A 110044-nucleotide genomic window follows, 5' to 3' on the forward strand; every position below is an offset into this window, starting at 1 on the left:
GGGCGCATCTCGCCGGACTATCTATGCATGGACGGCACCATTCCCCGCAAGGAGCTTCCACGCGTGCTGTCAGGCATGCGCGACCTGTCGGAAAAATACGGATTGCGGGTGGCCAATGTGTTCCATGCGGGCGACGGCAATCTGCACCCGTTGATCCTCTATGATGCGAATATCCCTGGCGAACTGGAAGCGGCGGAAGATTTTGGTGCGGACATTTTGCGGCTTTGCGTGAAAGTTGGCGGCGTTCTCACGGGCGAACATGGGGTCGGCATTGAAAAGCGCGATTTGATGCTGGAAATGTTCAACGAAATCGATCTCGACCAGCAAATGCGCGTCAAGTGCGCCTTCGATGCCAAGCATCTCCTCAATCCCGGTAAGGTCTTTCCGCAATTGCGTCGCTGCGCCGAGCTTGGGCGTATGCATGTGCGTCGTGGTGAGCTGGCTTTCCCGGACATTCCCCGGTTCTGATCTTTGGTTTGGATTATGAGTGATACAACTATTCTGAAGCCGCAGGACGAAGCGGGTGTTCTGGAGGCGGTGCAAGAAGCGCTGGCGGGCTCCATTCCGCTGGAGATTATTGGTCACGGTTCGAAGCGTGGCATCGGTCATCACGTCGATGCGGGTCGTATACTGGACGTGTCCGGGCTCACCGGCGTGACCCTGTATGAACCGGACGAGCTGGTGCTTTCCGCCAAGGCCGGAACACCGCTGTCCGAAATCGAAAAACTTCTGGCCGACAACAACCAGTGCTTTCATTTCGAGCCGATGGACTATGGTCCGCTGCTATCGGGTGAAAGTGGCCGCGGCACGATTGGTGGCGTGCTTGCCGCCAATCTTTCGGGGCCACGCCGTCTTAAGGCAGGCGCTGCGCGCGATCACGTGCTCGGTGTGCGTGTCGTGTCCGGGCGCGGCGAAGTTTTCAAGTCCGGCGGGCGCGTGGTCAAGAACGTGACCGGTTATGATTTGTCCAAAGGGATGGCGAATTCCTGGGGTACGCTGGGCGTCGCCACCGAGGTGACGTTCAAGGTCCTGCCGAAGCCGGAAACGGCGGCGACGCTTGCCGTACGCGGTTTGACCGATGAGCAGGCGGTGCGTGTCATGGCCCTTGCCATGGGGTCGCGCGAGGAGGTTGCTTCCGCAGCGCATCTGCCGCCGACGGTTGCCAATCGCTTTCTTGGAGGGAAGCTCGGCTGGGACGCGGCAACCGTGTTACGGCTTGAAGGCTTCGCACCTTCGGTGGGGCATCGCAGCAAGCAATTGCGGTCATTGCTTGGCGGATCGGTCGATGTGCTCGATGAAGCGCAGTCGCACCAGCTTTGGCGCGAAGTGCGCGACGTCCTGCCTTATGCCAATGCAGGGGACAACCGAGCTGTCTGGCGTGTTTCGATGGCTCCGATGCAGGGCTGGCGAATGGTGGACGAGTTCCGCCGCCATGCCGGCGCGGATGCCTATTACGACTGGCAAGGTGGGCTGATCTGGATGCGGATGGAAGCCGATCCGGAAGCACAAACTTTGCGCAAGCTCATTGCCAAATATGGCGGTGGCCACGCGACGCTCGTGCGTGCACCGGAGCAGGTTCGCGCCAATGTCGAGGTGTTCGAGCCGCAACCAGCAGCGCTTGCCGCACTTTCGCAGCGGCTGAAACATCAGTTCGATCCGGAAAACATCCTCAATCCGGGGCGTATGCATCCCCGTCAGGCTGGAGCTTGAAACCATGCAGACCCATTTCAGCCCCGCGCAATTGCGTGATCCCGGCGTCAGTGAAGCGGAAAAAATTCTGCGCAAGTGCGTGCATTGTGGATTTTGTACCGCCACATGCCCGACTTATGTGACGCTCGGCAATGAACTCGACAGTCCGCGCGGGCGCATCTATCTCATCAAGGACATGCTGGAAAATGGTCGTCCGGCGGATGAGGAAATCGTGCGCCATGTGGACCGATGCCTGTCCTGCCTTTCCTGCATGACGACTTGCCCGTCGGGCGTCAATTATATGCACCTGGTCGACCATGCGCGCGCGCATATTGAGAAGACGTACAAACGTCCCTTCATGAACCGCTTCCTGCGCGGGATATTGGCGCAGGTTTTGCCTTATCCGAGCCGTTTTCGCGCTGCGCTGAAGCTTGCAAAGCTCGGCAAGCCGTTCGCATCGCTCTTCCGCAACAGCCAGACCTTGCGTCCGATCGCAGCCATGCTCGATCTTGCGCCGCAGAATTTGCCAGCGGCTGTCCCTATCGAAACCGTCAGTGCCGCCAAGGGCGAAAAGCGTGGCCGCGTGGCAATCCTCAACGGTTGTGCACAACCAGTACTCAATCCAGGCATCAATGCTGCGACCTTGCGTCTTCTGAACCGCTTCGGCATTGAAGTTGTGACCCCAAAGGGGGAGGGCTGTTGCGGTTCGCTGGTGCATCACATGGGGCGCGAAGAGCAGGCGCTTGAGCAGGCTCGGCACAATGTCGACGTCTGGACGCGCGAAATCGAAGCCGGGGGGCTAGATGCAATCATTGTCACGGCGTCGGGTTGCGGGACGACCATCAAGGATTATGGTTACATGTTGCGGCTGGACCCTGCTTATAGCGAGAAAGCTGCGCGCGTGTCGTCACTGGCCAAGGACATCACCGAATATCTCGCCAGCATTGAGTTGCCAGAACCGGACGTGCCTCAAGCCTTGACGGTTGCCTATCATTCCGCCTGCTCCATGCAACACGGGCAAAAAATTACACGCCAACCGAAGGACCTGCTCTCAAGGGCAGGCTTCAAGGTGAAAGAGCCGCTTGAGGGGCATCTATGCTGCGGGTCGGCGGGTACTTACAATATCATGCAGCCGGAGATCGCCACAAAACTTCGCGACCGCAAGGTCAAGAATATTGAGGCAACGGGCGCCGATCTGATTGCCACCGGCAATATCGGCTGCATGACGCAGATTGCTACGGGCAGCAAACTGCCCATCGTTCACACGGTGGAACTGATAGACTGGGCTTATGGCGGGCCGAAGCCGCAGGGATTGTCGCAAGTGGCAGCATGAAAAAACCGGGCGATTGCCCGGTTTTTGCCGTCTGTTCAACCAGCGGAGAATGTACTTGGATTCGGACCTATCCGTCCATCGGCCTTGTCCAGCTTCGTAATGGCATCATGATCGGTTCCGTTGAGGCGGAAATCGAAAATATCGAAGTTTTCCTTGATTCGGGCAGGCGTGACAGATTTCGGAATGACGATATTGCCGGTTTCGATGTGCCAGCGCAGTATGACTTGTGCAACCGACTTGCCGTGCTTTTCAGCGATGGTCCTCAGCGTGGCATCTTCCAGTATCTTGCCCTGCCCGAGCGGGCTCCACGCTTCCGTTGCGATGTTGTGCTTGCCGTGGAACAGACGCAACTCGTCCTGCTGAAATTGCGGATGCAGTTCAATCTGATTGAGAACGGGCGTTACGCCGCTTTCCTTGATGACGCGTTCCAGGTCGGCTGTGCGAAAATTGGACACGCCGATGGATCTCGCTCGCCCTTCTTCTTTCAACTTCACAAACGCGCGCCATGTTTCCATGAAGAGATCTTTTGAAGGCGTCGGCCAATGGATGAGATAGAGATCGACATAGTCGGTGCCGAGCTTTTTCAGGCTTGCGTCGAACGCTTTCAGCGTCGATTCATAACCTTGCTCGCTATTCCACAGTTTCGTGGTGAGGAAAATGTCGCTGCGCGCGAAGCCGGAATTTGCGATCGCCTTGCCCACGCCTTCTTCGTTGCCGTAGATGGCAGCGGTATCGATATGGCGATATCCTGCTTTCAATGCTTCGCTGACAGCGGCGACCGCCTCGTCGTTGCCCACTTGCCAGACACCGTAACCGAGCTGCGGGATGTGATTTCCGTCGTTCAGTTTAACCATCGGTACGGTCATGTTTTATCCTTTCCCTCGAAGCCCCTGACGCGGGGTTAGTCCCTCGATGCGCCAGAACGCTATTCAACCTGCATGCCGGGTCTTCTCCCGGCACGAACTGCCATCTGGCAGTTCTTTTGATATCTCTTTGGACTTTGCCACGGTCAGCATATGGGTGTTCGCGGGAAAAGGAAAAGCCCTTTCAATCATGTTTCCAAATCTGCGATCATTCTTTCTGTGCAGAAATTTTGGTCGTTTCAGATTTATGAAAATAATGCGACCGCCCGGCAATGGGGCGGTCGCAAGCAGCTTAAATAAGCTGATTGTTCTAACGGACAACGACCTTCGTGCCGACCGGAACTCGTTCGTAAAGATCGGTCACGTCTTCATTGCGCATCCGAATACAGCCGGACGACATTGCCTTGCCGATGGTCCAGGGTTGATTGGTCCCGTGGATGCGGTAAAGCGTGGAGCCGAGATAAAGGGCGCGCGCGCCAAGCGGATTATTGATGCCGCCTTGCATACGCGCGGGCAGGATGCGCCCCTTCTTTCGTTCGCGGGCGATCATTGTCTTCGGTGGTGTCCAGGTCGGCCATTCGGCCTTGCGGCTGATGCGCTGGGAACCCTTCCAGCTAAATCCCTGTTTTCCGACACCAACACCATAGCGCATGGCCTTGCCGTCGGATTGTACGAGATAAAGGAAGCGTTTGCCCGTATCGATAACGATCGTGCCAGGTCTTTCATTTCCTGAATAGGAAACCGTCTGCGGCAGATAAGCCGGGTCGATCTGGTGCTTTCGCACGGTGGTGACAGGATTTGCAGCCGGGCGCTGGTATGAAACCTGGCGATAGCTCGATTTGGTTCTCTGTTTCTGTCTGGCGGCGACGCGCGGTACCGGCTGCTGAGTTTGCGGCACGGCTTTGATACGGGCAGGTTGCCCCTGTAACTGGGCAACCCATGGCGCGGAGAGATCGGGGCTCACGCTCACTGGCGGGAGCGTTGCGTAGCGATCATTGGCAAACGCCATGCCAGTGCTGACGATGGAAACGGCAATCGCCGCAAGCGATCCGATTAAAAGAAGATGACGTGGTTTCATGATCCAAATCCGTCTCTTTGCGCCGGAAATCATTTGTGGCGCAGTTGCCCAGTGCAGCTCCTGCCATCCGTTGTCAGGAGAGCGGCCCTCATGCTCGTGTGGGGATTGTGCGCCGGAATGGAATCGTAAAGGTAAATTTCGCTCGCGTGTTCCGCCAGAGAACCCTACCAATTAAAGTTGTGGTTAGTGGCAAGTTGCGCGACATAATTAATTATGGATGAAGCTTGAGAGGCGGAGCAATGAACGATGTTGCAGAGGCAAGAACCGGTCTGATCGTCGGCGCCGATGGAATGACCCGTTGCTTCTGGCCGGGCGCGTTGCCGGACTATCTTGCCTATCATGACAATGAATGGGGTGTTCCTGTTTCAGACGATTTCCGGCTGTTCGAGAAGATCTGTCTTGAAGGTTTCCAGTCCGGACTGTCGTGGCTGACAATCTTGCGAAAGCGGGAGAATTTTCGCGCTGCTTTCGATGGCTTCGATTTCCATAGGGTCGCCCGCTATGGGCAGGCGGATGTGGAGCGCCTTCTGGCTGACAAAGGCATTGTGCGGCACCGAGGCAAGATTGAATCGACAATCAATAATGCCAAACGCGCAATTGAACTCGTTGCGGAGAAAGGTTCATTGGCAGCATATTTCTGGTCTTTCGAGCCTGATGCAAAAGACCGTCCCGCTGTCGTGGATTACCCAACTTTGATTGCCAATCCAAAAACCGAGACTTCGATCCGCATTTCCAAAGACCTGAAGAAACGCGGCTGGTCCTTTGTCGGGCCAACGACGGTTTATGCCTTCATGCAGGCTATGGGACTCGTGAACGATCATATTGAAGGCTGTCATTGCCGGACGCACATCGAAAAATTGCGACAGAGTTTCAAAAGACCCGGTTAGGTCGGCGATTGCTAAGCAGCGCCATTTCTGCGAGAAACATCCACTTCTGAAAGATGGGAGATGGTCATGGACTTGGTGTCGTTGTGGGCATTCGCCGGGATTCTGGTTGTGGCGGCGGGCACGCCAGGGCCGAACGTCGGCGCGCTGGTGGCTCGCGTCATCAGTCGTGGCCACAAGGGCGTCTTTCCATTCATGTTTGGTCTGTGGCTCGGGGATGCTGTCTGGCTTTCATTGGCGGTCTGGGGACTGGCCGCGCTGGCCAATACATTTCACACAGCATTTCTCATTCTCAAATATGCGGGTGTTGCCTACCTGATCTATCTTTCGTGGAAGATGTGGATCGCCCCGGTTGATGAAGTTTCCGATGAAAGCGCCATTCCCCGTCAGAGTGAAGCAGGGAGGCTTTTTCTGAGCGCGCTGGCGATTACGCTCGGCAATCCCAAGATCATGGTGTTCTACCTCGCCATTCTGCCGACGGTGGTCGACATCACGCATGTGTCCCTTGTGGGTTGGGGCGAATTGCTGCTGGTCATGTTCGTCGTTCTCGCCGCGGTTGATACGGCGTGGGTAGTACTTGCAGCGCAGGCGCGGCGGTTTCTTCGCAGCCCGCGCATGATGCGGATTGCCAACAGAACCAGCGCCGGCATGATGGCAGGAGCAGCAGTCGCCATTGCGACACGCTGAACATCCTCCCCGCACTTGCCGCAACGGACTTGATCGGTTAGGAAACCGGCAACAGAATTGGTGCCGGTTCCAATCGGCAATATGTACAAATCAGCGATCAGGCGGGAAAAATGGCCGATAAAGCGGACAAGATGAAGGCGCGGTTGCCGCGCGGGTTTGTCGATCGGGTGCCGGATGATTTGCGCGCCGCCGAAAAGATGATGGCGACCATCCGTGAAGTTTATGACCTCTATGGCTTCGAGCCGGTGGAAACGCCGCTTGTGGAATATACGGATGCGCTCGGAAAATTTCTGCCGGATCAGGATCGTCCGAACGAAGGCGTGTTTTCCTTTCAGGACGACGACGAACAATGGCTGTCGCTGCGCTATGACTTGACGGCGCCGCTCGCGCGTTACGTCGCCGAAAACTTTGAGTCATTGCCGAAGCCGTATCGCAGCTACCGCAATGGCTGGGTGTTCCGCAACGAAAAGCCGGGTCCGGGCCGTTTCCGCCAGTTCATGCAGTTCGACGCCGACACGGTCGGTGCGCCGAACGTGTCGGCCGATGCCGAAATGTGCATGATGATGGCCGACACGCTGGAGCGTCTCGGCATTCGGCGCGGGGATTATGTGATCCGCGTCAATAACCGCAAGGTGCTGGACGGCGTGCTGGATTCTATCGGGCTTCAGGGCGAGGGCAATGCTGCAAAGCGCCTCAATGTGCTGCGAGCTATCGACAAGCTCGACAAGTTTGGCCCTGAAGGTGTTCGCTTGCTGCTCGGCAAGGGGCGTCTCGACGAAAGCGGTGATTTCACCAAGGGTGCTGAACTCTCTGACGCCTCGATTGAAAAGATACTGGCTTTCACTGTGGCGGGCGGTGCCACTGGGTCGGAAACGATTGCCAATCTCCGCGCTGTTGTGGGGGGTAACGCCAAGGGCGAAGAAGGCGTAGCCGAACTCGCTGACATGCAGGCGTTGTTCTCGGCGGGCGGCTACGATGGCCGCGTGAAAATCGATCCGTCCGTCGTGCGCGGTCTCGAATATTACACCGGCCCGGTCTTCGAAGCAGAGCTTCTGTTCGACGTGACCAATGAAGATGGTCAGAAGGTGGTGTTCGGTTCCGTAGGCGGCGGCGGCCGTTATGACGGTCTGGTGTCGCGCTTCCGTGGTGAGCCGGTTCCCGCAACGGGCTTTTCCATCGGCGTTTCACGTCTGATGACGGCTTTGAAGAACCTCGGCAAGCTGGACGTTTCCGATGTGGTCGGTCCAGTGGTAGTTCTGGTCATGGACAAGGACTCACAAAGCCTTGGCCGCTATCAAAAGATGGTTTCCGATCTGCGTCAGGCAGGTATCCGCGCCGAAATGTATGTCGGTGGCTCCGGCATGAAGGCGCAGATGAAATACGCCGACCGGCGTGAGGCGCCTTGCGTCATCATTCAGGGCTCTCAGGAACGCGAGGCCGGTGAGGTGCAGATCAAGGATCTGGTCGAGGGCAAGCGGCTTTCCGCCGAGATCGAGGACAATGTGACCTGGCGCGAGAGCCGCCCGGCGCAGATCACGGTCAAGGAAGAAGGGCTTGTCGAGGCCGTCCGCGAAATCCTTGCCAGTCAGGCGCGGGATCGCGCAGAACAATCGAAGTGACGGAAGCCATGGCTGGATCGAGCTCGCCCGGTATTCTCAATTCTCTTCGTGCCACCCTTGATGCGCGTGAAGCCGAACTTGTCGAAATTCCGCTGATTCAGCCGGCTGATCCATTTCTGGATATGGCGGGCGAGGATTTGCGCCGCCGTATTTTCCTGACCGAAAACGAGAATGGTGACAGCCTGTGCCTGCGACCGGAATTTACCATTCCTGTTTGTCGCAATCACATCGCCCTTAACGCTGCCACGCCGAAGCGTTACGCCTATCTGGGCGAAGTGTTCCGCCAGCGCCGGGACGGTGCGGCTGAATTTCTTCAAGCCGGTATCGAAGATTTAGGCGCTTCCGATGAAGCGGCTTCGGACGCCCGTTCTATCGCCGATGCTCTGGTCTGTGTTCGCGCGGTTGTTCCGGAAGCTGCGCTCGAGATCGTTTTGGGAGACCAATCCGTCTTTGCCGGCATGCTGAAGGCGCTGGGCTTGCCGCAAGGATGGCGCAAGAAACTTTTGCGTTCCTTCGGTGATGCCGGATCAATGGAACAGGTGCTTGCTGAACTGACGGGCGCACAGCGACGTGATCCATTGCCGGAAACACTTGCGGTTCTTGTCGCTGAAGGGGACGAATCCGGGCTTGCGCGCATGCTGGAAGCAGAAATGCTTGAAGCTGGTATCTCGCCCGGCGCAGGTCGTTCTCCTGCCGAGATCGCCCGGCGGTTGATCGAAAAGGAAGACTTGGCGGCTACGCGCTTTCCGGCATCGGCGCTCGATCTCCTGAAACAGTTTCTCGAAATGCGCGTCTCGCTTGATTCCGCAGCCATTACCTTGCGAGCATTCGCTTCGGAACACGCTCTTGACCTGGCAGCGGTGCTGCAGAAGTTTGAAGCACGCAGTGATGCCATTGCAAATGCAGGCATTGCCACCAAAGACATTATCTATGATGCATCCTTCGGGCGTCCGCTCGATTACTATACCGGTCTCGTTTACGAAATTCGGGCTGAGGGCGTCGAGAAAGACGGCATTCTCGCGGGCGGTGGCCGCTATGATCGGCTTCTGACCATGCTTGGCGCTTCGGAAAATATTCCCGGCGTTGGCTTTTCTATCTGGCTCGACCGGTTGCAGATGCTGGCGGGAGAGAAAAAATGAGTGTGACGCTGGCACTGCCTTCCAAAGGGCGATTGAAGGAGCAGACGCTCGCTGTGCTTCAAAGAGCGGGTTACAACGTGATACTGCCGGACGACTCGCGGAATTATCGCGCGCGCGTTGAGGGCGTACCGGATCTTGATATTCTGTTCCTTTCCGCTTCCGAAATAGCCCGCGAGCTGGGATATGGCAGCGTCGATCTTGGTGTGACGGGCGAAGACCTCGTTCGCGAGACGCTGGCGCGCTCGGAGGAGCGCGTGGCTATCGAAGCGGAACTTGGTTTCGGTCACGCTGATGTTGTCGTGGCCGTCCCGGAAGTCTGGCGCGATGTGACCAGCATGGCCGATCTGGACGACGTGGCTGCGGATTTCCGCCAGCGTCACGGGCGTCGGCTTCGTATTGCCACCAAATACTGGCGGCTGACGCAGCAGTTCTTTTCGCAGAAGCATGGGATTCAGGTTTATCGCATCGTGGAAAGCCTTGGCGCGACCGAAGGGGCCCCCGCGGCTGGCTCTGCCGATATGATCGTGGATATTACGTCGACCGGCTCCACGTTGCGGGCAAACCGGCTTAAGGTTCTGGAAGACGGCGTTATCCTGCGCTCGCAAGCCTGCCTCGTCTCCGCGCATCGAAGCCGGGAGAATGCACGCGTTACGGAAGTTGCCAACCGCATCCGCAAGGGATTGAGCGATTAATTTTTCCGCGTAGCAATCGTGAAATAAGAAAAACCGCGCCTTTTCATGGCGCGGTTTTTGTTATCGTGCTTGGAACGCTTGATCAGCCGCGCTTGGCGTCAATCGAGAGCGCGCCTGCGCCATGCAGGGCGAGGATGAACAGGCCGCCAGCAATTGCGAGATTCTTCTGCGCCATCATGGCGTTCATGCCTTGTGAGAAATCCATATGAGCCACGAGCGTCGCACCGATGGTGAAGAGACCGACAACGGCGGCTGCGATACGGGTCTGAAAACCAACGAGAATTGCGAGGCCGCCTACGAATTCAACCAGACCGACGATAACAGCCGTAACGGTTGGGAGTGGGAGGCCAAGGCCAGCAAAGTAACCCGCGGTGCCCGAAATGGCAGTGAGCTTGCCGTAGCCGGCAATGATGAAGAGGATCGAAAGAAAGATGCGGGCAATGAGCGTAACAACGCCATTGGACTGTGGAGTGATAGAGGACATGGGGGCTATCTCCTGTTGAACTGCGGCATCAATTAACGATTGCTGACTGTCAAAGAAAGCCGTCTAATCCTCGACAGTTTGTTTACAATATGAATACCAATTCACTCCGGCGCAATCATTCTCTCCGCGCGAACCAATCGCTCATAGTCTTCTTCCGTCACGAGACCGCTCGCCAGCGCTTCTTCGCGCAAAGTCGTTCCGTTTTTATGTGCGGTCTTGGCGATCTTGGCCGCGTTGTCATAGCCGATAGCGGGAGCGAGCGCCGTGACGAGCATCAGCGAACGATCCAATAGTTCCTTGATTCGGCCCCGGTTCGGTTCGATTCCTTCCACACAATGATCGGCAAACGACACCATCGCGTCGCTGAGAATACGGATCGATTGCAGGACATTATATGCGATCACCGGCTTGAACACGTTGAGTTCAAAGTGTCCCTGGCTGGCAGCAACCGTAATTGTCGCCTGATTGCCGAACACCTGTGTTGCCACCATTGTCAAAGCTTCGGCCTGTGTCGGGTTAACCTTGCCCGGCATGATGGACGACCCCGGTTCGTTTTCCGGCAATGCCAGTTCTCCAAGGCCGGAACGCGGGCCTGAGCCCAGGAAACGAATGTCGTTGGCGATCTTGAAAAGATCTGCTGCCAAGGCGTTCAAGCTGCCATGGAAGTTGAGAATGGCGCCATGGCTGGCGAGCGCTTCGAATTTGTTGGGTGCCGTCTTGAAGGGAAGCCCCGTTATTTCGCTCACCGCTTCGGCAAAACCCGTATCGAAGCCGATTGGCGCGTTGAGGCCAGTGCCGACTGCCGTTCCGCCTTGGGCGAGCAAAAAGACGTCGGCGAGTGATTGCTCGATACGACGGCGTGCATATTCCAATGCGGCGCGGTAGCCAGAAAACTCCTGTCCGAGTGTGACAGGCGTTGCGTCTTGCGTATGCGTGCGACCGATCTTGATAATATCCCTGAACGTTTCTTCCTTGGCCTTGAGCGCTTCGGTCAGCTGTTCCAGCGCCGGATACAGCCGGTTGACCGCCTCGACCGCCGTGGCGATATGGATTGCTGTCGGGAAACTGTCATTGGACGATTGGCTCATATTTACATGGTCATTGGGATGGACCGGTTTCTTGGAGCCCATCTCACCGCCGAGAAGCTCGATAGCCCGATTTGAAATGACCTCATTGGCATTCATATTGGATTGCGTGCCGGAGCCCGTCTGCCAGACGACCAACGGGAAATGATCATCGAGTTTACCCTCAATGACCTCTGAGGCCGCTACCGCAATTACCTGACCAAGAACCGGATCGAGCTTTCCCAGTGCAATATTGGTTTCTGCTGCCGCGCGTTTGACGACGCCCAGCGCATGAACCAATGGCAGTGGCATGCGCTCCCCACCGATTTTGAAATTTTGCAGCGAGCGTTGGGTCTGGGCGCCCCAGTAGCGGTCCGCAGGAACATCAATCGGTCCGAAAGTGTCTGTTTCGGTTCGCGTAGCGGTCATCTGTGGTCTCCGACTGACTTGGACTCGGAAGCGAGCCTTATAATGAATATATCACCGCCATTTACAGACGGCTGATGTTTCTTCGTGAAACTTTAAGGTACAATCATTTGATAAAATATGACTGAGAGAGTCAATTTTTATTGATTATCCGCAATGTCAAGCATCGCCGTCTTCATCGTCGTCCGTTTCGGAAATCCAGGCAATCGGTTCAATCTTGCGCTGGGTTTTGCTGTCGGTGAATGTCCACCAGCCAGTATCCGTCTCGTCCCATTGACCGCCGCCGGCCTGCAATTGAGCAAGTGTTCGGTATTGGGCAATTGACTCGTTGCGCTGGTCGTCCTCGTCAGTCCAGACGACTGTTATCTTTCGGCCGTCTTTCGGGGCGGTGCTGATGGGCAGTTCCTTGCGCATATAACTATCACTCCGTTGCAATCGGGAATAATCATAGGGCAAGCGATGACAGCGGCAAGCCTGAACTCCGGGTTTCGGCTTGCCATGTTCATTATCCGGCGCGAGCGGCCTTTAGTGCCTTGCCCCACCAGATCAACTGGTCCAGCATATTCTTGGCCGCTTCCGCCAGATGAGGGAAATCATCCAGCTTGTTCTCGCCTTTAACGACCGCAAGATAGTCGGGGAAGAGGATATGGACGCCTGTTTTGACGGACATAGAGGACATTTCCACAGCGATCATCCGCAGTTGTTCGACAGCGCGAGCGCCACCGACGCCTCCGTAGCCAACGAAGCCCATCGGCTTCTGTATCCAGTCACCATAGTCGATAGCGTTCTTTAGAACGGCAGTTGGCGCATGATTATATTCAGCGGCGGTGAGAATATAAGCATCGAATTCCCGCAGTTTCGTTTTCCATTTGTCAGCGGTTTCTGCCTGAGCGGTCGTGGTGGATGTGTCGCCATAGAAACCCATCGGATAGTCCGCGACATCGAGAACTTCGACGTCCAGTTCGGGCCGTTCGGCAACAAGTTTCGCAATCCATTGGGCGGGGACCGGGGCAAAACGCTGTTCGCGCGTGCTGCCGATGATGACAGCGACTTTGAGATCGGACATAGATAACACCTCATTGAAGTAGTAACCATTAGAAACCGACGCTATATAAGTGACCAATTTTCGGCGCAAGGAGGCACTTTTATGAAACCGGGTAACTTCAAGGAAACCAGCGCTTGCAGGACCGTGACCGAGATTCTGTCCCGCGTTGGCGACAAATGGTCTGTGCTGGTGGTGAGTTATCTCGGCAATCGTCCGATGCGTTTCAACGAGTTGCGCCGAACGGTGGAAGGCATTTCTCAGAAAATGTTGACGACCACGTTGCGGAATCTGGAACGGGATGGCTTCGTCAATCGTACGATCTTTCCGACTATACCGCCTAAGGTAGAGTATGAACTGACTGACATGGGACGTGACCTTCTGCGACCGGTGCGTGCACTGGGTGAATGGGCAGTAGCCAACGAAGCAAAAGTGATGATGGCGCGTGCTCGATATGACGCAGTTGCTTCCAGCAAGGAGCGGATCGACGCGGCAGAATAAAGGCTGGTTTTTAGGGAGTGCAAGTGGAAAGACAGGCTGAAGCCTGTCTTTCCTGTTGCCCGAGACAGGACTTCCAAAGTGCGGGGGCAAACAGGAAGTCCGTCTCTATATCAATTCGGATTGACCATGATTGATGGTCCAGTGTCAATCAGAAGTTTCTAAAATAATAGATGCACGGTGGCAAACCGAAAGCAGAGTAAATTTTTCATAAATCACAACGGGTTACGACAAGCAAAAAGAAAGGCGGCCAGGGGCCGCCTTTCTCGCGTTTCAAAGAAATAAGGACGTGGCTTCTTAGAAGTCCATGCCGCCCATGCCGCCCATGCCGCCAGGCATGCCAGCCGGAGCTGCATCCTTCTTCGGCAGTTCGGCGATCATGGCTTCGGTCGTGATCAAGAGACCGGCAACCGATGCTGCATTCTGCAGGGCGGTGCGGACAACCTTGACCGGATCGACAACGCCAGCCTTGATCAGGTCGCCGAATTCACCGGTAGCGGTGTTGTAGCCGAAGGTTTCTTCGCTGTTTTCGAGGATCTTGCCAACGATGACCGAAGCTTCTTCACCGGCATTGGTCGTGATCTGGCGAGCCGGAGCCTGCAGAGCGCGACGAACGATGTTGATGCCAGCTTCCTGGTCGGCATTGATGCCCTTCGCAGTGATCTTGGCCGAAGCGCGGAGGAGGGCAGTGCCGCCGCCAGCAACGATGCCTTCTTCAACCGCAGCGCGGGTTGCATTCAGGGCGTCGTCAACGCGGTCCTTCTTTTCCTTCACTTCAACTTCCGTTGCACCGCCGACGCGGATGACGGCAACGCCGCCAGCGAGCTTGGCAAGGCGTTCCTGAAGCTTTTCACGGTCGTAGTCCGAAGAGGTTTCTTCGATCTGCTGCTTGATCTGGCCAACGCGAGCGTCGATTTCAGCCTTCTGGCCTGCACCGTCAACGATCGTGGTGTTTTCCTTGGAGATCGAAACCTTCTTTGCACGGCCGAGCATGTCGAGCGTGACGGTTTCGAGCTTGATGCCGAGGTCTTCGGAGATAACCTGACCGCCGGTGAGGATTGCGATATCTTCCAGCATGGCCTTGCGACGATCGCCAAAGCCCGGAGCCTTGACAGCAGCAATCTTCAGGCCGCCGCGCAGCTTGTTGACGACGAGAGTTGCAAGAGCTTCGCCTTCGACGTCTTCAGCAATGATGACGAGCGGCTTCGAGGTCTGAACAACAGCTTCCAGAACCGGCAGAAGAGCCTGAAGGTTCGAGAGCTTCTTTTCATGCAGAAGGATGTATGCGTCTTCGAGGTCAGCAACCATCTTTTCAGGGTTGGTGACGAAGTAAGGCGACAGGTAACCGCGATCGAACTGCATGCCTTCAACGACTTCAAGTTCGGTTTCGGCGGTCTTGGCTTCTTCAACCGTGATGACGCCTTCGTTGCCGACCTTCTGCATCGCTTCAGCGATCATCTTGCCGATTTCGGCTTCGCCGTTTGCGGAAATCGTGCCAACCTGGGCAACTTCTTCCGAGGTGTTGATCTTCTTGGCCTTGCCGAGAAGTTCTGCAACGACTTCCGAAACTGCGAGATCGATACCGCGCTTCAGGTCCATCGGGTTCATGCCGGCAGCAACAGCCTTGGCGCCTTCCTGAACGATAGCCTGACCGAGAACGGTAGCGGTCGTCGTGCCATCGCCAGCAGTGTCGTTGGTCTTGGAAGCAACTTCGCGCAGCATCTGTGCGCCCATGTTTTCGAACTTGTCTTCCAGTTCGATTTCCTTGGCGACCGATACGCCGTCCTTGGTGATGCGCGGAGCGCCGAAGGACTTGTCGATAACAACGTTACGACCCTTCGGGCCGAGCGTTACCTTAACAGCGTCAGCGAGGATATCGACGCCGCGCAGCATCTTTTCGCGCGCAGTACGGCCGAATTTTACGTCTTTAGCAGCCATTTTACTCTCCTGGGAATTGTCCCGGTCAGATTATGGTGAATTGGTTTTCAGGTAAGAGCGAAACCGCCCGAGGCTTGATTAGCCAACGATACCCAAAATGTCGGATTCCTTCATGATCAGCAGGTCTTCGCCGCCGATCTTGACTTCGGTGCCCGACCATTTGCCGAACAGAACCTTGTCGCCAGCCTTGACTTCCAGAGCAATCAGCTTGCCTGCTTCATCACGAGCGCCAGCGCCAACAGCGACGATTTCGCCTTCCTGCGGCTTTTCCTTGGCGGTGTCAGGGATGATGATGCCGCCGGCGGTCTTGGCTTCCGATTCAACGCGACGAACGACGACGCGGTCATGAAGCGGGCGGAACTTGATATCAGCCATGGTATAACCCTTGGTGTTATAGACGTTGAACCCGATTACGGATCGAACCGATCCGCGCTTGTTAGCACTCATCATGTGAGAGTGCTAACGTGGTTCTGAGATAGAAGGCGCGTCTGATCTTGTCAAGATTGCCTGATGAATTTGACAGGCGGATGATGGTTAATTTGCACCATCCTTAACGCACAACCACCATAGGGCAGGCGCAGCCGATACCCGCATATGGTGACGCTGTTGCCAATATCAATCGACGATGCGCAGATTGGACAGTTCGTCGCCGATCTGGCGAAAGGTTTCTGCGAGATTGCCGCCGGTAGAGTTCCAGAAAAGTTTCGCAGCTTTACCGTTTTCCATGCGAACGCGAGAATCGGACGAGCAGGACCTCAATAGATCGATCTGTGCCCTTTCATCGCTCTTGCTGCTGCTTAGATCGAGTGCGACGGTCATGATGACGATATTTGCGGCTTTTGCATTGTTGCAAAGTGTTTCAAATTTCGCATTCATCGCCTTGCCATAGACAGTGTTGTCCTGCGATACTGCTATATTCGTCTCCTGAAAAAGACGCGTACGCCCATATTCGGCAGGAACTTCGCGCGTATAGCCGTAGGCTGAATAATAAGACTGGTTGCCAGCCCGATCCGACCCGTTGCTTCCGAGTAGATACTTATAAGTGTAGTAGGTGTTCGCGCCATCGGTCAGAACGATAACGACTTTGTCATTTCCACGTTCGCTTTCGGGTCTGCCTTCGGTAAAAGGTGCCCCGTGAGCAATGGTACGCCATCCCCATGCCAATCCCTCGGGCACGTTCGTGCCCCCCTTCGGCTTCATGGCGTCAATTGCGTTCAAGATCGCCCTTTTGCCTTCAATTTTGGAGACATCAGTAAGTAGTGTTAGAGGAGAGGTCGTGCAGCTATAGTTGGGCCCGCCATCTTCACGAGGTGTCCTTGAAAACTGAAGATAATACTTCGTAACGTCGCGCTGTAGTTTTCTATAATCGCTACCACCTAAACTTTCGTTCCACCAATAGTTCAGGCCGCTGTCCCTGCTGCTGATATAGTATTCAGCCGGTGCGAACATTGGCACGAAGAGAGTCGCGGGATTGTCTGCCACGGGCGCGGAGACATCCAGTGCATATTTGCCGCTGCGGGCCTCAACGCATCCAGCCCATTTCAGCCATGATATATTATATCTTGCTATAATATCATTATATAACACAGCGCGAGAAAATGGCTTCCCGTCATCTTTTCCCCAGCCGGAGCCGGATTTGTAGAATCGTTTGCTGCCGACGGGATTCTCGATGATCTTACGATTGGCATCGATTGTGACAGGGAGATCGAAGTATTCGAAGCTGACTTTATTAAGCCCAGTGGTATCCATCCAGGCCGCATTTAGATATTGCGGGCCGACATTGACGGATCCGGCGAAGGGCACCAGAGAAAATTGCACGGGTTTTTCGACCCGCGTGATAATGGCAGATTGGGCAGCCATGGTCTCCACGAGTTGCTTCGCGGCATCCTTGAGCAATTCCATGCGTTTTTTGCTTGAGCCACTTCCCAGGTAATCCATAGAACCGGAATTATCGAGGACAAGCGCAACTTCGACCGTGTTCTTAAGTCTTACGGCTGACTGCATCGCGTATTTTTTATCGTCCCAGTCATTTCGGTCCGAACCCAGCAGGCGAGACGCTATGACTCCGAAAAGGGACTGATATGTGAAGTTGGCGGTTGCCCGCACTTGCTGGTCTGCTTGCGCTCCTTCTGGAAAACTGACCTGAAACTGCACTGCGTCAATGTTTATCGCCGTAAGGTTTGCGCCAAAGACCCGTGCTCCATAGGCCTGCATGTCGGATTGGGAGGCTCCGGTGGAGAACCTCTTGCCTACGGCCAAAGCTGCGGCATCCAGCGAAGCTTGCACATTGTTGCGCACGCGCATGAGATTGGCGGTGTCAACCGCGACCATGCCAGCGAGAAGCAGCGGCACTAGCACCAAAGCCGCGATCATGGCGAAGTTCCCGCGTTCGTCCTTCGCGAAGCGCAGGGTCGTCAAGTGAGGCAAGCGACGAAAAGCAAGCGGCTGAAGCCCGCCGACTTTAGTCATCCAGTTTTTCATTTTGGCCCCCGCCGACGGTTGTGCTCACAAGAGTTGAAATGGAAAGTTGTACCTGCTCCTATCAGTATCTTTCTAACAGTCAGTCACGAAGCAGGGTAAATGAACGATGAAGAATCGCATGGGATAATTGGACGCGCTTTAGCGGTCGGATTCGGGCCTAAAGGCCGTGACAGATGTGGTTGGCTACGCTAGATGGAGCGCTGGCAATCCATCAAACGGCCCTGGCGGTCTCGCCCTACAGACGAATTCTCAAGAGGAAACCATGAAGCAGCTTGAACGCCTCGACGATCTGACCGACCAGTACGATGTGCTGTTCTGCGATGTATGGGGCGTCGTGCACAACGGTGTGGCCGCTTATCCGGCTGCAATCGAGGCGCTGAAGCGCGCGCGCGCCAAGGGCGTCACGGTCGTTCTTGTAACCAATTCTCCCAGACCGCATCCCGATGTTGAAAAGCAGATGCTCGGTCTAGGCGTGCCTGCGGATACATATGATCGTGTTGTGACGTCGGGCGATGTAACCCGTGATCTGATCGCGGAAGGCCCTCGCAAGGTGTTTCATATCGGTTGCGAGCGCGAGCTGACCATCTATGACGGTCTCGACGTTGAGTTGGTCGAAGAATTTGACGCTTCGGGTGTCGTCTGTACCGGGCTTTATGATGACGAAAGCGAAACGCCGGACGATTACAAGGAATTGCTGGTCCGGTTGCGTTCGCGCAATTTGCCGTTCATTTGTGCCAACCCGGATATAATGGTTGAGCGCGGCTCCCGGCTGATCTGGTGCGCTGGCGCTCTTGCGCGGGAATATGGGCAGCTTGGCGGACGCACACTCATAGCTGGAAAGCCCCATCGTCCGATTTATGAAGCAGCGCTGCGGTTTGCGGAAGAAATTCGCGGGACGAAAGTCGAGAAAACGCGAATTCTTGGTATCGGAGACGGTGTTCTAACCGATGTCAAAGGGGCCGCCGATTTCGGGCTGGATGTGCTTTACATCTCCGGCGGAGTTCACGCGGCGGACTATACGACCGATGGCACTGTTGACATTGATCGAATGGAGGCGTTTCTCCAGAAGCATGGCAATCGCCCGGTTGCTGCGCTGAATGCTCTTGTTTGAATGAGGGCAACCTCTCACGACCAGTCAAAGACCAGATCAAAATGACCAAATCCAGCTTTCAGCGCCTTTCTGGAACGGATTCCCTGCCGGGACACCTGCACAATTGTGTGGTGGCGATCGGCAATTTCGATGGCGTTCATCGCGGTCATCAGGCCGTTCTCGAACGCGCGCTGGAGATCGCCAAAAAACGTGGGCTTCCGGCAGTGGTTTTAACTTTCGAGCCGCACCCGCGCAGTTTTTTCAAGCCCGATGCGCCGATAGATCGTTTGACCGCAGCGCCCAAGAAAGCTGAAATTCTGCGTTTGATGGGGTTCGATGCTGTCGTCGAACAGCCCTTCACTATTGAGTTTTCGTCCCGCTCGGCGGAAGATTTCGTCGAGCATATTCTGGTTGAAAGATTGCACGCGAGCTGTGTCGTCACTGGGTATGACTTTCATTTCGGCAAAGGACGGCGCGGGACACCGCAATTCCTTCAGAAAGCGGGAGAAACTGCCGGATTTACGGTGATGCTTGTCGATGCCTTTACAGATGAAGGCGATAATCTCGTCTCGTCGACCCGTATAAGAAATCTGCTTTGCGAAGGCGATGTCGCTCAAGCGGCGGGACTTCTCGGTTATCGTTATATGGTGTGCGGTGAAGTCATTCACGGCAAGAAGCTCGGGCGAACACTTGGGTTTCCCACTGCCAATATGCAAATTGATGCACAAGCAGGGCTGAAGCATGGCATTTACGCCGTCAGGTTCCGGCGCGCTGGTGGCGACATTTACGACGGTGTTGCGAGTTTCGGCCGGCGTCCAACCGTTGACAGTGACGGTGCTCCTCTGCTTGAAACTTTTCTTTTCGATTTTTCAGGCGACCTCTATGGCGAAACCGCTTGTGTATCGTTCTTCGGGTTCCTGCGCGGCGAGATAAAGTTCGATGGCCTTGACCCGCTTATCGAGCAGATGAAGCGTGATGATGCCGAGGCGCGAGCGCTGCTTGCAAGTGCCAGGCCGGTTTCTGAACTGGATCGCTTGCTTTCGTTCGCATGAGGCGAATTCGTGGTTGCTTTTTCCACTTAAAATTTAAATCAAATTTTACTTATTCTCGACCAAAAGAGAAAAATGCCTCAAAACTAGCTGGGGTACTTTTGTTGGAGTTTAATGTGGCACGTATTGTTCCTCTGGCGCTTGTTGCAGGTGCCGCATTTCTAATGAGCAGCCCGTTTGCTTTTTCCGCAGACGTTCAGCAGACGGATATTTATGCTGCGGAAACTGCGCAGCCGGCCCGCAAGCATTTTTGGTCAGGTGACTGGTATCTCAAGGTCGGTGCGGCTGGTCTCGTTGCTCCAAAATTCGAGGGTTCAAACAAGTACCGTTTTTCCGCCCAGCCGTTGATCTCGCTGGGTCGGCAGGGAGAGGCCACTCGCTTCTCGTCGCGAAATGACAACATATCTTTCGCCTTGATTGACAATGATCGCTTCCGCGTGGGGCTTGCTGGCAAGCTTCTCTTCGAACGTAATGACGATATTCATGGCCTGAAGGACACAAAGTTCGGCGGTGAGGCGGGCGCGTTTGTCGACGTTTATCCAACCGATTGGCTGCGTGTGCGCGGCGAAGTGCGCCATGGTATCCGTGCGCATAAGGGTGTCGTAGCGGACATTGCTGCCGATGCGTTCTATGACATTACGCCAACAATTCGCGTGTCAGGCGGTCCGCGTGCGACTTTCGCGTCGAAGGATTATTTCAAGACCTATTTTGGCGTCGATGCCGAGGAAGCGGCGGCGTCGGGGCTTTCAGAATACAATCCGGGTGGCGGCTTCAAGTCCGCCGGGGTTGGCGGCGCGATCACCTGGAAGGCAACCGACAAGATCGATACCAGCCTGTTCGGTGAGTATAGCCGTCTGCAAGGGGCGGCGAAGGATTCAAGCATCGTCAGGGAACGCGGCTCCCGTGATCAGTTCATGGTCGGCGTGTCGGCGACCTATCGCTTCGATTTCTCGCTGGATTGATGTGAGCCGCATTAATGTAAACATTTTCAGGGGCAGGGATGCAGTTTTATTGCGTCTTTGCCCCTTCGCCTCTTTATTCCTGTGAAGCTCATTGCTAAAAGCGTGCCCATGATGACGAATTTTCGGCTTATCATGACGGCCATACGAATTATTGGCCCGGCCTCCCGCTTTGCCTGAACGGCTGTTTTGCCAGGCAATTTGTGGTGCGGAGGTCCGGGAGCGACCGGCTGTGCTCTGCAGTCCCCTGTTTTCTTTGATCCACATGCCCGCCACTTCTGGCCGGGGCTTCACAGGCGAATACCCTCATGACTGAGACGACCAAAATCGATTACTCCAAAACCCTTTATCTCCCGCAGACCGAATTTCCGATGCGCGCCGGGCTTCCGCAGCGCGAGCCGCTTTTCGTCGAGCGTTGGGAGGGCATGAACCTCTATAAGAAGTTGCGTGAGCAGGCGAAGGATCGTCCGCTTTATGTGCTTCACGATGGTCCGCCCTACGCCAACGGCAACATCCACATCGGTCATGCGCTGAACAAAATCCTCAAGGACGTCATCACGCGTTCGTTCCAGATGCGCGGATACAACTCCAACTACGTTCCGGGCTGGGATTGCCACGGTCTGCCGATCGAATGGAAGATCGAGGAGAAATATCGCGCCGAAGGCAAGAACAAGGATGAGGTGCCGATCAACGAATTTCGCAGGGAATGTCGTGAATTTGCTGCCAGCTGGATCAAGGTCCAGACGGAAGAATTCAAACGCCTCGCCATCCTGGGCGACTTTGAAAACCCATACACGACGATGAATTTTCATGCCGAGGCGCGCATTGCCGGCGAATTGCTGAAGTTTGCCGCTTCCGGCCAGCTTTATCGCGGTTCCAAGCCGGTGATGTGGTCGGTGGTGGAGCGCACTGCACTTGCCGAAGCTGAAGTCGAATATCACGACGTCGAATCGGACATGATCTGGGTCAAATTCCCGGTTGCCGGGCAGAACGATCTCGCCGGTAGCGCCGTGGTGATCTGGACGACCACTCCATGGACCATTCCCGGCAATCGGGCTGTGTCCTATTCCTCGCGGATTGAATATGGCCTTTACGAAGTGACCGAAGCCGAGAACGACTTTGGACCGCGTCCGGGTGAAAAGCTCATCTTCGCTGACAAGCCCGCCGAAGAAAGCTTTGCGAAGGCTAAGCTTCAGTTCAAGCGTTTGCGTGGTATAGCGGCTGACGAATTGGGAAAAATCGTACTCGATCATCCGCTTAAGGGTTTTGGCGGCGGTTATGAGTTCGTTGTGCCCATGCTTGACGGCGATCACGTCACTGACGATGCGGGCACGGGCTTTGTGCATACCGCGCCGAGCCACGGTCGCGAAGACTTTGAAGCCTGGATGAACAATGTCCGCGAACTGGAAGCGCGGGGTATCGATCCAAGCATCCCGTTCCCTGTTGACGATGCCGGCTTCTATACCAAGGACGCGCCGGGCTTCGGTCCGGATCGCGAAGGCGGTCCTGCACGGGTTATCGACGATAACGGCAAGAAGGGCGACGCCAATAAGTCGGTGATGGATCAATTGATCGCCCGCGATAAACTTTTCGCCCGCGGTCGTCTGAAGCACTCCTATCCGCATTCGTGGCGCTCAAAGAAACAGGTCATCTTCCGTAACACGCCGCAATGGTTCGTCTATATGGATAAGAACCTTGGTGACGGCACCACGCTGCGCTCGCGTGCGCTGAAGGCCATCGACGACACGCGTTTCGTTCCGGCTGCCGGTCAGACGCGCCTGCGCTCTATGATCGAAGGCCGCCCGGACTGGGTGCTTTCGCGTCAGCGCGCATGGGGCGTGCCGATCTGCGTTTTCGTGGACGAAGAAGGCAACATCCTTCAGGACGACGCGGTGAACAAGCGCGTGCTTGATGCTTTTGAGGCGGAAGGCGCCGATGCATGGTTTGCCGAAGGTGCGCGCGAGCGCTTCCTCGGCAACCGCGCCAATGAACCATGGGTGCAGGTGCGTGACATTCTAGACGTATGGTTCGATTCTGGTTCGACTCATACCTTCACCCTGGAAGATCGCCCGGACATGAAGTGGCCGGCAGACGTCTATCTCGAAGGTTCGGACCAGCATCGCGGCTGGTTCCACTCGTCGCTTTTGGAAAGCTGCGGCACGCGCGGTCGCGCGCCGTATAACGCCGTCGTGACCCACGGTTTCACCATGGACGAGCACGGCAAGAAAATGTCGAAGTCGCTCGGCAATACGGTGACCCCGCAGGATGTCATCAAGGAATCCGGCGCAGATATTCTGCGTCTGTGGGTCATGACGACCGATTATTGGGAAGATCAGCGGCTCGGCAAGAGCATCATCCAGACCAATATCGACGCCTATCGCAAGCTGCGCAACACCATCCGCTGGATGCTGGGCACACTGGCGCATGACGAAGGCGAAAACGTCGCTTATGCCGATCTGCCGGAACTGGAGCGCTTGATGCTGCATCGTCTGACCGAGCTGGATGAAGTCGTCCGTTCCGGTTATGATGCATTCGACTTCAAGCGCATTGCGCGTGCGCTGATCGATTTCATGAATGTCGAACTTTCGGCCTTCTATTTCGATATTCGCAAGGACGCGCTTTATTGCGATGCACCCTCGAGTGTTCGCCGCAAGGCCGCGCTTCAGACCGTGCGCGAAATCTTCGACCGCCTGACGACATGGCTTGCGCCGATGCTGCCTTTCACCATGGAAGAAGCATGGCTCGACCGTTATCCGCAGTCGGTTTCGGTTCATGCCGAGCAGTTCCGTCCGACGCCAGCCGAATGGCGTGACGATGTGCTGGCTGAAAAGTGGCGCAAGGTGCGCGCGGTTCGCCGCGTTGTCACCGGCGCTCTGGAACTGGAACGCGCCGACAAGCGTATCGGGTCGTCGCTGGAGGCATCACCGGTGGTCCATATCTCCGACAAGAGCTTGAGCGATTCACTCGAAGGTCTTGATTTTGCGGAAATCTGCATCACCAGCGGTATCGCGTTCAGCGATGCGGATGCACCGGAAGGTGCATTCACGCTTGCCGATGTGAAGGGCGTGGCAGTCGTTCCGGCTCGCGCCAAGGGCGAGAAATGCGCGCGCTCATGGCGCTATACGACGGATGTGGGATCTGACCCGGAGTTTCCGGAAGTATCGGCCCGCGATGCGGCGGCGCTGCGCGAGTTGAAGGCTCTGGGCAAGCTCGACGCGTGAAGAATAAATCCCCGGTATGAGCCAATGCCGGGGATTGACTGAATGCTGTGGGTTTTAAATCCGGTTCGGGACATGATGAAATAGCCGTCAACTCCGGATTGCGACATGGGATGCTCTCATGTAAAAGGCTGTCCACGGATAAATTCACGATCTGCCTTGGAGTTGCCGGTTTTTTGAGGCAAGGCACACTGTGCAAGCCTCGCAATATAAGAATCGGCTGGCGTAAAAGAAGTGGCGCTAATGAAGATTGACGGACGAGTTCTGATACTGATGACGGCTACGGCGGGTCTTTCGCTGTCGGGCTGCGTGTCTTCGCCAACCTATGGAACCGACAAGACGGCGGGAGCGCAGCTTCTCGACGATATGTCGAATATGGCGAGCTTCGGACAGGGTAAGAACAAGAAAGAGCGCATCGACTACAAACCGCGTCCCGATCTGGTCCGTCCGGCTCCGGGTGAAAAGGGCCAATTGCCCGCTCCGCAGCAAAGTGTTGCCAGCGCCAATGATCCGAACTGGCCGGAATCGCCGGAACAGCGCCGCAAGCGTTTGCGCGACGAGATTACCGCCAACCGCGACGATCCGAATTTCGTATCTCCGGTCGTTCAGGACGTGCCGGTGGCCTCCAATATTCAGGCCGCGTTGCCGCGCGGCAATAGCCGCCGCGAAGACTATGAGTCCCGTACACCCACATTCGATCCGGCCAAGGTTGCAGCCTATAAGGCCGCTCGCCAGCAGCAGGTTCAGGGTTCTTCCACGACGCGCCGCTATCTGAGCGAGCCGCCGCTTGCATACCGCCAGCCCGCATCTACCGCTGCAGTTGGCGAATTGGGCACGGATGAGGCGCAGAAGGAACGTGAGCGCAAGAAGGCCGCCGGGAAGTCCAAGGGTTGGCGTGATTATCTGCCCTGGAATTAGGGAATATCGGCAAAAATCCGAAGCATCTACGCTGGAAAATCAGTCCATTGGACTGATTTCTGGTGTTGATTCGCGCTGAGCACGATACGTTTTTCAAAACAATATTCAAAACGATTTCTAGACCTCAATATTTTCTGGGGCGGATATAGTATATTTTTATCTTTCAAGCATATTAATGTCATAATATGATTAATATTGCAAAATTTTTGTTTTTGATGTATAGGTTTGGAATACTAATAAGTTTGTTATTAAATTGTTAAATTAGTTATATATAAAGGAGTATTCAATGTCTTTGGATTCTGAAAACAGAATTTGGGATAACCGAAGTGGTTATGGCATTGTTAGCAGAAATTTTCATTGGATAATGGCTTTTTTGTTTGCCTTTGAATTCGGCATTTCATTTATTCATCTCTTGTTCAAGGGCTCTGCAATTGATGACCTTCTCTGGACGAAGCATATGCAGCTAGGGGTAATTCTTTTGTTGCTGGTTATGTTTCGCGCGCTGTGGGGTGCGTTGAATATCGTCGGGCGTCCGTACGAGGTGAGTATGGCGGGCAGGCTGGCGGTGCTCGGCCATCTGGCTATTTATGCGTTGATGTTTGTTGTTCCCGCCTTGGCGCTCCTGCGCAGTTATGGACGTGGGCGTGGCTTTTCGTTTCTAGGCATCGAACTATTCCAGCAGACCGGTATTGTGAATGAGACGCTGACTGCGCCGGGCGATGCTCTGCATAGCTTGTTGGGCTGGGTATTGCTGGTTACGGTAGCAGGCCACGCATCGATAGCATTGATCCACCATTTTGTTCTGCGTGACGATACGTTGCGCTATATGGCCGGGCGAAAAAAGACCGGCGTCTGAATCCGATAAGCAGCTTACGGAGCTGGTTTATAGTAGATCGCATCCCTGACGCCATTTCGCAGTTCAGGGATGCGATCAGGTCAGGTCGAGTCCCACTCGAATCGCGCTTGTTTTATGGAATTCTTTCATAAGATTTCTGATCGCTTCTTCCAAAAATTCCGTGTAGGGCTCCAGCGTCACATAGAAATGGCAATCGGGAAGTTGCTCAAATTGAGCAGCCAGTTACGCTCCGCAGCAAAGTGTTGCCACCGCTACGATCCAAGTTGGCCGGAAACGCCGGGACCGCGCTGCAGGCGTCTGCACGCCAAAATTACCGGCAACCGCGGCGATCCAAGTTTCCTATCTCCGGTCGTTCAGGATGTGCGGCGGCGTCCATATTCAGGCCGCGTCGCTGCACGGCAATAACGTCGAAGACCACGAGGCACCCACACCGACATTCGTGAGCGCAAGAACGCCGCCGGAGGTCCAAGGATTGGCGAGATTATTTGCCTTGCAACTAAGGTCTAACTGTTTGATCTCAGACTTTGATCAGGGAGCAGTGAGATATTTACTGCAGCTTATTCTATTTATGGAGAGGCCGTCTGTGGTCTTTCGTAGATTATTAAATTTTTGTAATTTTTGCTCTCATGCCGCGTAATTTGATTTCAATCAAAGATATATTTCCAATAGATACGCACGTTGTAAGCTCCGAGAGTAAGGTGTGATGCGATGAGCAAAACGAATGTTTTTTTTGATAATCGAGATGGGTACGGTCTGATCAGCAGGGCCTTTCATTGGTCGATGGCTATATTGTTTCTGTGGCAGTTCATATCCGCCATTCTTCGTATCTTTGCCAAGAATACGATGGTTTATGATTTTTTTTGGGCTGCGCATCACCAGCTTGGTTTCGCGCTTCTGATACTTGTGCTGATGCGGGGGGGCTGGGGATTGTTGAATATTCGCAGGCGCCCTCATAAACATAGCTTTGCTGGCAAATTGGCTCTGCTGGGGCATCTGGTTATCTACGGGCTGATGTTTGCAGTTCCGGCCGTAGCTTTGCTGCGCACATATGGAAGCGGGCGAGGCTTCTCGTTTCTTGGTGTTCAGATTTTCGAGCAAACGGGCGTGCAGAATGCGGCACTAACCGCTCCCGGTAACGCATTGCATGGCTTGCTCGGATGGGTGTTGCTTGCGGCAGTTGCCGGGCATGTGCTGATGGCACTCTTCCACCACTTCGCGCTGCGTGATGATACGCTGCGCTATATGACCGGACGCAGAGCCCTGAGCTGACAGTTCAGCGTCTTTCCCGGAAGAAATCCTTGAGAATTGCCTGGGCTTCGCTTTCTGAGAAGCCTGCATAAATTTCCGGTACATGATGACAGGTTGGCTGCGTGTAAAAGCGCGGCCCATATTCTATGCCTCCACCTTTCGGATCGGAAGCGCCGTAATAGAGACGACGTATGCGGGCGAAAGAAATGGCGGCCGCACACATCGCACACGGCTCCAGCGTGACATAGAGATCGCAGCCGACCAGACGTTCGGATTGCAGAATTTCTCCCGCGGCGCGGATCGCTAGCACTTCGGCGTGAGCGGTTACGTCATTGAGTTCGCGTGTACGGTTGCCCGCCCTCGCGATGACCATGCCTTGATGTGTGATGACTGCACCGATGGGAACTTCTTCACGTGCGCCGGCAGCTCGCGCTTCGTCAAGCGCGATCTTCATGGGATTGGGCCCATCGTGGTTCAGGATCCCGGCATCATTGCTCATGCCTGCTCCATTTCGTGCGTTCTTTCGGAAATTTCGCTCGCAAGCCATGGAGCGATTTGTTACTGCATAATTCTCGAAATCGAAACCGATTTGCGAACGGATTTATGCGGCGTTCCTGTTTCCGGCTGTCTCTTGCCTGTGCTTAAAGGTGTAGGATGACACGGCAGCGCTGCTGAAAGGCCAATACCAGATGACTACAGATGACGATAACAAGGACGGGAAGCGTCCTCATGGCCGTGGAGGGCGTTCTGATCGCCCCGGACGGCCAGACCGCGACAGCCGTCCACGCCGCGACGATGGTGGCCGCGATAAGCCGCGTAAATTCGGATCTCGTAATGCCGAAGGGCAGGATGACACGAGCGAGCGTATAGCCAAGCGTCTGGCGCGCGCGGGCATAGCCTCCCGCCGCGAAGCGGAAACGATGATTGCAGCGGGCCGTATCTCCGTGAACGGCAAGGTGCTGGAAAGCCCGGCAGTCAATGTCAAACGCACGGACATTATCACGGTTGACGGCAAGCCTTTGAAGCAGGCCGAACGCACTCGCCTCTGGCTGTATCACAAACCGGCTGGCCTTGTGACGACCAATCGTGACCCCGAAGGCCGTCCAACCGTATTCGAAGCGCTGCCCGCCGAAATGCCGCGGGTGCTTTCGGTTGGGCGTCTCGATATCAATACCGAAGGTCTCTTGCTGCTCACCAACGATGGCGGGTTGTCGCGAGTTCTGGAGCTGCCTTCCACCGGCTGGCTGCGTCGCTATCGCGTGCGCGCGCATGGCAAGGTGACGCAACAGCAGCTGGACGAGCTGAAGAACGGGATCGCGGTTGATGGCGTGTTCTACGGCAGCGTCGAGGCCGAACTTGAGCGCGTGCAGGGCGCGAATGTCTGGATCTCCATCGGCTTGCGCGAAGGCAAGAATCGGGAAGTGAAGAACATTCTCGGTGCGCTGGGCCTGACGGTCGGACGGCTTATCCGTGTTTCATTCGGTCCGTTCCAGCTTGGCGATCTTGAAGAAGGCGCTGTCCGCGAAATCAAGGGCCGGACGCTGCGGGACCAGCTTGGCGACAAGCTGATAGATGAATCGGGTGCAGATTTTGATGCGCCGATCTTGAACGAGTTTTCCAATGCCGCTGTTCAGGGGCGTACTCGCCGCGACATGGAGGAAGGTCAGCCGGGGCAGGAAGGTGAAACCCGTCGGGCCCCACGGGAGCGCGAGTGGATTTCCAGTCGCCCCGAACGCCGCCGCGGACGCGATGACAAGACAGAAAAGGTCGAGCCGCGCCGTCGCGGCAACGCCAATGTCTGGATGGCTCCGGGCGCGCGTCCGAAGGGAGAAAAAGCTGCGGCGAAGCCGGCACGTGTCGAACACCAGGTTCCGCATCGTTCCGCAAAGTTCAGCGGTGACCTGCAAATGCGCCCGCGCCGGGTTCCCGAAGGTGAGCAGGGGCGGGATGAAGGCGGCGAGCGCCGCTACAGCAAGCGTGCGGAAGGCCGTTTCGATAAGGATTCCCGTCCATTGCGTCCGCGCCCGGAAGGAAATCGTTCGGAAGAGGAGCGTCCAGAGCGCCGCGAACCGCGTGAGGATGGACGTAAGGAACGTCGTCCCGGCAAACGCGAGCGTGCAGAATTGCGCGATGCAGAAGGCCGTGTAGGAGAACGCGGTAAGGGCGGCTTCGAAGGCCGCAAGTCAGATAAGCACGGCGGGCCGCGTGCGGAAGGCCGTTTTGGCGCTTCCGGCCGCGATACGCGCTCAGGCCCGCGGAGCGGCAGGCCGGAAGGCAAACCAGGCGGCGGGCCGGGTGGGAAGCCGGGCGGCGGCAAGCCCGGGGGTGGCAGAACTGGAGGCGGCGGTGCGGATCGTCGGCGGTAAGCTGCGCGGGCGCGCACTTGTAACGCCTTCAACCAACGCCATTCGCCCCACCACCGACCGCACCCGCGAGAGCCTTTTCAACATTCTCGCGCATAATTTCCCGGACAAGGTGGAGGGCGCACGCGTTCTCGACCTGTTTGCAGGTACTGGCGCGCTTGGTCTGGAGGCTTTGTCGCGTGGTGCGCGCTATGCGACCTTTGTAGAGGAATCTGCAGAAGGCCGGGGACTGTTGCGCCAAAATATCGAGGCCTTCGGTCTGCAGGGGCATACCAAGATCTTGCGGCGTGACGCCTGCCAGTTGGGCATCGTCGGCACGATGGAGCCGTTCGATCTCGTCTTTGCTGACCCCCCTTATGGGCGGCGTATGGGAGAAAAGGCATTTTTATCAGCGCTTCAAGGCGGCTGGCTTAATCCTGACGCACTTTTGGTGCTTGAAGAGGATGCCGAGGCGGTGCTTGAACTCGATGAACGATTCGTCGTCCTCGAAGAGCGCAACTACGGAGGCACGATCATTCGGCTGATCCGGCTGAAGGCCGCCGATTGAAATTAGCGGACGAATAGGGTCCGCATCGAATTGATATGCTGTCCGGAGAGCCGGATGGTAATGAAACCGATTGGAGATGTCGCTTGGTGAAGAACCCCTCACTCCGGCGCTTGCTATTGTCCACCGCTTTGGGTTTCGTGCTGGCTTTACCTTTGGCAGACGGTTTTGTGCGGGCAGAAAGCCAACCTGCTGCTGCCACCGAAGCGCAGCCTGTTCCCTCATCGCCGACAGCCCCTGAACAAGCAGTGCTTCCCGAAATTTCCCAGTCGGACGGGGTCAGCTATTTCACACTGCCGAACGGCTTGGAAGTAATCGTCATGCCCGATCATCGCGCCCCGGTGGTTACGCAGATGATCTGGTATCATGTCGGATCGGCGGACGAAGCGCCGGGCGTTTCAGGCATTGCGCATTTTCTCGAACATCTGATGTTCAAGGGAACGAAAAACCACCCTGCCGGTGAGTTTTCGGCGAAAGTTGCCTCCATTGGCGGACAGGAAAACGCCTTTACCTCCTATGATTACACGGCCTATTTCCAGCGCGTGTCTCCTGAAGCTCTGGAAATGGTGATGCAATTCGAGTCTGACCGGATGGAAAATCTGGTGCTCAACGAAGAAGCTGTGAAAACTGAACGGGATGTTATTCTGGAAGAGCGACGCATGCGGGTCGATTCCAATCCCGCTTCCATGCTGATGGAAAATACCGACGCTGTTCTTTTCTATAACCATCCCTATCGCAAGCCCGTCATCGGGTGGCAACAGGAGATGGAAAAGCTGAGCCTGAAAAACGCGATTGATTTTTATCAGCAATACTACACACCGAATAACGCGACGCTCGTGATAGCCGGAGACGTTTCGCCGGAACGCGTACGCGAACTGACCTTGAAAACCTGGGCAAACGTTCCAAAGCGCGCTGAAGTCCTGCCGCGCGAACGTCCACAAGAACCCAGGAAGCATGCCGCCCGCATCGTGACGCTTCACGATGAGCGCGTGAGCACGCCTTCATTTCGGGTGTCCTGGCTCGTGCCGTCATACGCGAATGAAAAGCGGTTTCCCAATGCAAAACCGGGAGATGCACCCGCTCTGGATCTCCTGAGCGAAATTCTCGGCGGCTCGTTGCGTTCGCGTCTTTATCAGGAGTTGATAGTCAGACAGGGCATCGCTTCCAATACAGGTGCAAGCTATGGCGGCGATGCGCTCGATGACGGTACGTTCTCGGTTTATGGTGCCCCGCGCAATGGCGCGACACTGGGTGATGTCGAAAAAGCCGTCGATGCGGAAGTCGCACGGATCATCAGGGAGGGCGTCAGCCAGACCGAACTCGATCAGGCTCGGAACCGTTTCCTCAAAGCGGTCATTTTTGCGCGTGACAGCCAGACGGGCATGGCGCGGATTTATGGCTCGTCGCTTTCCGTTGGACAAACGGTCGATGATATCCAGAAATGGCCAGAGGTCATCAAGGGCGTTACAGTAGACCAGATTAAAGACGTGGCGTCACGTTATCTTGTCGAGGACCAATCGGTAACCAGCTACCTGCTTCCACCGAATGCAGAACCGCAAAGCGCTCGGGAAAACCCGGACGCATCGCCAGAAGGCGTCGGGGGCAATGGTTCGGGAGGAACGATCCAGTGAAGAACATTCTTATGTTGAACTTCCAACGTGTTCTCGCATTTCGCTATGCCCGCTCTGTAGTTGGCATGTTCGCGGTATCAATGACATTGTTGATCGTGTGTGCCTTGCCTGCGCGCGCCATCGAAATTCAGGAGGTCGTCTCTCCAAAGGGCGTTCGAGCTTGGCTGGTCGAAGATGGCTCGGTTCCGCTCATTTCGATGCGTTTTTCCTTCAAGGGCGGCACGTCGCAGGATCCTTCCGGCAAGGAAGGCTTGGCTAACCTGATGACAGGGCTTTTCGATGAAGGCGCAGGCGATCTGAAATCGGATGCGTTTCAGGAACGGATGGATAATCTGGGCGCGGAGATGAGCTTTTCCGCGACGCAGGATTCGGTTTCGGGCGGCATCCGGATGCTTGCCGAAAATCGCGATGCAGTAACCGGTCTGCTCGCTCTTGCCGTCAACAAGCCTCGTTTCGATCAGGACGCCGTCGACCGCATACGTCAGCAAGTCGTTGCCAGTATCGAAGCTTCGCAACGGGATCCTTCGACGATAGCATCGCGCAAGTTTTCAGAAGTTCTTTACGGCAGTCATCCTTATGCGCGACCCAATGACGGCACGGTAAAGTCGCTGCAGTCGATCGCCCGTGACGATCTGGTGAATTTTCATCGCAAGAATTTTGCCCGTGACCACCTGACAATAGGCGTCGTAGGGGCCATCAATGCGAAGGATTTGGGTGCGTTACTGGACAAGGTGTTCGGTGAACTGCCAGCAATGGCTGAACTGGTTCCCGTGCCGGATGCCAAACTGGCACTCGGTACAACGACCAGCCTCAATTTCGATATGCCACAGACCTCGATCAGCTTCGTATATCCAGCGATTCCGCGCAAGGATCCGGAGTTTTTCGCGGCCTATCTCATGAATCATATCCTAGGCGGCGGCTTCACCTCGCGTCTTTATGCCGAGGTGCGCGAAAAGCGTGGCCTTGCGTATTCGGTCTCTTCCTCCATGATTTTGCGCGATCATGTGTCAGCATTGATGATCTCGACAGCAACCCGTCCGGACAAGGCACAGGAATCTTTGAAAATCATTCGCGAGCAAGTTGCCGCGATGGCTGCCGATGGACCGACGGAAGAGGAACTCGCTGCTGCGAAGAGCTTCCTCAAAGGGTCTTACGCGGTCAATAATCTGGATTCGTCCGCGGCAATCGCTGAAACTCTGGTGAGCTTGCAGGAAGCAGGGCTCCCGCGTGATTATATCGGCAAGCGCTCGGAGTTGATTGATGCCGTGACGCTGGATCAAGTCAAAGCGATTGCCAAAAAGCTGCTCGAAGCAGAACCAGCTATTCTGATTTTCGGTCCGGCCCAAAGCTGACAGGTGGCAGATTGGAAAAGGCAGTGCCGTCATCGCCCCGAATTGCCGTCGCTTTCGGCGGTGGCGGCGCGCGCGGTATTGCCCATCTCCATATTGTCGAGATGCTTGATGAGCTGGGCATCAAGCCGGTCGCCATTGCGGGCTCATCGATAGGTTCGATCATCGGGACTGGAATGGCGAGCGGTATGACAGGCCGCGAGATGCACGAGTATATGGCGGCGATTTTCAATCGCCGTTCCGAAGTCGCAAAACGCATGTGGCAAACCCGTCCGGCCCGTTGGGTCGAATTGCTCAGGCGCGGCTTGCGTGTCAGCCAGTTCAATATCGAAAAGGTGCTGGACGTTTTTCTGCCTGCAAGCCTGCCCACCAATGTGGAAGAACTTGAAATTCCCATGAGTATCACAGCGGCCGACTTCCACGCCGCGCAGGAGATTCATATTCGCGATGGCGATCTGCGTTCGGCGATCGCGGCATCGTGTGCAATACCGCCGGTTTTCGCGCCCGTGCGCAGGGGAGGTCGAATTCTGGTCGATGGTGGTTTATTCAATCCGGTGCCTTTTGATTTGTTATTCGACAAGGCCGATATTGTTATCGGTATCGACGTTGTAGGCACGCCCGTCGGCCCGGACGATTATATGCCTACTACATTCGAGGCAGTGATCGGAGCCAACCAACTGACGATGTGCTCCATCATCGAGAATAAGTTCCGTATCCGCCCGCCGCACATTTTCATCCGTCCCAACGTCGAACGGATCGGCCTTCTTGATTTCCTCAAGTTTGAACAGATCCTGTCGCAAAGTGCAGGCGTTCGCGACGAACTGAAGCGTGCCATAGAACTGGCGGTTGAAGGAAAAGCGGCACCGGTAGAGCGGTTCCTATCTTAACGGAATCATCGGAACCGCTCTATCTTTTTGCTTTTTACGCTTTATCCTGCGCAAAACTGTTTCACACCCTCGCTGCAAATGCTCTGGCCTCAACTCTGGCGAACTGAGTCTATCGGCACCGTAGCGGAGCATTATTCCGCTGGAACGGCCTGCGGTGACGAGGGAGGTGTATCTTTCACCGCCTTGTCGATGCGCTGGCCTTCTCGGGTCGGTTTTACCAGCGGCTCAGGCGTTACAGGCTTGTTGAACAGCAAATGCCGACCGGCCATGATGCCTTCCGAAGCCTGCACGTGGAGCCGATCCTCGTCGCGCTGACGCACGTCTTCACGAATTCCATAGGCCTGGGATTCGGCCATGCCGAGCCCTTCGAGCGTGCGCTGGCCGAAAAGCAGACCGGACTCAAACGTTTCACGCAGTTCGTATTCCACGCCCTGGGCCCTCAATTGCAACGTATGTTCGCGATCATATGAACGGACGAACAGCCTTACGTCTGGATATTCCGACTGGATGAGATTGACGATATGGTTGGTCGTTTCTCGTTTGTGAGTACAGACGGCGACGATTTTCGCCTTTCGGATTCCGGATGCTTCAAGCACGTCTTTGCGGGTGCCATCACCGAAATAAATCCGAAAACCGAATTTCCCGGCTGCACGGACGCGATTGGGAGAACTGTCGATCACCGTTACATCGATACCGCCGGCAAGCAGGATTTGCGCGGCGATCTGACCGTAACGCGAAAAACCGATCATCAGCACGTCGGAACCGGCACCGTCAAAATTCTCCTCAATGACATCAACTGTCTTGTCCTTGATTAGCAGCTTGGATCCCAGCGCAACAGAAAGCGGTGTGAGAGCCATGGAAACGGTGACAGCGGCCACAAGCTCTGAACCGAGAGCGCTGGAGATTATGCCTCCAGCAGTGGCGGCGGAGAAAAGGACGAATGCAAACTCGCCGCCCTGCGGCAGGAGAAAAGCGATCCGCACGGCGTCGTTGTGGTTGGACCGGAAGACACGGCATAACAGGTAGATTATGACAATCTTGGCTGCCATGAAGACGGGGACGGCAAGAACGATAATTTTCCAGTATTGCAGGATCACGGACAAGTTCAGTGACAGGCCGACTGCGACAAAGAACAAACCAAGGAAAATTCCGCGAAATGGTTCGATGTCGGCTTCAAGTTCGTGCCGGTAGGATGATTCCGCCAGCAAGACGCCCGCGATGAATGCGCCCATGGCCATCGAAAGGCCCGCCGCCTGTAGGAGGCTGGCCGACCCAAGGACAACAAAGAGGGCCGCGGCAATCATCACTTCGCGAGCGCCAGTATTCGCGATGATCCGGAACATGGGATTGATGAGATAGCGTCCCGCGATCACCAGTGCTGCAATGGCTGCGATAGCAGTTGCGAGATGAAAACCTGCACTGGCCTGGGAGGGTTCATTCGGTGATAATGCTGGAATGATCGCAAGAATTGGTACGATAGCCAGGTCCTGAAACAGCAGGATCGCAAAGGCGCGCTGCCCATGTTTCTGGTTGGTTTCAGCACGGTCCTCCAGCACCTGCATGGCAAACGCCGTGGAGGAGAGCGCGAGACCGAAACCGATGATGATCCCCGCTTCCGTGCTGAGGCCAGCAAGGTAGATGCCAAGAGTGGTAAGCGCAGCGCCGCAAAGCAACACCTGGGCACTTCCAAGGCCAAAAATCGAGTGGCGGAGAGCCCAGAGTCTCGACGGTTTCAGCTCGAGACCGATAATAAACAGCAGGAACACGACACCGAGTTCGGAGAAATGCAGAAAATCCTCTCCATCGGCAATAAGGCTGGCCACCGGGCCAATGGTGATGCCGGCAGCAAGATAGCCGAGGACCGTGCCAAGCCCTAACCGCTTGAACAGCGGTGCTGCGATAATCGCGCCGCCCAGAATCATCAGGCACTGTAGGTAGAGGTTTCCGCCAGTCGCAACCATGCCAAGCTCTTGGAATTTGGAGAAATGTGGGAGAGCTTGCCTTGAAGCCCTTTGATTTCGGCAATATAGAAACAAGATATGGCTGTAATCAGCCCGATGTCGAACGATTTGACGATATTTTTTGACAAGTCCCGGTTTCGATCACACCGCAGCTTATGGTGTCTGGCGAAACCGAAATGCGCTTGGGAAACTCGGATTATATAATGATTTCAGATAATTCGGCGGAAAAACTTGTCGATCGCGCCGCCGCGCTCGTGGCCGCCGCCAAAAGGGCAGGAGCCGATCACGCTGACGCAGTCGTGATGCGGGCGCGTTCTGTTAGCGTGTCTGTAAGACTGGGCAAGGTTGAGGGAACCGAATCGTCGGAGAGTGATGATTTCTCCCTCCGTGTTTTTGTCGGCCGCCGCATCGCTAGTGTTTCAGCGAACGCAAGCGCTGATCCGGATCGACTTGCAGAACGGGCCGTTGCCATGGCTCGTGTTGCACCGGAAGACCCTTATGAACAGCTCGCCGATCCATCGCTGCTTGTGGCAACGCCTCGCGATCTCGATCTCTATGATTCCACGGAAATCGATTCCGATCGATTGACAAAGGATGCGCTTGCGACGGAAGAGGCGGCGCTCGCCGTTAAGGGGGTGACGAATTCAGGCGGCGCTGGCGCTTCGCGCAGTCTGGGTGGACTGGTGCTCGTCACTTCGACAGGTTTTTCCGGGCACTATGCGGCTACACGTTTTGGGCGGTCGGTCTCAGCCATTGCCGGCGAGGGCACGAAGATGGAGCGCGATTACGATTTCAGTTCGCGCCTGCATTTTTCCGATCTGGATACGCCCGACGAAATAGGTCGTCGCGCTGGTGAACGCGCTGTGCGCAGACTGGGGGCCCGCCAGGCAAAAACGGGCCCCGTCACGGTCGTCTATGATCCCCGACTTGCTCGCGGTATCGCCGGGCATCTCGCAAGCGCCATCAACGGTGCGTCGGTTGCGCGAAAGACCAGCTTTCTTCGCGAAAGTCTCGGCAAACAGGTTCTCAAGCGCGGTCTAAATGTTACCGACAACCCCTTGGTTGTTCGCGGCTCTTCTTCGCGTCCGTTTGACGGCGAAGGGATTGAGGGGCAGCCTTTGACGATGGTGGGCGACGGCGTTCTCAATCATTGGCTGCTTTCCGGATCAAGCGCCCGCGAGCTCGGACTGCAAGGCAATGGGCGCGGCGTTCGCTCCGGTTCAGGCGTTTCGCCTGCATCCACCAATTTCGCCATTGAGCCAGGCTCACAATCGCCGGAAGAGCTAATTCGCGCAATTGGTACAGGCTTTTATGTGACGGAAGTGTTCGGGCAGGGCGTGGATATGATTACCGGCCAGTATAGCCGTGGCGCGTCGGGCTTCTGGATAGAAAATGGAGAACTTGCCTATCCTGTCAGCGAAGTGACGATTGCTTCGAACCTCAAGGACATGTTTCTCAACATGACGCCCGCCTCCGATATTGACCGGAACTTCGGAATGACGGCGCCGACACTCGTAATCGAAGGCATGACCCTTGCCGGAAATTGACAAGCACAAAGAGATTTTCGGGGAACTGGCGCTCTTACGCGATGCGGCGCAAGAAGCAGGACGCATCGCGATGCGCTACTTCGGCAGGTCTCCGGAAGTCTGGCTGAAAGATGGCGTATCGCCGGTAAGCGAAGCGGATCTTGCCGTCGACCGCTATTTGAAGGAGGTCCTTCTGAATGCACGGCCAGATTATGGCTGGATATCGGAAGAGACTATCGATGAACGGGCAACCATTAAACGTAGCCGTGCGTTTGTGGTTGACCCTATCGACGGTACCCGCGCCTATATCGCCGGACAAGATCAGTGGTGTGTGAGCATCGCCATCATTGAAAACGGCCGCCCTTTGGCGGGTGTGCTGGAATGTCCCGTCCGAAAGGAACTCATTGAGGCTGGCAAAGGCGTCGGCGCTTCGCAGAACGGTGCGGCCATTCGCGTCCGACTGCCTTCGCCCGGCGAACAGGTCACTGTCGCGTCGGCTCGAAATATGGTGACGGCGTTACCGGAGAGCTGGCGGGATCGGGTAAAGGTCCATCCCTATGTTCCCTCTCTAGCCTATCGGATTGCAATGGTAGCGCGCGGAGAAATCGCAGGTACCTTCATTCGGCCAAATTCGCATGATTGGGATCTGGCAGCAGCTGATCTGATCCTTGGTGAGTCGGGCGGGGCAATCCTGACAAGCAATGCCTTGCCGATTACGTATGGTGGCCAAACGTTGAGCCATGGCGCTCTGGTTGCCGGTAGCGGGGATCTTCTGCAAGAAATGTTGAGTGTTGTCGCGGAGTGACCCTTGGGTTAATCATGCCGCGATCCAAATTTGTTCAGGGATAATTGTCATGAGCGTCGAAGGCGACAAAAAGCAGCTTCTTCATCTGGTATTCGGCGGAGAGCTGAAAAAGCTTGGCACCGTTGAATTTCGTGATCTTGAGAACCTCGATATCGTTGGCATCTACCCGGATTATGAGTCCGCCAAGACTGCATGGAAGTCCAAGGCTCAGCAAACGGTGGACAATGCACACATGCGCTATTTCATCGTGCACCTGCATCGGTTGCTCGACCCGGAAGGCGTGACATTGAAGGCGGATTGAGCAGCGGCCGATACCGGATGCAGAGCAAAGATAGCTCAGGCCAGCCGCCCGAGCGCAGGAAGCAAGGAATCGCGAAGCGCTTGTGGCGACGCATTCGCGGACCGCTGGCGCAGTCGGCGGTCGTCAAGTCTGTGCTTGTATGGCTGATCACAGCCTACTTCAAGTTCGTCTATCTCACCAATCCGCGGCTGAAGGAATCTGCAGATCCGCAAGCGATCGTCGGCGAGGACGATCCTTTCATCGTGACGTTCTGGCATGGACAACATCTTATGGGGCCGTTCATCTGTCCCAAGGGACTGGAGCTTGTTGCCATGTTTTCGCGAAGTGCCGATGCTGAGCTGAATGCTCGCGTTGCGGAGAAGCTGGGATTGGTGACGGTGCGTGGGTCAGGCGGGCGCGGTTCGCGCTCGAAGCCAGAAAAGGGTGGTGCCCGTGCACTTCTGACCTTGAAGAATGCGCTCAAAAAAGGCCAATCGGCATCAATGATAGCGGACATTGCCCATGGCAAGGCACGGGAAGCCGGGGAAGGTATCATTTTATTGGCGAAATTGTCCGGCCGTCCGATAATACCGGTTGCTTATGCTTTCTCCCGGAACCATGTTTTAGAAAAGTCGTGGGACAAGACGGCGATTCCTCTGCCCTTCGGGCGTTCGATTATCGTGCGCGGCGACAATGTATGGGTCGACGCGGACGCTGATGACACGCAATTGGAAGAAAAACGCATGGAGCTGACGCGCCAACTCAACGACGCGACCGCCAGGGCCTATGCAGCGTTGGAGAAAGCGAAATGAGTGAACGCTGGGCGCGCAATATGTTGTCTGCCTACCGCGTGCTCGGCTCTGCGGCCTATCCTTTCATGGGGCCTTACATTGCCTACCGCGCTTCTCGTGGCAAGGAAGAACGCACGCGTCGCGGTGAGCGTTACGGCAAATCCGTTATCACGCGCCCACAGGGGCCTGTCATTTGGGCTCATGCAGCAAGCGTCGGCGAGACCGTTGCCATCACGCCATTAATTGAGCGCATCGCTGCGACGGGTATCCATATCGTGTTAACAACGGGCACCGTGACATCGGCGAGAGTTGTTGCGGAACAATTGGGTAACAAGGTTATCCACCAATATGCACCACTGGATTTGCAGCCTGCGGTCAACAAGTTTCTCAATCATTGGAAACCTGATCTTGCGATAGGCTGCGAGTCCGAAATCTGGCCCGCAACAGTTCTATCGCTCGGCAGCCGCCACACGCCGCAGGTTCTGGTCAACGGGCGCATGTCTGATCGCTCCTTTGCTGCCTGGCAGAAAAGACCGGCTTTGGCCGAGGCGCTCTTTGAGAATTTCGCCTATGTGGTCGCACAATCAGAACTCGATGCAGACCGCTTCCGGGCGCTCGGAGCGCGACCTGTAAGCGTTTCGGGGAATTTGAAGGTGGATACGAATCCACCGCCAGCCGATCCGCAGGCGCTGGCCTCCTTGCAACGCCAGATCGCCGGACGGCGGACATGGTCTGCAATCTCGACCCATGACGGTGAAGAAGCGATTGCAGCCGAAGTTCACCAGATGCTGAAAGTCCGTTATCCGCATCTTGTCACGATCATCGTGCCGCGCCATCCGGATCGCGCTCCTGCCATTGAGGCTATGCTTGCTGAAAAGGGCCTCAAGGTTGCACGCCGGAGCGCCGGTGAGCCAATCGAAGCCGACACGGATATCCTCCTGGGCGACACGATTGGGGAGATGGGGCTTTATCTTCAGCTCACAGAGATTGCATTCATTGGTAACTCTCTGACCAAGGAAGGCGGACATAATCCGCTGGAACCGGCGATGATGGGGACAGCCGTACTGACGGGACGGAATGTCCAGAACTTCCGTGAATCCTTTCAGCGTCTCATCAAGAATGGCGGTGCGCGCATTGTGAAGGATCGCAATATGCTGGCCGGCGCGATCAACTTCCTGTTCAACAATCCTCAGCATCTTCGTGCGATGATCAATGCCGGCGTGAATACGGTGAAGGATATGCGCGGTGCGCTGGACCGGACTCTTGTAGCGCTTGAGCCATTTATCCAGCCGCTGATCCTGCAGGCACAATTGCCCGGCAATCGCAATGAGGCTGCTTATCAGTCGGGCGGACACTGACGATGGCGAGTGAGGCGCCGCCTTTCTGGTGGGAAAAGCCTGATTGGCGGGCGTTGTCTCTGGCACCTGCGGCTTGGCTTTACGGAATGGTGGCAGGCCGCCGGCTTTTGAAAGCGGAACCACCGCGAATTTCTGTTCCCGTGCTTTGCATTGGCAATTTCACGGTAGGTGGCGCTGGAAAGACCCCGACCGCCATCGCCTTCGCCAATGGCGCAAAAGCGCGGGGATTACGCCCCGGTATCGTGTCACGCGGATATGGCGGCGCTTACAAGGGATTGCACGTGGTCGATGCCGCACATGACCGTGCGCGCTACGCTGGAGACGAGCCGCTTCTATTGGCACGCCATGCCTCGGTAGCTCTTTGTCCTGATCGGCTGAAGGGAGCGCGACATCTGCAAACACTCGGCTGCGATTTCATCATCATGGATGACGGTTTTCAGAGTGCACGGCTTTTTGCCGATTTTTCACTGCTGGTGGTAGATGCGGCACGTGGCATTGGCAATGGAAAGGTCATACCGGCAGGCCCGTTGCGGGCTCCGCTCACCGATCAGATGCGTAAAACCGATGCATTGCTGCGTATCGGCAAGGGCGATGGCGCCGACTTCGTGATCCGTCAGGCCGCGCGAGCGGGCCGACCGATATATGAAGCTCACCTTGAGCCTTCGTCTACAGTGCCGGTCGCAGGCAACCGCTGGCTTGCATTTGCTGGCATCGGCAATCCTGAAAAATTCTATGCAAGCGTTGTTGAAGCTGGTGGTGAAATTGTGGAAACGCGCTCGTTCCCCGATCATCACAGTTTCGAAGCGGATGATATTCGCAGCCTGACAGATGCGGCCCGTCGCCAAGGATTGGGGCTTATCACCACGGCGAAGGATCAGGTGCGGCTGGCAACGATGGTTGGAGTCCCCACGGAATTTCTCGCGAAACTCGCTGTCCTCGACGTAGATCTTAAATTTGATCGAAAGGATGCACTTTACCGTATTCTGGACACGGTTACCGCGCGATTCAAAAATCGCGTAACGAGTTAGAGCATTTCCAGCAAAAGTGCGAAGCGGCAGGATAATGCGTAAAAATAAAGGGATAGAGCGGTTCAGGCCATTCTGTCCAAACAGGAACCGCTCTAGCTTCAGGCTTTCTTGCGGCTACGCAGCTCAGGATTGACTTCCAGCTCACGTTCGAAGGAAATCAGCCCTGTTGCATAAGGTTCCTGCCGGGCCACGCTCCAATATTTCAGTTCATCAAGCGGGATATGCGCGCCGGTCACTGCGCATGCCACATAGGCACCATGTCTGACGATCTCATAATCACCGTCGAGATAGCGCAGAACTGCTTCGGACGAGCGGGGCGATTCAAATTTATTCATGTGTCTAAAACCTTTACAGCTGACTCTAGCAAGTGTCGTTCATTGCGTCCAGCCGTACCGCGTCCCGCTGGGTCGCAATTTTGTCAACGCCGACCAAAAAGCCGCTCGATATCCGTCAGTTTCAGTTCGATATAGGTAGGGCGCCCATGGTTGCAGGTGCTGGAGCCAGGGGTAGCTTCCATTTCACGCAGAAGCGCGTTCATTTCTTCAGGCTTCAGTCGTCGTCCGGACCGAACGGAGCCATGACAGGCCATCGTTGCAGCTACATGGTTCAACATCGCTTTCAGTCCGTCGGAAGTATCGTGTTCCGCAATCTCATCCGACAGATCGCGGATCAATTGCTGCACGTTCATTTCTCCGAGCATGGCAGGCGTCTCACGCACCGCGATAGCGCCCGGGCCGAATTGTTCAATGCCAAGACCGAAGCGTGCAAGGGTTTCTGCGTGCGTGGCCAGCCGTTCGGCATCTTCTTCCGCCAAGTCCACAATCTCGGGAATGAGCAGCATTTGCCCCGGGATCGGGCGGGAATGCAGCGCGTTTTTCAAGGCTTCATAAACAAGACGTTCGTGTGCTGCGTGCTGGTCAACGATGACGAGACTGTCTTCCGTTTGGGACACGATATAGTTGGCGTGGATTTGTGCGCGAGCTGCACCAAGCGGTTTCTGCTGGAGTTCCACTGGCGCTTCATCAAGCGTTGCGCGAGCATCCGCTGCGAGCACATCGATAGCAGCGAGCGTCGTCTGATCGCTCTCCTGAAAAGACGGAGAGGTTGCGAAATCGAGTGGCCTATGGGCGGGATGGGCTGTTTGAGGGGACCACTCGCTCCGGGGGGGCGGAGGCGCAGAGCGCCAAGTCGCGGAGGCATAAGCCGTAGATGAAGAACGTGAGGCGAAGGATGACGAAGATGGCTGGAAACCTTCCGCCCGGAAAGCTTGCAGCATGGCATCCGCACCGCTGGTCGCGGGCCGTATGCCCGATTGCGCCAGTGCCTGTTTGATCGCTCCGACGATCAGTCCGCGCACCAGCCCGGGATCGCGAAACCGGACGTCTGCCTTGGCAGGATGTACGTTGACATCGACAAGTGCGGGGTCCAGCGTCAGAAACAATACCGCAACCGGATAGCGGTCCCGCGCCATCACGTCTGCATAGGCCCCGCGCAATGCACCGAAAAGCTGCTTGTCACGCACCGGGCGACCGTTGACATAGGCGAATTGATGCAGGGCATTGCCGCGATTGTGCGAGGGAATGCCGACAAATCCCGCTAGCCGCACACCGTCGCGCTCGGCATCGATGGCGAGCGCGTTTTCACCGAACTCTTTTCCCAGTACCTGATTGATGCGCTCAAGCGTTGCTTCCGCGCCACTGCCGGTTGCGGCCAGGTCCAGCGGTGTCCTGTCGGTGCCTGCGAGCGAAAAGCGGATATGCGGAAAGGCAATTGCGATGCGTTTGATGACATCGGTTATGGCGGACGCTTCCGCGCGGTCCGTCTTCATGAACTTGAGGCGGGCGGGCGTCGCATAAAAAAGATCGCGCACCTCAGCGATCGTTCCACGATTGAGTGCTGAAGGACGAGGCCCTTCCAAATGTCCGCCGGAAACGGAAACTTCGAAACCGGAATCGGCGTCCTGCGGACGGGACTTGAGAACGAGCTTGGCGACCGAGCCGATGGATGGCAAAGCCTCACCGCGAAATCCCAGTGCACGGATATCATGTACATCGTCGGACAGCTTGGAGGTGCAGTGGCGGGAAACTGCCAAAGGCAGTTCATCCACGGGAATGCCTGACCCATTGTCCGTTACACGCAGCAAGGTCTTGCCGCCGCCGCCTGTTACGACCTCGATGCGGGTCGCACCGGCGTCGATGGCATTTTCGACAAGTTCCTTGATGACGCTGGCGGGGCGTTCAATGACTTCACCCGCCGCGATCTGGTTAATGATGGTTTCGCTTAAGTGTCGAATGGGCATGCGCAGACTATAGAAGGATTCGCATCCGTAAAGAACACGGTTCTATTGCCCGCCAGCCCGACTTCTGCGCGCCGACAGGCGTTGCCAAAATTCTCATGCCGGCTTCATCGCCGATAGCCGCCTTATTGCGTTGCGTAGTCCTTGTATGCGGGCAGATTCAAATCCTTAAGGCTGTCTGCATTGATAACTGCTCGGGCCACGGCTTCGGCCATCACGGCCGCTCCTATTGCTCCTATTGCCGTTACATCCGCCTCCACACCCTTCGCCTTGCCTGTGGAAAGCGCGAAGATCGTGTCGCCGTCCCACATAGTGTGGATGGGGTTGATCGCGCGCGCAAAGCCGTCATGCGCCATGCCTGCGATCTTTTTAAGCTGGGCTTTGTCGAACGGAACGTTGGTCGCTATTGCACCGATCGTTGTGTTGGCGCCACCCGACTTGACCACACCATGGCCCTGCATGATGGCGGACATGGTATCGCGGAATCCCTTGCCGTCCTCTGCGCGCGCACCTGCCAGTATCTGGCGTGAATTAGGCGCATAAACATCACCGACCGCATTGACAGCCACGATGGCGCCAACCACGATTTCGGTTCCGGGCACCTTATAGCTGGCTGTGCCGAGTCCGCCCTTCATGGCGTAGTCCATGCCGAACATCTTGCCCACAGTTGCACCCGCACCCGCGCCAATATTGCCTTCGCCCGAAGGTTCAGCCTTGGCTGCCTTGCAGGCCAGATAACCGGCTTCCTCATCGGGACGGACAGAAAAATCACCAACGCCCAGATCCATGAGGATTGCGGCCGGTACAATCGGAACCACGCCCTTGCCGATCTTGAAGCCGAGATTGTTCTCTTCAAGATAACGCATCACTCCGGTGGCAGCCGCCAGACCATAGGCGCTGCCGCCCGATAGCAGGATAGCCTGAACCCGCTGCACGTAATTGATCGGATCAAGCAGATCGGTTTCACGTGTGCCGGGCGCAGAGCCACGCACATCGACCCCAGCAGAAGCGCCTTCCTCGCAAAGCAGGACCGTGCACCCGGTCGGGCGCTTTGTCAGCGTGTGATGACCCAGCTTGACGCCAGGCACATCCGTGATACTTCCATCCATAAGTTCCAGCACGCTTTCTCCTCCCTTGCTTGCGGCCGACGCACCCTTGACGACAAAGGGCATTGCTCCAAGTCCTGCAAGCGACATGGCAAATGTTCTTCGATCCATGAACAGTTTTCTCCTCCATTATCACCCTGTTGTGAGTGCATATTCTTTGCAGGCCGAGCCTCTCCTACATCGTTCGGCCTGCGATCCTGCTTCTCCCAGATTGCGACGAGCCAAGATTTATCACCCAAATCCTTGTCGGTAACTGAAACTTGTCCGCAAAAGGCTTTCCATTTGGTCATAACCGTGTTACCAGCCGGTGCCAATTCAACCTAGCAAACCAGATGTGTCGCTGCTCCCGGACCTATTCCGGAGAGGCGGCTTTTCTCATTCGATAAAACCGGCAAAGGAATTGGCAATGGCTAAAATCGTGGAATCGCCCACTGGCGCTCTCGCTCTCACATTCGACGATGTGCTGCTCCAGCCAGGCCATTCCGAAGTAATGCCGGGGCAGGTCGATCTGCGCACGCGCATCGCCAAGGATATCGAGCTTAATCTTCCTCTTCTTTCGGCGGCTATGGACACTGTAACGGAGTCTCGTTTGGCCATCGCGATGGCACAGGCTGGCGGCATCGGGGTTATCCACCGCAATCTGACGCCGGAGCGTCAGGCCGAGGAGGTCCGTCAAGTCAAGAAATTCGAGTCCGGCATGGTTGTGAACCCCGTTACTATCGGGCCGGATGCCACTCTGGCCGATGCGCAGGCATTGATGAAGGCGCATGGCATTTCGGGTATTCCGGTTGTTGAGAATGCAACCAAAGGGCCGGGGCGCCTTGTCGGCATCCTGACCAACCGTGATGTGCGTTTTGCTTCCGATCCGAAGCAGAAAATCCACGAACTGATGACCCGGGAAAACCTGATAACGGTCCGCGAGAATGTCAATCAGGACGAAGCAAAGCGCCTGTTGCACGCTCATCGCATTGAAAAGCTTCTCGTCGTTGACGATCAGGGTCGTTGTGTCGGTCTGGTTACGGTCAAGGATATCGAAAAGTCACAACTCAATCCCAACGCTGCCAAGGATGCGCAAGGTCGTCTGCGCGCTGCTGCTGCAACGAGCGTCGGCGACGACGGTTACGAGCGTGCCGAGCGCCTCATTGAAGCGGGCGTGGATCTTCTGGTCGTGGATACGGCGCATGGTCATTCGCAGCGCGTTCTCGACGCGGTGGCCCGCATCAAGAAAGCTTATCCGAATGTCGCAATTCTTGCGGGCAACGTGGCGACGACCGCCGGTACGCAGGCGCTGATCGATGCCGGGGCGGATGCAGTCAAGGTTGGTATCGGACCGGGTTCGATCTGCACGACGCGTATTGTTGCCGGTGTCGGCGTTCCGCAGCTTTCGGCTATTATGTCTGCCGTCGAGGCAGCACAGAAGCAAAATATCCCTGTGATCGCTGATGGCGGTATCAAGTTCTCCGGCGATTTCGCCAAGGCGCTCGCCGCTGGTGCGGTCGCTGCGATGGCTGGCTCACTGCTGGCCGGTACCGAGGAAAGCCCCGGCGAAGTCTATCTGCATCAGGGCCGCTCGTTCAAAGCCTATCGCGGCATGGGCTCTGTCGGAGCCATGGCGCGCGGTTCGGCCGATCGTTATTTCCAGGCTGAAGTGCGCGATGAATTGAAGCTCGTACCTGAAGGTATCGAGGGACAGGTCGCCTATAAAGGGCCTATATCCGCGGTTCTTCACCAGCTCGCAGGGGGCTTGCGCGCTTCTATGGGTTATGTGGGTGCGAAGACGCTGGAAGAGTTCCGCGAAAAAGCAACCTTTGTGCGCATTTCCAATGCGGGCTTGCGGGAAAGCCATTCGCACGGGGTTGCAATTACCCGCGAGAGCCCCAACTATCCTGGCGGTATGTAATATCATATCGCATCGGTGAGATGAAAAGGGGGGCAGCGCAATTGCGCCGCCCCCTTTTGTTTTCAGTTTTTGCCGGACGCGGCTTCGACCGGGAGACGGCTGTAATGTCCACCTCATCGAGCCAAATCGGACTACCTCATCTAAAATCGCCGCGGTCTTATGATCCGAGGGTGTTGAGGTCGTTCGCGTTCACTTTCAATTCTTGCGCGCTTTCGGTGATGCAGTCGGCAAGCGCGTTAAAATCCTTTCGACGCATGCTCTGCCGCCGCCAGAACAGCGCAATCTCGCGTTTAGGCTGTTCGCCGTCAAACGGGATGATACGCATGTGATTGCTGCGTGTTTCGGCGCGCACCGCGATTTCTGGGATGAGTGTAAGGCCCAAGCCATGGCTTACCATTTGTAAAAGGGTGGTCATGCTGGTGGCGCCATACTTTACCAACTGGCGTTGCGAGGGCAGGGCGCAAACGGCAAGCGCCTGATCCCGCATACAGTGTCCTTCCTCCAACAGGAGCAAACGTTCGAGAGCGACATTGTCCTGTGTCATCGGCGACGCAAGGACCGTTTGATCATTGGTGGAGGTCGCGATCAGAAAGCGATCATCGAAAAGTTTTTTCTGGGCGAGGCGCTCGTCATCTATGGGAAGGGCCGCGACAATCGCATCGATCTCACCGGCATGCAGTTCGTCGAGCAGTTTGGCGGTTACGCTTTCTCGCAATTGAAGGCGGAATGACGGATGCCTTTCGCGCAAAAGCGGAATGAGAACCGGGACCAGATAGGGGGCAACAGTGGGTATAATACCCAGCCGCAACCGTGTTTGCAGGAGTCCCCGGCTTTGCGCGGCTATCTCCTCAAGTGACTGGAGCTCACGCAAGACAGTCTGGATGCCCGGATAAAGTTGCTTGCCGAGTTCCGTCATTATGACCTGCCGCTGCGAGCGTTCAAATAGCGGCGCCCCTGCAAGGGCTTCCATCTCCGTGATCTGGGCTGAAAGTGCCGGTTGCGACACGTGGGCGAGTTGCGCGGCCTTGCGAAAATGCAATGTGGTGGCAAGCGCTTCGAAATAGCGCATCTGACGTACAGTAAACATGATAGGAAAAACTTATCGAAAATTATCGAAAAAGCAATTGGAGATTATGACTGGAATGAGTCTAATCTACACCAATTGCCCAGCCACGGCATGACACGGATAAGCCATGTCATGCTTGTGGCAAGGCTGATCGTATTCCAATATTGACTTTTCAGGAGGGAATTCCCATGGCAGATCGCCCGATAATGACGACGAGTGCAGGCGCTCCGATACCGGACAATCAGAATTCCCTTAGTGCGGGCGAGCGTGGCCCGCTGTTGATGCAGGATTATCAGCTCATTGAAAAACTGAGCCATCAAAACCGTGAACGCATTCCAGAACGAGCAGTTCACGCCAAGGGGTGGGGGGCTTATGGTACGCTGACCATCACCGGTGATATCTCGAAATATACCAAGGCCAAGGCTCTGCAGCCGGGCGCTCAGACACCGATGCTGGCCCGTTTTTCCACCGTTGCCGGTGAACTTGGGGCTGCCGACGCTGAACGCGATGCGCGCGGTTTTGCTCTGAAATTCTACACCGATGAAGGCAACTGGGATCTGGTCGGCAATAATACGCCTGTGTTCTTCGTGCGTGATCCGGTCAAGTTCCCGGATTTCATTCATACCCAGAAGCGCCATCCCAAGACCAACCTGCGTTCAGCGACAGCCATGTGGGACTTCTGGTCGCTCTCACCGGAAAGCCTGCATCAGGTAACGATCCTGATGTCGGATCGCGGTCTGCCTACGGACGTCCGGCACATCAACGGATACGGCTCTCATACCTATTCGTTCTGGAACGATGCCGGTGAGCGCTATTGGGTCAAGTTCCATTTCAAGACCATGCAGGGCCACAGGCACTGGACCAATGCGGAAGCCGAGACTGTAATTGGCCGTACGCGTGAATCCACGCAGGAAGATCTTTTCACCTCCATCGACAAGGGCGACTATCCGAAGTGGAGGGTTCAGGTGCAGATTATGCCGGAACTCGATGCTGACAAGACGCCCTACAACCCGTTCGATCTCACCAAGGTCTGGCCGCATGCAGATTATCCGCCGATCGATATCGGCATCATGGAACTGAACCGCAATCCGGAAAACTATTTCGCCGAGATCGAGAATGCGGCGTTCTCGCCTTCCAATATCGTTCCCGGTATCGGGTTTTCTCCGGACAAGATGCTGCAGGCGCGTATTTTTTCCTATGCGGACGCACACCGTCACCGGCTTGGCACGCATTACGAAAGCATTCCGGTCAACCAGCCGAAATGCCCGGTTCATCACTATCATCGCGATGGCCAGATGAATGTCTATGGCGGGATCAAGACCGGCAATCCGGATGCCTATTATGAGCCGAACTCCTTCAACGGACCTGTGGAACAGCCGTCCGCCAAGGAGCCGCCTTTGAAGATTTCCGGTGATGCGGATCGCTATAACCACCGCGTCGGCAATGATGATTATTCGCAGCCGCGCGCGCTCTTCAATCTGTTCGATGAAGGACAAAGACAGCGCCTCTTCGCAAACATTGCCGCAGCAATGAATGGCGTGCCTGGTTTCATCATCGAGCGCCAGCTCGGTCATTTCAAGCTTGTCCATCCTGAGTATGAAGCTGGCGTGCGCAAGGCGCTCAAGGATGCTCATGGCTATGAAGCCAACACGATTGCCTTGGGCGAAGAAGCAACAGCGGCTGAATAAGCTGGCATTGCAAGTTGGTGAAAGCCGGAGCTCGCTGCTCCGGCTTTTTGTTTTGATTTGCCGATTGCCTTTTCCCTGCAAGGAAGGCTATTCCCGAGCAGGCATTCGAGAAGGAGACACAATGCGGCTTGGCGGACGCCTGCAGGCGGCTATCGAGGTATTGGATCAGATCGAAGCGGGCACGCGCCCGGCTTCTGACGTGCTGAAGGATTGGGGTGCTTCCCATCGTTTCGCAGGCGCAGGCGATCGCGCTGTGATCGGCAATATCGTCTATGACGCACTGCGCCGCAAACAGTCCATTGCGTGGCGAATGGATGCCGACGACGCCCGCGCTCTGGCATTCGGCGCTTTGCTGGCCGATGGCGGCATGGATATTGCGGCGATCGATACAGTCCTCGACGGTGACAAGTTCGCGCCCGAAACGTTGGAACGGTCGCGCCGTATGGCCTGGGAAAACCGCGATATTGCCGAGGCACCCGCTCACGTTCAAGCGGACATACCGGAATGGTGTGTCTCGTCGTTTGAGGAGCTTTTTGGTGCGCGCTGGGTCGACGAGGGTAGAGCGCTGGCAACGCGGCCACCTGTTGATCTGCGCGTCAACAGTTTGAAGGCCAAGCCCGAGCAAACGCTTGCGGCCCTGACAAAAGCCGGCGCTGCGCCGGCGCCATTCCTATTGCAAGCCCTGCGCATACCGCCGATCGAAGCGCTTGGTCGCCATCCAAATGTGCAGGGCGAGCAGGCTTTTGTCGACGGCTGGTTTGAGGTTCAGGATCTCGGGTCACAGCTTGCCGCGCTCTTTGCCGGTGCGAAGCCTGGTCAGCAGGTGCTGGATTATTGTGCGGGAGCCGGCGGCAAGACATTGGCTCTGGCGGCTGCAATGCAAAACAGCGGTCAAATTCATGCCTATGATGCCGAACGTGCGCGGCTTTCGCCCATGCATGAACGACTGCAGCGTGCAGGGGTCCGCAATACACAGGTGCATGGAAATCTCGACGCGCTCGGCCCGCTCACGGGGCAGATGGATCTTGTGCTTACCGACGCGCCTTGCACTGGTTCCGGTACATGGCGTCGCCGGCCAGATGCAAAATGGCGGTTGAACGAGCAGCAGCTTGAGCGGCGCGTTCAGGATCAGAAGGAAGTGCTGGAATCGGCCAGGCATTATGTGAAGCAGGGAGGGCGGCTTGCTTATGTCACCTGCTCGCTCTTTGCTGAAGAAAATACCCGGCAAGTGGCGCGGTTTCTCGCCGATAACGCTGATTTTACGGAAGTTGCGCCGCAGTCCTTGTGGGATGCTGTTGTCGCGAATGCCGGTAACACGAAGCCGGTATTCCCCTCGCACGGCGCGGTATTTTCGCCATTCTCCACTGACACTGACGGATTTTATGTGAGCGTTCTGCAAAGGGCGGAATAGAGCGTTGCCAGCAAAAGTGCGAAGCGGTTTTGCGCCGGATAACGCGTAAAGCAAATGGATGGAACGGGGAGCCGAACCGATGTCAGCACACCGTGTAGCAGAACCGGATTTCAAGGAGCGCGTGGAGGAAAGCTTCGGGCGGCAGGCTGCGATGAAGCTGATCGGCGCTGAACTGTCGCGGTGTGAGCCCGGTATCGTCGAAATCGAAATGCCGTTCCGTGAAGAACTGACGCAACAGCACGGCATTCTCCACGCGGGCGTGATTTCCGCTGCGCTCGATTCCGCTTGCGGTTACGCAGCACTTACGCTGATGCCATCCGATGCGGCAGTGCTAACCATCGAATTCAAAGTGAACCTGCTTGCCCCCGGCAAGGGCGAGCGCTTTCTGTTCCGTGGCGAGGTGACCAAGCCTGGTCGGACTATCATGGTCAGTGATGGCCAGGCATTTGCCGTTACCGATACGGAAGTGCGCCTGATTGCGACGATGACTGGAACGATGATGGTCGTGCAGGATAGAAAGGGCTTGCAGGGATGATAAAGACCGTTGCCGGAAAGCGCTTGCTCTATGTTATGGCAGCGGATGCCGAATACGGGCGTCATCTGGCAAAACTCTTCACGCCGGTCATGATTGGGGTTGGGCCGGTCGAAGCGGCAGCCAATCTCGCATATGCTCTTGGCAGCCTGATCCATGCAGGCGAAAAACCCGATCTGGTAGTCTCGCTTGGTTCTGCCGGGTCAGCCAGATTGGCTCGAGCACAAGTTTTTCAGGTGTCCTCCGTATGTTATCGAGATATGGATGCTTCGCCGCTCGGGTTCGAAAAGGGCGCAACACCTTTTCTCGATCTTCCCAAGGTAGTGGAACTTCCGATTTCCGTGCCTGAAGTCCCTGCAGCATCGCTTTCCACCGGCGCAAACATTGTCTCCGGCGCTGTTTATGCGACGATTGATGCAGATATGGTGGATATGGAGACCTATGCCTGCCTGCGGACCTGCCAACTGGCAGGCGTACCGCTTTTCGGGCTGCGAGGCATCTCGGATGGAGCAAGCGAGTTGCAGCATGTCGGCGATTGGACGCAGTATCTGCATATTATCGATGAAAAACTGGCTCACGCTGTCGAGCGATTGGAGGCAGCAATCGCCGATGGCCTCATCTCCTCCTGACAATGGTGTGTCAGTACAACCCCTTTTTTGGCAACGCACTTGTTGAGCATATCGTCTATACCCCATATAGGCATTGCATCCCGACCACTTTTTAAATAGATGCTGCACATGAGTATCACGGCACATCCCGACACAATCCTTATCATCGACTTTGGCAGCCAGGTCACGCAGCTGATTGCGCGTCGTGTGCGCGAAGCCAATGTCTATTGTGAAATCGTTCCTTTTCAGTCTGCTGAAGAGGCCTTCAGACGGCTGAAGCCGAAGGGTGTTATCCTTTCCGGCAGTCCGCATTCGACGACCGATATCGGGTCGCCGCGGGCGCCGCAGTCTGTCTTTGAAGAGGGCATTCCGGTCCTCGGCATTTGCTATGGCGAGCAGACCATGTGTGCCCAACTGGGCGGCAAGGTGGAAGGCGGCCATGACCGCGAATTTGGCCGCGCCTTCCTGGATGTGCAGGAAGACAGTCCGCTTTTCGATGGCATCTGGGCCAAGGGTACGCGCCATCAGGTCTGGATGAGCCACGGTGACCGAGTAACGTCGCTTCCTGATGGCTTCACCATTATCGGTACATCACCGAACGCTCCTTTTGCAGCCATTGCTGATGAAAAGCGCAAATATTACGGCGTGCAGTTCCATCCGGAAGTCGTACATACGCCGGATGGCGCGAAGCTGTTGCAGAATTTCGTTCATCGTATTGTCGGCGTGAAGCCAGGCTGGACGATGGGCGCTTATCGCGAGCAGGCCGTGGAGGCGATCCGCAAACAGGTTGGCAGCGGAAAGGTTATCTGCGCGCTTTCTGGTGGTGTGGATTCGTCTGTTGCAGCACTTCTGGCGCACGAAGCCATTGGCGATCAGCTCACCTGTATCCTCGTCGATCACGGTCTGATGCGCAAGAACGAGGCGAAGCAGGTCGTTGAAATGTTCCGCGAACATTACAATCTGCCATTGATCCTTGTAGATGCTTCCGACCGCTTCATCGGCGCACTGGAAGGCGAAACCGATCCGGAAAAGAAGCGCAAGACGATTGGACGTCTCTTCATCGAAGTGTTTGAGGAAGAAGCCAAGAAGCTGGGCGGCGCGGACTTCCTCGTGCAGGGCACGCTTTATCCGGATGTGATCGAAAGCGTTTCCTTCACCGGCGGACCTTCGGTCACGATCAAGTCGCACCACAATGTCGGTGGCTTGCCGGAACGTATGAAGATGCAGCTGGTCGAGCCGCTGCGCGAACTGTTCAAGGATGAAGTTCGCCTGCTCGGCAAAGAACTTGGCCTGCCGGACAGCTTTATCGGTCGCCATCCGTTCCCTGGACCGGGCCTTGCGATTCGCTGCCCCGGGGGCATCACGCGGGAAAAGCTGGAAATTCTCCGTGAAGCGGATGCGATCTATTTGGACGAAATCCGCAAGGCAGGTCTTTACGATGCCATCTGGCAGGCTTTCGCAGTTCTGCTGCCGGTCCAGACCGTTGGCGTGATGGGTGATGGCCGTACCTACGAATTCGTCTGCGCTCTGCGTGCCGTGACGTCGGTGGACGGCATGACCGCTGACTTCTATCACTACGACATGAACTTCCTTGGCAATGCAGCAACCCGCATCATCAATGAAGTGCGCGGCATCAATCGCGTCGTCTATGACGTGACCTCGAAGCCGCCCGGCACGATTGAGTGGGAATGATTTGATTCTGCTTATCGCGCAAATCTGCTCTGATCGATCGAAAAGCTTTTCCATTTATGCCCGCCAGTTCTTGCTGGCGGGCATAAACCACTTTTATCGAAGGCTGGCAGAGCCTGATCAGAATGACGCAACTATCTGATTAATACTAGAAACGTTTCAAACTCTCGACTGCGTAGGGCTCAAGAGTGATCTTGTTGGACTGACCGATGCTGACGGCTTGGTGATGCGAGGTGATATTCACCAGCCAGCATTCTTGCTCTGTTGCAAAAGCCAAAACGCAGTCAGGTCCCGATGAAATAAGCTGCTGCCATTTCTTGCCTGCCAGCGCGGATAGCGTTTTTATCGTGTTGAAGAGCGGACGTTTCCCACCCGCGGGCGTTGGTTCGTTGTCGCCGGCAATAAGCCCGAAGGGGCCGGTGAGAGCTGACAGCGTCAGGCTGTCGAGGCCAGCATTCAGCACCGATATGGCATAGGCCATCGCGAAGCTTTCGCCGAATTTTCCATTGTGACGTGGGTCGCGGTTGGCCATGGCTATGCGTCTGCTATGCGGGTTTTCCATTGTGCGACTCCCATAGGGATTCTGGCGCATGGGAATGGTGGATGGCCCGATGCGATAGGGATTGTTGCCATAGATCGCGCGTACGGAACGGGTAATGAACGGCAGCGCCTCCAGTGTCTGCATGACGCTGAGATCGTCGGCGGCGTGAACAATCGGATTGGTACAATGCGTCACGAAATCAACGAGCGGGCCGGGGATGCGTTTGCGATTGAGTTCGGTGAAGTAGCTCAGCATTCCGCCACCGAGACGCACGTTCGGAAAGGCCGCTCTCGCTGCGGCATAAACCTCATCGAGTGGCGGGCAGGGTGGCCATTCGCTGCCGGGCGGTGTTGATTGCCGGTCTATTGCAGGCGAAACGACGATTGCATCTGGGGTGAAACCCGCTGCTTTCATATCGGACGCGATTGCAGTCGTCTCGTCGATAAGGTGTGTTTTGCAGGGCAGGGCGATTTCAAGCGCGACGCGTCCTTTGTGGTTCGCGGCCAATGCCGCGAAATCTGCAAAGATTGAACCTTCATGTCCCGCCAACGGATCGTAATGAAACAGCAGGTCTTGCGGCCCTATTTCTTGCAGGAGTTCGATTGCGGCGAGACTCTGTTTCGCTTCCTCAGGCGTGATGATAACGCCTATATTGGGCATGACGCCACTTGCGTCACCGAAAGTGATCTTCACCGGTTCAGCATGTTGGGCCACTTTGGATGTTGCTGGGCGCGTGTCAGCAATGTTGAGCACAATGCGCTGATGCTGGGGCTTCAAAGCTTCGATCCGGTAGGGCCATGCCAGAGCCAGCGGACGCACATAGGTCTTAAAGGATGCATCTGACCAGTTGCGCTGGTCTTCCATCTCGAACGTATCGCCTTCCATGCGGCATTCGACCATGACGCCGGGCATCGCCTGATGGGTGATCGCACGCATATTCTGGAAGGGTTGCCACGGCTCAATCAGATCCGGCAGGCGGGTTTTGTTGAGCGCGCCATCGACATGCTCGACAGTCACCGGCGAACCGGCCACGCCGATGATCGGATGCAGAATGCAGAAGCCGCAACGGTTGGTTTCAAAACCGGTCGCGGTATTGGCTACAGCGTCGAAAGTGAGTGCGCCGTCACTCTCGGCCTGAATGCGGACATCAATGGTGAGTTGCGTTCCCTCGGGGCCTTCGCAACGTGCCTGATAGGTGACGGTGAAACTGCTGTTGTTTTGCTCAACATTCAGATCATGGATTTCCGGGTTATAGGTTCCCCAGTCTCGATCCCGCACGAGATAGGAGATGGCGCGCAGAATCTCGATACCGTCATAAGTGATGGTACGAAGATTGCCATCGCTGAGATCGACGGCAAGAAGGCCTGCTTTCAGATGCCTTGCCTTGGCTTCTGCTTCGCGTGTGCCATAGAGCAGGAATGGATCGACTTTGCTCATTTCAACAATGCCTTGATGTCGATGCGATTGCCAGTTGCTGCACTGTCATAAGCAGCCTCAACAAGCGCAAAGGTCTTGAGATTGTCGGCACCCGATGTCGAGGTTTCTCCATTGGATGCGAGCTTATCCACCCAATGCTGTTGAATTGCAAAAACGCTTTCCTGAATATTGTGCCACGGGCGCGAGGCCCATGAGAGTAGTCTCGGCGAAACGTCTGAAACCGCCGTGCCAGCCGGGGTAATCACCTCAAGACGATAGCCCTGATGAAGACGGATCGTGCCTTCAGTGCCATCGAGTTCGATCAGCGTTTCCGGGAAAGGGTCGTTTTCGAGCTTTGTGGCATAGCTGACATCGACAATGGACGTAGCTCCATTTTCATGGTCCATGAGAATGGTTGCCACATCTTCGCCCTTGATCTTCGGGTTGACGCGCTTGGTGCGTGCGACAAGGCTCGTCACGTCATCCAGAATGAAGCGCGCAATATCGAGCGTGTGGATGCCGAGATCTTCGATGATGAAGCGGTCGCCTTCTGCAAGATAAGGCTGACCGGAAAAGACGTCAAAGCCGGAGCGGAAAGAAAAACGTCCCCAGAACGGTGTGCCGATGACGCCGCTGTCGAGCGCCTTGCGCACGGCCTGAATAGGTGTCTGCCAGCGGAAGTTTTCATGCACCATGAGCGGAATGCCTGCCTCATCGCAGACTTTCACCATGGCCTTTGCATCATCGAGCGTCTTGGCAAAAGGCTTCTGGCAGATTGCTGGCACCTTGTGGGCGGCTGCAAGTTCCACCAGGGCGCGATGGCTTGCAACGGTGGTGGCAATATCGACAAAATCGATGCCGCCATCTGCAAACAGCGCCTCAGCATCTGTGTAGCGGCGCTCAATGCCAAACTGGTCGCCGACAATCTTCAACCGCTCCGGATCGCGGTCGCAGATAGCCGTGATTTTGGCACCCGCAACGTCATTCCATGCATGCATCTGGTTGATTGCGAAGAAACCGCAGCCGATCAGAGCGCCATTCAATTCTGCCATTTTAACCCGCTTTTGCCATTTGCATGAGTGTTACGCGCTGCTGGAGGCGGCGCTGTGCCTGATCGACCACCACGGCAATGATGATGACAAGGCCTTTGATGACCATCTGCCAGAAAGACGATACGCCCATCATGACGAGACCATCGGAGAGAATACCGATGACGAATGCACCGATGATGGTCCCGCCGATGGTGCCGCGCCCGCCTGACATCGAGGTGCCGCCAAGAACCGCCGCGGCAATCGCGTTGAGCTCGAAGGAGTTACCCGTTGCCGGATGCGAGGACATGAGTTCGGACGAGATAATAAGCCCCGCGATTGCAGCGCAGAAGCCTGAAAACATATAGACGAACATCTTTACGCGGTCGACGCGGATGCCGGACATGCGGGCAGCGCGTTCATTGCCGCCGACTGCGAAAATCTGACGGCCAAGCGGCGTATAGCGCGCGATATACGCTGCGGCCAGGGCCACGACGATCAGAAGCCAGATCGATACCGGAAGACCAAGAATGCTGCCTGATCCAAAGAATGCGAAGCCGGTTGTGCCCAAGTCTTCGCGACCGACGAGGTTCGGGAAGGTCTGGCCGTCTGATGACAGAAGCGCCAGACCGCGTGCCACATAAAGCGTGCCGAGTGTCGCGATAAAGGGGGCAACATTCAGTTTGGTTATCAGCAGACCGTTTATGAAGCCGACAGCGATACCGACCGCCAGGGTGATGAGCGATATTTCGATGATGTTGAAATAGATCGTATAGCCGATGCCAAGATCAATGCCGTAGATCAGAAGGCCACCGGCAACCATGCCGCAAAGCCCGACAATGGAGCCGACAGAAAGATCGATGCCGCCGGTGATGATGACGAAGGTCATGCCCATCGCGAGAAATGCGTTAAGGGCAACGTGCTTTGACATTAGGATCAGGTTGGCGGTCGAGAGAAAGTTCGGTGCTGCGAACGAGAAGAAAATGAACACCGCGAAAAGCGCGATGAAAGTTCTCAGTTTCATCAGCGTCAGCAGGGCCGAGCCGCTGTTAAAGGTTGAGTCAGTGGCGGCCGTCGTCGTGTTGGCTGTCATGACGCGCGTTCCCTTGTTTGTTTGCTGTGGTCGTTGTCATGCGTATGCCCGTGGCCCTTGGCCGAAGCTGCGACAATGTCTGCTTCCGTCGCGGTATCGCGGTCGAATATGGCAATCAGCTTCCCATTGCTGAGCACCGCGATGCGATCGGAGAGCGCCATGACTTCTTCCAGATCGGAGGTTGAAAAGAGAATGGAAAGACCTTCGGCGGCCAGCCTGCGCATGGTGCGGAAGACGTCGGCCTTCGCACCCACATCAATGCCGCGCGATGGCTCGTCCATCAGGAGAACTTTTGGGTTGGTCATCAGCGCCTTGCCGATGACGACCTTTTGCTGGTTGCCGCCCGACATTGAAGTGACTTCAAATTCCGGATTCGGCGCCTTGATCGACAGATCTTTGATTGCCTGTTGAATGGCCTGCTTTTCACGCTTCGGCGCGATGTGGAATATCCGGGCTAGGCGGTCGAGGCTCGCCAGCGTCAGATTACTGGCAATCGACAGAATCTGGACCAGGCCTTCGCGCTGGCGATCTTCCGGTATCAGTGCAAGGCCGCGCCGGATGCGGCGTGTCGTATCACGCTCCTTCACTTCCTCGCCGTCAATATAGATTTGGCCTGTGGAATGCCCGTGCTGGCCCATCACGCATTCGAAAAACTCCGAACGTCCGGCCCCCATAAGGCCATAGATTCCCAGAACTTCACCTGCACGAACGGTCAGCGATACATTGTCGACTGCAAGCCCGCCTGTCGGGCGGGGCAGGGTGATGTTTTCAGCACGAAACCGCTCCGCGCCGATCTTGTGGGTGACCGGCTTGGAAAAATCCTTGGCATCGGAGCCGATCATGGAGCGCACGATCCATTGCGTATCTATATTCCTGATCTCTTCCTGCCCGGTGATTTTTCCGTCGCGCAGAACCGTGATGTAATCACCAATCCGCATCAGTTCTTCGAGCCGATGCGAAATATAGACGATGGCCACCCCTTGGCTTTTCAGTTCGGCGATCACCTTGAAGAGAATGTCCACTTCGGCTGCGGAAAGTGCCGAAGTCGGCTCGTCCATAATGACGATGCGTGCATCAAGCGAAATGGCCTTGGCGATTTCGACAAGCTGTTGCTGTCCGATGGGCAGATCGGCGACAAGCGTAGTTGCACTGATGCCAGCATCAAGCCGGTCGAGATATTCGTTGGCCCTGGCTATCTGCGCCTTGTGGTCGATGCCCCGCAAACCGCGTGTAATCTCGCGTGTGGCGAAGATGTTCTCTGCCACCGTCATGTTTGAAAACAGGTTCAGTTCCTGAAAGATCATCGCAATGCCACGCTTCTGCGCGTCGGCGGGGCTATCGAATGACACTTCCTCGCCATCAAGAATGATCTTCCCCATGGTCGGGCGTTCGACGCCAGCGATGATTTTCATCAACGTTGACTTGCCGGCGCCATTTTCCCCGACAAGCACATTGACCGAGCCCCGGCGCAATTCAAGATTGGCGCGCTTGACCGCGACAATGCCCGAATAGACTTTGGAAACATCCTCAAGCTTGAGGACGATATCATCCTTCCGGTTCAGTTTCATCTCCATGGTTCACTTCTCCAAAGAGATGGAAACGGGAGTGAGAACGGGAAGCTGGCCCTTTGACGGTAGCGGAAAAGCGCCTTCTGCTTTCACCTTCATACCGACCAGATCTTCACGCGGCAGCTTGGACAACACGTCGTCATTGATGCGGGTGTTGAAAGCCTTGCCGAACTGCGCCCAGTCGATCTGGTTGCGAAATTCGTTAAAGTTCACGAAAGAGAGACTGTCCCGGATTGCCGTGCCGCGCACCGTTGGCCCGATCTGTACGCGGGCATCGGGCTTGCCGTCGCCATCGCTATCGACATCAACATAGGCAGCGCGGGATTTCGTTTCTGCAGCGACCACCGTGCCTTCCAGCCGGGCGGCAAAAGTCCAGGGCGCATTGCCTTGCTTCTCGCGATGGCCGTATTTTGCTCCGGCGGCGTCTGCATCTGCATTTGCTGCCTGCATCACTTCGTCGAGCGTCGCAGTTTTCTGGGCAAAAAACGGCTTAACTTTTGATTCCCAGATGTCGGAAACGGAACGTTCGGGATTGAAATTATCGCCGCGTGCTTCTGCGGCTTCTTCTGCTGTCGGCGTCTTGATGATCTTGCAGCCCGAAAGCGTGACACCACAGGCCAGCAGAATAATGGAAGCTGACTTCAGCACTGACATGAATTTATCCTCGATATCAGGAATGTGCCGGGAGCGGTGCATGCCCCCGGCGTCGCAAGCTTGGGCTCAGTCCTTCAAAGCGAAGGTTTCAAGCTTGTCGGCATTGTCAGGATTGATGAGAACGCAGTCCATCAGCTGCTTTTCCTCAGCAGGTCCCTTACCGGTCTTGATATATTCGTCAGCCTGAACGACAGCCATCTGTGCCTGGGCATAGGCCGGCTGGAGAACGGTCGCCTTGATGCCGCCCGCCTTGATGGAGTCGCGGACATCGTTGGAACCGTCGAAACCGACAACGATGACGTCCTTTCGTCCCGCAGCTTCAAGGGCTGCCCATGCGCCCATGGCCATGGTGTCGTTGCCCGAAATCACGCCCTTGATATCCGGATTTGCCTGCAGAATGCTCTGCATTTTCGCGAAGGCTTCGGTCTGGCTCCAGTTCGCTGACTGCTGGGCAACCATCTTCATATCAGGATATTCATCAATGACGTCGTGATAGCCCTTCGAGCGGGTGCCGGCATTGAGATCGGACTCACGACCGAGCAGTTCGACATAATTGCCGGCTTCGCCCATCAGCTTGACAAATTCTTCCGCACCGAGCTGCGCGCCCTGATAGTTGTTTGATACGATCTGCGATACCGCAACGCCTGAGGCGTTGATTTCACGGTCGATCAGGAACGAAGGGACTTTGGCGTCCTTGGCTTTCTGAACTGCGGCAATAGATGCTTCCGAACCGGCATTGTCGAGAATGATGGCTTTTGCGCCACGGCCGATGGCCGTATCGACGAGCTGCGATTGTTTTGTCGGATCATCGTCATGCTGAAGGATGAGCGTCTCGTAGCCAAGTTCCTTGGCTTTGGCTGCGGCGCCATCGGCTTCCGCTTTGTAGAACGGGTTGTCATGCGATGGCGTGATGATCGCGATCAGATCAGCAGCCCAAGCCGGCATGACAACGCTGCCCGCCAATGTTGCCGAGACGGCTGCAATCGCAAAGCCGCGCGCAATTTTTCTGCGTGTGAATTTCATGTATACCTCCCGATAAGCCCCATTTCCCAAAAGGGCGAAAAAAGGGAGAGCGTGTGCGGCCCTCCCGAAGTGACGTCACGTAATGCGACGGATGCTTTCTGCGATTTCTTCCGGTTCGAACACATTTTTCCAGTCGTCACGCATCAGCGCCGGAATGCCGAATTCGATTGCCTTGTTGCAGGCATCGGAGAACACACCCTGGACTTCGCCAAAGATGACGGCGCCCAGAACATTCATGTGCCCGAGAAGGAAATCTCGCGCTGCTTCTTCCGGAACGCCACGGCGAACGGTTTCGTCCATGGCCTGTTTCATGACAACGAGCAGCGAGGCTGCGACGGTTTCAGAAAGGCCCGGTTCAAGGATTGCAAGCTGCTCAACCGTCACGCGGTGTGAGCGCATGACCGGTGCCCAGATGACCTTGGCGATTTCCTCGCCCAGCGCATAGGCTTCTTCCGGCCCCTGCATCAGAGCCGAAACGATGTGCTGCTTTGCAAACAGTCCGCCAAAGTGGTCCTTCTTGGCCTGCATGTCTGTTTCGTCGTTGAAGATCGGCGGATGGCATGGATGGGTCACGAAGTAGGTAAGGTCTGTGCGCTCTGGCAAATGACCGGCAAACGGCGCGGCTGCGTCGAGCGCAATAACCATTGTGCCTGGCTTGAGCTTGTCAACGATGCCTGCGGCGACCTTTCCGATAATGGTATCCGGTACAGCCAGAATGACCACCTCAGCACCTTCAAGACCATTATCAGCGTCGACGGTGTCGATGCCGAGATCGTTCTTGAGGCGGGCCTTGCCTGCGTCGCTGACTTCGATGTGGCGTACGTCAAAGCGGGAACCCTTGAGGTTCTTGGCCAGACGGTATCCCATCTTGCCGCCCGCTCCGAACAAAGCGATAGCTGTCATGATTGAAATTTCCTTCCCATGTTTTGGTATCGCAACTGGTATAACCAGTCAATGAGTATTCCAGATTAGGCGCGCGTTCCGTCGCGAATCTGGCTGAAGTAATTGTCAGAGCCGACCTGACCGCCCTTGAGAGCAATCTGCAGGCCATTGGTTGCAGCGTGAGTGCCGTGTGCAGTGCAAAGCGGCGAGCCCGGAGTTTGTGGAAGCGGCAAAAGCGTGGTGAGTGCATCAACATGCAATTCGCGCAATGCGTGGCTGGAAGTGTCCCCGCCTGCAATGACCGCGCGGGTAAGCCTTTCGCGCTCGACAAGGCTGCGGAGTATGAATCCGAGGCTACGCGCCAGTTTGTGACGGCTGCCAGCGATCCTATCGATCTCCGTGCCGCGATCAGCAGAAGGACCAAGGGCGGTGTTAAGGATCACGCTGTTGCCCTGCTTGAGCGCCTTCTCGCCTTCAGCAATAGCCGTTTCGATTGCCTGATTGCTGTTTTCGCCGAGAAGTTCGAGGGGATTGAGATCAATGCCGGTAAAACCAGATGCCGTTGCATGGCGGATCTGGCGTTCTGTCGTTGGTGAAACGCTTCCGGAGACGACTGCAATGCGGTTCGCCTTGCCGGGAAGCGGAAACTCTCTCTTTGATCCAATCAGCCCCGCTTTGGTCCATGCGGCCAGAAGCGCATATTCAACGCCCGACGAGCCAGCGACGAACCAACCGTGGCGGGCACGCAAGCGCCAGAGCTGTTCGCCTGCTTGCAGCTGACTTTCAGGACTATCGACGTCGAACAGCAACATGCCGTCCGCATCGTTGGCAATGACATTGACCCGATCATCTACATCATGCGAGTCAAGGGTTGCGAGGTCGGCGAGCACCGTTTTAAGCGTTGTCTGTTGAGCCAGATGCAAACGCAGGTCCGCCTCACGCATCGGGGTGACCGGATGGCGGCTCATGACCGGATGGCGGTCGATGCGATAGACCGCGCCCTGATAGGCAGCGAACAGATTGCCGAACGCGGTGTAACGCTTGAGCTGTGGCGCGCCCACGATCAACGGCACATAGCGCTGTTCGAAGATCGTTTTGCCGATTTCCACGGCCTTGCCGATATTGCCGACATGCGGTGCGGAATCGAAGGTCGAGCAGACCTTGTAATGTGCAATCGCTGCATCAAGGCTTTTCAGCCAGTTGAATGCAGGCGTGAGGTGTTCATCCATCCATTCTGGGGTTTCGCTGCGGCTCGTGCCCGCAAGGCCAATGGCCCTGCAATGAGAAAAGCGCACAAGCAGCTCCTCATCCGGAACATTCATGAACAGGACAGTATCGACACCATGAGAGGCGAGAGCCTCCATGACATCGGTGGAACCGGTAAGGTCGTCGCCGTAATAGGAGAGCAGCAATTTTTTGAAAAGTTTGGACATTACTCGCTGCCTTTCCCGAATTTCGCGAGGGAGGCAGCCAGTTCAGGGCGATCTGCTGCGTATGTTTCAAGCGGGACGCCGGCGACGGCCGCTTCCCAGGCTTGCTGTACGGCACGAACGCCAGCCGCGGGGCCGCCCGGATGGCTGACAATGCCGCCGCCACACAGATAGAGAAGGTCAGTCGTGCGGCCCGTGCGCTCATAGGTCTCCGGCGCTTGTCCGCCCCATTGACCGGAACCAGCCACCGGAAGAGGACAGTCGGACGGGCCAAACAGTGGCGTGCTGACAGCGTTGAACGAATTGACGAAGCTCTCATCCGGCTCCCAGTACTTCACGCGGATGCCGTTGATTTGGAACTGATCGACGCCGAGCAGACGCCAGAACTGCTGATAGACGCGAAAATCCATGCCTGCGCCAGGATTGCGGGTCAGGACGTCCCAGCCATTGCGGTGAGCATGAAGCACAAGGCCCGAACGTTTGCGCAGGAAGCTCATTCCGCCGAAGCCGATGGAGTTTATATTGACTACCGCGCAATTGCCGCCTGCTTCCAGCACCATGTCATGATTGCGCATCATTTCGTCTGGATCGGCATGGGAGATGCCGAAGGCATACATGACCTTCTTGCCGGTCTTCTGCTCGTGCTCGAGAACGAGCGGCATGATGGCGGCGATGCGCTCTTTGAGCGGCGAATAGGCCGGGCTCATCAGCTTCTCATCGTCCTTGATGAAATCGACACCGGACTGGATCAATTCGCCGACCAGTTCCGCGGTTTCATGCGGACGCAGGCCCAGTGCCGGCTTGACGATGGTGCCAATGATTGGACGTTCCTCAACGCCCGTGAGGCGACGGCTTCCGGCGATACCGAATTGCGGGCCGGGATGTGCCGTGCGGAAAGCTTCCGGCAACTTCATGTCGATCACGCGGATGCCGGTCATGCCCTTGATCGAATAAACGCCGCCAATGGCGATAGTCATGAGTGCTGCGAGGTCGGTGCCGATTGCATCGAGTGGAAAGGCAATATCGACATCGGCGCGCTTGATTGGACCGTGCCCGGCAGCAAGTTCGGGCCATGCGGGGACAGTTGCATCTTCTAGCGGACGAATGTCCAGCACGCGCGCGGCGACACGCGCTTTTAGTTCTTCCGTCTCGCCGGGAACGGCGACAAAAGTGCCGGTCGACTGATCGCTCGCGATCTTGGCAGCCATCTGTTCGATGCTGCCGGTGGTCTCAATGCGATAGGTCAGGTGGATATACATGGCTGCTACCGGAACAGGCTATTGGTTCGTTGCCAGTCATACTCGACTGGTCTATGTATGTATGCTGGTATAATGAGTATTCCACTATACGCAAGGGAAAAATTGTGCGCCGCCCGGCCCGCTACGGCAATTAACTTTTCTCGGGGCGGTCGAAGATGCATAAGAAGGAAAAGCGCCTGAGGGGTGAGATGTAATGAACCAGCCATTCGAACCTATCGTTCGTCGCAAATTGTCCGACGAAGTTTTTGACCGGCTCGAAAACATGATTACTTCCGGCGAGCTGGAGCCCGGTGACGAAATGCCGTCAGAACGCGTGCTGATGGAACGTTTCGGTGTTGGGCGCCCTGCGATTCGCGAGGCGATGCAGTCGCTTGCGAAAATGGGGCTCGTGAGCATTTCGCACGGCGAGCGGGCCAAGGTGTTGAAACTGACTGCAAGATCGATTTTTCAGCAGGTGGACCCAACCGCCAAGATCATGCTTGCGCAGTCAATGGACACGCTGGAAGACTTGAAGAGCGCACGAATTTTCTTCGAGCGCGGCATTGTTCGCGAGACTGCGCAGAAAATCACGGAAACCGATATAGCGGAATTGCGGGAGATCATCGAACGGCAGCGGGAATCGCTTGGCGACGCAGACGCATTTATCGCAGCCGATATGGAATTTCATGTCCGGATCGCCAGGATTTCCGGCAATCCCATATTGGTGGCCGTGAGCGAAGCTATGCTTGCCTGGCTGAAGGAGTATCACACTCATATGCTTATCTGGACCGGCAAAGAGAAATATACGCTCGTGGAGCACGAGGAGATATTGGATTGCCTGTCTGTCAAGGATGCGGATCGCGCTGAGGCTGCCATGCTTCGGCATCTTGAACGGTCGCGTACGCTTTACAAAAAAGAATAACTCCTCGCGAGAATTGGGAATTGTCAGCCCTTTCAGGTGCTGTCCGATTTTCCGAACCTGGCATAAATATCCGCTCGCGTCTGCGGCACGGCGGAAATGCCACGTTTGCGTTTTGAAGCCACGGTCTGGTTGATCTGGACGGTGCCTCGCTCGAATGCCAGCGAACATCCCGCGAGATACAGCAGCCAGAGACGCGCTTTCGGATAGCCGATTTCAGCGACGGCCTTATCGAAATTGCCATAGAGGCGCTCGCACCATAACCGGCACGTCATGCCATAATGTTCGCGCAGATTTTCAACGTCGTGGACTTCGAAGCCGTGCCCTTCGAGGTTTTCTACCGTCATGCCAAGATGATCGAGCTCTCCACCGGGAAAGATATACTTCACAAGCGCCTTATGCTCTGCGCTTTTACGGTTGAAGGATTTCTTGTCCTTTTTCATGCGCCGCGTGATTGCGTGATGCATGTAAAGCCCGCCAGGGCGCAGAAGCCGGTTCACAGCACTGAAATAGCTATCGTAATTGGCGATACCAACATGCTCGAACATGCCCACAGACGAAATCTTGTCGAACTGACCGTCAAGCTCTGCATAGGATTTCACGTGAATGGTGATCTTGTCTTCAAGTCCTGCCTGTCTGATCCTTTCGCGGGCCAGCGCCGTTTGGGCCTCCGATAACGAAACGCCGGTGCCGATGACACCAAAATTTTGTACTGCATAGATCAGAAGGGCGCCCCAACCGCAGCCGATATCCAGAAGTCGGTCGCCCGGTTTCAATCGTAATTTTCGGCAGATCAGTTCCAGCTTGTCCTTCTGGGCCTGGTCGATATCATTTGCCCAATCCGTGAAATAGCCGCATGTGTAAACCATTCGCTCGTCCAGGAATAAGCGGTAAAACTCATTGGAGACATCGTAGTGATGAGTGATTGCCTCCTTGTTTGATCCGCTGACGAAAGGCTCTTTGCCGTTGAGAACTTCGCGCCCATTGGTTTTGCCGGCAAACAAAAGGGCAGGAAGATCCTTGAGGAGTCGCCATTTGGGCAACTCCTTCAACCTGTTCTTTACGCTCCCGTCGGTTCTGGCTTTGGCGAGATCGAAGATTGTGCCGTTGCTGATATCAACCCGACCTGAAGTCCAGATATCGATCAGCGAATCGTAGTTCGGTTTGAGAAGGAGCTGTCGAACGATTGTCGGATCGTTGATCACTAGCGATGGACCATCGAAGGCGCCTATACGCGTACCATCCCATAACTCCACGTTGAACTGTGGGCGCAGCGTTTCAACAACTGTTCGAATGATGCGAACAGATTTGGCTTCAACCTTCATGTCAAGCCTCTCCACTGAGATTTCCGATGGTGTATTCCAAGGTCAGCCTAACCCAAGGCATTTTGCGATTGCAGTCATAAAATCGTGACGGTTGCCGTTCGCGGCCAAAGTTGCTTCGAATGCGGCGTTGTTGAGAAGTGTCTGATACGTTGAACTGTGAAACGGTATAGAAACGGCGAGCAAGAATTTGTGATTCGAACAGCTGAAATAGCTGCGCAATGAATCACGTTTAGAGGCAAAGAGCATGGAATTTCCCCGTGATATTGCAGATGCGGCCAGAAATTTGTGGCTCGAAGTCTCGGAAGCGAACGAAAAAATAGCACCTGTCGATGCAATTGCGCTTGCTATCCTCAGGGAAAGGCAGCGATGCGCGACAATTGCGCTTTGCGTATTTGATGATGAAGAGTGGTCAGACGATTATCGCATGGCAGGCGGCTTGGCAGCAGATGCGATACTTGCAGGCAATGGCAATCTGTCAGATTAGAGTCTTGCATCGTCGTTGAAACCCATCGCACATGGAAATGGATTGAAATGGTCGTCAAATATTCGGGGTTAGGGGTTGTTTGCCTGCTTTCACTGGCAACGGTTGGATGCACGACGTCGCCGCAGAATTATGCAGCTGCTCTCTCATCTCAGGATCCCAAATGGCAGTCACCGCAGTGCGAAGAAATTCGTGCCGAGGCGGTGAACTACGAGGCGAGAGAAAAGAAGGCTTCCGATTTGGCGCCGGGACTTCTTATCGGCCCCTACGGACTGGCCATTGCGGCAGCGATAAAAGAGAACGACGAGAAGCGGAGAAAGCAGTTCGTCCGGGAGATGCATCTGCGCTGCTCAAGCTTGCCCTTGCCGAGGGAACTAGAAAATACCCAAAGCGAAATGTACCAGTCGAAACGGACCGACAATTTTCGATAGGTCGTATGGCTCGATACGTTGTTCCGACCTCTTCCACAGTGAGTTAAAATGTCCAAATTCGTACCTGTAATTGCGTTGCATGGCGGCGCTGGAACCATTCTCAAGGCCAATATGACGCCCGAAAAAGAGGCCGCGTATCACGCTGGTCTGCGGGAATGCCTGCAGGCTGGATTAGCGGTTCTGCACAAGGGCGGCAAAGCTCTCGACGCCGTGACCGTTTCCGTGATTGCTCTGGAAGAAAATCCGCTCTTCAATGCGGGTCGGGGAGCGGTTTTCACGGCCGACGAAACGCACGAGATGGATGCCGCGATCATGGATGGCGCAACGCGCGCTTGTGGGGCAATTTCCGGAATTTGCGGACCGCGCAATCCCGTGCTGGCGGCACGGGCCGTGATGGAGCAGACCGAACACGTATTTTTGGCAGGTGAAGGAGCAAAGCGTTTTTGCGAAGCGGCAGGTCTGGAAATGATGGCTCCGGAATGGTTCTCCACCGAACAGCGTCGCAAGGCATTGCATGACGAACTGGAACGTCGTCGTAGTGGCGCTGCCGATGACGGCGATCCAGCCCGTAAGCATGGAACGGTAGGCGCAGTAGCACTGGACAGCTTCGGACATCTGGCTGCCGCAACCTCCACGGGCGGTATGACGGCCAAGACACCGGGGCGCGTTGGCGACAGCCCGGTCATCGGTGCGGGAACCTGGGCGGATGACCAGACCGTTGCGCTTTCTGCCACTGGTCACGGAGAATATTTCATCCGCTGGGCGGTGGGCCATGAAGTGGATGCGCGGATGCGCTGGGCGGGGCAGTCCCTCCACGATGCGGCGGGCGCTGTCGTTCGCGAGCTTGGCGAAATTGGCGGTTCTGGCGGTCTTGTTGCAGTCGACCGTAAAGGCAATGTCAGCCTGCCGTTCAACAGTCCGGGCATGTATCGCGCCTGGTGCGGTACAGATGGCGAGATTCATACCGCAATCTACCGATAGGTGAAGGGCAGGCGGGATTTAGGCGATTTTCGATTGAACCATAATCCCGCTGGGATGCAGCCATGCACTAGCTGCCGGAGCGTTCTACATCGAATCGCGGACGCGTTCCCAGGCTTTCGTCAAATGCCGCCCCAGCACCTCGGAAAGCCGTTCCGCGTTGCGGGCTTCGAGAGCCGCGATCATTTCTTCATGCTCGGATACGGCTGCTGCCCATTTTTCTGCGCCCTCATGCCCCACAAAGCGGATGCGCTTCAGCCGCGTCTGCAACATCTGGTGAATATCCGCGAGCGTTGGATTTTTGGCGAGACGGACAATAGCCAGATGTATCTGCTGATTGAGCTTGTAATATTGCAAGCGGTCGGACTGCTTATAACGCCCGATCATTTCATCATGCAGTGCCCGAACCTCTGCTATTTCCTCGTCGGTAGCCAGTTCGCAGGCGAGTTTTCCGGCTAGCTCTTCCAAGCTGCGCAGGACTGTAAGCATGTCCTTGACATCGGCTGCACTGAATCGTTTCACGACGGCGCCGCGGCTTGGAACCAGTTCCACCAAACCTTCGCTGGCCAAATACTTGATGGCTTCACGCAGCGGCGTGCGGGACACGCCAAGCTGTTCGCCGAGCTGCCCTTCATGCAGGCGTGTGCCTGGTTCCAACTGCCCTTCGATGATCATGTCGCGCAAATGGTTGACGAGCATATCGTGCAAAGCAGTGCGGCGGAACGCCTGTGAGCCGTTATCGGCGGGCTCGGTTTTCTGAATTTTGTCCATCGACCGTTTTTCTCAAAAAGTAAGCTCGAATCCAACTCGCCATCTGGAGCGAAGATGGCTGGCTCACCTGCAACCGTCAATATAAAATGCTGCATACAGAATACAAAATGCTTGCATCGCGCGGAGGACTAGCATATGCATGTTGCATACAGAATGCAGACGAGGAGGATGCGAATGACCGCCACTGGCGCTGAACCGAGCGTGATTGCGCTTGCAATGGGAGATCCAGCCGGTGTCAGTCCCGAACTGACGGCGCGGGTTCTCGCCCTGCCCGATGTCCAGAAAGAAGCGCATCTCATCGTTTTCGGTGATCGCCGTGTTCTGGATGAAGGCACGCGTGTGGCTGGTGTCGAGCTTGATCTACAGGATGCCAGTATCGAAAATGCGTCCGATATGCCGGTGGGCAGGCACGTCTTCGTTGACTTGAAGAATCTCGATCCGAAGGATGTTGTGCGCAGCGAGGCCACATTGATTGGCGGAACTTTCGCGACGAACAATTTCCGCACTGCATTGAAGTTTGCCGACGCAGGTCACGCGCAGGCCGTTTGCTTCACGCCGTTCAACAAGCAGGCCATGCGGTTTGCCTATCCAGGCTACGACGACGAAATCCGCTTTGTTGCCGATGTGCTGAACTTCACCGGCAAGGTGCGTGAATTCAATGTCCTGGAGAAGGTTTGGAACGCACGCGTTACGTCGCATATTCCGCTCAAGGATGTGGCCTCAACCCTGACCATCGAAGGAATTCTTGCCGAGCTCGAGCTGGCTTGGGCGTGCTTGAGAAAGGCTGGCTATGACAATCCGAAGATTGCGGTAGCCGGTCTTAATCCACATGCCGGTGACGGAGGCAGCTTCGGTATGGAGGAAATCGACATCATTGAGCCAGCGGTAAAGGCTGCCAAGGCCAAGGGGTTCGACGTGGATGGGCCTTTTCCGGCCGACACAGTATTCCTGCGTGCTCTCAAGGACAGCTTTCAGGCGGTGCTGACAATGTATCACGATCAGGGTCAGATCGCGATGAAGCTGATGGGGTTCGACAAAGGCGTGACCATGATGGGCGGATTGCCGTTCCCGCTTTGCACGCCCGCCCATGGCACAGCCTATGATATCGCCGGGAAAGGAGTCGCGGACGTGGGTGCTACCCGCGAAGCGATCCTGCTTGCGGCACGGATGGCGAAAAGAGCCGAGGCGCTTTCGAACGCTGCCTGATTGCCGGCATTTTGACATTATCGGCGTGGGAGGAGGCCCATGCCGCTTAACCGGGAGGAAAGACCATGAAGAAGTCTCTGCGCATTGCATGTCTCGCCGCAGGAGTGACGATAATTGCCTCGTCAGCGTATGCATTCGAGCCGACGCGCCCTGTGGAATTTGTCGTAACCGCCGGACCCGGCGGAGGGACCGATATCTTCGCGCGCACGATCCAGTCGATTATCGGCAAGTATAACCTGATGAGCGCGCCAATCGTCGTGACCAATAAGGGGAGTGCAGGCGGGGCCGAAGGGTTTGTCTATACAGCTGGTTATAAGGGGGATCCATACAAGCTCGCTTTCGGCACGAACAACGCCTACCTTTTGCCGGTGCGCGCCAAGGTTCCTTACAAATCGGACGATTTGATCCCCGTTTCAGCCCTTGCTGCGGACGAGTTCATCCTTTGGGTCAACGGAAAGTCCGACTTCAAGACAGCCGCGGAATTCGTCGCCAAGGCGAAGGACGACGCAGGTATGAAAGTTGGCGGAAGCCAGTCCAAGGATGTTGACACCAGATTCTTACATCCATGATCAACGATGCCACAGGCTCGAAACTCGGCTATATTCCCTTCAAGAGCGGTGGCGAAGCCGCCGTCCAGCTTGCTGGCGAGCACATCGCCGCCAACGTCAACAATCCAAGCGAGAACCTCGGCCAATGGCAGGCGGGCATGGTAAAGCCCCTTTGTGTCTTCAAGAGCGAGAAGCTCAAGGGAGAAGGCAAGGTCGCTGGCGATATGGGATGGAGCGACATTCCGACCTGTAAGGAATCAGGAATCGCAATCGAAAATTACTCTATGCCGCGCACAGTCTGGCTACCAGCAGGTGTCGATCAGGAAGTCGTCGACTACTATGCTGGCATACTCAAGAAAGTTGCCGAGACACCCGAATGGGCGAAGTATCTTGCCGATAGTTCGCAATCTGCCGCCTATATGAGCGGAAACGATCTTTCGTCCTTTATCAAGAACGATGAAACGGCGGTAACGGCGGTGCTCAAGCGCGAAGGCTGGCTAGCCAACTGACGTTTCGGGCATTTGCGCAGGTGCCGGTGGCACCTGCATCTTCCATCGAAGGAGCTCATCCATGAGTGAGAAAGGCGAAGGCGGAATTTCCCGCTTCACCGTCGAGGCGGGCGTGGCTCTCCTCACGGGCGCGCTGGGAGCTGCGGTTTGTTACGGCTCGCAACAAGCCGGTACGGGCTGGACGGAAATGGGGCCGGATGCGGGTTATTTTCCATTCTATATCGGCCTGCTGATCATGTTCGGAAGCGCGGTCAATCTTTTTGTGGCATTTGTGAAATATCGTAGCAGCGGGGAAGTATTCGTCGAACTCTCCCGGCTGAAGCCAGTTCTCGGTTTCGCTTTGCCGCTGGTTGCCTTCGCTGCCATATCGACGATTTTAGGGCTTTATGTCGGCACGGCAGTCTACATCGCTGGAGCTATGATGCTTCAGGGGCGCTACAGGTGGTGGGCTTCCTTGCCAGCCGGCATTGCGGTTTCCTTCTTCTTTTTCGTCATTTTTGAAATCGGCTTCAAGGTTCCGCTCCTTAAAGGCCCGGTCGAGGCTTTCTTCGGGATTTATTGATACCGGAAAGTCCGATGTCTTTGGAGGAAAGACATGGAAAATTTCAGTCTCCTGATGGAGGGCTTTGCCCACATACTCAGCTTCAATCATGTTTTGCTGATGATGCTGGGGGTTACGCTTGGAATTCTGGTTGGCGTCCTGCCGGGATTGGGCGCCCCCAACGGCGTTTCCCTGCTCTTGCCGCTGACTTTCACGATGGACCCGATCTCGGCGATTATTCTGCTTTCCTGCATGTATTGGGGGGCGTTGTTTGGCGGATCGACAACATCCATCCTGTTCAATATTCCGGGCGAACCTTCGTCTGTCGCCACGACCTTTGACGGATATCCGATGGCGAAGGCCGGACATGCGAGCCGAGCCCTAACGCTTGCTTTCGTTTCGGCTGGCATCGGCGCGCTGGCCGGAGTGGTGATGATTACACTGCTTTCGAGCTGGGTCGCAAATTTCGCACTGCGGTTTTCGTCACCGGAATATTTCGCTGTTTATTTTCTGGCTTTCGCCAGTTTCATATCCATGGGCGCTCAATCGCCCTTCAAGACGCTCGTTTCCATGATGATCGGCTTCGCCTTTGCTGCGGTGGGCATGGACACGATCTCCGGCAATCTGCGCCTGACATTCGAGATACCGGAACTCATCAAGGGGATTTCCTTCTTGATCGCGGTGATGGGCCTGTTCGGGATCGGTGAATTGTTGCTGACGACGGAGGAGGGGCTTCGTTTCGACGGTATCAAGGCGCGGGTGCGTCTTGGCGAGATTGGGCGTACGCTGTTGGAAATGCCGCGCTATTGGTTTACGCTTGCACGTTCCACGCTGATCGGCATCTGGATGGGGATAACGCCTGCGGGGCCAACAGCGGCATCCTTTATGAGCTACGGTGTGGCTCGCCGTTCTGCACGCGACAAATCGAAGTTCGGCAAGGGGGACCCTCGCGGCATCGTGGCACCGGAAACCGCTGACCATTCTGCCGGCACATCCGCGCTTCTTCCCATGCTGGCGCTTGGTGTGCCGGGCTCGGCTACCGCAGCCGTGATGATGGGTGGCCTGATGATATGGGGCCTCACTCCCGGCCCGACATTGTTTACCGATCGTCCGGATTTCGTTTGGGGTCTGATCGCCTCCATGTATCTCGGCAACATTGTCGCCGTCATTCTGGTGATTGCGACCGTGCCGCTCTACGCATCGATCCTGCGCGTGCCGTTCTCAATCATCGGTCCGATCATTGTAGCGGTCATTTTTTCCGGCGCTTATCAGGTTGCCAATTCGATAACCGATGTGTGGTTGGTGATCGCATTTGGCGTGCTGGGATATATTTTCAAGAAGCTCGATTATCCGCTGGCGCCGTTGGTTCTCGCCATGGTTCTTGGAGACAAGGCAGAAGATGCATTCCGCCAGTCGATGATGATGTCCGGCGGTCAGCTTTCGATATTCTGGTCGAATGGCTTGGTTGCTTCCCTGATGGCGTTCGGCGTCTTCCTGCTGGTCTCTCCAGCCATCTTCTGGGCGATCGGCAGGCTGCGAGACCGGAAGCCTGAAATTCCCTCAAGTAATGGCAATGTGGCGTGATCGCGACGGGTCATGCAAATGAACAGGAATGCAAGTTGAAACAGAAGACTTCCAAATGGACACGCGAAACCTGGCCAATTGCAGCGGCGATGATCCAGTATCCCAATATGCTGCCGGACGGCAGTTCAGTGCAGGATCAGTCGGCGGAAGATTGGGCTTACACCTTGTCCGATGTGGCGGATGCGGGTTTTACGGAGCTTGACCCTACAGACAGCTGGCTGCGGCTCGCTGATTTGTCGCCTGCGCGCCGCGCTGAGTTCATGGCCGTTGTCAAATCGCTAGGTCTCACCATTCCTGCAATTTCGACCTCGCGGCGCAGCGTGATCAACGCCCAACGCGGCGATGAATATCTGGAGTATGGACACAGAGTCATCGACACCGCGAAAGAGATCGGCGCGGGCAGCGTGTCCTTCGGGTTGTTTGAACCGCTCACAGATGCACAGAAACAGGCATTGTGGTTCTGGACGGTTGACGGGGCGAAGAACCCGGACGACCCGGCTGTCTGGAAAAAGGCCGTGGAGCGAATTCGCGAACTCGGACGCCATGCGGAGGAACTCGGTATAGAGCTTTCGCTTGAAATGTATGAGGATACTTATCTTGGCACTGCGGACAGTTCGGTTCGTTTTGTCGAGGAAGTCGGTCTCGACAATGTCGGAATCAACGCCGATCTGGGCAATCTCATCCGTCTGCACCGTCCGGTCGAGCACTGGCAGCAGATGATGGAGAAGGTGGCGCCTTACGCAAAGTTCTGGCACGTAAAGAACGCCACTCGCACCGAAGACCCAGCGTCAGGCGTCATCGTCACGCATCCAGCTCCCCTCGAAAGCGGCATAATCAATTATCGCGCAGCGATCAGGATGGCACTGGAACACGGATTTGCCAGCCCTTTTTTATGTGAACATTATGGTGGCGACGGGCTTTCCGTTTCGGCTACAAATCGTGACTACCTGCGCCGCATCCTGCCACGCGGCTAATGACCCGGACCAAGGACTGTTTCAATGACGACGATTTTCGATGCGCCGGAGGAATTTGCCTCTACTGCTCTCGCCGGGTTTGCCAAAATTTATAACCGCTATGTTCGTCACGTTCGGGGTGGCGTTGTTCGCTCGACAAAGGCGCCTCAAGGCAAGGTCGCTGTGGTCGTGGGAGGCGGTTCCGGTCATTATCCGGCGTTTGCGGGCTATGTGGGGCCGGGCCTCGCTGATGCAGCGGTTGCCGGTGATGTATTCGCCTCGCCTTCCACAGCGGCAGTGGCCCGTGTTTGCCGACAGGCGCATAAGGGTGGTGGTATTCTTCTGGGCTTCGGCAATTATGCAGGCGATGTTCTCAATTTCGGCGTTGCTGCCGAGCGCTTGCGTGCCGAAGGGATAGACGTGCGCATCGTGCCAGTGACCGATGACGTGGCCAGTGCTCCGGCGGATATGCACGAGAAGCGGCGCGGCATTGCTGGTGATCTGGTTGTGTTCAAGATTGCAGGTGCCGCTGCTGAGGCCGGTCTGTCGCTGGATGAGGTTGAACGGCTGTCACGTCACGCGAATGCCAATACCGTCTCTTTCGGGGTCGCTTTCAAAGGTTGCACCTTGCCCGGCGCTCCACACCCGCTCTTTACCGTACCGGAAGGCCAGATGGCGCTTGGTCTCGGCATCCATGGCGAACCGGGGATCAAGGAAGAGGCGATCCTGCCCGCTTCCGGTCTGGCGAACCTGCTGGTCGAGAAGCTCTTGGCGGAACGCCCCAAAGGAACGCAAAAAGTTGGCGTTATCCTGAACGGCCTCGGTGCAACGAAGTATGAAGAACTGTTTGTCTTGTGGACGGCGATTGCGCCGCTTCTGGAGAAAGCCGGACTTGATATTGTAGCGCCGGAGGCGGGAGAGTTTGTCACTAGTCTCGACATGCAAGGCTGTTCGTTGACCCTCCTGTGGCTTGATGAAGAACTCGAGCGCTATTGGACTGCTGCTTGCGATACGCCTGTTCTTCGTCGCGGGGAAGCGATTGCAGTTGAGCCTGCGGACGATGTCATTACCCATGAGGACGCAGCCCCGGTTTTTGCTCAAGCGGATGAAGCAGGACGTGCTGGTGGCGCGTGCATCCAAGCTATTCTGCACGCCGTCGCCGACGAGCTGGCAGGAGCCGAAGAAGAGCTGGGCCGCATCGACGCCTTTGCAGGCGACGGCGATCACGGACAGGGCATGCGACGAGGCTCCGCAGCAGCAAAGGAGGCTGCGGATCAAGCGGTGAAAGCTGGCGCCGGGACGGCAAGCGTTTTGGCTGTAGCCGGTGACGCGTGGGCGGACCGAGCGGGAGGAACATCGGGAGCGCTTTGGGGACTTCTGCTGCGCACATGGAGCACAGAGCTTTCCGACAATGGCAGCATTGATGATGCTGCGGTCGTTCGCGGTGGCAGGCGTGCACTCGATGCCGTTATGACGCTCGGCCGGGCAAAACCCGGCGACAAGACATTGGTGGATGCCTTCGTGCCTTTTGTCGAAACCCTTGAAAGTGAATTTGCATCAGGCGTCCCATTGGTCGACGCATGGAATAAGGCTGCAAAGGCAGCAGCCGAAGCAACGGCACCACTTGCTCCGAAACTCGGTCGCGCCAGACCTCTGGCAGAAAAAAGTATTGGTCATCCTGACGCGGGAGCCATCTCGCTGGCCCTGGTTGCAGAAACCATCGGCGGGAAACTGAAGGGATAATATTAAATCGGGCGGATCAACTTGAAACCGGTCCGCCTTATGTTACTCGGTAGTGGTCTGAGAAAGCGATCAGCCCGGAAGAATCTGATAGTAAAAGTCGAGTTTCCCCGGCTTTGAGCGTGCCACAAGCATCAGCAGTTTTTCCCGGTCGAATATACGAAACCAATCTTCCCATTCGACGATTTCAAGACCGCCCGCGTCCAGCGGGCGTTCGACATCGGCGACAAATTCTGGTTCGAAAACAATTCGCAAGACTGGCGCTGCATCGGGAGCTGTGGACGTGCTGACAAATGCCGGATTCCCGTTGCGAGCGGCCACCCAGTCCCGGATGGCTTCATGTGTGTCGAGGGTGATCATTTCGCTCATAGAAAGCTTTCCTCCGGTTGCTATGATGCAGTCCAATCCATGCCGTCAGATAGGCGGCTGCAGTGTTCTGGAAAGACGAGGCGCCGTTCACTTTCTCCGTGAATCGGCAATCGGGGTAAAATCTTTCAGTTCATCCTGTTGACGACGGCTTTGCGTTCATTCATGTCGTAAACCGACTATTCGCTGTTAAAGCCCGGAAATCCCCAAAATGACTGAACGTCTCTCCCTCGCACGCGACCGCATCAATGTTCTTCTACTGGAAGGCATCAGCCAAACAGCGGTCGATTACTTCAAGGCCTCCGGTTACACCAATGTCACGCATCTGCCGAAGGCACTGGACAAGGCCGACCTGATCGAAGCGATTTCGTCAGCACATATTGTCGGTATTCGCTCCCGGACGCAGCTGACTGAAGAAATTTTTGCTGCGGCCAACCGCTTGATTGCGGTCGGTTGCTTTTCGGTCGGGACCAACCAGGTCGATCTGAAAGCCGCACGCAAGCGTGGCATTCCGGTCTTCAATGCACCATTTTCGAACACCCGTTCGGTGGCGGAACTGGTGATCGGCGAAATCATCATGCTGATGCGCCGTATTTTCCCGCGTTCAGTGTCGGCCCATGCAGGCGGTTGGGACAAGACGGCAACCGGCAGCCGCGAAGTGCGGGGCAAGACGCTCGGTATTGTCGGCTACGGCAATATCGGTTCGCAGGTCGGCAATCTGGCCGAGAGCCTCGGCATGACGGTCCGCTATTTCGACACTTCCGACAAGCTGCAATATGGCAATGTCAAACCGGCTGCGAGCCTTGATGAGCTACTAAAGACTTCAGACGTTGTTAGCCTGCACGTGCCGTCGAACAAGTCGACTTCCAAACTCATTACCGAAGCAAAACTGCGCAAGATGAAGAAAGGCGCTTTCCTCATCAATAATGCGCGCGGCACGGTTGTCGATCTGGAGGCTCTGGCGAAGGTCCTGCAGGAGGGGCATCTCGCAGGTGCCGCCATCGATGTTTTCCCGGTTGAACCGGCTTCCAACAATGACAAGTTTGTTTCGCCGATTCAGGGACTGGAAAATGTCATCCTGACGCCGCACATCGGCGGGTCGACGGAAGAAGCTCAGGAACGGATTGGCACGGAAGTCACCCGAAAGCTGGTCGAATATTCCGATGTTGGCTCGACCTTGGGCGCCGTCAACTTCCCGCAGGTGCAGTTGCCGCCGCGCCCGACGGGTACGCGTTTCATGCACGTGCATGAAAACCGCCCGGGCATTCTCAACAGCCTCGTGAATGTTTTCTCGACACATAACATCAATATCGCCAGCCAGTTTCTGCAGACCGATGGCGAGGTGGGTTATCTTGTTATGGAAGCTGACGGCGTCGGTGATGCCAGCGAAACAGTCTTGCAGGCCATTCGCGAAATTCCCGGCACCATCCGTGCCCGTTTGCTCTATTGATCGACTTCACAGCGCCAATTATCGTTGGCGCTGTGATTTCTCATAACGCTTGATGAGACGGTCGCGGCGCAATCGCGAAAGGCGCTGTATCCAGAAAATACCGTCAAGCTGGTCTATTTCGTGCTGGTGGCAAACGGCGAGCAAGCCATCCGAGTCCTCGGTTTGCTCGTTCCCATTAAGGTCCTGATAGCGGATTTTGATACGGGCGTGGCGCTCGACCTCATCGACAACGCCCGGCATCGAAACGCTGCCTTCCTGATGGAGCATTTTCTCGTCTGAAGCCCAGAGGATTTCAGGGTTCACGTAGAATTTGGGGCTCGATTCAGGCAGTTTCAGAACCACTAGGCGCTTTGCTATACCGATATGCGGCGCGGTGATCCCGATGCCGGGCGCGGCCCGCATCGTGTCGAGGAGGTCGGTTCCCAGTTCCTTCAATGTGCTGTCGAACAGGGTCACAGGTTCAGCTACGGTACGCAGTCGTTTATCCGGATAGCTTACAATCGGGCGAATGGTCATTTGGCCTCACAATGTGCACGCCGTCCAGCTAAAACCGCGCGCAATCTTTTGGCCGATTTTCACCGTGACTTGCAAACACTATCGCAGATGACTGTCACAAACCTCGCGCTATGACGAGACGTTGCACGTCGCTGGTGCCTTCGTAAATCTGGCAGACGCGAACATCGCGGTAAATGCGCTCGATGGGATAGTCCGCCAGATATCCATAGCCGCCATGAATCTGGATTGCCGCTGAGCAGACCTGCTCAGCCATTTCGGAAGCGACGAGTTTGGCCATTGAGGCTTCTGTCAGGCAAGGCTTGCCTGCCTCACGCAATGCGGCTGCGTGGAGCACCATCTGTCGGGCCGATTCGATTTTTGTTGCCATATCCGCGAGCCGGAACGCGATTGCTTGATGCTCGATGATTGGCTTTCCGAACGTAACGCGTTCCTTGGCGTAGGCACATGCCGCTTCAAACGCCGCGCGCGCCATGCCGACCGATTGAGCGGCAATGCCGATGCGCCCCCCTTCCAGATTGGCAAGTGCTATCTTGTAGCCCTGCCCCTCTTCACCCAGCCTGTTTTCCGCTGGAATGCGCATATTGGTGAAAGCAAGCGCACATGTATCGGACGAATGCTGGCCGAGCTTGTGTTCGACTGAGACAACCTCGTAACCCGGCGTATCGGTAGGCACGATGAATGCCGAAATACCTTTCTTTCCCGCCGAAGGATCGGTAACGGCAAACACGATCACCACGTTCCCATTCTTGCCTGACGTGATGAACTGTTTGGAGCCATCGATCACATAATGATCACCATCGCGGCGCGCACGCGTTTTCAGCGCGGAGGCATCGGAACCAGCTTGGGGTTCTGTCAATGCGAACCCGCCAATCCATTCGCCAGACGCCATTTTTGGCAGAAACCGCTGTTTCTGCTCTTCGGTGCCGAAACGGAGGATGGGAACGCAGCCGACCGATGAATGGACCGAAACGATGGTCGAACATGCCCCATCGCCGGCGGCAATCTCTTCCAGCGCCAGCGCATATGCAACCGTCCCGAGATCGGAGCCGCCCCATTCTTCAGGCACCAGCATTCCGAGAAAGCCAAGCTCTCCCATTTCGGTGAGTTCTGCGCGCGGAAAGGCGTGCTCCCTGTCGCGGATGGCAGCACCCGGGGCAAGCCTTTCCTGTGCGAACTGCCGGGCAGCTTCGCGAATCTGCTCCTGCGTGTCATTCAAGAGCATCAGACAATCCTCTCAATGCCTACGGCGGTTGCCTCGCCACCGCCAAGGCAAATGCCAGCCACGCCGCGCTTCAATCCATGGGTTTCGAGGGCCGACAGCAATGTGACAAGAATGCGGGCACCCGATGCGCCGATTGGGTGGCCCAGCGCGCAAGCGCCGCCATGAATATTAACCTTGTCGTGCGGCAGATCGAGATCGCGCATGGCGGCCATGGCAACAACCGCAAAAGCTTCATTGATCTCAAAGAGATCGACGTCACTGAGATTCCAGCCGATTTTCTCGGAAAGCTTGCTTATCGCCCCAATGGGAGCAGTGGGATAAAGGTTCGGCTTGTCGGCATGGGTTGCATGGCCGACCAGAACCGCCCGCGGCGTAAGCCCGCGTTTCTCTGCTTCGGATGCACGCATGAGGACAAGGGCCGCCGCACCATCGGAGATAGAGGAGGAGTTGGCCGCCGTCACAGTGCCGCCGTCGCGAAATGCCGGACGAAGGGTAGGAATCTTGTCCAGTTTCGCCTTGCCGGGCTGTTCGTCGATCGAAACTTCAACTTCGTTGCGCCCGGCCTTTACGGTAACGGGCGTGATTTCGGCGGCGAAAAGACCATCTTTGATAGCATTCTGCGCACGCGTCAGGGAGGCAATGGCGAATTCATCCTGAGCTTCACGGGTGAACTGATAGACTTCGGCGCAATCTTCGGCAAATGTGCCCATCAGCCGGCCTTTGTCATAAGCATCTTCAAGTCCGTCGAGGAACATATGGTCGATAATCTGGCCATGCCCCATGCGATATCCACCACGCGCCTTTGGCAGTAAATAGGGGGCATTGGTCATGCTTTCCATGCCGCCCGAAACGATCACATTGGCGGAGCCCGCCAGCAGAAGATCATGGGCGAGCATGGTTGCTTTCATTCCCGAGCCGCACATCTTGTTGACGGTCGTCGCGCCGGTGCAAACGGGTATTCCGGCCTTGATCGAAGCCTGACGCGCAGGAGCCTGTCCCTGACCGGCAGGCAGGACGCAGCCCATATAGACGTCTTCGACCGCTTCGGGCGCAAGTCCCGCGCCTGCAAGTGCGCCACGAATGGCCGCTGCTCCAAGGTCCGTGGCCTGGATGCTGGCAAAATCGCCCTGAAAGCCGCCCATGGGAGTACGGGAAGCACCGACAATGACAATAGGATCGCTGTTGGACATGATCGTTCCTCGCTGGTTCTTCTGTAAGCAATTCCTGGCCGAAAACCGGTTTTCATTTTTCCTGGAATTGCTTTATTTCGCTGCCATGCGCAATGCGCCGTCCAAACGGATGACTTCACCGTTGAGCATCTGGTTTTCCACGATATGGCCGGCAAGAGCCGCATATTCTTCAGGGCGTCCGAGGCGAGGCGGGAACGGCACGGAGGCACCAAGCGCATCCTGCACTTCCTGCGGCATGCCTGCCATCATCGGGGTGGCAAAAATTCCCGGTGCGATGGTCACGACGCGGATGCCGTGACGCGCAAGTTCGCGGGCGATCGGCAAGGTCATGGCGGCAACGCCACCCTTGGAAGCGGAATAGGCTGCCTGGCCGATCTGGCCGTCAAAGGCTGCAACCGATGCGGTATTGATGATGACGCCGCGCTCCCCGCCTTCGCCGGGTTCGTTTTTTGCCATGGCTTCGGCGGCAAGGCGCAGCATATTGAACGTACCGATCAGATTGATCGAAATTGCGCGCGCGAAGCTATCCAGTTTATGGGCGCCCTCGCGGCCGAGAACCTTTTCGCCCGGCGCCACACCTGCACAATTGACGAGTACATCGACGCGCCCGAACGCTTCCAGTGCGGCTGCTATAGCTGCTTTGCTATCATCGTCGCTTGTGACATCCGTACGGTGGAACTTTGCTGCCGCGCCGAGCGCCTTGGCCTGGGATTCGCCTGCTTCCGCATTCACATCGAGAAGCACGACCTTGCTACCGGCGTCGACGGCCATTTTCGCAACCGCAGCACCGAGGCCGGAGCCTGCGCCGGTAATAAGGAATACCCGATCCCTAATCTGCATATTCTTGTCCTCAGGCCTTGGATTGTTGTTGTTTGTCGATTTCCGCCTTACGCAGGAGGAAACGCTGGATTTTTCCGCTGGGTGTCTTGGGGAGTTCGCTTAGAAAGTCGATTTCACGCGGATAGGCATGGCGGAGAGCCTTGTCTTCACATGCAGTGCCAATTCGTCTTTCAGTTCCTGCGTACCTTCGAAACCGGGCGCAAGAATAACGAAAGCCTTCACAATTTCCGTTCTTTGCGGGTTCGGTACGCCCACGACCGCCGCTTCATTGACGGCTGCATGTTCCAGAAGGGCGCTTTCCACGTCGAATGGTCCGATGCGGTAACCGGATGATGTTATAACGTCGTCAGCACGGCCGATGAAACTGATCGAACCATCCGGCTCGAATTCCACGGTGTCGCCAGTGCGATAGTAGCCGCCCGCAATGGCTGGCGTTTCTTGGCGGTAATAGCCGGAAAACCAGAGAAGCGGCGATTTTGCTATATCAATGGCGAGAATGCCGGGCTGGTTAGGGCCGAGTTCGTTGTCTTGGTCATCCAGAACGGCCACGCGATAACCAGGCATGGCGTAACCGGCCGACCCATGCCGGACCGAGTGTTCGAGCCCGTGATGATTATTGACCACCATGCCGAGTTCTGTCTGACCATAATGATCATAGATCGGTGCACCGAGATGGGAGTCAAACCAGCGAATGACTTCCGGGTTGAGCGGTTCTCCTGCGCTCGACACCGCACGCAAGCGGCCCTTGACGCGCTTGGCTGCTTCCGGTCCTTCCGCCATCAGCAGCCGGAAGGCGGTGGGTGAACCGGCAAGGCTCGTAACACCGAGACGCTCAATGATGTCGTAAGTGCTTTCAGCGGTGAAACCGCCTTCATACAGCGTGGTTGCCATGCCAAGCTGCAACGGTCCCGTCACCGCATAATAAAGACCATATGCCCAGCCGGGATCGGCAATATTCCAGAAAACATCGTCGGATCGCAGACCAATAGCGTCGCGCATATAGGCGCCGAATGCTATCAGCGCATAAAGCGGGACCGGTACGCCTTTCGGAAGGCCAGCCGTACCAGAGGTCGACATCATCATGAACAGATCGCTGCCCGTGCGAATAACCGGAGGGCAGTCAACCGAAGCGGACGCAGTCGCTTGGCGAAAATCAATGTCCCCGGCGGGCAGGCTTTCACCGGATGCGAGAACGGTAGCGACCTTGGGGCAATTTTCGACTTCAGCAAGCTTGGCGCGATTGGCCGTATTCGTGACGACCAGTTTTGCGCCGCTGGTTTTCAGCCGGTGTTCGATCGCTTTCGGGCCAAAGGCAGTGAAAAGCGGCTGATAGATAGCGCCAACACGCCACGCGCCCAGAATGGTTGCAATGAGTTCCGGCGTGCGCGGCAACAGACCTGCAACGACATCGCCAGCGCCGACACCCGCATCTTTCAGTACATTGCCCGCGCGAGCGGCCATATCGCGCAGATACTCGAAGGTGAATTCAGAAAGTTCGCCATTCGCCGCAATGGCGCGCAAAGCAACGCGATCATCGCCGATATGCCGGTCACAGCATTCAACACAGGCATTGATGCCGGTTTCAGGATTGCCGTGAAGCCTTGCGATAGCATCTTCAATGCGAAATTGCGCGACGGCATCTTCATAACGCGCCAGCCGCGCTGAAACGAACGTTTCAGTCATCCAGTACAACCTCCCTGACCGCCACCTCCTCGTGGCCAACCATTCTTGAAGGTTAACCCGCCATGCATTGCAAACAATGACATTAGATGCATTAATGTGTGATCGATTTTACAATATTGGGTAATCATGGAGCGCCATAATATAGCGCCGGGCTTTGTGGATGACGCGCTTGAGAGCGTCCGCCTCCGGGGGATAGATGTAGTTCCCCTGATGGCACAAATCGGCTTGTCGGAAAGAGTGACGGAACCGGTCACCAATGTCGAATACGGTCGTTTGTGGTGGTTGATTGCCGAAACGATTGATGACGAATTCTTTGGGCTGGCTGCAAGGCCGATGCGTCCCGGCAGCTTCAATCTGCTTTGTCACGCAGTTTTACATGCAGGTACGCTGGAACGTGCTTTGCGGCGCGCCTTGCAGTTTCTAAATGTCGTGCTGGATGATCCGCGGGGCGAATTGCGAATCCGCGACGGCATGGCTCATGTCATTCTGACCGACGCCGGACCGCCCAGACCGGCCTTTGCCTATCGTGCCTATTGGCTGATCCTGATGGGAGTGGCCTGCTGGCTGATCGGGCGGCGTATTCCCTTGCGGACGCTCGACTTTGCCTGTCCGGCGCCTGTCCACCGTCAGGATTATCATAAATTTTTCGGAGCGCCGGTTCTCTTTGACCAGCCGGTCACGCGACTGGTTTTTTCTTCATCCTATCTGTCGCTGCCGATCATTCGGAGTGATGTGGCGCTTGAAAGTTTTCTGCGCGAAGCTCCAGCCAATATTTTGATCCGTTATCGCCACGATAACGATCTGTCCGCCAGAGTGCGCGCGCAGCTGAATGCCTTGCCAATCGCAGAATGGCCGTCCTTCGCAGAACTCGCAGCGGGGCTTGGCATGTCCGTGCCGACCTTGCGGCGCAGGCTGCGGGGGGAAGGGCAGAGTTTCAGCACGATCAAGGATGAGTTGCGCTTCGTGGCTGCCGAAAGGCTTCTGCAGGAAAATCGTTTAAGTGTAGCGGAAGTTGCCGCCGAACTCGGATACAGTGAACCGAGCGCCTTTTATCGCGCATTTCATAAATGGATGGGGCAAAGCCCCGGGCGGTTTCGGACCATACAGCAGGAAGAATGAAAAATGCCGGGCGCGAGGCCCGGCATCTCTGCGCTTGGGAGGCTTGTGTCAGTCTTCCTTGATCATGCTGTCCTTGCTGGTATCGCGCATGCGCAGGTACACAATCAGGGAAATGCCGATCATGACGGTGACATACCAATAAAAGCCGCGTTCCCAACCGCCATTCTTGAAGCTCAGCGCAACGTATTCGGCAGTGCCACCAAAGAGGGTATTGGCAAGCGCATAGGGCAGCGCCACGCCGAGTGCACGAATGTGTGCCGGGAAAAGTTCCGCCTTCACCACAGCGTTGATGGAGGTGTAACCGGTGACGATGATCAGTGCGCCCATGACCAGCAAACCGGCTGTGATCGGGTCCTGGGTCTGTTCGAGCGTCGTGAAGATCGGGTAGGTGAAAAGAACACCTGCTGCACCGAAAGCAATCATCAGCGGCTTGCGGCCGATCTTGTCCGACAAAGCGCCAGCAATGGGCTGCAGACACATGAAGACGAACAATGTGACGGCGTTGATCTGGCTTGCCACTTCACGGCTGAAACCGGAGGTGTTCACCAGAAACTTCTGCATGTAGATCGAGTAGGCGTAGAAGGCCAGCGTGCCGCCAGCGGTCAGAAGCATGACGAGAGCGGTTTCCTTGGGATGGTGCTTGATAAGCGTCCAGAAACCGGATTTTGGTGCATCCTTGGCTTTTGCATTCTTGAAGCTCTCGGTTTCCGCAAGGCCGCGACGGAGCCAGAACACGACAACCGCGAGCAGTGCACCGATGAAGAACGGAATGCGCCAGCCCCAGGATTCCAGCGCCGCGGTTTCCATGGTCGACTGAAGCACGATCAGAAGCAGGATTGCGAGAAGCTGCCCCGATATGAGCGTGACATACTGGAAAGAAGAGAAGAAGCCGCGACGATCCTTGCCCGCCATTTCCGAGAGATAAGTGGCGCTTGCGCCGTATTCACCGCCGACCGACAGGCCCTGCATCAAACGCGCGAGTACGAGGAGGGCAGGGGCTGCAAGGCCAATGGTCTGGTAGTCCGGCGTGAGTGCGATGATCAGCGAGCCTGCGCACATCAGCGTCACGGACAACGCCAAACCTGCCTTGCGGCCCTTGCGGTCTGCATAAATGCCCATGATCCAGGCACCGATAGGGCGCATGACGAAGCCGACCGCAAAGACTGCAGCCGCGCTCATGAGTTGGGCGGTCTGGTTATCGGACGGAAAGAAGTGCGGTGCAAAATAGAGCGCAAATGCTGCGTAGACATACCAGTCGAACCATTCGACCAGATTGCCGGTCGAGCCGCCGATAATGGATTTCAGGCGGCTGTTGGTGCTTCGCACTTCACTCCGTTCGTTTGTAATTGAGACCATGGTTGCTCCTTCGAATCTCTCGATTTTTGATTTCGCCCCTTGTTTGGGAACCGGCTCGACAAAACGACTTCGGGGCGTTTTTCCATCGCCTTAGCCCGTCTCTGCACTTCCCGTTTGAGATCGTGAGAAAAGGACTGCGCGGCGCTGGTGAATAGTCTCAGTCCGCGCTCCGCTTTAGCTGCGAGCACGCAATATCCGGGATCCGGCCGACAGGAGCGGTCTCGGAAATCGATTGCGGTGCTGGCGCTGTGTTGAAGTGGTTCACGGCTAAACTCCTCCCTTCGAAACTCCCTATTTCGAAGTGGCGCTAACATGCTGCAGGGACGGAAACATCGCCAGACAAACGGGCTAAAAATTTTAAACCATTGAAAATAAATGGATTTTATCAGTTTCGGTTATGTTTCCTCAAAAAGTGTGTGCAAGATTCTGCGTGACTCTTTAGTGATGTTTGCATAAATCGGCACAAATGAAGGTGCTGACGAAGATCACAAAGCTCATCCTGGTTGCCCTCGCTTTCTTGCTGTCGCTTGGCGTATGGTTTTCCGCCGGGATATGGGCTGAACGCGAGGCGCTTGACCGTCTTCGCCAGGACGCGACGCTTATAGCGCGTCAACAGACGCGTCTGATCGATAGCGAACTGGCGAAGTTCCGGTTGCTGCCTGTCGTTTTGAAGGAATATAGCGATCTGCGCGATGTGCTTGCCGGTGGCTCGCGGGATGCCACCGCGCGTCTCAACCAGAAACTGGAACTGGTGGCACGCCAGATCGGGTCACCAATCATCTACGTCATAGCGCGGGATGGTACTGTTATCGCGTCCTCGAACGCCGATACACCGGAGAGTTTCGTAGGACGCAATTATGATTTCCGCCCTTATTTCAAGGGCGCGATGGCGGCGGGGTCTGCCGAATATTATGCCATAGGCGACCTGAGCGGGCGCTTTGGTCTGTTCCTGGCGCGGCGCATTGGCGATCAGGCTGATCCGGTCGGTGTGGTCGTGATAAAATTCGAGTTTCACAGGCTGGTTCAGACATGGTCCAACGATCCAGGACAAACCTTCGTTGTCGATCCCCGCGGCATCATACTCGCCTCAACGGATAAATTCGAAGACCTTCGTTCATTTCAGCCGATATCAACCACAGAACGCACCCGGATCATTGCAAGCGGTCAGTTCAATGCGGCAGATATGAAACCAAGCAATTATCGCTTTGCACCGGAAGGAATGATGATCGAGCCTTCCGGCGGATATTCAATCGCTGTCGATGAGCCGATTGCTGGAACAGCGCTGAGACTGGTCCATATAGAACCAACGGGACCGGCGTTACGCGCCGCAAACGATCTGGCGCGTCTGGTGACGGTGGTCGCCATGCTCGCTTTCGTCATAATCGCCGGTGCTATTTATTGGCGTTTAAGCCGTGCTGCGCGTGCTGCGGCTTATCGTAACGAGCTTGAAAGTGCGGTTGCGGAGCGCACGGCGGCATTGAGTGCCGAAATGGCGGAGCGCGAACTGGCCGACAAGCGCTTTCGCGATGCCCGGGAAGAGCTGGCCCAGGCGAACCGGCTCGCCTCACTTGGATCGATCACCGCAGGGCTGGTGCATGAAATCAATCAGCCGGTGGCGACCATTCGGACACTTGCGGAAAATGCGCAGCATCATCTGGCGAACGGGAAGCTCGACAAGGTTGCCAGCAACCTTAATACGTCGGTGGAGCTCACAGCTCGTATAGGCTCCATCACGCAGGAGATGCGTCGCTTTGCCCGGCGCCGGAGCGGTATTGTTTATCCACTTCCGGTGAATGAGCTGGTGGATGGCACAATGCTGCTGATGGGCGACCGGTTCCGCAACGCCAAGGTCAGGCTGGATATACCGGAGCGGTCCGACATGGCGATACTTGCCTGCCGCATTCGATCCGAGCAGGTGCTGGTGAACCTGTTGCAGAATGCATTGGATGCGGTGGCGACCAGCCAAAATCCTTACGTTGCGTTCAGCATCCGGGAGGACGGCGATCAAATTTCCCTTGTCGTGGACGACAATGGCAAGGGGATTGAACCCGAGCTGGCCAATGAGATTTTCAGCCCCTTTGTAACGGGAAAAGCGGATGGGCTGGGGCTGGGACTGGGCATTGCAAGAGACCTCATGACTGAAATGGAAGGAACATTGCATGTCGTTCCATCGCAGCTTGGCGGGGCGGCGTTTGCCGCTACTTTGAGGCGGGCAAAGAAGGAGGGACACTGTGACGGAAAGTGAGCCCTTGCGGGTGATGCTGGTCGACGATGATGCGGCATTTCGTACGGCCCTGGCCGATTCTTTTGAGATCGCAGGTCTCGATATTGAGGCGCATGGTGACGGGCAGTCGGCTTTGAGCAGCCTGACGCCCGATTATCCGGGGATCGTCGTGACCGATATTCGTATGCCGCGCGTCGATGGACATGCGGTGATGGAAGCATTACTGGCACGCGACCCGGAATTGCCGGTCATTTTGATGACCGGGCATGGAGACATTGGAATGGCTGTGGCATCTCTCAAAAAGGGTGCGTTCGATTTCATTGCCAAGCCATTTGCCGCCGATCATCTTATATCGAGCGTGCGCCGCGCACTGGAAATGCGCCGTCTGGTATTGGAGAACCGTCGCCTTCGCCGCGCGGCAGCAGATGCAGAGCAGGATTATCCCTTGCTTGGCGAAACACCGGTAATGATGCGGTTGCGCGATACGATCCGCCAGCTTGCCAGCGTCGATGTGGACGTGTTGATCGAAGGCGAAACCGGCACAGGCAAGGAACTGGTGGCCCGTCTTTTGCACCGCTGGAGCGCGCGCCATGCACGCGGTTTCGTTGCCGTCGATTGCGCCGCTTTGCCCGATACAATAGCGGACGAGGTGCTGTTCGGCAGCCGCATCCAGCGTGGAAGAATAGCCGATGCAGACCGGGGTACTTTGTTTCTCGATGAGATAGACAGCATGTCGCCGGCTGTTCAGGGCAAGTTACTCCGGGTTGTCGAGGAGCGCGAGCTTCCCTCGCTTTCCGGCGAGCCGCGGGCAGTGAATCTAAGGATCATCGCAGCTGCCAAAGGAAATCTGGAAGAAGCTGTGGCCTCCGGTCGTTTCCGTTCCGATCTGTTCTATCGCCTTGAAACGGTGAGACTCCGTGTCCCGCCGTTGCGCGAGCGGCGGAAGGATATCGGTTTGCTTTTCTCCTATTTTCTTGATGAGGCCGCGGCCCGGTTTGGACGATCGCGGCCAGCCATTGATGCAGCGATGGAAGCAAGGCTGAATTCGGACGAATGGTCAGGAAATGTCCGCGAGTTGCGTAATTACGCCAAACAAGTCGTGCTGGGACTGCGTCACGATCCTATCGCGGAACCCAACCCGCCTTCATTGTCGGAGCAGATGGATCGTTTTGAGGAAAGCGTCATTCGCGCGACGCTTGACCGTTTCAGCGGCGACGTCGGCGCTGCAGCGGAGCTGCTGCGATTGCCGCGCCGAAGCCTCTATGCCCGTCTACAAAAGCTCGCGATTGACGCATCGGCTTTCAGGAAACGCGATTGAAATTTGGTGTAGTCTCGTTCAGACAACACGTCGCTGCAGCCGCTTTTCGAATACCAGGCTGCGCAGACCTAATGTGCCGCGGCTGAACGCTGGCGGCTGATCCATGCAGCGCCGATATTTCCGTGCAAGAAGCCGTTCGAGAGCGGCACGTCGGGATAGATTTTTCGCAAGCGCGCTGTTCCCTCATCAGGGCTGATTGTTTGTTTCAGTACTTCGTCATGGATGCGGGCCACTTCCACCATATCGCAATCCTGGGGTGACAATCGGAAACGCTTTATTCCCGCATCTTGAAGGTCGGGCAGGTCCTCAATCAGCGACTGACAGGTGTGAGAGAGCGTTTGCACACCGTTGAGAGCCAGGAAAGGTTGGCTGTCCAGCGTCTTGACAGGCAGCCCGTCCGGTTCTTCACCGCATACGAACTGGCAATTGTCCTTTATGTGGCCCTTGGACCGCGCATGCGCGCAACGGGCTGAAATGGCGAGCGGCACGCGTCCGAACGTGAATATCTCGAAAGCAATATCCGGTGCAGCTTTGACAATCTCCCGGATGGAGCTGATGGGCAACTCCGGCGGAAGACAAATCGATTGCGCGCCGCGGGCGGCAAGAACCTTGGCGGTTGCCGCATTATAAACATTGACCAGTGGACCGACCATATGCGGCACGCCTGATAAAAGTCCCAATGCGGACAGGTCGTTCGCCTCAACAGGCAATGTCGCTTGCCCGATCGTTTGACGGACCTGTTTTGCTTCGCGCTCAAGCATGACCAGTGCCAGCGAACCGAGGCTCACTATCTTTCCCGCACGCTGCAGCCTCTCTGTCACCGCGTCCATATAGGGCGCCAGGAAATGGAGCCGCTTGGAACAGACGATTTCGCCGACTGTGACGTTCGTTACTGGTGCTTCGTCGGCGATACGGAAGTAAAAGTCGCGCCATTTCGGGCCATCCCACAGAAAGAGAACGGGACCGAGGCTGAGGCTCGCTGCTGACATGTCTATCTCCAGCGTTTGTCGTATGCGCCTGAAGTCGTCTGCTGGCCTTCGCTCAGCAGTCGAAGACGCGAGAGCAAGGCTGCGCGGCTTTCGGGAGACGCAGCAAGCGTCTGGCGCAGGGTGGATACGACCTCGCCGACATAAGCCTTGCCGCGTTGACGTCCTTCAATCTTGAGCGCTGAGACCCCTGCCGCCCGCAACTCGTCTATATGGTTCATGACGTCGAGCGAAACGGGGTCTTCGAAAGCATAGCCTTGCTCATCTGCAATGTTGAACCGGCCCTTGCAAAGCGTTGGGTAGCCGGTAGGTTCGCCTACCGGGAAACGATTGATCGTATATTCGCCGAGTTCTGAAACCAGTTCCTGCCCGTCCTGCCGATAGCGAACATGGCTGGCCGGTGAACAGACGCCGTTCATGTTGGGCGACCTGCCTGTGGCGTAAGAAGACAGTGAGCAGCGTCCTTCCGCCATGACGCATAATCCCCCAAACACGAAAACTTCCATCTCGCAAGCGATCTTGCGGCCCAGTTTCGCGATGTCGGGGATTGTCAAAACGCGGGGCAGCACGACACGCTTTGCCTTGAACGCGTCGATGAGAAACTGAATTGCGTCTGCATTGGAAGCGGAAGCCTGCACGGATACATGAAGCCGCTGCGTCGGATGTTTCTCGGCCGTGTAGGCCATCAGTCCAAAATCAGCGAGGATCACCGCGTCGGCGCCGAGAGCCGATGCGTCGTCAACTGCCCGGTACCAGATATGTTCGTCGCCCGCGCGCATGAACGTGTTGATGGCAACAAAGACCTGCGTCTTGCGGGAATGGGCAAACTGGATTGCGTCTCTTAGTTCCTCACGGCTGAAGTTAAGACCGGGGAAATTACGCGCATTCGTTTCATCGCGAAAACCACAATATACGGCATCTGCGCCAGCCCCTACCGCTTCGCGTAAGGCCGATGGCGTGCCCGCGGGGCAGATCAGTTCCATTGCGCAGGTTCCTTACCCAAGGCTTTGCTTCGCACATAATTTGCGATCCCGCGCACCATTGGCGCAAATGGCCCGGCGCTTGTGCCGAGATCGGACGGAAGATCTATATTGCAATCATCCAGCGCATTACGAAGCGCGAGCATGGCTTCCATGTCGCCCGTCACGGTAATATCCCGCGAAAAGAACAGTGCGTCCCCATCAAGTTTGCCCTCCAGGAGCGCAAGCAACATGACCAGCGGTCCCTCGATGCCTGCATCGGCCAATGTTGCCTCATTTTCGCGCACGATCGTGATGCGCGGCTTGTCCGGCTCGATTACAAAAGCAAATGGAATGTCGGACGGGTGAAAACGGAAACGCTTCGTCGCATAATCCCCGAGGCGTTCGAACAGACCAGGATGAGCTCGCATCACCTGAAAGAATATGCGCGAGACAAACGGGGCGATCAGAAACGGCGGAACAAAGCGGGCTGGAACAGCCACAGCCGGGGGTATCTTCATCATCATCCAGCTCCGGTGAGCCTTACAAGGTGGAGCCGGAATTAGGCGATTCATTCCAAGGACAGTTTGATTCAGATCAAAGACGACGAAAGAATTCGCTATTCAAGAATGGGCCATGAAAACGTCCCGATCTTTTCCGCCGTATTACGACTGTCTGCAAAGTTTCTTGTCGGAGCTTGAACGACGCAATGATCTCGTCAGGATCAAGCGTCCGGTATCGCTCGTCCAGGAGATAACGGAAATCCATAAGCGAGTGCTTGAGAATGATGGTCCGGCTTTACTTTTCGAACAGACCGTCGATGCGGATGGGCGCCAGCACTCAATACCTTTAGTCACCAACCTTTTTGGCTCCAGGCGGCGGATTGCTCTGGGACTTGGCCGTTCTGCCGACGAAATTCCCGCCCTTGCCGAGATGCTTGCGGAACTGCGAGCGCCAAAGGCGCCGCGTTCGGCAGGTGAAATATGGAGCAAGCTGCCTTTGGCAAAGGCTGCATTGAACATGCGCCCTCGTCACGTTCGAAATGCGCCGGCGCAGGAAAAGGTACTGGAAGACGAAGCCGTCAATCTCGATCTGCTGCCGATCCAGTGGTGTTGGGCGGGAGAGCCTGCGCCGCTTGTAACTTGGCCACTGGTCATCACACAGGCACCGGACGATCCCTCCGATGTCAATGTTGGAATTTATCGCATGCAGAAGCTTGGACATGACAAGCTCATCATGCGCTGGCTTGCTCATCGAGGCGGCGCACGCCATCACCGCATGTGGCAGCGTCGCGGCGAGGATATGCCCGTTGCAGTGGCCATCGGGGTCGATCCGGCGACAATCCTTGCAGCCGTCATGCCCTTGCCTGAAGGGATGAGCGAACTTGCCTTTTCGGGCCTGCTTGTCGGGCGGAGGCCTTCGGTGGTCGATGCGCGCACCGTGCCGCTTTGCGTGCCCGCCAACGCTGAAATCATTCTGGAAGGACGGGTTTCCACAACCGCTACCGCACCTGAGGGTCCATATGGCGATCACACCGGCTACTACAACAGTGTCGAGGAATTTCCGATCATGCAGGTGACGGCGATCACCATGCGGAAGAAACCCGTCTATCTTTCGACTTACACAGGGCGTCCACCAGACGAGCCGTCAAGGCTTGGCGAAGTGATGAACGAACTTTTCGTGCCGATTGTGCGAAAACAGTTTCCGGAAATCATCGATTTGTGGCTGCCCCCGGCAGCATGTTCCTACCGTGCAATGGTGGTTTCGATCGACAAGCGCTATCCCGGTCAGGCACGGCGGGTGATGATGGGGCTTTGGTCCATGCTGCCGCAGTTCAGCTATACAAAGCTCATAATCGCGGTCGATCCTGATATAAACATCCGCAACTGGGATGACGTCATGTGGGCGCTTGCCACTCGTTTCGATGCTAGCCGCGACTTGGTTACGCTTACCGATACACCAGTGGATTACCTCGACTTCGCATCGCCGCGTTCGGGTCTGGGCGGAAAGCTTGGACTTGATGCCACCAACAAGATTGGCGCCGAGACCGAACGGGAATGGGGCACTGTGTTGAAAATGAGCGATGATGTGATTGCGCGTGTGGACGCGATGTGGGGCGAGCTTGGATTGGATAAGGAAAACATGCGGTGAAACGGGTCGTTGTTGGCATCTCCGGCGCATCGGGCGCTCTTATCTCGCTCAAGCTGCTTGAGCAGCTTTCAGTCTTAAACGATGTCGAGACCCATCTGGTTGTATCGGACGCCGCTCAGCAGACTTTGCGCCACGAATTAGGCCCCGATGGTTATGCGCGTCTGCACAGGCTAGCGAACAGAAGCTATTCTGTGGGCGAGATAGGTGCTCTGATCGCGAGTGGATCAGTCGCAACCGCTGGTATGATCATTGCGCCGTGCTCCATGCGAACACTCGCAGCGATCGCGACGGGGCATAGCGACAGTCTGTTGACCCGCGCAGCAGATGTTCATCTGAAGGAACGACGCAAGCTGGTGCTGATTGCACGGGAAACCCCGCTGCATCTGGTCCATCTGCGCAATATGTGCACGGTGACTGAAATGGGTGCGATCGTCATGCCGCCGGTTCCAGCCTTTTACTTCAAACCGCAATCGGTTGACGAGGTAGTCGATCAGATCGCAGCGCGCGCCGTCGATCTGATCGGTATTGGTGAAAAGAAATCGGAGAGCTGGGCGGGTATGCCAGCCGTCCGATAGCAGTTGTGCAGATCTATGCGAAAGGTTCTGTTGGGCTTTTCGCGGGCTGGGTGAACCATTTCGGTCCGGTTGCCGTCATATGGATATGGTCTTCCAGACGGACGCCGAACTGGTTCGGAACCACGATCATCGGCTCGTTGGAGAAGCACATGCCTTCGGCAAGCGGGAGCGAGTTCCCGCGGACGATATAGGGGGCCTCGTGAATTTCCAGTCCAAGGCCATGGCCAGCGCGATGCGGAAGGCCAGGCAAGATATAATCCGGTCCCAATCCGTGCTTTACGAGCGTGGCGCGAGCTGCATCGTCAAGGGTGGAACAAGCAGCGCCGAGCTTCGCCGCGTCGAAAACGGCTTGTTGGGCTTCGCGTTCGATTGCCCAAATGCGCGAGAATTCTGCTGTAGGCTCGTCCAGCATATAGGTGCGCGTGAGATCGGAATGGTAGCCATCGATACGGCAACCCGTGTCCACAAGGATAACATCACCCGGCTGATAAAACTGTTCGCCGTCTGCGCCGTGCGGCAGCGAGGTTGCACTCCCGAAGGAGACAATACAGAATGTCGAGCCGCCCGCCGCGCCTAGTGCGCGGTGCTGTTCATCGATAAAACGCACCACTTCGCTTGCGGCAATGCCGGGTTTGATGAGTGCGTGCGCCCGCCGGTGGACTTCAAGTGTCAGATCCATCGCATACTGAATGATCGCGGTTTCTTTGGCCGACTTGCGGATACGTTGTTCCCGGATCAGCTCGCCGCCGTCGAGCAGCCGGTCCGGCTGGATTTCTTGCCTGAGAGCATTATAGAAAAACAGCGGGATGGCATCATCGACCGCAAGTTTGGTGTCGGCCGGGAGGAGCGATGAGATCAGCGCCGCCGGGCTTTCTTCTTCCTGCCAGACGCTGATTTCCCCGGCCAGATGCGGCAGGCTCTCGACCCGGCTCCGTTCAAAACCCGGAACGATATAGATAATTTCCGAAGGGGTAACGAGGGCACCCAGAAAACGCTCGCTGATGTGCCAGACAAGGCCGGTATAATAACACAAACTTGCTGTCGGTCCGAGCAGAAGCCCGCCGATTCCGCGCTCTCTCAACTTCCCTTGTAACGATACCAGTCGTTCAAGACGTTCTTCCTGTTCGATTTGCGGAGGAGATGACGGCGAAGTCATGATGCATACCTTTGTGTTGTCGTTTCCGCGCGAAGTCTGCGCACGGATGTTTGCCCAGTGGCAGATATATCACGGCTTTCTCCGTCTGATAGCCATCTCTTTGGCCTTGTACAAAAGCGTGTGCAGTTCGAAGGCGGCACCAATGCCTGCTCGAGCCTCCCTTAATCACAATCAGGTGATGGACTGCGACCAGGCTGTGCATTGCACGCAGGAACCGAAAGCACTAACTGGGTCACACTGTGGTAATAAAATTCGGGTAGGAAACCGCAGCTTTGAAATTGGATCGGGGTCTGTGAGGTTTCATGCCTGAGCTATGGCAGTGGGTTTCCGCTTTCGGCTTTTCGGTTGTTGTTATCGTGGCGGCGCTCGTCTACCTCAACATGTCAAACCGTGAAACGCCGGGCGACACGTTCAACCTCTTCACAAAAGTTGGTGCTGTCGGAGTAGCATTCCTCGCTGCATTTGCAAGCCTCGCTGCCGCAGCTATTATCGATTGATCTTGCCGCTCACAGTTTCAGCGAGGACACTGCAGCTTCGCTTTTGTGCACATAATCATGGGCATCTGATTGTTGCTGGAACAGCAAAATAAAAAGCAAGTCCGTTAAAATCAGTTGTGCGTCGCGTGCGGTTATCGATGACGAGCGAACTCGCTCTTCATCCGCAACAGTATACAAGCGAATATTGGCGATTTCATTCAGCGGGTTTCTGTTGAGGCCTGTAACAGCGATTACGGTCGCTCCGCATTTCCTGGCTTCTTCCGCGATGCGGAGGGTTTCAAAACTCTTTCCCGAATAGGAAAGGGCAAACAGCACGTCACCCTCCTGCAAGGTCGAAACATTGGCCATCTGGATGTGGCTGTCGCTATGGTGCGTCACGTTGCGGCCGAGTTTCATCAGCTTATAGGAAAAATCGCGCGCAACGAGTGACGATGCTCCGACACCGGCGAGGTGGATACGTCGCGCACTGATCAGCGTTTGCAATGCCCGGTCGATGTCCTGCTCGCTGTTGGCGGAAATCGTTCGCTGCATCGACTGCAGCTTACTGCCGATTAGCTTTTGCAGAACGGTGATGTAGCCATCGCCCGTTTCGATGGAGCCGTGCACCAGACCCGCTGGAACCTGCCAATCCTTGACCCGGGCTTCACTGACGGCGAGTTTGAGTTCCTGATAACCGTCAAAGCCGAATTTCTGGCTGAACTTGACCACGCTCGATTGGCTGCGTCCGGTCGCCGCCGCGAGTGCCGAGGAGGAGAGTTTCAACACCTGTTCCGGATGATCGACGATAAACTGACCGATCTTTCGATCCGCAACGGTGAGTTCGTTCAGTTTGGCGCTGATCTTTTGTAGAATCGACATGTAATTATTCCCCGTTCCGGTGCCGGAGGGGTCGATAGGTTGCCTTTGGTTTGTAAGATAATTCGCATTGCTTTGGAATATATAATTACATCCTAAAAAATAGAGGAATGAACTACCGATATGTGTTTGGGGAACGCTGCGCCGGGACCGCTTCAGCGTCCCCAGGTGGTCCGGAGCCGACCTCCGCATAGAGGAATAAATTATTCCAACTTCAAGTTGACGAAAAGAATTTCCAATCCTAGCCTATTAACCTTCAGGCGGCGCGTTTGAACGCCGCTCGACAGGTAGGCAAGGCATGAGTGAACAGCCGTTGTTATCTGAACTGGATAAGCTGGTTTCGGAAGAGCGCAATCCGTGCACCATGGATATCGACCTCCTGACCAGTCTTGCTATCGTGCGTCGCATCAACGACGAAGACCATCTGGTGCCCGCCGCCGTCGAAAAAGTTCTGCCTCAGGTCGCGAAGGCCGTCGACAGAATTGTGGATGCATTTCGGAACGGCGGACGCCTGATTTATCTGGGGGCCGGAACCAGTGGGCGTCTTGGCGTTCTCGATGCATCTGAATGTCCGCCGACATTCAGCGTACCGGAAGGCATGGTGGTCGGGTTAATTGCGGGCGGGGCGGATGCGTTGCAGCATGCAATCGAAGGGGCGGAGGATGATCCATCCCTGGGTGAAGCCGATCTGCGCAATATTGGGTTGGCTTCGCACGACATCGTGGTGGGAATCGCAGTCAGTGGGCGCACACCTTATGTCATCGGGGGGCTGGCTTATGCGGCGTCCATTGGTGCCACGACTGTGGCGCTTTCTTGCAACCCAAACTCGACGATTGCGGCTATGGCTGAAATCGCCATATCGCCGATCGTCGGACCTGAAATACTGACAGGTTCGACGCGGCTCAAATCCGGTACGGCGCAGAAGCTGGTGCTCAATATGCTGACGACGGCGAGCATGATCCGGATAGGGAAAACATACGAGAATCTCATGGTGGATGTTAGCGCCACCAACGACAAGCTTGTCGCACGTGCGTCGCGAATTGTGATGCAGGCAACCGGCTGCGAGGCCGGAGAGGCAAAACGCATTCTCGCTCTGACGAACAATGACGTCAAGCTTGCGATCCTCATCACCATCACTGGAATGCCGGTGGATGATGCAAGAAAGGCATTAAAGAATGCTGGGGGATTTCTTAGACAGGCAATAAATGCCAATAAAGCGTGAGCCGAAGCGGGGAAGCGGTCGGACAGCAGTATTGCAGTGATTTGCGAGGAAGAAAATGGGAGCGATTTTCAAGAAAAGTCTTGTTGCGGGCGCCGCCGCATTGGCTTTGAGCAGCGGAAGCTTTGGCGGAGTGGGTGTGTCGACAGCTTTTGCGGCGACGCTTCGCATGGCCTGGTCTCAGGATGCTACCGGCCTTGATCCGCATAAGCAGCCGGCATTTTCATCGATTCGCCTGCTTGAACTCATTTACGAGCCGCTTGTTCGTCTCGGTCCCGATCTTCAGATCGCGCCTGCCATTGCGAAAAGTTGGGAATTTTCCGAGGGCGGCAAGGTCCTGACCTTCAAGCTCGACGCAAATGCAAAATTCCAGAATGGCCAACCGGTAACGCCAGCCGATGTGAAAGCATCCTTCGAGCGTATTCTGGACGAAAAGACTGGCGCGGTGGCGCGTGCCAATTTCGGGTCCATCGCTGCAATTGAAACGCCGGACGAAGAAACGGTTGTCTTCAAACTCTCACAGCCCGATGTTCCGCTATTGGCGGCGATTGCCAGCGTCAACGCGGCGGTTCTTCCTGAAAGCGAGATCAAGGCCGGCAATATAGGTACAAAGGCCGTTGGATCGGGCCCGTTTGTCCTTGAGCGTTGGGAACCGAATTCCAAGGAAGTGCTGAAAGCCAACCCCGATTGGGCCGGCGGTAAAGCGGTGATCGACGGGATCGACATCAGCGTTCTGCCGGACGAGACGGCAATTCTCGCGGCGCTTCGTGCCAAACAAATCGATTTTGCGTTCCTCAACGATCCGCTGGTCGCAACGATGGTGCCGAACGAAAGCTCTCTGGAGTTGGTGCGCACTCCCACCCTTGCTTATCATGTCCTGCAATTGAACCCGTCGCGCAAGCCTATGACGGAACTGGCCGTGCGTCAGGCTATATCCTGCGCCGTTGACCGTCAGGACGTGCTCGACACGGCCTTGCTGGGCGAAGGAAAGGTAACAGGTCCGCTGACAATGCCTGCCTATGCAAGCGACCCGAACACGCTTTTCTGCTACAAGCGCGACGTTGAAAAGGCGAAGAAGCTGATGGCGGATGCCGGCTATGCCGACGGTTTCTCGGCAACGGTCATCGCTGCAAATGGAGAGCCTGCCACCGCTGCGGCCGAGGCGCAGGTGCTTCAGTCGCAACTCGCAGAAATCGGTATCAAGCTCGATATCCGAATGATGGAACTGAACGTCTATGTCGATACATGGCTGAAAGGTGACTTCGACATGGCGGTGGCGCTGAACGGCGGTTCGGTTGATCCCTATACGATGTATGGCCGTTACTGGACCAAGGCGGGCAATCTGCAGAAGGTCGCGCAGTATATCGACAACACGCTCGATGACCTGATGCAGAAAGGAAGAGCTGAAACGGACCTTGAAAAGCGCAAGGTGATTTTTGCCGAGTTTGACAAGCACATAACGGAAGTGTCTCCGTGGATATGGCTCTATACGACCAACACTTATGTTGCGCACCAGAAAAACGTCACCGGTTTCGAGTCTCGCGCAACCGGATCGCTCTTCGGCATAACCAAGCTGCGGATCGGGCAGTGACGTTGCGAAATCCGCCACGTCATCCTTTATGGCGTGGCTTCCAAGTGCCTTGCGGAACGGCAGGCCGTGAGTAACCTGACATGAATTATCTGACGCGTCGGCTGCTGACATTTCCTCTGGTAATGCTGGGGGTGTCGATCCTTGTTTTCGTTGCGATCCGTTTGGTGCCAGGAGATTCCATCACTGCCATGCTTGGAACCGAGGCTGGGTTGCTGACCCCGGAACAGCGGCAGTCGCTGGCGCAATATTTCGGTATCGATCAAAGCTGGATCACGCAGTACTGGCGCTGGCTGGGTGACGTCTTGCAAGGTAATCTTGGGATATCGGTCACATTCGGAAAGCCGGTACTAACAGTCATACTGGAGCGCTTTCCGCTGACGCTGCAACTGGCATTGATGTCGATGATTATCGCATTGCTGGTTGGCCTACCTGCCGGAGTTTATGCGGCAACGCGCAGCGAAAAAATGTCCGATCTGGCGGTGCGCATCTTCGCAATGGTCGGCCAGTCGACCCCGAGCTTCGTTCTCGGCCTCCTCTTCATATATATATTGTCGGCGGGGTTTGGGGTTTTGCCGGCAATGGGCGAATTTACACCTTTCTGGGTCGACCCGTGGCAGAATTTCCTGCAGATGATTTTGCCCGCCATAACGCTCGGCTTTGCATTCGCCGCATCGGTCACACGCATATCGCGTTCGGCCATGTTGGATGTTCTCAGTGATGATTACGTTCGCACAGCGCGCAGCAAGGGGGCTTCGGCTCGTTCTGTCGTTTGGCGCCATGCCTTGCCGAATGCGCTGATTCCGGTCGTGACGCTGAGCGGAGTGGAATTCGGTTATCTTCTGGGAGGCGCTGTACTGGTCGAGCAGATATATGCTCTGCCGGGGCTCGGACGCATGGTGCTCGACGCCATTCTGCAGCGTGATTATGCCTTGGTGCAAGGCAGCATTCTTTTCATTGCCTTCAATTTCATGATCGTCAATCTGCTTGTTGACCTTCTTTACGTCGCGCTCGATCCGCGCATTCGTCTGGGGGAAAACTGATGCAGATATTGCGCTCCGTTTTTGCTCATCCCAGCGGCCGTATCGGCGGGTGTATCGTTCTGGCTTATCTGATTATGGCCTGTCTCGGCTATTTCGGTTTCACGCCGCATGACCCGCTGATGCAGTATCGGATAGACAGGCTGCGCCCACCAAGTGCTGCCCACTGGATGGGAACTGATCTGTTCGGACGTGACGTCATGAGCCGCCTGATGGCAGGCATTGCGCAGTCCTTCGTGGTGGGCTTTTCCGCGGTCGGAGTTGCTGCCTTCGCGGGGACCGTTCTGGGATTGACTGCGGCATGGTTCGGACGCTGGTGGGACGGTGCCGTCATGCGCGTCATGGACGTGCTTCTGGCCTTTCCTGCTATCTTGCTTGCGCTTCTTATCATTGCCGTTGCCGGACCGGGAACCGGAACAAGCATTGCCGCCATTGCCATCGTCTACACCCCGATTTTCACGCGAGTGGTCCGTGGCCCGGCCTTGTCGATCAAAACACGTGAATTTGTCGACGCGGCGCGGACATTCCACAGCAGCAATCGTTACATCCTTTCACGCCACCTGTTGCTTAATCTGGTCGCACCACTAACGGTCCAGATCACCCTGGCGCTTGCCTGGTCGCTATTGACTGAGGCAGGACTGAGCTTCCTCGGTCTCGGCACGCAGCCACCTGCTTCGTCGCTTGGGCTCATGCTGGCCGATGCGCGCAATCTCATGGAAACCGCGCCATGGCTGTTGGCATTTCCGGGACTGGCGATCATGATCGGTATTCTTGGCTTCAACCTTTTGGGCGATGCCCTGCGCGATATTCTCGATCCGAGGATGCGGAGGGTCGCGGCGTGAACAAGCTTCTTTCTGTTTCAGACCTTCGCGTGGGATTCGGTCGCAAACCCGAAGCCAACGAAATCGTGCGCGGTGTGAGTTTCGATCTCGCCGTGGGGGAAACGCTGGCGATTGTCGGAGAGAGCGGTTCCGGCAAATCTGTAACGGCCTTGTCGATCAATCGTCTCGTGGATTTTGGCGGCGGGCGCATTATTGGTGGTGCGATCAAGCTCAATCGCACAAATGGCAGTGCAATCGATCTTGTAACAGCGAACGAAGTAGAACTGACGAAAATCCGCGGTGCGGAAATCGGGATGATCTTTCAGGAACCGATGACATCGCTCAATCCTGTGCTGACGATTGGTACACAGATTGAGGAATCGTTCCGCCTTCATCGCGGTCTTACAGGAAAACAGGCTGCGTCTGCTGCCAAGGACGCGCTTGATCGTGTACGTATCCCAGATGCCGCGCGACGGCTCAAATACTGTCCGAACCAGCTTTCCGGCGGCATGTTGCAGCGTGTGATGATTGCAACGGCACTTGCCTGCAATCCGCGTCTCATGATCGCCGACGAGCCAACCACTGCACTTGACGTCACAGTACAAGCGCAGATCATGGCGCTGCTCGCAGAGTTGAAACGCGAAACCGGCATGGCGATGATCTTCATCACGCATGACATTGGTCTGGTCGCGGGAATGGCCGACAAGATCATGGTGATGCAGCATGGCAAGGCGGTGGAACAGGGACAGCTGAGCGCCGTTCTCGACCACCCTCAGCATCCCTACACACAACATCTCCTGAAGGCCGTACCGCATTTTGAAAGCGGAAAAGCAGTGCGAACCGATACCGTGCGCACCGCTGTAGCTGGCACGAATCCGATCCTGTCGGTCGAAGGATTGACGGTCCGGTTTCCCGTCAAAGGCGGCGTTTTCGGCCGCAAGGTCGGGGCCGTCCATGCCGTGGAAAGCATCGATTTCGATCTCGCTCCGGGCGAAACGCTGGCGATCGTCGGGGAGAGCGGATCGGGAAAATCGACAACGGCGCGAGCCATTCTCGGGCTTGTCAGCGCTGCACGCGGGAAGTTAGAAATCGGTATAACAGGCACCAGCGATGCCCGGAACACACCTTTGGTGCAGATGGTCTTCCAAAACCCGTATGCATCTCTCAATCTGCGTCTGCGCATAGACAGTATTCTTGCCGAGCCGGTTATTGCGGCTGGCGGGCGCGCTGGGCCGGAAACGCGGCAGAAGATGCTACAATTGCTTGACCGTGTTGGTCTGCCCGCCAACAGCCTGGAACGCTACCCGCATGAGTTCTCGGGCGGGCAACGCCAGCGGCTCTGTATCGCTCGGGCTTTGATACTCAATCCTTCAGTGGTGGTGCTGGACGAGGCCGTTTCAGCCCTCGATGTTTCCGTGCAGGCCAAAGTTCTGGAATTGCTGATTGACCTCCAGAAAGAACGTGGCCTGGCTTATTTGTTCGTGTCGCATGACATGGCAGTGGTAGAGCGTATCGCGCATCGCATAGCGGTCGTCTATGCAGGGCAAATCGTGGAAATCGGTGACGCAGCGTCGATTTTGTCCGCGCCGAAGCACTCCTATACGAAGCGGCTGATTTCTGCCGTCCCCAGTATTGATCGACGCAATGAAAATTTCGCCCTCGACACACGTCAGGTGCCCTCGCTCGTGCGTCCGCTGGGCTATGAGCCGGCTCCCGCACAATGGCAAACATATGGCCGCGATCACAGGGCTCGGACCGAGGCATAATTATCATGACTGAAACAGACATTTTCGGCTCCGTCGATACCGCCTTTACGGCCCGCTTTGAAAGGGCGTTCGCTTTAATGAAAGGCGCGTGCGACGCGGGCCGCATTCCTGGCGGTGTGCTAGGAATGGTCGATCTTTCCGGCAACCGGGCTGTCAGGGCGACTGGCTATGCGCAGATTGTACCGGCCAGACGAGCAATGACAATCGATACCTGGTTCGATCTTGCGTCGCTGACAAAAGTCATTTTCACGACGCCTCGCATCCTTGCGCTCGCTGAGAAAGGCGTCATTGATCTCGATGCGCCGTTGGTCACCCTGCTTCCCGACCTTCGGCAGTATGATAATGACGCCTGGGAACGCAGGGTCACGTTCCGTGAATGCCTTGGACACCAGACGCCCTTTCCATCAGTAGAGCCGATATACACCTACGGGCGCGATCCGGAACTGTTGCGCGCATTCGTTCTGCAGCGCGAATGGCGCAAAGGCGAACCGGTTTATTCAGACATCAATTTCATCTTGCTTGGCTTTGCGCTGGAAAGATTTTACGGCAAGTCCATTCGCGAGTTGGACCCGGGCGAGGGCTTCGCCTTTTCGGCAGAGCCGGAAAAGAGCGCCGCCACGGAAAATTGCACATGGCGCAACCGCGTACTTTGCGGCGAGGTACATGACGATAACTGTTCGGCGTTGCAAGGGGCCGCCCATGCGGGGCTGTTCGGTACGGCTGCGTCCATACTTGATTTCGCGCTTGGCCTGCTCGATGGCAGCGGGGCATCGCGAAACGTGATCGCGCATATGCGTCAGCCCTTGTCCGCCACCCGCACACATGGCTGGGAACGGCCTTATGATGGCTGGTCGGGCGGAAGCTTCAATTCGAAGGACACGATCGGTCATACCGGTTTTACTGGAACTGGCTTGTGGATCGATTTTGAAGCGGGCCGGGCATGGACCTTGCTTACCAACCGCATTCATCCAACCCGCCATTTCGACAGCGGTATCCTGGCGCTGCGTCAGGGCGTTGGCGATGCAATCTCATCATTATAGGAGACGTCTATGCAGCCAATATGGGCCGTCGGCCTAATGACTGGTACCGTTCTTGATGGAAACATCGATGTTGCTTTGTTGAAAACGGACGGCGAAACCGTAACCGAATTCGGAGTTTATGCGCTGAAGCCTTATCCGCGCTGGATTCGCGATCTGCTGGAACAGGCGCAGGCCGAAGCGCGCGTCTGGAATTTCGGAGGATCCGAACCCGCTGTTTTTGTCGAGGCGGAAGAAGCGCTGACGCGCGCACAGTCTGCTGCTGTGCGCGAACTGGTGGAGGAAAGCGGGCTTTCGATGGCTGATATCGGCGTCGTCGGCTTCCATGGACAAACTGTTTTGCATCGGGCGCCGCAAGCTGGGCGAGCTGGAGACACGAGGCAACTCGGTGACGGAAGGCTGATGAGCGAATTGCTGGGGACCAAGGTCGCCTACGACTTCCGCACAGCAGATGTGCGCGCTGGCGGACAGGGGGCTCCGCTCGCCGCCATATATCATGCTGCCTTGTTGCGCAGTGTCGATCCGAGCGGCAATACGGCGATACTCAACCTCGGTGGGGTGGGTAACATCACCTGGTGGGATGGCGGGGATATGCTTGTTGCATTCGACACGGGGCCAGCCAATGCGCCTATCAACGATTTCATGAAGGCGCGTGGGTTGGGGGAAATGGATCGCGACGGGGTATTGGCAGCAAAGGGCAGGGTAGACGAAGCACGTCTCGAAGAATTGCTCAAGCACCCCTATCTGACCGCGCCATATCCGAAATCTCTGGATCGGTTCGATTTTACGGACGCGATGGCCGATGGCCTGAATGACGAAGACGGTGCGGCGACGCTAACCGCGTTCACGACTTCGGCAGTAGGCAAGGCCCTGGATATTCTCCCGCGTCGCCCCAAGCGGCTTGCAGTCAGCGGCGGCGGGCGCCGCAACCCGACAATGATGCGGATGCTGGTGGAGCGTGCGAAAGTGGAACTAGTGCCCGTGGAAACGCTTGGCTGGCGCGGCGATGCCGTGGAAGCGGAGTGTTTTGCTTATCTGGCGGCCCGTGTTCTGCGCGGCCTCCCGATCAGCTTTCCCAGCACAACGGGCGTGACGAAGCCGATGACAGGGGGAAAACTTGCAGGCTGAATCAATGATCCTGCCTGCTATTTCCTGCAGGGCAACGTTATTGCGATGCCCTGTTTGTTTAGGGCGGACACCAGCGCCTCAACTGATTATTCGGCATGGCATATTTCAAGGCAACTTTTATATAAAGCCTATCTAATATTTGAGGGGTTCGCCAATTGTGGCGATTTGAAGTTACATTGCATCAGTGGCGCTTTGATATTTCAATTTATTGCAGAAAACGATGAAAATGTACAAAACTCGTGCGATCTTCACGTTGATTTAGGCAATTCTATTTAATGGTTTAGTTTATTATGGAGAATGCAATGAAACTCATCCGATTCCTTTTCTGTCTCGCCCTGCCCCTTGCGTGGTTATCAGGGGCAATCGCTGAACCGCTGGCGAAGCCGGCGGGCAAACCGATTCTTGTCATATCCGGCAACATCTCGAATACGAATGTTGGCGATACGGCTCAATTTGACCGGGACATGCTGGAAGCAATCGGATTGGTGACCGTGGAAACGACAAATCCCTGGTATGATGGTCGCGTACGTTTTGAAGGCGTTTCGATGGACAAGCTTATGTCGCTTGTCGGCGCGAAGGGAACGAAGGTGACTGCTGTTGCCTTGAACGATTATGTCAGCTCGTTGCCTTTGGAGGACTTCAAAAGATTCAATGTTATTCTTGCCATGAAGCGGGATGGCAATTACATGCCGGTTCGCGACAAAGGACCATTGTTTATAATTTACCCTTATGACAGCGACCCACAACTCCAAACTCAGACCTATTACACACGCTCTGCCTGGCAGGTCGCCAAGCTAATAGTTGAATAGAGGCAAGCGTGAGACGAATTCTAGGCGTTATTATCTGTTGTTTCGTGGTGGCGACGGCGTATATCGCCTATGTCATTGCCGAACGACAGACAGCGCTTCAGAAATTCTCCCGCTATAACGACTCCTGGGCCGTCGGGCAGACGGTGTCCGAATATATGCGGCTCGAGCATGTTCTGGCTGGATATGGCCTGACCATGAACGAAGAAAGCCGCGACGAATTACGGCTTCGTCTTGATATCATGCTCGGTCGGCTGGAATTGCTGCAGCAGGGCAATCTGCGATCTTTGATTCAGGACGACCCGCAGCACCGGGATCTGTTTTTGAAACTGAGCGATGTTCTGCAGACGCTTGATAACCAGCTGGACAAGTTGGATGTAGACCGTATCAAAACAATCCTGCAAGCAATGAATATGCTTGACGGACCAATGACAGCGCTCGCGTCAACGGCCGTCGAGTATGACGTAGGGCTTATCGATGCCGCACAGGCAGAAGTGCGTCAGTTGCATCTCATCTACACCGGATTGGCGGGGGGCCTCATCATCTGCGGCGTGGTTCTGGTTATTCTTCTGCTTCGCCACAATAAACTTCTGGATCGGGCGCATGGCAGCATGCAGCGCCTGACAAGCGATCTTCGGCAGGCGACCGGTGAACTCCAGTCCCAGAACTTTCGGCTTGAGCATGATGCACATCACGATGCTTTGACCGGTTTGCCCAATCGTGTTCTGTTTCGCCAGGATCTTGAAAAAAGGCTGGAAGCCGCACATGCTGGAGGTCAGTCGGCGGTCATTTTTCTTTTGGATCTTGATGGTTTCAAGGATGTCAACGATACGCTGGGGCACGATGTGGGCGACGCATTGTTGCAGGCCGTGGCTGGACGGCTCACCAAGCTTGGCGGACGCGGCGATATGGTGTGCCGGTTGGGTGGGGACGAATTTGCCTTGCTGTCCACAGGATTGCGGGAAGATGAAGCCTTGGAACTTGCAGGTCGCCTGATGGCGGCCATCAGCCAGCCATATCACGTGGGCGAGTTGGAAATAAAAATCGGAACTTGTGTCGGCGTTGCGATCTCTCAAGGCGAGCCCGATACAGAAGAGCTTTTCAAACATGCCGACCTTGCGCTCTATGAAGCAAAGGCGCTTGGACCCGGTCACGCCAGTGTGTTCGAATTCCAAATGCAGACACGCTTGCGGGAAAAGAAAGCATTCGAGGCCGATCTTCAGAAAGCACTGGAGAACGGTGAAATGGAAGTTTACTATCAACCGCAAGCCTGCACGTTGACACGGAAAATATGCGGTTATGAGGCATTGCTTCGCTGGACCCATCCGGTCCGCGGTTCGGTCTCACCGGCCGAATTCATACCGGTTGCTGAAAAGATAGGCTTTATTCATGCTCTCGGAGACTGGGTACTCAAGACAGCCTGCCTGGAAGCTGCCCATTGGAACAAGCCCCTCAAGATCGCAGTCAATCTCTCTTCCGTTCAGTTCCGAAGCCTGAACCTCATTCAGAGCGTTATTGATGCGCTGGATCGAAGCGGACTTAGTGCGGATCGGCTGGAACTTGAGATTACTGAGTCGGTTCTGCTGGACAAAAACGAGCAGACCTTAAGCACGCTGCGTCAGTTGAAGGCGCTGGATATCCAGATCGCGATGGACGACTTCGGAACAGGCTATTCCTCGCTGGGTAGTCTGAGCGGGTTTCCGTTCGACAAGATCAAGATCGACCGTACTTTCGTTAGCGATGTGACGACCCGCCCGGACGCACTTGCGATCGTTGAACTCGTAACCGGGGTAGGGCGCAGCCTCAGAATGATAACAATCGCGGAAGGCATTGAAACCGAGGAGCAGTTTGAATGCCTCAAACGACTGGGGTGTGATCAGGTGCAGGGGTATCTGATAGGCAAGCCTATGCCGGCTTCAAAACTCAAACACCTCCACAGCCAAGCCGCCTTGGCGTCAAGTCATGGATGATATCATCGCGTGATAACTGGCTTCGAAAACGCAAATCAGTCTATGTTACATATGTAATTGCATCGTGGAGTTACATTCCGATGTAATGTATTGAGTCAGCCGGAACTTTTTTGCCGGTTCATTCGGAAAAAGGTTTCGTGGGCAATCGGGGCGCAGAAAATTGCTGAAAGTACATGGGATTAACGTACCGATCGCTTCCGACGAAGTTTCGCCGATCATTTGGCAAGCTTTGACGAGCGGCAGCTACGAAGCCAAGGAAGCACGTTCGATTTACAAGGCGGTCAAGCCGGGCGATCGCGTTCTGGAACTCGGTTCAGGCATCGGAATCATTACATCAATTATTGCCAAGATTGCGGATGTGTCTGTCTGGGCTTTCGAGGCGAACCCGGCAACAGCGGCGCTTGCCCAGCGTGTGGTTGAGGCTAACGGTCTCGAAAACGTCGTGCTTTCGCAGGGCATTCTGACCGCGGGTGAGCCTTCTTCCTTCCGCTTTTATGTCCGGCGCGATCTATGGATGTCGTCCATGGATGAGAATCAGGGGCCTTACGAACACGCCATAGAGCTAGGCTCGACCAATATTGATGAGTTCATCGCTCGCCACGGCATCAATGTCCTCGTCATGGATATCGAGGGTGCCGAGCGCGATCTGCTGCAGAATGCCGATTTGCCGGGTGTGGAACGCATTTTTCTGGAATTGCACGATCATTTATACGGACTGGCCGGTATCCGGGACATGACCCATGCACTTGCGGCTAAAGGCTATGCCTATGATCCGCGCGGATCTCAGGGTGCATGCGTGTTATTTGCCAAGGATGACGGTGCGCGCGAATACGAACCAGAATAGCGCATAACGCTCTTGCTTGTGTTTTGGAAAGGCCTCTTTGATCGGTCCTCTTCATTGGATGCCTGTGGAAAGAAATTTTGAAAAAAGTTATGATTGGTCGTTGACAGTTTTGTTTGGTGGGGTCTATATGGCGCCACAACGAGGGCGGCGGCGCCGCAAGCGGCAGGCTGATGCGTCCTTGGGGTTGGTTGAAAGAGTTGGGCAGTGATGTTTGATTTGAGTAGGCTGGCGACGTTGATGGGGCGGAAGTTCTGTTGATGTTGGAAGAAAAGAGCTTCGATTAAGTTTGTGATTTTCTTCTAAAAAAAGTGGTTGACAGGTTGGTTTGACTGATCTAGAAGCCCGGCACCGCAGACGAGGCGCTGATGAGGATTTGACCTTCGGGTTGAGTGATGATCGCGGGTTTGTTGAGCGGGTGAGATTTTTGAC

96 protein-coding genes and 2 pseudogenes (1 of these 98 only partly in view) are annotated in these 110044 nt (G+C 56.0%); 60 read left to right on the forward strand and 38 right to left on the reverse strand.

The genetic code is table 11. From position 1 onward, the window contains the following. The 3 genes in view from F9K78_RS07285 to glcF are tightly spaced (at most 15 nt apart) and all read left to right on the forward strand, a layout consistent with a single transcriptional unit that may run on beyond the window. Window positions 1-468, forward strand: partial view of an FAD-linked oxidase C-terminal domain-containing protein gene (locus F9K78_RS07285; protein WP_121981009.1) — the final stretch only. It extends 1029 nt beyond the left edge of the window; 468 of the gene's 1497 nt are visible here — the last part of the coding sequence; the start codon falls outside the window, past its left edge; the stop codon is at window positions 466-468. A gap of 15 nt (window positions 469-483) precedes the next feature. After that, window positions 484-1710: a glycolate oxidase subunit GlcE gene (gene glcE / locus F9K78_RS07290; protein ID WP_121986280.1), complete on the forward strand. Its 1227-nt coding sequence runs from the start codon at window positions 484-486 to the stop codon at window positions 1708-1710. A gap of 4 nt (window positions 1711-1714) precedes the next feature. Further along, window positions 1715-3022: a glycolate oxidase subunit GlcF gene (gene glcF, locus F9K78_RS07295; RefSeq protein WP_121986281.1), complete on the forward strand. Its 1308-nt coding sequence runs from the start codon at window positions 1715-1717 to the stop codon at window positions 3020-3022. 35 nt (window positions 3023-3057) lie between these two features. Here the strand turns inward: glcF and F9K78_RS07300 are convergent, their stop codons facing one another. Continuing rightward, window positions 3058-3888 (reverse strand): aldo/keto reductase, encoded by an 831-nt coding sequence (locus F9K78_RS07300; protein ID WP_121986282.1) that lies wholly within the window; start codon window positions 3886-3888, stop codon window positions 3058-3060. A gap of 307 nt (window positions 3889-4195) precedes the next feature. Next, window positions 4196-4963, reverse strand: a complete 768-nt coding sequence (locus tag F9K78_RS07305) for a L,D-transpeptidase (RefSeq protein ID WP_121986357.1) — start codon at window positions 4961-4963, stop codon at window positions 4196-4198. A gap of 239 nt (window positions 4964-5202) precedes the next feature. Here F9K78_RS07305 and F9K78_RS07310 point away from each other — a divergent pair, with 239 nt between their 5' ends. From F9K78_RS07310 to hisG, 5 genes are all read left to right on the forward strand, one after another. Then, on the forward strand, window positions 5203-5850 hold the full coding sequence (locus tag F9K78_RS07310) for a DNA-3-methyladenine glycosylase I (RefSeq protein WP_121981005.1): 648 nt from the start codon (window positions 5203-5205) through the stop codon (window positions 5848-5850). A gap of 66 nt (window positions 5851-5916) precedes the next feature. Then, window positions 5917-6534, forward strand: a complete 618-nt coding sequence (locus F9K78_RS07315; protein WP_121986283.1) for a LysE family translocator — start codon at window positions 5917-5919, stop codon at window positions 6532-6534. Window positions 6535-6644: 110 nt separating this feature from the next. Further along, a complete protein-coding gene (gene hisS, locus F9K78_RS07320) occupies window positions 6645-8153 on the forward strand; it encodes a histidine--tRNA ligase (RefSeq protein WP_121986284.1) in 1509 nt (502 codons plus the stop codon). An 8-nt stretch (window positions 8154-8161) separates the two neighbouring features. Continuing rightward, the gene (locus F9K78_RS07325; RefSeq protein WP_121986285.1) at window positions 8162-9292 is read left to right on the forward strand and encodes an ATP phosphoribosyltransferase regulatory subunit; all 1131 of its coding nucleotides are present in this window, start codon (window positions 8162-8164) and stop codon (window positions 9290-9292) included. Next, window positions 9289-9984 (forward strand): ATP phosphoribosyltransferase, encoded by a 696-nt coding sequence (gene hisG, locus F9K78_RS07330; RefSeq protein WP_121986286.1) that lies wholly within the window; start codon window positions 9289-9291, stop codon window positions 9982-9984. Before F9K78_RS07325 ends, hisG begins: the two co-directional genes overlap by 4 nt. Window positions 9985-10066: 82 nt before the next feature. Here the strand turns inward: hisG and F9K78_RS07335 are convergent, their stop codons facing one another. The 4 genes from F9K78_RS07335 to F9K78_RS07350 form a co-directional block, all read right to left on the reverse strand. Further along, window positions 10067-10468, reverse strand: a complete 402-nt coding sequence (locus tag F9K78_RS07335) for a DoxX family protein (RefSeq protein WP_121981002.1) — start codon at window positions 10466-10468, stop codon at window positions 10067-10069. 101 nt (window positions 10469-10569) lie between these two features. Further along, window positions 10570-11961 (reverse strand): class II fumarate hydratase, encoded by a 1392-nt coding sequence (gene fumC, locus F9K78_RS07340; protein ID WP_151682113.1) that lies wholly within the window; start codon window positions 11959-11961, stop codon window positions 10570-10572. A gap of 156 nt (window positions 11962-12117) precedes the next feature. After that, window positions 12118-12372 carry a hypothetical protein gene (locus tag F9K78_RS07345; RefSeq protein ID WP_121986288.1) on the reverse strand — a complete coding sequence of 85 codons (255 nt, stop codon included), beginning with the start codon at window positions 12370-12372 and terminating at the stop codon, window positions 12118-12120. 91 nt (window positions 12373-12463) lie between these two features. Further along, a complete protein-coding gene (locus tag F9K78_RS07350; RefSeq protein WP_121986289.1) occupies window positions 12464-13024 on the reverse strand; it encodes an NADPH-dependent FMN reductase in 561 nt (186 codons plus the stop codon). Between the two features lie 81 nt (window positions 13025-13105). Between F9K78_RS07350 and F9K78_RS07355 the strand changes: the two genes are divergently transcribed. Next, complete coding sequence (locus F9K78_RS07355; protein ID WP_121986290.1) at window positions 13106-13501, forward strand: winged helix-turn-helix transcriptional regulator; 396 nt, start codon at window positions 13106-13108, stop codon at window positions 13499-13501. A gap of 294 nt (window positions 13502-13795) precedes the next feature. Here the strand turns inward: F9K78_RS07355 and groL are convergent, their stop codons facing one another. The 3 genes from groL to F9K78_RS07370 all read right to left on the reverse strand — a co-directional run bounded on the left by groL (window position 13796) and on the right by F9K78_RS07370 (window position 17917). Continuing rightward, window positions 13796-15436 (reverse strand): chaperonin GroEL, encoded by a 1641-nt coding sequence (groL, locus tag F9K78_RS07360; RefSeq protein ID WP_121980997.1) that lies wholly within the window; start codon window positions 15434-15436, stop codon window positions 13796-13798. Window positions 15437-15514: 78 nt separating this feature from the next. Beyond that, window positions 15515-15811, reverse strand: coding sequence for a co-chaperone GroES (groES, locus tag F9K78_RS07365; RefSeq protein WP_006472506.1), 297 nt, complete (start codon window positions 15809-15811; stop codon window positions 15515-15517). 240 nt (window positions 15812-16051) lie between these two features. Then, on the reverse strand, window positions 16052-17917 hold the full coding sequence (locus tag F9K78_RS07370; protein WP_121986291.1) for a pilus assembly protein TadG-related protein: 1866 nt from the start codon (window positions 17915-17917) through the stop codon (window positions 16052-16054). A gap of 262 nt (window positions 17918-18179) precedes the next feature. Here F9K78_RS07370 and F9K78_RS07375 point away from each other — a divergent pair, with 262 nt between their 5' ends. The 7 genes from F9K78_RS07375 (at window position 18180) to F9K78_RS07405 (ending at window position 27276) form a co-directional block, all read left to right on the forward strand. Then, complete coding sequence (locus F9K78_RS07375; protein WP_121986292.1) at window positions 18180-19028, forward strand: TIGR01459 family HAD-type hydrolase; 849 nt, start codon at window positions 18180-18182, stop codon at window positions 19026-19028. A 41-nt stretch (window positions 19029-19069) separates the two neighbouring features. Then, the gene (locus tag F9K78_RS07380; RefSeq protein ID WP_121986293.1) at window positions 19070-20059 is read left to right on the forward strand and encodes a bifunctional riboflavin kinase/FAD synthetase; all 990 of its coding nucleotides are present in this window, start codon (window positions 19070-19072) and stop codon (window positions 20057-20059) included. Window positions 20060-20157: 98 nt separating this feature from the next. Further along, entirely contained in the window at window positions 20158-21018 is an 861-nt protein-coding gene (locus F9K78_RS07385; RefSeq protein ID WP_121986294.1) for a MipA/OmpV family protein, read from the forward strand. 305 nt (window positions 21019-21323) lie between these two features. Beyond that, window positions 21324-24236 (forward strand): isoleucine--tRNA ligase, encoded by a 2913-nt coding sequence (ileS, locus tag F9K78_RS07390; RefSeq protein ID WP_121986295.1) that lies wholly within the window; start codon window positions 21324-21326, stop codon window positions 24234-24236. A 240-nt stretch (window positions 24237-24476) separates the two neighbouring features. After that, the gene (locus F9K78_RS07395; protein WP_121980992.1) at window positions 24477-25151 is read left to right on the forward strand and encodes a hypothetical protein; all 675 of its coding nucleotides are present in this window, start codon (window positions 24477-24479) and stop codon (window positions 25149-25151) included. A 292-nt stretch (window positions 25152-25443) separates the two neighbouring features. Then, window positions 25444-26007 carry a cytochrome b gene (locus F9K78_RS07400; RefSeq protein ID WP_121986358.1) on the forward strand — a complete coding sequence of 188 codons (564 nt, stop codon included), beginning with the start codon at window positions 25444-25446 and terminating at the stop codon, window positions 26005-26007. 708 nt (window positions 26008-26715) lie between these two features. After that, window positions 26716-27276, forward strand: coding sequence for a cytochrome b (locus F9K78_RS07405; protein ID WP_121986296.1), 561 nt, complete (start codon window positions 26716-26718; stop codon window positions 27274-27276). Between the two features lie 4 nt (window positions 27277-27280). Here the strand turns inward: F9K78_RS07405 and F9K78_RS07410 are convergent, their stop codons facing one another. Next, on the reverse strand, window positions 27281-27754 hold the full coding sequence (locus F9K78_RS07410) for a nucleoside deaminase (protein WP_121986297.1): 474 nt from the start codon (window positions 27752-27754) through the stop codon (window positions 27281-27283). 190 nt (window positions 27755-27944) lie between these two features. Here F9K78_RS07410 and F9K78_RS07415 point away from each other — a divergent pair, with 190 nt between their 5' ends. From F9K78_RS07415 to F9K78_RS07435, 5 genes are all read left to right on the forward strand, one after another. Continuing rightward, entirely contained in the window at window positions 27945-29621 is a 1677-nt protein-coding gene (locus F9K78_RS07415; RefSeq protein ID WP_121986298.1) for a pseudouridine synthase, read from the forward strand. Next, entirely contained in the window at window positions 29602-30165 is a 564-nt protein-coding gene (gene rsmD / locus F9K78_RS07420; protein WP_121986359.1) for a 16S rRNA (guanine(966)-N(2))-methyltransferase RsmD, read from the forward strand. Before F9K78_RS07415 ends, rsmD begins: the two co-directional genes overlap by 20 nt. A gap of 86 nt (window positions 30166-30251) precedes the next feature. Then, on the forward strand, window positions 30252-31793 hold the full coding sequence (locus tag F9K78_RS07425) for a M16 family metallopeptidase (protein ID WP_151682118.1): 1542 nt from the start codon (window positions 30252-30254) through the stop codon (window positions 31791-31793). An 11-nt stretch (window positions 31794-31804) separates the two neighbouring features. Further along, window positions 31805-33145: a M16 family metallopeptidase gene (locus tag F9K78_RS07430; RefSeq protein ID WP_174813372.1), complete on the forward strand. Its 1341-nt coding sequence runs from the start codon at window positions 31805-31807 to the stop codon at window positions 33143-33145. A gap of 11 nt (window positions 33146-33156) precedes the next feature. Further along, the gene (locus tag F9K78_RS07435; protein WP_121986300.1) at window positions 33157-34029 is read left to right on the forward strand and encodes a patatin-like phospholipase family protein; all 873 of its coding nucleotides are present in this window, start codon (window positions 33157-33159) and stop codon (window positions 34027-34029) included. Between the two features lie 131 nt (window positions 34030-34160). On the opposite strand, the gene F9K78_RS07440 is transcribed toward F9K78_RS07435, so the two are convergent. After that, a complete protein-coding gene (locus F9K78_RS07440) occupies window positions 34161-35990 on the reverse strand; it encodes a monovalent cation:proton antiporter-2 (CPA2) family protein (protein ID WP_121980987.1) in 1830 nt (609 codons plus the stop codon). A 203-nt stretch (window positions 35991-36193) separates the two neighbouring features. On the opposite strand from F9K78_RS07440, the gene F9K78_RS07445 reads away from it, so the two are divergent. From F9K78_RS07445 to lpxK, 6 genes are read left to right on the forward strand one after another with little or no spacing between them, the layout of a single operon-like run. Then, window positions 36194-37537 carry a TldD/PmbA family protein gene (locus tag F9K78_RS07445; RefSeq protein WP_121986361.1) on the forward strand — a complete coding sequence of 448 codons (1344 nt, stop codon included), beginning with the start codon at window positions 36194-36196 and terminating at the stop codon, window positions 37535-37537. Further along, window positions 37524-38321, forward strand: coding sequence for a 3'(2'),5'-bisphosphate nucleotidase CysQ (locus F9K78_RS07450; protein WP_121986301.1), 798 nt, complete (start codon window positions 37524-37526; stop codon window positions 38319-38321). The genes F9K78_RS07445 and F9K78_RS07450 overlap by 14 nt, the downstream gene beginning before the upstream one ends. Before the next feature lie 49 nt (window positions 38322-38370). Beyond that, a complete protein-coding gene (locus F9K78_RS07455; RefSeq protein ID WP_006472753.1) occupies window positions 38371-38622 on the forward strand; it encodes a DUF4170 domain-containing protein in 252 nt (83 codons plus the stop codon). Window positions 38623-38639: 17 nt separating this feature from the next. Next, a complete protein-coding gene (locus F9K78_RS07460) occupies window positions 38640-39413 on the forward strand; it encodes a lysophospholipid acyltransferase family protein (RefSeq protein ID WP_121986302.1) in 774 nt (257 codons plus the stop codon). Continuing rightward, window positions 39410-40750, forward strand: coding sequence for a lipid IV(A) 3-deoxy-D-manno-octulosonic acid transferase (gene waaA / locus F9K78_RS07465; RefSeq protein WP_121980984.1), 1341 nt, complete (start codon window positions 39410-39412; stop codon window positions 40748-40750). The genes F9K78_RS07460 and waaA overlap by 4 nt, the downstream gene beginning before the upstream one ends. Window positions 40751-40752: 2 nt before the next feature. Beyond that, window positions 40753-41778 carry a tetraacyldisaccharide 4'-kinase gene (gene lpxK, locus F9K78_RS07470; protein WP_121986303.1) on the forward strand — a complete coding sequence of 342 codons (1026 nt, stop codon included), beginning with the start codon at window positions 40753-40755 and terminating at the stop codon, window positions 41776-41778. A gap of 98 nt (window positions 41779-41876) precedes the next feature. Here the strand turns inward: lpxK and F9K78_RS07475 are convergent, their stop codons facing one another. From F9K78_RS07475 to F9K78_RS07485, 3 genes are all read right to left on the reverse strand, one after another. Continuing rightward, entirely contained in the window at window positions 41877-42113 is a 237-nt protein-coding gene (locus F9K78_RS07475) for a DUF2093 domain-containing protein (RefSeq protein WP_104755504.1), read from the reverse strand. An 83-nt stretch (window positions 42114-42196) separates the two neighbouring features. Further along, window positions 42197-44077, reverse strand: a complete 1881-nt coding sequence (mutL, locus tag F9K78_RS07480) for a DNA mismatch repair endonuclease MutL (protein WP_121986304.1) — start codon at window positions 44075-44077, stop codon at window positions 42197-42199. 122 nt (window positions 44078-44199) lie between these two features. Continuing rightward, window positions 44200-45291, reverse strand: a complete 1092-nt coding sequence (locus F9K78_RS07485) for a P1 family peptidase (RefSeq protein ID WP_121986305.1) — start codon at window positions 45289-45291, stop codon at window positions 44200-44202. A gap of 295 nt (window positions 45292-45586) precedes the next feature. Between F9K78_RS07485 and guaB the strand changes: the two genes are divergently transcribed. After that, window positions 45587-47080, forward strand: a complete 1494-nt coding sequence (gene guaB, locus F9K78_RS07490; RefSeq protein ID WP_121986306.1) for an IMP dehydrogenase — start codon at window positions 45587-45589, stop codon at window positions 47078-47080. Window positions 47081-47237: 157 nt separating this feature from the next. Here the strand turns inward: guaB and F9K78_RS07495 are convergent, their stop codons facing one another. Then, window positions 47238-48167 carry a hydrogen peroxide-inducible genes activator gene (locus F9K78_RS07495; protein ID WP_121986307.1) on the reverse strand — a complete coding sequence of 310 codons (930 nt, stop codon included), beginning with the start codon at window positions 48165-48167 and terminating at the stop codon, window positions 47238-47240. Between the two features lie 167 nt (window positions 48168-48334). Here F9K78_RS07495 and katA point away from each other — a divergent pair, with 167 nt between their 5' ends. From katA to guaA, 5 genes are all read left to right on the forward strand, one after another. After that, entirely contained in the window at window positions 48335-49834 is a 1500-nt protein-coding gene (gene katA, locus F9K78_RS07500; protein WP_151682114.1) for a catalase KatA, read from the forward strand. A gap of 121 nt (window positions 49835-49955) precedes the next feature. Next, complete coding sequence (locus F9K78_RS07505; RefSeq protein ID WP_121986309.1) at window positions 49956-51245, forward strand: RsmB/NOP family class I SAM-dependent RNA methyltransferase; 1290 nt, start codon at window positions 49956-49958, stop codon at window positions 51243-51245. Window positions 51246-51324: 79 nt separating this feature from the next. Continuing rightward, window positions 51325-51780 (forward strand): PaaI family thioesterase, encoded by a 456-nt coding sequence (locus tag F9K78_RS07510; RefSeq protein WP_121986362.1) that lies wholly within the window; start codon window positions 51325-51327, stop codon window positions 51778-51780. After that, the gene (locus F9K78_RS07515) at window positions 51777-52406 is read left to right on the forward strand and encodes a 5'-methylthioadenosine/S-adenosylhomocysteine nucleosidase (protein ID WP_121986310.1); all 630 of its coding nucleotides are present in this window, start codon (window positions 51777-51779) and stop codon (window positions 52404-52406) included. The genes F9K78_RS07510 and F9K78_RS07515 overlap by 4 nt, the downstream gene beginning before the upstream one ends. 108 nt (window positions 52407-52514) lie before the next feature. Next, window positions 52515-54077 carry a glutamine-hydrolyzing GMP synthase gene (guaA, locus tag F9K78_RS07520; protein WP_121986363.1) on the forward strand — a complete coding sequence of 521 codons (1563 nt, stop codon included), beginning with the start codon at window positions 52515-52517 and terminating at the stop codon, window positions 54075-54077. Window positions 54078-54222: 145 nt separating this feature from the next. On the opposite strand, the gene apnL is transcribed toward guaA, so the two are convergent. The 9 genes from apnL to oiaX all read right to left on the reverse strand — a co-directional run bounded on the left by apnL (window position 54223) and on the right by oiaX (window position 64968). Further along, entirely contained in the window at window positions 54223-56052 is a 1830-nt protein-coding gene (apnL, locus tag F9K78_RS07525; RefSeq protein WP_121986311.1) for a D-apionate lactonase, read from the reverse strand. Continuing rightward, window positions 56049-57083: a Gfo/Idh/MocA family protein gene (locus tag F9K78_RS07530; protein WP_121986312.1), complete on the reverse strand. Its 1035-nt coding sequence runs from the start codon at window positions 57081-57083 to the stop codon at window positions 56049-56051. The genes apnL and F9K78_RS07530 overlap by 4 nt, the downstream gene beginning before the upstream one ends. Window position 57084: 1 nt before the next feature. Further along, window positions 57085-58152 (reverse strand): ABC transporter permease, encoded by a 1068-nt coding sequence (locus F9K78_RS07535; RefSeq protein WP_121980972.1) that lies wholly within the window; start codon window positions 58150-58152, stop codon window positions 57085-57087. Next, window positions 58149-59726, reverse strand: a complete 1578-nt coding sequence (locus F9K78_RS07540) for a sugar ABC transporter ATP-binding protein (protein ID WP_121986313.1) — start codon at window positions 59724-59726, stop codon at window positions 58149-58151. The genes F9K78_RS07535 and F9K78_RS07540 overlap by 4 nt, the downstream gene beginning before the upstream one ends. Before the next feature lie 3 nt (window positions 59727-59729). Further along, window positions 59730-60374 (reverse strand): DUF2291 family protein, encoded by a 645-nt coding sequence (locus F9K78_RS07545; RefSeq protein ID WP_121986314.1) that lies wholly within the window; start codon window positions 60372-60374, stop codon window positions 59730-59732. Between the two features lie 66 nt (window positions 60375-60440). Continuing rightward, on the reverse strand, window positions 60441-61397 hold the full coding sequence (locus F9K78_RS07550; protein ID WP_121980970.1) for a D-ribose ABC transporter substrate-binding protein: 957 nt from the start codon (window positions 61395-61397) through the stop codon (window positions 60441-60443). A gap of 75 nt (window positions 61398-61472) precedes the next feature. Further along, on the reverse strand, window positions 61473-62300 hold the full coding sequence (locus F9K78_RS07555; protein WP_121980969.1) for a phosphogluconate dehydrogenase C-terminal domain-containing protein: 828 nt from the start codon (window positions 62298-62300) through the stop codon (window positions 61473-61475). Window positions 62301-62365: 65 nt separating this feature from the next. Continuing rightward, a complete protein-coding gene (locus F9K78_RS07560) occupies window positions 62366-63712 on the reverse strand; it encodes a four-carbon acid sugar kinase family protein (RefSeq protein WP_121986315.1) in 1347 nt (448 codons plus the stop codon). Next, window positions 63712-64968, reverse strand: a complete 1257-nt coding sequence (gene oiaX / locus F9K78_RS07565; RefSeq protein WP_122066770.1) for a 3-oxo-isoapionate-4-phosphate decarboxylase OiaX — start codon at window positions 64966-64968, stop codon at window positions 63712-63714. The genes F9K78_RS07560 and oiaX overlap by 1 nt, the downstream gene beginning before the upstream one ends. Window positions 64969-65161: 193 nt before the next feature. Between oiaX and F9K78_RS07570 the strand changes: the two genes are divergently transcribed. Next, the gene (locus tag F9K78_RS07570) at window positions 65162-65869 is read left to right on the forward strand and encodes a transcriptional regulator NanR (protein WP_121980966.1); all 708 of its coding nucleotides are present in this window, start codon (window positions 65162-65164) and stop codon (window positions 65867-65869) included. Between the two features lie 32 nt (window positions 65870-65901). Here F9K78_RS07570 and F9K78_RS07575 read toward each other — a convergent pair whose 3' ends face one another. After that, window positions 65902-67191: an SAM-dependent methyltransferase gene (locus tag F9K78_RS07575; protein WP_121986317.1), complete on the reverse strand. Its 1290-nt coding sequence runs from the start codon at window positions 67189-67191 to the stop codon at window positions 65902-65904. Window positions 67192-67435: 244 nt separating this feature from the next. Between F9K78_RS07575 and F9K78_RS07580 the strand changes: the two genes are divergently transcribed. From F9K78_RS07580 to F9K78_RS07590, 3 genes are read left to right on the forward strand one after another with little or no spacing between them, the layout of a single operon-like run. After that, entirely contained in the window at window positions 67436-67675 is a 240-nt protein-coding gene (locus F9K78_RS07580; RefSeq protein WP_121986318.1) for a hypothetical protein, read from the forward strand. 47 nt (window positions 67676-67722) lie between these two features. After that, window positions 67723-68103, forward strand: a complete 381-nt coding sequence (locus F9K78_RS07585; protein ID WP_121986319.1) for a hypothetical protein — start codon at window positions 67723-67725, stop codon at window positions 68101-68103. A 48-nt stretch (window positions 68104-68151) separates the two neighbouring features. Continuing rightward, the gene (locus F9K78_RS07590; RefSeq protein ID WP_121986320.1) at window positions 68152-69084 is read left to right on the forward strand and encodes an isoaspartyl peptidase/L-asparaginase family protein; all 933 of its coding nucleotides are present in this window, start codon (window positions 68152-68154) and stop codon (window positions 69082-69084) included. A gap of 84 nt (window positions 69085-69168) precedes the next feature. Here the strand turns inward: F9K78_RS07590 and F9K78_RS07595 are convergent, their stop codons facing one another. Further along, window positions 69169-69852 (reverse strand): GntR family transcriptional regulator, encoded by a 684-nt coding sequence (locus tag F9K78_RS07595; protein ID WP_121986321.1) that lies wholly within the window; start codon window positions 69850-69852, stop codon window positions 69169-69171. A gap of 174 nt (window positions 69853-70026) precedes the next feature. Here F9K78_RS07595 and F9K78_RS07600 point away from each other — a divergent pair, with 174 nt between their 5' ends. From F9K78_RS07600 to F9K78_RS07625, 6 genes and pseudogenes are all read left to right on the forward strand, one after another. Further along, window positions 70027-71058, forward strand: a complete 1032-nt coding sequence (locus F9K78_RS07600) for a 4-hydroxythreonine-4-phosphate dehydrogenase PdxA (RefSeq protein ID WP_121986322.1) — start codon at window positions 70027-70029, stop codon at window positions 71056-71058. Between the two features lie 65 nt (window positions 71059-71123). Further along, window positions 71124-72115 (forward strand): annotated as a pseudogene (locus F9K78_RS07605) (Bug family tripartite tricarboxylate transporter substrate binding protein). A 61-nt stretch (window positions 72116-72176) separates the two neighbouring features. Further along, window positions 72177-72677: a tripartite tricarboxylate transporter TctB family protein gene (locus F9K78_RS07610; protein ID WP_121980958.1), complete on the forward strand. Its 501-nt coding sequence runs from the start codon at window positions 72177-72179 to the stop codon at window positions 72675-72677. 33 nt (window positions 72678-72710) lie between these two features. Continuing rightward, entirely contained in the window at window positions 72711-74240 is a 1530-nt protein-coding gene (locus F9K78_RS07615) for a tripartite tricarboxylate transporter permease (RefSeq protein ID WP_121986325.1), read from the forward strand. A gap of 89 nt (window positions 74241-74329) precedes the next feature. Further along, window positions 74330-75214, forward strand: coding sequence for a sugar phosphate isomerase/epimerase family protein (locus F9K78_RS07620; protein ID WP_121986364.1), 885 nt, complete (start codon window positions 74330-74332; stop codon window positions 75212-75214). Window positions 75215-75238: 24 nt separating this feature from the next. After that, entirely contained in the window at window positions 75239-76936 is a 1698-nt protein-coding gene (locus F9K78_RS07625) for a dihydroxyacetone kinase family protein (protein WP_151682115.1), read from the forward strand. Between the two features lie 69 nt (window positions 76937-77005). On the opposite strand, the gene F9K78_RS07630 is transcribed toward F9K78_RS07625, so the two are convergent. Next, window positions 77006-77302 carry a hypothetical protein gene (locus F9K78_RS07630; RefSeq protein WP_121986327.1) on the reverse strand — a complete coding sequence of 99 codons (297 nt, stop codon included), beginning with the start codon at window positions 77300-77302 and terminating at the stop codon, window positions 77006-77008. A 208-nt stretch (window positions 77303-77510) separates the two neighbouring features. On the opposite strand from F9K78_RS07630, the gene serA reads away from it, so the two are divergent. Further along, window positions 77511-78749: a phosphoglycerate dehydrogenase gene (serA, locus tag F9K78_RS07635; protein WP_121980954.1), complete on the forward strand. Its 1239-nt coding sequence runs from the start codon at window positions 77511-77513 to the stop codon at window positions 78747-78749. Between the two features lie 18 nt (window positions 78750-78767). Here the strand turns inward: serA and F9K78_RS07640 are convergent, their stop codons facing one another. The 5 genes and pseudogenes from F9K78_RS07640 to F9K78_RS07660 form a co-directional block, all read right to left on the reverse strand. Further along, window positions 78768-79265, reverse strand: a complete 498-nt coding sequence (locus F9K78_RS07640) for a peptide deformylase (protein ID WP_121986328.1) — start codon at window positions 79263-79265, stop codon at window positions 78768-78770. 94 nt (window positions 79266-79359) lie between these two features. Continuing rightward, entirely contained in the window at window positions 79360-80487 is a 1128-nt protein-coding gene (locus F9K78_RS07645; RefSeq protein WP_121986329.1) for an acyl-CoA dehydrogenase family protein, read from the reverse strand. Then, the gene (locus tag F9K78_RS07650; protein ID WP_151682116.1) at window positions 80487-81677 is read right to left on the reverse strand and encodes an acetyl-CoA C-acyltransferase; all 1191 of its coding nucleotides are present in this window, start codon (window positions 81675-81677) and stop codon (window positions 80487-80489) included. Before F9K78_RS07650 ends, F9K78_RS07645 begins: the two co-directional genes overlap by 1 nt. Window positions 81678-81749: 72 nt before the next feature. Then, window positions 81750-82517 carry a 3-hydroxyacyl-CoA dehydrogenase gene (locus tag F9K78_RS07655; RefSeq protein WP_121986331.1) on the reverse strand — a complete coding sequence of 256 codons (768 nt, stop codon included), beginning with the start codon at window positions 82515-82517 and terminating at the stop codon, window positions 81750-81752. 10 nt (window positions 82518-82527) lie between these two features. Next, window positions 82528-84200: pseudogene (locus tag F9K78_RS07660) on the reverse strand (acyl-CoA synthetase). Window positions 84201-84326: 126 nt separating this feature from the next. On the opposite strand from F9K78_RS07660, the gene F9K78_RS07665 reads away from it, so the two are divergent. Then, window positions 84327-85319, forward strand: a complete 993-nt coding sequence (locus F9K78_RS07665) for an AraC family transcriptional regulator (protein ID WP_121986333.1) — start codon at window positions 84327-84329, stop codon at window positions 85317-85319. 48 nt (window positions 85320-85367) lie between these two features. On the opposite strand, the gene F9K78_RS07670 is transcribed toward F9K78_RS07665, so the two are convergent. Next, a complete protein-coding gene (locus F9K78_RS07670) occupies window positions 85368-86675 on the reverse strand; it encodes an MFS transporter (protein ID WP_121981151.1) in 1308 nt (435 codons plus the stop codon). A 466-nt stretch (window positions 86676-87141) separates the two neighbouring features. Here F9K78_RS07670 and F9K78_RS07675 point away from each other — a divergent pair, with 466 nt between their 5' ends. Both F9K78_RS07675 and F9K78_RS07680 read left to right on the forward strand, forming a co-directional pair. Then, the gene (locus tag F9K78_RS07675) at window positions 87142-88920 is read left to right on the forward strand and encodes a sensor histidine kinase (RefSeq protein ID WP_151682117.1); all 1779 of its coding nucleotides are present in this window, start codon (window positions 87142-87144) and stop codon (window positions 88918-88920) included. Then, on the forward strand, window positions 88907-90217 hold the full coding sequence (locus F9K78_RS07680; protein WP_121986334.1) for a sigma-54-dependent transcriptional regulator: 1311 nt from the start codon (window positions 88907-88909) through the stop codon (window positions 90215-90217). The genes F9K78_RS07675 and F9K78_RS07680 overlap by 14 nt, the downstream gene beginning before the upstream one ends. A 68-nt stretch (window positions 90218-90285) precedes the next feature. On the opposite strand, the gene ubiV is transcribed toward F9K78_RS07680, so the two are convergent. Genes ubiV through ubiT form a run of 3 tightly spaced genes read right to left on the reverse strand, consistent with a single transcriptional unit; the run spans window position 90286 to window position 92686 of the window. Beyond that, the gene (ubiV, locus tag F9K78_RS07685; protein ID WP_121980945.1) at window positions 90286-91206 is read right to left on the reverse strand and encodes a ubiquinone anaerobic biosynthesis protein UbiV; all 921 of its coding nucleotides are present in this window, start codon (window positions 91204-91206) and stop codon (window positions 90286-90288) included. Window positions 91207-91208: 2 nt separating this feature from the next. Then, a complete protein-coding gene (gene ubiU / locus F9K78_RS07690; protein WP_121980944.1) occupies window positions 91209-92186 on the reverse strand; it encodes a ubiquinone anaerobic biosynthesis protein UbiU in 978 nt (325 codons plus the stop codon). Then, complete coding sequence (gene ubiT / locus F9K78_RS07695) at window positions 92177-92686, reverse strand: ubiquinone anaerobic biosynthesis accessory factor UbiT (protein WP_121986335.1); 510 nt, start codon at window positions 92684-92686, stop codon at window positions 92177-92179. The genes ubiU and ubiT overlap by 10 nt, the downstream gene beginning before the upstream one ends. Window positions 92687-92798: 112 nt before the next feature. Between ubiT and F9K78_RS07700 the strand changes: the two genes are divergently transcribed. Together F9K78_RS07700 and F9K78_RS07705 are read left to right on the forward strand one after the other, a co-directional pair. Then, window positions 92799-94313 (forward strand): UbiD family decarboxylase, encoded by a 1515-nt coding sequence (locus F9K78_RS07700; protein ID WP_121986336.1) that lies wholly within the window; start codon window positions 92799-92801, stop codon window positions 94311-94313. Then, window positions 94310-94888, forward strand: coding sequence for a UbiX family flavin prenyltransferase (locus F9K78_RS07705; RefSeq protein ID WP_121986337.1), 579 nt, complete (start codon window positions 94310-94312; stop codon window positions 94886-94888). Before F9K78_RS07700 ends, F9K78_RS07705 begins: the two co-directional genes overlap by 4 nt. A gap of 13 nt (window positions 94889-94901) precedes the next feature. On the opposite strand, the gene F9K78_RS07710 is transcribed toward F9K78_RS07705, so the two are convergent. Beyond that, a complete protein-coding gene (locus F9K78_RS07710) occupies window positions 94902-96044 on the reverse strand; it encodes a M24 family metallopeptidase (protein ID WP_121986338.1) in 1143 nt (380 codons plus the stop codon). Window positions 96045-96346: 302 nt separating this feature from the next. Here F9K78_RS07710 and F9K78_RS07715 point away from each other — a divergent pair, with 302 nt between their 5' ends. Next, a complete protein-coding gene (locus F9K78_RS07715; RefSeq protein ID WP_121980939.1) occupies window positions 96347-96541 on the forward strand; it encodes a hypothetical protein in 195 nt (64 codons plus the stop codon). A 9-nt stretch (window positions 96542-96550) separates the two neighbouring features. On the opposite strand, the gene F9K78_RS07720 is transcribed toward F9K78_RS07715, so the two are convergent. After that, complete coding sequence (locus F9K78_RS07720) at window positions 96551-97399, reverse strand: MurR/RpiR family transcriptional regulator (protein WP_121986340.1); 849 nt, start codon at window positions 97397-97399, stop codon at window positions 96551-96553. A 295-nt stretch (window positions 97400-97694) separates the two neighbouring features. On the opposite strand from F9K78_RS07720, the gene murQ reads away from it, so the two are divergent. From murQ to F9K78_RS07770, 10 genes are all read left to right on the forward strand, one after another. After that, on the forward strand, window positions 97695-98618 hold the full coding sequence (murQ, locus tag F9K78_RS07725; RefSeq protein WP_121986341.1) for an N-acetylmuramic acid 6-phosphate etherase: 924 nt from the start codon (window positions 97695-97697) through the stop codon (window positions 98616-98618). Window positions 98619-98673: 55 nt separating this feature from the next. Beyond that, window positions 98674-100206: an ABC transporter substrate-binding protein gene (locus F9K78_RS07730; RefSeq protein ID WP_121986342.1), complete on the forward strand. Its 1533-nt coding sequence runs from the start codon at window positions 98674-98676 to the stop codon at window positions 100204-100206. Window positions 100207-100286: 80 nt separating this feature from the next. Next, on the forward strand, window positions 100287-101246 hold the full coding sequence (locus tag F9K78_RS07735; protein ID WP_121980935.1) for an ABC transporter permease: 960 nt from the start codon (window positions 100287-100289) through the stop codon (window positions 101244-101246). Further along, complete coding sequence (locus F9K78_RS07740) at window positions 101246-102085, forward strand: ABC transporter permease (protein ID WP_122066764.1); 840 nt, start codon at window positions 101246-101248, stop codon at window positions 102083-102085. The genes F9K78_RS07735 and F9K78_RS07740 overlap by 1 nt, the downstream gene beginning before the upstream one ends. Further along, the gene (locus F9K78_RS07745; protein ID WP_121986344.1) at window positions 102082-103830 is read left to right on the forward strand and encodes an ABC transporter ATP-binding protein; all 1749 of its coding nucleotides are present in this window, start codon (window positions 102082-102084) and stop codon (window positions 103828-103830) included. Before F9K78_RS07740 ends, F9K78_RS07745 begins: the two co-directional genes overlap by 4 nt. Window positions 103831-103835: 5 nt before the next feature. Beyond that, the gene (locus F9K78_RS07750; RefSeq protein ID WP_121986345.1) at window positions 103836-104870 is read left to right on the forward strand and encodes a serine hydrolase domain-containing protein; all 1035 of its coding nucleotides are present in this window, start codon (window positions 103836-103838) and stop codon (window positions 104868-104870) included. 9 nt (window positions 104871-104879) lie between these two features. Beyond that, window positions 104880-105995 carry an anhydro-N-acetylmuramic acid kinase gene (locus F9K78_RS07755; RefSeq protein WP_121986346.1) on the forward strand — a complete coding sequence of 372 codons (1116 nt, stop codon included), beginning with the start codon at window positions 104880-104882 and terminating at the stop codon, window positions 105993-105995. 302 nt (window positions 105996-106297) lie between these two features. Next, window positions 106298-106804, forward strand: a complete 507-nt coding sequence (locus F9K78_RS07760) for a putative pterin-binding protein (protein ID WP_121986347.1) — start codon at window positions 106298-106300, stop codon at window positions 106802-106804. An 8-nt stretch (window positions 106805-106812) separates the two neighbouring features. Continuing rightward, window positions 106813-108771, forward strand: coding sequence for a putative bifunctional diguanylate cyclase/phosphodiesterase (locus tag F9K78_RS07765; protein WP_121986348.1), 1959 nt, complete (start codon window positions 106813-106815; stop codon window positions 108769-108771). A 160-nt stretch (window positions 108772-108931) separates the two neighbouring features. Then, a complete protein-coding gene (locus F9K78_RS07770; RefSeq protein ID WP_121986349.1) occupies window positions 108932-109615 on the forward strand; it encodes an FkbM family methyltransferase in 684 nt (227 codons plus the stop codon). Window positions 109616-110044 lie beyond the last annotated feature (429 nt).

The sequence above is a fragment of the Brucella pseudintermedia genome, from assembly GCF_008932435.1.
Taxonomy (GTDB): domain Bacteria; phylum Pseudomonadota; class Alphaproteobacteria; order Rhizobiales; family Rhizobiaceae; genus Brucella; species Brucella pseudintermedia.

Coding starts and splice junctions, on each gene's coding strand:
- F9K78_RS07675 (WP_151682117.1), top strand. CDS start 87,142: ATGAAGGTGCTGACGAAGATCACAAAGCTCATCCTGGTTGCCCTCGCT.
- F9K78_RS07410 (WP_121986297.1), bottom strand. CDS start 27,754: ATGAGCAATGATGCCGGGATCCTGAACCACGATGGGCCCAATCCCATG.
- F9K78_RS07515 (WP_121986310.1), top strand. CDS start 51,777: ATGATAAAGACCGTTGCCGGAAAGCGCTTGCTCTATGTTATGGCAGCG.
- guaB (WP_121986306.1), top strand. CDS start 45,587: ATGGCTAAAATCGTGGAATCGCCCACTGGCGCTCTCGCTCTCACATTC.
- F9K78_RS07335 (WP_121981002.1), bottom strand. CDS start 10,468: ATGTCCTCTATCACTCCACAGTCCAATGGCGTTGTTACGCTCATTGCC.
- ubiT (WP_121986335.1), bottom strand. CDS start 92,686: ATGATGAAGATACCCCCGGCTGTGGCTGTTCCAGCCCGCTTTGTTCCG.
- F9K78_RS07395 (WP_121980992.1), top strand. CDS start 24,477: ATGAAGATTGACGGACGAGTTCTGATACTGATGACGGCTACGGCGGGT.
- lpxK (WP_121986303.1), top strand. CDS start 40,753: ATGGCGAGTGAGGCGCCGCCTTTCTGGTGGGAAAAGCCTGATTGGCGG.
- F9K78_RS07370 (WP_121986291.1), bottom strand. CDS start 17,917: ATGAAAAACTGGATGACTAAAGTCGGCGGGCTTCAGCCGCTTGCTTTT.
- F9K78_RS07670 (WP_121981151.1), bottom strand. CDS start 86,675: ATGGTCTCAATTACAAACGAACGGAGTGAAGTGCGAAGCACCAACAGC.
- F9K78_RS07545 (WP_121986314.1), bottom strand. CDS start 60,374: ATGTCAGTGCTGAAGTCAGCTTCCATTATTCTGCTGGCCTGTGGTGTC.
- F9K78_RS07710 (WP_121986338.1), bottom strand. CDS start 96,044: ATGACTTCGCCGTCATCTCCTCCGCAAATCGAACAGGAAGAACGTCTT.
- ubiV (WP_121980945.1), bottom strand. CDS start 91,206: ATGTCAGCAGCGAGCCTCAGCCTCGGTCCCGTTCTCTTTCTGTGGGAT.
- F9K78_RS07355 (WP_121986290.1), top strand. CDS start 13,106: ATGAAACCGGGTAACTTCAAGGAAACCAGCGCTTGCAGGACCGTGACC.
- fumC (WP_151682113.1), bottom strand. CDS start 11,961: ATGACCGCTACGCGAACCGAAACAGACACTTTCGGACCGATTGATGTT.
- katA (WP_151682114.1), top strand. CDS start 48,335: ATGGCAGATCGCCCGATAATGACGACGAGTGCAGGCGCTCCGATACCG.
- F9K78_RS07640 (WP_121986328.1), bottom strand. CDS start 79,265: ATGACCATTCGCCCGATTGTAAGCTATCCGGATAAACGACTGCGTACC.
- F9K78_RS07460 (WP_121986302.1), top strand. CDS start 38,640: ATGCAGAGCAAAGATAGCTCAGGCCAGCCGCCCGAGCGCAGGAAGCAA.
- F9K78_RS07550 (WP_121980970.1), bottom strand. CDS start 61,397: ATGAAATTCACACGCAGAAAAATTGCGCGCGGCTTTGCGATTGCAGCC.
- F9K78_RS07415 (WP_121986298.1), top strand. CDS start 27,945: ATGACTACAGATGACGATAACAAGGACGGGAAGCGTCCTCATGGCCGT.
- F9K78_RS07620 (WP_121986364.1), top strand. CDS start 74,330: ATGATCCAGTATCCCAATATGCTGCCGGACGGCAGTTCAGTGCAGGAT.
- F9K78_RS07570 (WP_121980966.1), top strand. CDS start 65,162: ATGAACCAGCCATTCGAACCTATCGTTCGTCGCAAATTGTCCGACGAA.
- waaA (WP_121980984.1), top strand. CDS start 39,410: ATGAGTGAACGCTGGGCGCGCAATATGTTGTCTGCCTACCGCGTGCTC.
- F9K78_RS07720 (WP_121986340.1), bottom strand. CDS start 97,399: ATGTCGATTCTACAAAAGATCAGCGCCAAACTGAACGAACTCACCGTT.
- F9K78_RS07495 (WP_121986307.1), bottom strand. CDS start 48,167: ATGTTTACTGTACGTCAGATGCGCTATTTCGAAGCGCTTGCCACCACA.
- F9K78_RS07445 (WP_121986361.1), top strand. CDS start 36,194: ATGATTTCAGATAATTCGGCGGAAAAACTTGTCGATCGCGCCGCCGCG.
- F9K78_RS07730 (WP_121986342.1), top strand. CDS start 98,674: ATGGGAGCGATTTTCAAGAAAAGTCTTGTTGCGGGCGCCGCCGCATTG.
- F9K78_RS07760 (WP_121986347.1), top strand. CDS start 106,298: ATGAAACTCATCCGATTCCTTTTCTGTCTCGCCCTGCCCCTTGCGTGG.
- F9K78_RS07560 (WP_121986315.1), bottom strand. CDS start 63,712: ATGTCCAAACTTTTCAAAAAATTGCTGCTCTCCTATTACGGCGACGAC.
- F9K78_RS07755 (WP_121986346.1), top strand. CDS start 104,880: ATGCAGCCAATATGGGCCGTCGGCCTAATGACTGGTACCGTTCTTGAT.
- glcF (WP_121986281.1), top strand. CDS start 1,715: ATGCAGACCCATTTCAGCCCCGCGCAATTGCGTGATCCCGGCGTCAGT.
- F9K78_RS07645 (WP_121986329.1), bottom strand. CDS start 80,487: ATGCTCTTGAATGACACGCAGGAGCAGATTCGCGAAGCTGCCCGGCAG.
- F9K78_RS07505 (WP_121986309.1), top strand. CDS start 49,956: ATGCGGCTTGGCGGACGCCTGCAGGCGGCTATCGAGGTATTGGATCAG.
- ubiU (WP_121980944.1), bottom strand. CDS start 92,186: ATGGAACTGATCTGCCCCGCGGGCACGCCATCGGCCTTACGCGAAGCG.
- serA (WP_121980954.1), top strand. CDS start 77,511: ATGACTGAACGTCTCTCCCTCGCACGCGACCGCATCAATGTTCTTCTA.
- F9K78_RS07590 (WP_121986320.1), top strand. CDS start 68,152: ATGTCCAAATTCGTACCTGTAATTGCGTTGCATGGCGGCGCTGGAACC.
- F9K78_RS07595 (WP_121986321.1), bottom strand. CDS start 69,852: ATGGACAAAATTCAGAAAACCGAGCCCGCCGATAACGGCTCACAGGCG.
- F9K78_RS07585 (WP_121986319.1), top strand. CDS start 67,723: ATGGTCGTCAAATATTCGGGGTTAGGGGTTGTTTGCCTGCTTTCACTG.
- groES (WP_006472506.1), bottom strand. CDS start 15,811: ATGGCTGATATCAAGTTCCGCCCGCTTCATGACCGCGTCGTCGTTCGT.
- F9K78_RS07510 (WP_121986362.1), top strand. CDS start 51,325: ATGTCAGCACACCGTGTAGCAGAACCGGATTTCAAGGAGCGCGTGGAG.
- F9K78_RS07625 (WP_151682115.1), top strand. CDS start 75,239: ATGACGACGATTTTCGATGCGCCGGAGGAATTTGCCTCTACTGCTCTC.
- F9K78_RS07555 (WP_121980969.1), bottom strand. CDS start 62,300: ATGACAGCTATCGCTTTGTTCGGAGCGGGCGGCAAGATGGGATACCGT.
- hisS (WP_121986284.1), top strand. CDS start 6,645: ATGGCCGATAAAGCGGACAAGATGAAGGCGCGGTTGCCGCGCGGGTTT.
- hisG (WP_121986286.1), top strand. CDS start 9,289: ATGAGTGTGACGCTGGCACTGCCTTCCAAAGGGCGATTGAAGGAGCAG.
- F9K78_RS07580 (WP_121986318.1), top strand. CDS start 67,436: ATGGAATTTCCCCGTGATATTGCAGATGCGGCCAGAAATTTGTGGCTC.
- F9K78_RS07300 (WP_121986282.1), bottom strand. CDS start 3,888: ATGACCGTACCGATGGTTAAACTGAACGACGGAAATCACATCCCGCAG.
- murQ (WP_121986341.1), top strand. CDS start 97,695: ATGAGTGAACAGCCGTTGTTATCTGAACTGGATAAGCTGGTTTCGGAA.
- F9K78_RS07315 (WP_121986283.1), top strand. CDS start 5,917: ATGGACTTGGTGTCGTTGTGGGCATTCGCCGGGATTCTGGTTGTGGCG.
- F9K78_RS07375 (WP_121986292.1), top strand. CDS start 18,180: ATGAAGCAGCTTGAACGCCTCGACGATCTGACCGACCAGTACGATGTG.
- ileS (WP_121986295.1), top strand. CDS start 21,324: ATGACTGAGACGACCAAAATCGATTACTCCAAAACCCTTTATCTCCCG.
- F9K78_RS07455 (WP_006472753.1), top strand. CDS start 38,371: ATGAGCGTCGAAGGCGACAAAAAGCAGCTTCTTCATCTGGTATTCGGC.
- F9K78_RS07610 (WP_121980958.1), top strand. CDS start 72,177: ATGAGTGAGAAAGGCGAAGGCGGAATTTCCCGCTTCACCGTCGAGGCG.
- F9K78_RS07535 (WP_121980972.1), bottom strand. CDS start 58,152: ATGACAGCCAACACGACGACGGCCGCCACTGACTCAACCTTTAACAGC.
- F9K78_RS07735 (WP_121980935.1), top strand. CDS start 100,287: ATGAATTATCTGACGCGTCGGCTGCTGACATTTCCTCTGGTAATGCTG.
- mutL (WP_121986304.1), bottom strand. CDS start 44,077: ATGCCCATTCGACACTTAAGCGAAACCATCATTAACCAGATCGCGGCG.
- F9K78_RS07540 (WP_121986313.1), bottom strand. CDS start 59,726: ATGGAGATGAAACTGAACCGGAAGGATGATATCGTCCTCAAGCTTGAG.
- F9K78_RS07575 (WP_121986317.1), bottom strand. CDS start 67,191: ATGAAGGTTGAAGCCAAATCTGTTCGCATCATTCGAACAGTTGTTGAA.
- guaA (WP_121986363.1), top strand. CDS start 52,515: ATGAGTATCACGGCACATCCCGACACAATCCTTATCATCGACTTTGGC.
- F9K78_RS07485 (WP_121986305.1), bottom strand. CDS start 45,291: ATGGATCGAAGAACATTTGCCATGTCGCTTGCAGGACTTGGAGCAATG.
- F9K78_RS07530 (WP_121986312.1), bottom strand. CDS start 57,083: ATGGCAGAATTGAATGGCGCTCTGATCGGCTGCGGTTTCTTCGCAATC.
- F9K78_RS07740 (WP_122066764.1), top strand. CDS start 101,246: ATGCAGATATTGCGCTCCGTTTTTGCTCATCCCAGCGGCCGTATCGGC.
- F9K78_RS07630 (WP_121986327.1), bottom strand. CDS start 77,302: ATGAGCGAAATGATCACCCTCGACACACATGAAGCCATCCGGGACTGG.
- F9K78_RS07325 (WP_121986285.1), top strand. CDS start 8,162: ATGGCTGGATCGAGCTCGCCCGGTATTCTCAATTCTCTTCGTGCCACC.
- F9K78_RS07600 (WP_121986322.1), top strand. CDS start 70,027: ATGACCGCCACTGGCGCTGAACCGAGCGTGATTGCGCTTGCAATGGGA.
- F9K78_RS07430 (WP_174813372.1), top strand. CDS start 31,805: ATGTTGAACTTCCAACGTGTTCTCGCATTTCGCTATGCCCGCTCTGTA.
- F9K78_RS07655 (WP_121986331.1), bottom strand. CDS start 82,517: ATGCAGATTAGGGATCGGGTATTCCTTATTACCGGCGCAGGCTCCGGC.
- F9K78_RS07345 (WP_121986288.1), bottom strand. CDS start 12,372: ATGCGCAAGGAACTGCCCATCAGCACCGCCCCGAAAGACGGCCGAAAG.
- groL (WP_121980997.1), bottom strand. CDS start 15,436: ATGGCTGCTAAAGACGTAAAATTCGGCCGTACTGCGCGCGAAAAGATG.
- F9K78_RS07665 (WP_121986333.1), top strand. CDS start 84,327: ATGGAGCGCCATAATATAGCGCCGGGCTTTGTGGATGACGCGCTTGAG.
- F9K78_RS07615 (WP_121986325.1), top strand. CDS start 72,711: ATGGAAAATTTCAGTCTCCTGATGGAGGGCTTTGCCCACATACTCAGC.
- F9K78_RS07750 (WP_121986345.1), top strand. CDS start 103,836: ATGACTGAAACAGACATTTTCGGCTCCGTCGATACCGCCTTTACGGCC.
- F9K78_RS07350 (WP_121986289.1), bottom strand. CDS start 13,024: ATGTCCGATCTCAAAGTCGCTGTCATCATCGGCAGCACGCGCGAACAG.
- F9K78_RS07700 (WP_121986336.1), top strand. CDS start 92,799: ATGAAAACGTCCCGATCTTTTCCGCCGTATTACGACTGTCTGCAAAGT.
- oiaX (WP_122066770.1), bottom strand. CDS start 64,968: ATGTATATCCACCTGACCTATCGCATTGAGACCACCGGCAGCATCGAA.
- F9K78_RS07405 (WP_121986296.1), top strand. CDS start 26,716: ATGAGCAAAACGAATGTTTTTTTTGATAATCGAGATGGGTACGGTCTG.
- F9K78_RS07715 (WP_121980939.1), top strand. CDS start 96,347: ATGCCTGAGCTATGGCAGTGGGTTTCCGCTTTCGGCTTTTCGGTTGTT.
- F9K78_RS07310 (WP_121981005.1), top strand. CDS start 5,203: ATGAACGATGTTGCAGAGGCAAGAACCGGTCTGATCGTCGGCGCCGAT.
- F9K78_RS07650 (WP_151682116.1), bottom strand. CDS start 81,677: ATGTCCAACAGCGATCCTATTGTCATTGTCGGTGCTTCCCGTACTCCC.
- glcE (WP_121986280.1), top strand. CDS start 484: ATGAGTGATACAACTATTCTGAAGCCGCAGGACGAAGCGGGTGTTCTG.
- F9K78_RS07305 (WP_121986357.1), bottom strand. CDS start 4,963: ATGAAACCACGTCATCTTCTTTTAATCGGATCGCTTGCGGCGATTGCC.
- F9K78_RS07380 (WP_121986293.1), top strand. CDS start 19,070: ATGACCAAATCCAGCTTTCAGCGCCTTTCTGGAACGGATTCCCTGCCG.
- F9K78_RS07440 (WP_121980987.1), bottom strand. CDS start 35,990: ATGGTTGCGACTGGCGGAAACCTCTACCTACAGTGCCTGATGATTCTG.
- apnL (WP_121986311.1), bottom strand. CDS start 56,052: ATGAGCAAAGTCGATCCATTCCTGCTCTATGGCACACGCGAAGCAGAA.
- F9K78_RS07475 (WP_104755504.1), bottom strand. CDS start 42,113: ATGAATAAATTTGAATCGCCCCGCTCGTCCGAAGCAGTTCTGCGCTAT.